Source organism: Terrimesophilobacter mesophilus (genome assembly GCF_014200375.1).
Taxonomy (GTDB): domain Bacteria; phylum Actinomycetota; class Actinomycetes; order Actinomycetales; family Microbacteriaceae; genus Terrimesophilobacter; species Terrimesophilobacter mesophilus.
Map to the genome: position 1 here is coordinate 2214619 of NZ_JACHBP010000001.1, position 115343 is coordinate 2329961.

100 protein-coding genes and 1 pseudogene (2 of these 101 only partly in view) are annotated in these 115343 nt (G+C 66.7%); 71 read left to right on the forward strand and 30 right to left on the reverse strand.

Annotated features, from left to right (window positions below):
- From BKA04_RS10935 to BKA04_RS10945, 3 genes are all read right to left on the reverse strand, one after another.
- Positions 1-628, reverse strand: partial view of an RraA family protein gene (locus BKA04_RS10935; protein WP_232842039.1) — the 5' portion only. It extends 80 nt beyond the left edge of the window; the window shows 628 of its 708 coding nt (coding positions 1-628); the start codon lies at positions 626-628; the stop codon falls past the left edge of the window.
- A gap of 89 nt (positions 629-717) precedes the next feature.
- On the reverse strand, positions 718-1749 hold the full coding sequence (locus BKA04_RS10940) for a zinc-dependent alcohol dehydrogenase family protein (protein WP_104096444.1): 1032 nt from the start codon (positions 1747-1749) through the stop codon (positions 718-720).
- A gap of 24 nt (positions 1750-1773) precedes the next feature.
- A complete protein-coding gene (locus BKA04_RS10945) occupies positions 1774-2010 on the reverse strand; it encodes a ferrous iron transport protein A (protein ID WP_104096445.1) in 237 nt (78 codons plus the stop codon).
- A 203-nt stretch (positions 2011-2213) separates the two neighbouring features.
- Here BKA04_RS10945 and BKA04_RS12355 point away from each other — a divergent pair.
- Positions 2214-2513, forward strand: a pseudogene (locus BKA04_RS12355) (dihydrofolate reductase family protein); the annotation flags it as partial.
- A gap of 174 nt (positions 2514-2687) precedes the next feature.
- Here the strand turns inward: BKA04_RS12355 and BKA04_RS10955 are convergent.
- From BKA04_RS10955 to aroA, 4 genes are all read right to left on the reverse strand, one after another.
- A complete protein-coding gene (locus BKA04_RS10955) occupies positions 2688-4301 on the reverse strand; it encodes an MDR family MFS transporter (protein WP_104096446.1) in 1614 nt (537 codons plus the stop codon).
- 71 nt (positions 4302-4372) lie between these two features.
- On the reverse strand, positions 4373-5161 hold the full coding sequence (locus tag BKA04_RS10960; RefSeq protein ID WP_104096447.1) for an inositol monophosphatase family protein: 789 nt from the start codon (positions 5159-5161) through the stop codon (positions 4373-4375).
- Positions 5161-6192 (reverse strand): ribosome small subunit-dependent GTPase A, encoded by a 1032-nt coding sequence (rsgA, locus tag BKA04_RS10965; RefSeq protein ID WP_104096448.1) that lies wholly within the window; start codon positions 6190-6192, stop codon positions 5161-5163. The genes BKA04_RS10960 and rsgA overlap by 1 nt, the downstream gene beginning before the upstream one ends.
- 6 nt (positions 6193-6198) lie before the next feature.
- Positions 6199-7611 (reverse strand): 3-phosphoshikimate 1-carboxyvinyltransferase, encoded by a 1413-nt coding sequence (aroA, locus tag BKA04_RS10970; RefSeq protein WP_104096449.1) that lies wholly within the window; start codon positions 7609-7611, stop codon positions 6199-6201.
- A gap of 124 nt (positions 7612-7735) precedes the next feature.
- Between aroA and BKA04_RS10975 the strand changes: the two genes are divergently transcribed.
- From BKA04_RS10975 to BKA04_RS10990, 4 genes are all read left to right on the forward strand, one after another.
- Positions 7736-8359, forward strand: a complete 624-nt coding sequence (locus BKA04_RS10975; RefSeq protein WP_194085578.1) for a sigma-70 family RNA polymerase sigma factor — start codon at positions 7736-7738, stop codon at positions 8357-8359.
- Positions 8356-8598: a zf-HC2 domain-containing protein gene (locus BKA04_RS10980; protein ID WP_104096450.1), complete on the forward strand. Its 243-nt coding sequence runs from the start codon at positions 8356-8358 to the stop codon at positions 8596-8598. The genes BKA04_RS10975 and BKA04_RS10980 overlap by 4 nt, the downstream gene beginning before the upstream one ends.
- A 153-nt stretch (positions 8599-8751) precedes the next feature.
- Entirely contained in the window at positions 8752-9486 is a 735-nt protein-coding gene (locus tag BKA04_RS10985) for a response regulator transcription factor (protein ID WP_104096764.1), read from the forward strand.
- The gene (locus BKA04_RS10990) at positions 9483-10949 is read left to right on the forward strand and encodes a sensor histidine kinase (protein ID WP_104096451.1); all 1467 of its coding nucleotides are present in this window, start codon (positions 9483-9485) and stop codon (positions 10947-10949) included. The genes BKA04_RS10985 and BKA04_RS10990 overlap by 4 nt, the downstream gene beginning before the upstream one ends.
- A 4-nt stretch (positions 10950-10953) precedes the next feature.
- Here the strand turns inward: BKA04_RS10990 and BKA04_RS10995 are convergent, their stop codons facing one another.
- Entirely contained in the window at positions 10954-11583 is a 630-nt protein-coding gene (locus BKA04_RS10995; protein WP_104096452.1) for an NADPH-dependent F420 reductase, read from the reverse strand.
- A 105-nt stretch (positions 11584-11688) separates the two neighbouring features.
- Here BKA04_RS10995 and BKA04_RS11000 point away from each other — a divergent pair, with 105 nt between their 5' ends.
- Positions 11689-12150 (forward strand): MarR family winged helix-turn-helix transcriptional regulator, encoded by a 462-nt coding sequence (locus BKA04_RS11000; RefSeq protein WP_104096453.1) that lies wholly within the window; start codon positions 11689-11691, stop codon positions 12148-12150.
- On the opposite strand, the gene BKA04_RS11005 is transcribed toward BKA04_RS11000, so the two are convergent.
- Complete coding sequence (locus BKA04_RS11005) at positions 12147-15875, reverse strand: multifunctional oxoglutarate decarboxylase/oxoglutarate dehydrogenase thiamine pyrophosphate-binding subunit/dihydrolipoyllysine-residue succinyltransferase subunit (RefSeq protein ID WP_104096454.1); 3729 nt, start codon at positions 15873-15875, stop codon at positions 12147-12149. The two genes, BKA04_RS11000 and BKA04_RS11005, sit on opposite strands and share 4 nt — an antisense overlap.
- Before the next feature lie 154 nt (positions 15876-16029).
- Here BKA04_RS11005 and guaB1 point away from each other — a divergent pair, with 154 nt between their 5' ends.
- The 5 genes from guaB1 to BKA04_RS11030 all read left to right on the forward strand — a co-directional run bounded on the left by guaB1 (position 16030) and on the right by BKA04_RS11030 (position 22115).
- On the forward strand, positions 16030-17487 hold the full coding sequence (guaB1, locus tag BKA04_RS11010; protein WP_104096455.1) for a GMP reductase: 1458 nt from the start codon (positions 16030-16032) through the stop codon (positions 17485-17487).
- A gap of 71 nt (positions 17488-17558) precedes the next feature.
- On the forward strand, positions 17559-18869 hold the full coding sequence (locus tag BKA04_RS11015; RefSeq protein ID WP_104096456.1) for a hemolysin family protein: 1311 nt from the start codon (positions 17559-17561) through the stop codon (positions 18867-18869).
- Positions 18862-19923, forward strand: coding sequence for a hemolysin family protein (locus BKA04_RS11020; protein ID WP_104096457.1), 1062 nt, complete (start codon positions 18862-18864; stop codon positions 19921-19923). The genes BKA04_RS11015 and BKA04_RS11020 overlap by 8 nt, the downstream gene beginning before the upstream one ends.
- A gap of 3 nt (positions 19924-19926) precedes the next feature.
- Entirely contained in the window at positions 19927-20742 is an 816-nt protein-coding gene (locus BKA04_RS11025) for an ADP-dependent NAD(P)H-hydrate dehydratase (RefSeq protein WP_104096458.1), read from the forward strand.
- A gap of 26 nt (positions 20743-20768) precedes the next feature.
- On the forward strand, positions 20769-22115 hold the full coding sequence (locus BKA04_RS11030; RefSeq protein ID WP_104096459.1) for a glycosyltransferase 87 family protein: 1347 nt from the start codon (positions 20769-20771) through the stop codon (positions 22113-22115).
- Here the strand turns inward: BKA04_RS11030 and BKA04_RS11035 are convergent.
- From BKA04_RS11035 to BKA04_RS11070, 8 genes are all read right to left on the reverse strand, one after another.
- Positions 22112-22783 (reverse strand): response regulator transcription factor, encoded by a 672-nt coding sequence (locus BKA04_RS11035; RefSeq protein WP_104096460.1) that lies wholly within the window; start codon positions 22781-22783, stop codon positions 22112-22114. The two genes, BKA04_RS11030 and BKA04_RS11035, sit on opposite strands and share 4 nt — an antisense overlap.
- A gap of 11 nt (positions 22784-22794) precedes the next feature.
- Positions 22795-24075 carry a hypothetical protein gene (locus BKA04_RS11040; RefSeq protein WP_104096461.1) on the reverse strand — a complete coding sequence of 427 codons (1281 nt, stop codon included), beginning with the start codon at positions 24073-24075 and terminating at the stop codon, positions 22795-22797.
- Positions 24072-25250 carry a sensor histidine kinase gene (locus BKA04_RS11045; protein WP_104096462.1) on the reverse strand — a complete coding sequence of 393 codons (1179 nt, stop codon included), beginning with the start codon at positions 25248-25250 and terminating at the stop codon, positions 24072-24074. The genes BKA04_RS11040 and BKA04_RS11045 overlap by 4 nt, the downstream gene beginning before the upstream one ends.
- A 100-nt stretch (positions 25251-25350) precedes the next feature.
- Entirely contained in the window at positions 25351-26229 is an 879-nt protein-coding gene (locus BKA04_RS11050) for a hypothetical protein (protein WP_134542299.1), read from the reverse strand.
- Positions 26230-26271: 42 nt separating this feature from the next.
- On the reverse strand, positions 26272-26973 hold the full coding sequence (locus BKA04_RS11055) for a response regulator (protein ID WP_167309734.1): 702 nt from the start codon (positions 26971-26973) through the stop codon (positions 26272-26274).
- 55 nt (positions 26974-27028) lie between these two features.
- Positions 27029-28234 carry a homoserine O-acetyltransferase MetX gene (metX, locus tag BKA04_RS11060; RefSeq protein WP_104096765.1) on the reverse strand — a complete coding sequence of 402 codons (1206 nt, stop codon included), beginning with the start codon at positions 28232-28234 and terminating at the stop codon, positions 27029-27031.
- Between the two features lie 44 nt (positions 28235-28278).
- Positions 28279-29595, reverse strand: coding sequence for a bifunctional o-acetylhomoserine/o-acetylserine sulfhydrylase (locus BKA04_RS11065; RefSeq protein ID WP_104096766.1), 1317 nt, complete (start codon positions 29593-29595; stop codon positions 28279-28281).
- Between the two features lie 56 nt (positions 29596-29651).
- Positions 29652-30800 carry an acyltransferase family protein gene (locus tag BKA04_RS11070; protein WP_232842040.1) on the reverse strand — a complete coding sequence of 383 codons (1149 nt, stop codon included), beginning with the start codon at positions 30798-30800 and terminating at the stop codon, positions 29652-29654.
- 71 nt (positions 30801-30871) lie between these two features.
- Between BKA04_RS11070 and BKA04_RS11075 the strand changes: the two genes are divergently transcribed.
- Complete coding sequence (locus BKA04_RS11075) at positions 30872-31648, forward strand: SDR family oxidoreductase (RefSeq protein ID WP_104096465.1); 777 nt, start codon at positions 30872-30874, stop codon at positions 31646-31648.
- On the opposite strand, the gene BKA04_RS11080 is transcribed toward BKA04_RS11075, so the two are convergent.
- Together BKA04_RS11080 and BKA04_RS11085 are read right to left on the reverse strand one after the other, a co-directional pair.
- Complete coding sequence (locus BKA04_RS11080; protein WP_104096466.1) at positions 31632-32849, reverse strand: M20 metallopeptidase family protein; 1218 nt, start codon at positions 32847-32849, stop codon at positions 31632-31634. The two genes, BKA04_RS11075 and BKA04_RS11080, sit on opposite strands and share 17 nt — an antisense overlap.
- Positions 32846-34321: an MFS transporter gene (locus tag BKA04_RS11085; RefSeq protein ID WP_104096467.1), complete on the reverse strand. Its 1476-nt coding sequence runs from the start codon at positions 34319-34321 to the stop codon at positions 32846-32848. The genes BKA04_RS11080 and BKA04_RS11085 overlap by 4 nt, the downstream gene beginning before the upstream one ends.
- Positions 34322-34361: 40 nt before the next feature.
- Here BKA04_RS11085 and BKA04_RS11090 point away from each other — a divergent pair, with 40 nt between their 5' ends.
- From BKA04_RS11090 to BKA04_RS11100, 3 genes are read left to right on the forward strand one after another with little or no spacing between them, the layout of a single operon-like run.
- Positions 34362-35063 carry a uracil-DNA glycosylase gene (locus BKA04_RS11090; RefSeq protein ID WP_104096468.1) on the forward strand — a complete coding sequence of 234 codons (702 nt, stop codon included), beginning with the start codon at positions 34362-34364 and terminating at the stop codon, positions 35061-35063.
- A 17-nt stretch (positions 35064-35080) separates the two neighbouring features.
- The gene (locus BKA04_RS11095; protein ID WP_104096469.1) at positions 35081-35977 is read left to right on the forward strand and encodes an ABC transporter ATP-binding protein; all 897 of its coding nucleotides are present in this window, start codon (positions 35081-35083) and stop codon (positions 35975-35977) included.
- Positions 35977-36801: an ABC-2 transporter permease gene (locus BKA04_RS11100; RefSeq protein ID WP_104096470.1), complete on the forward strand. Its 825-nt coding sequence runs from the start codon at positions 35977-35979 to the stop codon at positions 36799-36801. Before BKA04_RS11095 ends, BKA04_RS11100 begins: the two co-directional genes overlap by 1 nt.
- Positions 36802-36823: 22 nt before the next feature.
- Here BKA04_RS11100 and glgX read toward each other — a convergent pair whose 3' ends face one another.
- Positions 36824-38878, reverse strand: a complete 2055-nt coding sequence (gene glgX, locus BKA04_RS11105; protein WP_104096768.1) for a glycogen debranching protein GlgX — start codon at positions 38876-38878, stop codon at positions 36824-36826.
- A 70-nt stretch (positions 38879-38948) separates the two neighbouring features.
- Between glgX and BKA04_RS11110 the strand changes: the two genes are divergently transcribed.
- The 10 genes from BKA04_RS11110 to prmC all read left to right on the forward strand — a co-directional run bounded on the left by BKA04_RS11110 (position 38949) and on the right by prmC (position 50799).
- Positions 38949-40106 (forward strand): cysteine desulfurase family protein, encoded by a 1158-nt coding sequence (locus BKA04_RS11110; protein ID WP_104096471.1) that lies wholly within the window; start codon positions 38949-38951, stop codon positions 40104-40106.
- 40 nt (positions 40107-40146) lie between these two features.
- Complete coding sequence (mnmA, locus tag BKA04_RS11115; protein ID WP_174719829.1) at positions 40147-41256, forward strand: tRNA 2-thiouridine(34) synthase MnmA; 1110 nt, start codon at positions 40147-40149, stop codon at positions 41254-41256.
- 139 nt (positions 41257-41395) lie between these two features.
- Positions 41396-42820: a diaminopimelate decarboxylase gene (gene lysA / locus BKA04_RS11120; RefSeq protein WP_104096473.1), complete on the forward strand. Its 1425-nt coding sequence runs from the start codon at positions 41396-41398 to the stop codon at positions 42818-42820.
- The gene (locus BKA04_RS11125) at positions 42817-44133 is read left to right on the forward strand and encodes a homoserine dehydrogenase (RefSeq protein WP_104096474.1); all 1317 of its coding nucleotides are present in this window, start codon (positions 42817-42819) and stop codon (positions 44131-44133) included. The genes lysA and BKA04_RS11125 overlap by 4 nt, the downstream gene beginning before the upstream one ends.
- A 2-nt stretch (positions 44134-44135) precedes the next feature.
- Positions 44136-45290 carry a threonine synthase gene (thrC, locus tag BKA04_RS11130; protein ID WP_104096475.1) on the forward strand — a complete coding sequence of 385 codons (1155 nt, stop codon included), beginning with the start codon at positions 44136-44138 and terminating at the stop codon, positions 45288-45290.
- Complete coding sequence (thrB, locus tag BKA04_RS11135) at positions 45287-46246, forward strand: homoserine kinase (RefSeq protein WP_104096476.1); 960 nt, start codon at positions 45287-45289, stop codon at positions 46244-46246. The genes thrC and thrB overlap by 4 nt, the downstream gene beginning before the upstream one ends.
- A 171-nt stretch (positions 46247-46417) precedes the next feature.
- Positions 46418-48355 carry a transcription termination factor Rho gene (gene rho, locus BKA04_RS11140; protein WP_408646459.1) on the forward strand — a complete coding sequence of 646 codons (1938 nt, stop codon included), beginning with the start codon at positions 46418-46420 and terminating at the stop codon, positions 48353-48355.
- A 4-nt stretch (positions 48356-48359) separates the two neighbouring features.
- On the forward strand, positions 48360-49439 hold the full coding sequence (prfA, locus tag BKA04_RS11145; protein WP_104096478.1) for a peptide chain release factor 1: 1080 nt from the start codon (positions 48360-48362) through the stop codon (positions 49437-49439).
- A gap of 9 nt (positions 49440-49448) precedes the next feature.
- Complete coding sequence (locus BKA04_RS11150) at positions 49449-49892, forward strand: DUF1801 domain-containing protein (protein WP_104096479.1); 444 nt, start codon at positions 49449-49451, stop codon at positions 49890-49892.
- 46 nt (positions 49893-49938) lie between these two features.
- Entirely contained in the window at positions 49939-50799 is an 861-nt protein-coding gene (gene prmC / locus BKA04_RS11155) for a peptide chain release factor N(5)-glutamine methyltransferase (RefSeq protein ID WP_104096480.1), read from the forward strand.
- An 11-nt stretch (positions 50800-50810) separates the two neighbouring features.
- Here prmC and BKA04_RS11160 read toward each other — a convergent pair whose 3' ends face one another.
- Positions 50811-51470: an HAD-IA family hydrolase gene (locus BKA04_RS11160; protein WP_221234073.1), complete on the reverse strand. Its 660-nt coding sequence runs from the start codon at positions 51468-51470 to the stop codon at positions 50811-50813.
- A 38-nt stretch (positions 51471-51508) separates the two neighbouring features.
- Between BKA04_RS11160 and BKA04_RS11165 the strand changes: the two genes are divergently transcribed.
- From BKA04_RS11165 to BKA04_RS11220, 12 genes are all read left to right on the forward strand, one after another.
- On the forward strand, positions 51509-52168 hold the full coding sequence (locus BKA04_RS11165) for an L-threonylcarbamoyladenylate synthase (protein WP_104096482.1): 660 nt from the start codon (positions 51509-51511) through the stop codon (positions 52166-52168).
- A gap of 13 nt (positions 52169-52181) precedes the next feature.
- Positions 52182-53372, forward strand: a complete 1191-nt coding sequence (locus tag BKA04_RS11170; protein ID WP_104096483.1) for an MraY family glycosyltransferase — start codon at positions 52182-52184, stop codon at positions 53370-53372.
- Positions 53369-53875 carry a hypothetical protein gene (locus BKA04_RS11175; protein ID WP_104096484.1) on the forward strand — a complete coding sequence of 169 codons (507 nt, stop codon included), beginning with the start codon at positions 53369-53371 and terminating at the stop codon, positions 53873-53875. Before BKA04_RS11170 ends, BKA04_RS11175 begins: the two co-directional genes overlap by 4 nt.
- 128 nt (positions 53876-54003) lie before the next feature.
- Positions 54004-54768 carry a F0F1 ATP synthase subunit A gene (gene atpB, locus BKA04_RS11180; protein ID WP_232842041.1) on the forward strand — a complete coding sequence of 255 codons (765 nt, stop codon included), beginning with the start codon at positions 54004-54006 and terminating at the stop codon, positions 54766-54768.
- 37 nt (positions 54769-54805) lie between these two features.
- Positions 54806-55027 (forward strand): F0F1 ATP synthase subunit C, encoded by a 222-nt coding sequence (gene atpE, locus BKA04_RS11185; protein ID WP_104096486.1) that lies wholly within the window; start codon positions 54806-54808, stop codon positions 55025-55027.
- A gap of 32 nt (positions 55028-55059) precedes the next feature.
- A complete protein-coding gene (locus BKA04_RS11190; RefSeq protein WP_104096487.1) occupies positions 55060-55626 on the forward strand; it encodes a F0F1 ATP synthase subunit B in 567 nt (188 codons plus the stop codon).
- On the forward strand, positions 55627-56415 hold the full coding sequence (locus BKA04_RS11195) for a F0F1 ATP synthase subunit delta (RefSeq protein ID WP_104096488.1): 789 nt from the start codon (positions 55627-55629) through the stop codon (positions 56413-56415). It abuts the gene before it with no gap.
- 51 nt (positions 56416-56466) lie between these two features.
- Positions 56467-58107, forward strand: a complete 1641-nt coding sequence (gene atpA, locus BKA04_RS11200; RefSeq protein WP_104096489.1) for a F0F1 ATP synthase subunit alpha — start codon at positions 56467-56469, stop codon at positions 58105-58107.
- A gap of 6 nt (positions 58108-58113) precedes the next feature.
- Positions 58114-59013 carry a F0F1 ATP synthase subunit gamma gene (locus tag BKA04_RS11205; protein ID WP_104096490.1) on the forward strand — a complete coding sequence of 300 codons (900 nt, stop codon included), beginning with the start codon at positions 58114-58116 and terminating at the stop codon, positions 59011-59013.
- A 23-nt stretch (positions 59014-59036) separates the two neighbouring features.
- Positions 59037-60578 carry a F0F1 ATP synthase subunit beta gene (atpD, locus tag BKA04_RS11210; RefSeq protein WP_221234078.1) on the forward strand — a complete coding sequence of 514 codons (1542 nt, stop codon included), beginning with the start codon at positions 59037-59039 and terminating at the stop codon, positions 60576-60578.
- A gap of 1 nt (position 60579) precedes the next feature.
- Entirely contained in the window at positions 60580-60861 is a 282-nt protein-coding gene (locus BKA04_RS11215; protein WP_104096491.1) for a F0F1 ATP synthase subunit epsilon, read from the forward strand.
- Positions 60861-61619 (forward strand): YaaA family protein, encoded by a 759-nt coding sequence (locus tag BKA04_RS11220; RefSeq protein ID WP_104096492.1) that lies wholly within the window; start codon positions 60861-60863, stop codon positions 61617-61619. The genes BKA04_RS11215 and BKA04_RS11220 overlap by 1 nt, the downstream gene beginning before the upstream one ends.
- Before the next feature lie 19 nt (positions 61620-61638).
- On the opposite strand, the gene BKA04_RS11225 is transcribed toward BKA04_RS11220, so the two are convergent.
- Positions 61639-62142: a methylated-DNA--[protein]-cysteine S-methyltransferase gene (locus BKA04_RS11225; RefSeq protein WP_104096493.1), complete on the reverse strand. Its 504-nt coding sequence runs from the start codon at positions 62140-62142 to the stop codon at positions 61639-61641.
- 104 nt (positions 62143-62246) lie between these two features.
- Here BKA04_RS11225 and BKA04_RS11230 point away from each other — a divergent pair, with 104 nt between their 5' ends.
- Positions 62247-63239, forward strand: coding sequence for an aldo/keto reductase (locus tag BKA04_RS11230; protein WP_104096494.1), 993 nt, complete (start codon positions 62247-62249; stop codon positions 63237-63239).
- 17 nt (positions 63240-63256) lie between these two features.
- Here BKA04_RS11230 and BKA04_RS11235 read toward each other — a convergent pair whose 3' ends face one another.
- Positions 63257-64183, reverse strand: coding sequence for an NADP-dependent oxidoreductase (locus tag BKA04_RS11235; protein ID WP_104096495.1), 927 nt, complete (start codon positions 64181-64183; stop codon positions 63257-63259).
- Positions 64184-64307: 124 nt separating this feature from the next.
- Here BKA04_RS11235 and BKA04_RS11240 point away from each other — a divergent pair, with 124 nt between their 5' ends.
- The 5 genes from BKA04_RS11240 to BKA04_RS11260 are packed head-to-tail and all read left to right on the forward strand — an operon-like array spanning position 64308 to position 69420.
- Positions 64308-64544: a hypothetical protein gene (locus tag BKA04_RS11240; protein ID WP_104096496.1), complete on the forward strand. Its 237-nt coding sequence runs from the start codon at positions 64308-64310 to the stop codon at positions 64542-64544.
- The gene (locus BKA04_RS11245; RefSeq protein ID WP_104096497.1) at positions 64537-65034 is read left to right on the forward strand and encodes a Clp protease N-terminal domain-containing protein; all 498 of its coding nucleotides are present in this window, start codon (positions 64537-64539) and stop codon (positions 65032-65034) included. Before BKA04_RS11240 ends, BKA04_RS11245 begins: the two co-directional genes overlap by 8 nt.
- 26 nt (positions 65035-65060) lie before the next feature.
- Positions 65061-65684 (forward strand): TetR/AcrR family transcriptional regulator, encoded by a 624-nt coding sequence (locus BKA04_RS11250; RefSeq protein ID WP_232842042.1) that lies wholly within the window; start codon positions 65061-65063, stop codon positions 65682-65684.
- Positions 65685-65689: 5 nt separating this feature from the next.
- Positions 65690-67423: an ABC transporter ATP-binding protein gene (locus tag BKA04_RS11255; protein ID WP_104096499.1), complete on the forward strand. Its 1734-nt coding sequence runs from the start codon at positions 65690-65692 to the stop codon at positions 67421-67423.
- On the forward strand, positions 67420-69420 hold the full coding sequence (locus tag BKA04_RS11260; RefSeq protein ID WP_104096500.1) for an ABC transporter ATP-binding protein: 2001 nt from the start codon (positions 67420-67422) through the stop codon (positions 69418-69420). The genes BKA04_RS11255 and BKA04_RS11260 overlap by 4 nt, the downstream gene beginning before the upstream one ends.
- Positions 69421-69430: 10 nt before the next feature.
- On the opposite strand, the gene BKA04_RS11265 is transcribed toward BKA04_RS11260, so the two are convergent.
- The 3 genes from BKA04_RS11265 to BKA04_RS11275 are packed head-to-tail and all read right to left on the reverse strand — an operon-like array spanning position 69431 to position 72713.
- Positions 69431-70795 (reverse strand): NAD(P)/FAD-dependent oxidoreductase, encoded by a 1365-nt coding sequence (locus BKA04_RS11265; RefSeq protein WP_232842043.1) that lies wholly within the window; start codon positions 70793-70795, stop codon positions 69431-69433.
- 38 nt (positions 70796-70833) lie between these two features.
- Complete coding sequence (locus BKA04_RS11270) at positions 70834-72240, reverse strand: aspartate aminotransferase family protein (protein ID WP_104096502.1); 1407 nt, start codon at positions 72238-72240, stop codon at positions 70834-70836.
- Between the two features lie 5 nt (positions 72241-72245).
- On the reverse strand, positions 72246-72713 hold the full coding sequence (locus BKA04_RS11275; protein WP_104096503.1) for an Lrp/AsnC family transcriptional regulator: 468 nt from the start codon (positions 72711-72713) through the stop codon (positions 72246-72248).
- A gap of 126 nt (positions 72714-72839) precedes the next feature.
- Here BKA04_RS11275 and BKA04_RS11280 point away from each other — a divergent pair, with 126 nt between their 5' ends.
- The 10 genes from BKA04_RS11280 to BKA04_RS11325 all read left to right on the forward strand — a co-directional run bounded on the left by BKA04_RS11280 (position 72840) and on the right by BKA04_RS11325 (position 91059).
- On the forward strand, positions 72840-73493 hold the full coding sequence (locus tag BKA04_RS11280) for a DUF1345 domain-containing protein (protein WP_232842044.1): 654 nt from the start codon (positions 72840-72842) through the stop codon (positions 73491-73493).
- A 5-nt stretch (positions 73494-73498) separates the two neighbouring features.
- The gene (locus BKA04_RS12315) at positions 73499-74059 is read left to right on the forward strand and encodes an FHA domain-containing protein (RefSeq protein WP_232842045.1); all 561 of its coding nucleotides are present in this window, start codon (positions 73499-73501) and stop codon (positions 74057-74059) included.
- Positions 74056-74907, forward strand: a complete 852-nt coding sequence (locus tag BKA04_RS11290) for a PP2C family protein-serine/threonine phosphatase (RefSeq protein ID WP_104096505.1) — start codon at positions 74056-74058, stop codon at positions 74905-74907. The genes BKA04_RS12315 and BKA04_RS11290 overlap by 4 nt, the downstream gene beginning before the upstream one ends.
- 157 nt (positions 74908-75064) lie before the next feature.
- Positions 75065-76492 carry a serine/threonine-protein kinase gene (locus BKA04_RS11295; RefSeq protein ID WP_104096506.1) on the forward strand — a complete coding sequence of 476 codons (1428 nt, stop codon included), beginning with the start codon at positions 75065-75067 and terminating at the stop codon, positions 76490-76492.
- 9 nt (positions 76493-76501) lie between these two features.
- On the forward strand, positions 76502-82417 hold the full coding sequence (locus BKA04_RS11300; protein ID WP_104096507.1) for a fibronectin type III domain-containing protein: 5916 nt from the start codon (positions 76502-76504) through the stop codon (positions 82415-82417).
- Entirely contained in the window at positions 82417-83433 is a 1017-nt protein-coding gene (locus tag BKA04_RS11305; protein WP_232842046.1) for an AAA family ATPase, read from the forward strand. The genes BKA04_RS11300 and BKA04_RS11305 overlap by 1 nt, the downstream gene beginning before the upstream one ends.
- On the forward strand, positions 83430-84848 hold the full coding sequence (locus BKA04_RS11310; RefSeq protein ID WP_232842047.1) for a DUF58 domain-containing protein: 1419 nt from the start codon (positions 83430-83432) through the stop codon (positions 84846-84848). Before BKA04_RS11305 ends, BKA04_RS11310 begins: the two co-directional genes overlap by 4 nt.
- A complete protein-coding gene (locus BKA04_RS11315) occupies positions 84845-87202 on the forward strand; it encodes a transglutaminaseTgpA domain-containing protein (RefSeq protein ID WP_232842048.1) in 2358 nt (785 codons plus the stop codon). The genes BKA04_RS11310 and BKA04_RS11315 overlap by 4 nt, the downstream gene beginning before the upstream one ends.
- Positions 87199-88098: a zinc-ribbon domain-containing protein gene (locus BKA04_RS11320; RefSeq protein WP_104096508.1), complete on the forward strand. Its 900-nt coding sequence runs from the start codon at positions 87199-87201 to the stop codon at positions 88096-88098. The genes BKA04_RS11315 and BKA04_RS11320 overlap by 4 nt, the downstream gene beginning before the upstream one ends.
- A 99-nt stretch (positions 88099-88197) precedes the next feature.
- Positions 88198-91059, forward strand: coding sequence for an FtsK/SpoIIIE domain-containing protein (locus tag BKA04_RS11325; protein WP_104096509.1), 2862 nt, complete (start codon positions 88198-88200; stop codon positions 91057-91059).
- Positions 91060-91078: 19 nt separating this feature from the next.
- Here BKA04_RS11325 and ald read toward each other — a convergent pair whose 3' ends face one another.
- Positions 91079-92194 (reverse strand): alanine dehydrogenase, encoded by a 1116-nt coding sequence (gene ald / locus BKA04_RS11330; protein WP_104096510.1) that lies wholly within the window; start codon positions 92192-92194, stop codon positions 91079-91081.
- Between the two features lie 274 nt (positions 92195-92468).
- Between ald and BKA04_RS11335 the strand changes: the two genes are divergently transcribed.
- The 8 genes from BKA04_RS11335 to BKA04_RS11370 all read left to right on the forward strand — a co-directional run bounded on the left by BKA04_RS11335 (position 92469) and on the right by BKA04_RS11370 (position 102243).
- Positions 92469-93683 (forward strand): ABC transporter substrate-binding protein, encoded by a 1215-nt coding sequence (locus BKA04_RS11335; RefSeq protein WP_104096511.1) that lies wholly within the window; start codon positions 92469-92471, stop codon positions 93681-93683.
- Between the two features lies 1 nt (position 93684).
- Positions 93685-94884: an ABC transporter ATP-binding protein gene (locus BKA04_RS11340; RefSeq protein WP_104096512.1), complete on the forward strand. Its 1200-nt coding sequence runs from the start codon at positions 93685-93687 to the stop codon at positions 94882-94884.
- Between the two features lie 2 nt (positions 94885-94886).
- Positions 94887-95798 carry an ABC transporter permease gene (locus BKA04_RS11345; RefSeq protein WP_104096513.1) on the forward strand — a complete coding sequence of 304 codons (912 nt, stop codon included), beginning with the start codon at positions 94887-94889 and terminating at the stop codon, positions 95796-95798.
- Positions 95799-95830: 32 nt separating this feature from the next.
- Positions 95831-96664, forward strand: a complete 834-nt coding sequence (locus tag BKA04_RS11350) for an ABC transporter permease (RefSeq protein ID WP_104096774.1) — start codon at positions 95831-95833, stop codon at positions 96662-96664.
- Between the two features lie 22 nt (positions 96665-96686).
- Complete coding sequence (locus tag BKA04_RS11355; RefSeq protein WP_104096514.1) at positions 96687-98045, forward strand: transaminase; 1359 nt, start codon at positions 96687-96689, stop codon at positions 98043-98045.
- A 207-nt stretch (positions 98046-98252) separates the two neighbouring features.
- The gene (locus BKA04_RS11360) at positions 98253-99380 is read left to right on the forward strand and encodes an ABC transporter substrate-binding protein (RefSeq protein ID WP_183320701.1); all 1128 of its coding nucleotides are present in this window, start codon (positions 98253-98255) and stop codon (positions 99378-99380) included.
- Positions 99381-99382: 2 nt separating this feature from the next.
- A complete protein-coding gene (locus BKA04_RS11365; RefSeq protein WP_232842187.1) occupies positions 99383-100567 on the forward strand; it encodes an ABC transporter substrate-binding protein in 1185 nt (394 codons plus the stop codon).
- A gap of 35 nt (positions 100568-100602) precedes the next feature.
- On the forward strand, positions 100603-102243 hold the full coding sequence (locus tag BKA04_RS11370) for a glycoside hydrolase family 13 protein (protein WP_104094487.1): 1641 nt from the start codon (positions 100603-100605) through the stop codon (positions 102241-102243).
- 30 nt (positions 102244-102273) lie between these two features.
- On the opposite strand, the gene BKA04_RS11375 is transcribed toward BKA04_RS11370, so the two are convergent.
- Together BKA04_RS11375 and gabT are read right to left on the reverse strand one after the other, a co-directional pair.
- Positions 102274-103269, reverse strand: coding sequence for an asparaginase (locus BKA04_RS11375; protein WP_104094488.1), 996 nt, complete (start codon positions 103267-103269; stop codon positions 102274-102276).
- Positions 103266-104660: a 4-aminobutyrate--2-oxoglutarate transaminase gene (gabT, locus tag BKA04_RS11380; protein ID WP_104094489.1), complete on the reverse strand. Its 1395-nt coding sequence runs from the start codon at positions 104658-104660 to the stop codon at positions 103266-103268. Before gabT ends, BKA04_RS11375 begins: the two co-directional genes overlap by 4 nt.
- Before the next feature lie 56 nt (positions 104661-104716).
- Here gabT and BKA04_RS11385 point away from each other — a divergent pair, with 56 nt between their 5' ends.
- From BKA04_RS11385 to BKA04_RS11395, 3 genes are read left to right on the forward strand one after another with little or no spacing between them, the layout of a single operon-like run.
- Positions 104717-105187, forward strand: a complete 471-nt coding sequence (locus BKA04_RS11385; RefSeq protein WP_104096515.1) for an OsmC family protein — start codon at positions 104717-104719, stop codon at positions 105185-105187.
- A gap of 17 nt (positions 105188-105204) precedes the next feature.
- Positions 105205-106188, forward strand: a complete 984-nt coding sequence (locus tag BKA04_RS12320; RefSeq protein ID WP_134542200.1) for an FKBP-type peptidyl-prolyl cis-trans isomerase — start codon at positions 105205-105207, stop codon at positions 106186-106188.
- Positions 106189-106212: 24 nt separating this feature from the next.
- The gene (locus tag BKA04_RS11395) at positions 106213-107541 is read left to right on the forward strand and encodes a M50 family metallopeptidase (RefSeq protein WP_104094491.1); all 1329 of its coding nucleotides are present in this window, start codon (positions 106213-106215) and stop codon (positions 107539-107541) included.
- A gap of 1 nt (position 107542) precedes the next feature.
- Here the strand turns inward: BKA04_RS11395 and BKA04_RS11400 are convergent, their stop codons facing one another.
- Positions 107543-108721 (reverse strand): acetyl-CoA C-acetyltransferase, encoded by a 1179-nt coding sequence (locus tag BKA04_RS11400; protein ID WP_104094492.1) that lies wholly within the window; start codon positions 108719-108721, stop codon positions 107543-107545.
- 137 nt (positions 108722-108858) lie between these two features.
- Between BKA04_RS11400 and BKA04_RS11405 the strand changes: the two genes are divergently transcribed.
- The 7 genes in view from BKA04_RS11405 to BKA04_RS11435 are tightly spaced (at most 12 nt apart) and all read left to right on the forward strand, a layout consistent with a single transcriptional unit that may run on beyond the window.
- Complete coding sequence (locus BKA04_RS11405) at positions 108859-110049, forward strand: substrate-binding domain-containing protein (protein WP_104094493.1); 1191 nt, start codon at positions 108859-108861, stop codon at positions 110047-110049.
- A gap of 12 nt (positions 110050-110061) precedes the next feature.
- Positions 110062-110823, forward strand: a complete 762-nt coding sequence (locus BKA04_RS11410; protein WP_104094494.1) for an ABC transporter ATP-binding protein — start codon at positions 110062-110064, stop codon at positions 110821-110823.
- Entirely contained in the window at positions 110820-111557 is a 738-nt protein-coding gene (locus BKA04_RS11415) for an ABC transporter ATP-binding protein (protein WP_104094495.1), read from the forward strand. Before BKA04_RS11410 ends, BKA04_RS11415 begins: the two co-directional genes overlap by 4 nt.
- Positions 111554-112429 carry a branched-chain amino acid ABC transporter permease gene (locus tag BKA04_RS11420; protein WP_104094496.1) on the forward strand — a complete coding sequence of 292 codons (876 nt, stop codon included), beginning with the start codon at positions 111554-111556 and terminating at the stop codon, positions 112427-112429. Before BKA04_RS11415 ends, BKA04_RS11420 begins: the two co-directional genes overlap by 4 nt.
- Positions 112426-113514: a branched-chain amino acid ABC transporter permease gene (locus BKA04_RS11425; RefSeq protein ID WP_104094497.1), complete on the forward strand. Its 1089-nt coding sequence runs from the start codon at positions 112426-112428 to the stop codon at positions 113512-113514. Before BKA04_RS11420 ends, BKA04_RS11425 begins: the two co-directional genes overlap by 4 nt.
- Positions 113511-115064, forward strand: a complete 1554-nt coding sequence (locus BKA04_RS11430) for an AMP-binding protein (protein WP_104094498.1) — start codon at positions 113511-113513, stop codon at positions 115062-115064. Before BKA04_RS11425 ends, BKA04_RS11430 begins: the two co-directional genes overlap by 4 nt.
- On the forward strand, positions 115061-115343 hold the 5' portion of the coding sequence (locus BKA04_RS11435; protein ID WP_104094499.1) for a TetR/AcrR family transcriptional regulator. Its footprint extends 419 nt past the window's final position; the window shows 283 of its 702 coding nt (coding positions 1-283); the start codon lies at positions 115061-115063; its stop codon lies beyond the right edge, outside the window. The genes BKA04_RS11430 and BKA04_RS11435 overlap by 4 nt, the downstream gene beginning before the upstream one ends.

The following is a 115343-nucleotide window of genomic DNA, read 5'->3' on the forward strand; positions in this document are numbered from 1 at the left end:
AGCCCGCGAAGTCGAGCTGGGTGCGGAGGTCGGTGCCGGCACGCATCCGGTCGGATTGGGCCGACTCCGTGGACTGGATGCTCGCAGCGAGTTCGAACAGCTCGTTCCGTCGTGCGGGCCCGACCACGAGGATGCCGTCGTCGTCTCCGACGATGTGGTCGCCCTCCGACACGCGGACTCCGTCGAGCATGGCGATGGCCATCCGCCGCCCGGCCGGCGGCACGCGCCGTGGACCGTATGGATACGCCCCCAGGCTGTGCAGCGGAAGGTCGATCTCACGCAACTGGGCCGTGTCGCGATGCAGCCCCCAGATGACGATGCCGGAGAGACCCGCGAGTTTGGCTTCGAGCGCCAGGAGATCACCGACGCAGGCCTCGTCCCTCCGACCGCCGTTGTCGACGACGAGCACGCCGCCGGAGGGGGAGTCGTCGATGGTCTCCAGGATCACGTCGACGCTCCCGAGGTGCGTGACCGGCATCGCCGGCCCTGCGAAGATTCGCCCGGGCAGGAGCGGTCGGAGCAACTGCGGTCCCGTCTGAACGGCGATCCCGAGGCGAGTCGCGGCATCGGCGACGGTCGCAGTCGGGAGGATTGCGGGCGTTTCGGGCGTTGGCATGGACTCGGGCACGGCCGGCCTCCTCTGGTCTGCGCGAGCGTTCTCGCCGCGCGCGGGTCTATTCTCACCCGCGGGCGACGAAAACACCCGCGCGCAACCGACTACGGCAGGGTGATGACCGTCATGCCGGGATGCGCGGCCGCGTCCATGGTGGCGAGCGCCTCGGGCGCGTCATCGAGTGAGATCGTGCGGCCGACGAGCATCCGGGGGTCGATGTCGCCACGGGCGATGCTCGCGAGCATCGCCGGGTACTCGTGCGCGGCCATGCCGTGGCTCCCGAGGATCTCGAGCTCGTTCGCGACGACGAGGTCCATCGGCACCGGAGAGAGGGCGTCGGGGCCGAGCATGAGCCCGACCTGCACGTGGCGCCCTCGCTTGCGCAGGCTGCGTATCGAGTTGCCGCTCGTCGTGAGGCTCCCGAGCGCGTCGAGCGAAAGGTGGGCGCCGCCCTGGGTGCGCTCCCGAATCGCCTCCGTGACATCCGAGGTCCCCGACATCGGGATGGCTCCGAGCTGTTCGGCGATGGCAAGCGCATCCGCCGAGACGTCGACGGCCACGACCTTCGCTCCCGCGGCGACGGCGATCATGATGGCGGAGAGCCCGACACCGCCGCATCCGTGGACAGCGACCCACTCTCCCGCCTGCACGCGCCCCTGCGTCATGACGGCGCGGTACGCGGTGGCGAAGCGGCATCCGAGGGCGGCGGCAGAGACGAAGTCGAGGTCGGCGGGCAGCGCCACGAGGTTCGTGTCGGCCCCGGCGATCGCCACGAACTCGGCAAAGGAGCCCCACTGGGTGAAGCCCGGCTGCTCCTGGTTGTCGCACACCTGCTGGTTGCCGAGCAGGCACTGCTCGCATGTGCCACACGCGCACACGAACGGCACTGTCACCCGGTCACCCACCGCCCACCCGGTCACCCGAGCGCCGACCGACTCGATCACGCCGGCGAACTCGTGCCCTGGGACGTGGGGGAGTCGAATGCCGGGATCGTGCCCCATCCAGCCGTGCCAATCGCTGCGGCACAGCCCCGTCGCACGCACCCGGATGACCGCTCCGGTCGCCGGGCATTCCGGCATGGGAACGTCGGCGAGTTCCGGCAGTTCACCGAATTCGTGGAACGGTACTGCCTTCATATGGTCCCTCCCGCAGCTCTGAGTTCACACCACCGGATTCCGCGGCGCTCGCGGAGGTGGGGGTGGCGGCACCAACCTGGCCGCGGTGACCTCGCTGAGAGGAATCGTCACGAGGCCCCTTCGCGTCTCCACGACGCATTCGGTCTCGCTGAGTTCGCGCAGGTATCCGAGTGCATCCACGAAGCCCCCGTCGATTCGCCGGCGCACCGTCATCCGCGTGCCCAACGACACGGAAGCGATGAGCCTGGCCGGGTCGGTCATACGGCCAGCCTATTCGCGTTACGAGAGTGGCAATCCGAGTGGGGGACAGGGCGTGACGCCAACCTTCGTCCGCTGTTCGGGGCGAGCAGATGTCGGGGTTCGGGCTGAGTCGTTGATGAGGGTTGCCTCGCAGGGGGATCGTGTGGCAGGCGCCCCTCATCGATGAGGTCGTCGGCGAGCAGGTCGACTCCGGTATGGCTGGAATGGACGCGCTGCTGCTCGGGCGCCGCACCTACGACATCTTCGCCGCGTACTGGCCGAACGCGGAGGGGACCATCGCGCGGCTGTTCAACCGCCTCCCGAAATACGTGGCATCGCGCCAGTCGCCGACCCTTGAGTGGGCCGACTCCACGTTGCTCGGTCCGGATGTCGTCGCCGCAGTCCGCGAGCTGCGCGAGAGGCACGCGAACATCCACGTCATCGGCAGCCTCGACTTCGTGCAGACACTGTTCGCCGAGCGGCTCTTCGATCGACTGACGCTCTGGGTGTACCCGATCCTCCTCGGCAGTGGAAAGAAGGTCTTCGCCGATGGAGTGGTTCCGATGAACCTCAGGCTCGTCGAGCCTGTCGTCGCCTCCCCCAGGGGTGCGATGACGCTGCGCTACGTGCTCGTCGACGGGACGCCCGGCGTTGGGGATATGTCGGCCGGCGACCGGGAGGGCCAGGCCCGGTCGCGCCTATTTCTCGTCGGCACCGACCACCAGGTTGCCCTCGGCGACCGAGTTCTCGAGCACGCTGTCACGGTCGATCGTCGTCGCGAGCGGCACCTCCTTGATGAAGCACAGCAGCACGAACGCGGCGAGGGCGAGCGGAACCATCCAGAGGAACAGGGGGGTGAGCGCGTCGTTGTAGGCCTGGTCGATGATCGTGCGCAGGGCGTCCGGCAGGTGCTTCACGGCCTCAGGGGTGAGCGAGTGCGCGCTGCCGCCCGGCAGGGCACCGGCTGCGGGCAGCCGTACCGCAAGCAGGTCGAACAGGCGCGTCGCGAAGAGGCTCCCCACGAATGCGCTGCCGAGGGTCGCTCCGATCTGGCGGAAGTAGTTGTTGGATGCGGTCGCCGTGCCGACCATTCGCACGTGGAACGTGTTCTGCACGATGAGCACAAGGATCTGCATGCTCGTGCCGAGTCCGATGCCCATGACAGCGAGGTAACTGCAGAACACCCACAGCGGCGTCTGGGGGGTCATGGTGCTGAGCAGGCTCAGCCCGGCGGCGACGAAGAGGGCACCGACCATGGGCATCCACTTGTATCGTCCATAGCGGCTCACGAGCCATCCGGTGACGACCGAGGTGACGAGCAGTGCGCCCATCATCGGGATCATGAGAAGCCCGGCGGTGGTCGCATCCTCGCCGAACGTCATCTGCAGGTAGGTCGGGAGGTAGCCGACGACTCCGAACATGGCGACACCGGTGAGGAGGCCGGCGATGGTCGTGAGGGTGAAGTTGCGCTCGCGGAACAGGCTCATCGGGATGATGGGTTCCGGAGTGCGCAACTCGACGATCACGAAGAGGGCGCCGGCGATGACGGTTCCCGCACCGAGCATGATGATCTGCAGCGAGTCCCAGTCATAGGTGCTTCCGCCCCAGCTCGCGATGAGCACGAGGCATGTCGTCGCGACGGCGAGCAGGGCCATACCCGCGACATCGATCTTCGGGCGCGCGCTCAGGTCGTGCTTCGGCAGGTGCAGGAACGCGATGGATGCTGCGAGCGCCAGGAGGCCGAGCGGGATGTTGATCCAGAAGGTCCAGCGCCAGCCGATCCCCTCGGTGAACCACCCGCCGAGGAGCGGGCCGGCGACGGAGGACACAGCGAACACGGCGCCCATGACACCCATGTACTTGCCGCGTTCGCGGGCGGGGACGACATCCGCGATGATCGCCTGCGACAGGATCATGAGCCCGCCGCCGCCGACGCCCTGCACGACGCGGGCGACGATGAGCAGGTTCATGTCCCCGGCGAGCCCACCGAGCACCGAGCCGGCCATGAAGGCGGTGATCGCGAAGATCAGGAGCCCCTTGCGGCCGATGAGGTCCCCGACCTTGCCGTAGATCGGCATCATGATCGTCGAGGCGAGGATGTAGGCGGTCATGACCCAGAGCATGAGGTCGACGCCGTTGAGCTCGCCCACCATCGTCGGCATGGCGGCGCTCAGCACGGTCTGGCTGAGCGAGGCCAGCAGCATGGCGAGCATGAGCCCGACGAAGAGGAGGATGAGGCCCCGGGTGGATTCGTGGGAGCGCGCTCGTTCGGTGCGTGCCCTTTCGGTGCGGGGCGCAGCAGGAGAAGTCATTACGTCATTTTTGCACAGAATGCAAAAATGCACAAAATGGCAATATCCGGATACCGTGCCCGATTCGCAGCCTAGACGCCCAGAACACTCCGCACCGCATCGTGCAACAGCCCATTCGTGGCGAGGGCCGAACCGTGCCAGGGGCCGGGTTCCCCGTCCATGGATGTGAGAAGCCCACCGGCCTCCGAGACGATGGGGAAGAGTGCGGCCATGTCGTAGGGCTGCAGGCCGAACTCTCCCGCGACATCCAAGACCCCCTCGGCCACCATCATGTACGGCCAGGCGTCGCTGTAGTCGCGCGTGCGCCACACCTGCCGCGCGAGCTCGAGGTAGTTCTCCAGCAGACCGGCCTCCTCGAAGCGGTCGAGGCCGCTCAAGGCGACCGAGGCATCCGACAGCGCCGAGACGCCGGAGACCCGGATGCTGCGCCGACTCCCATCGATGTCCCGCGTGTGCGCTCCGAGGCCGTCGGCTCCCCACCAGCGCCGGCCGAGCGCAGGGGCGCTCACGACGCCGAGGACCGGAACACCGTCGACCGCGAGGGCGATAAGAGTCGTCCACACCGGCACGCCGCGGACGAAGTTGGCCGTGCCGTCGATCGGGTCGATGATCCACTGCCGGCTCGAGTCGCCGATGGTCCCGAACTCCTCACCGTAGATCGCATCGCCCGGGCGATTCGCGGCGATCGATTCGCGGATGCTCGCCTCGACGGCCTTATCGGCATCCGTCACCTGGGTCAGGTCGGGCTTCATCGAGACCTCGAGGTCGGCCGCGCGGAAGCGGCCATGCGAGATCGCGTCGGCGAGGTCGGCGAGCCCGAGCGCGAACTCGAGATCCTGGGGAAGTGTGAGGTCGGCCATCATGCAAGGGTAGCGAGCAACCGCTGCAGCGACTCGAGCCGCAGCCTGCCCACCTCACCGAGCGCACCCGCGGCAACCTGCTCGTTGATGGCGCAGTCGGGAGCATCCGGCAGATGGGTGCAGCCGCGCGGGCAGTCCCTGGCTATTTCGGCCAGATCTGTGAAGGACTTCAGGATGTTGTCCGGGTTCACGTGCCCCAGCCCGAAGGAGCGCACGCCGGGGGTGTCGATGATCCAGCCGTCGCCGAGTTCTCCACCGACCCGGTAGGAGACGCTCGAGGAGGATGTGTGCCGCCCGCGACCGGTCACGGTGTTGACCCGCCCGATGGCCCGGTTCGCGTCGGGGACGAGGGCGTTGACCAGGGTCGATTTGCCGACGCCCGAGTGTCCGACCGCGACGGTCGAATGTCCCGTCAGCAGCTCGCGAAGCCTCTCGAGAGGGAAGTCCTCGTGTTCACTCGTGACGACCGTGAGGTCGAGGCCGGCGAAGTTGGCCAGGAACGCGCCCGGGTCGGCGAGGTCCGTCTTCGTGACGCACAGGATGGGTGCGATTCCGGCATCGAATGCCGCGACGAGGTAGCGATCGACGAGCCTGGGCCTCGGCTCAGGATCGGCCGCTGCCACGACGATGAGCATCTGGTCGGCGTTGGCCACGATGATGCGCTCGACCTCGTCGGTGTCGTCCGCACTGCGGCGCAGCACCGTCGTGCGCGGCTGGATCCGCACGATGCGGGCGAGGGTGCCTTCGTCGCCGCTCGTGTCGCCCACGAGGTCGACGCGGTCCCCCGTGACGATCGCCTGCTTGCGCAGTTCGCTCGCGCGGGATGCCGTGGCCTCATGCTCGGAAGGCGTCCCCGCGTCGACGAGCACGGAGTATCGCCCGCGATCCACCGTCAGCACTCGACCGGTCACGGCGTCGAGGTGCTCCGGTCGCACTTTCGTCCGCGCCCGATTTCCTTTGGGATTCGGGCGGGCGCGTGCCTCGTAGTCGGCGTACTTGTCGTCCTCGTCGTCGTCGGACAGCCATCTCATGGGGCGCTACAGGATGCCGATGGAGAACGGGTCGACGCTCGCCGCCCTGGGGTGCACGAGGTTGTGCCAGAGCGCAGGGAACTCCGGCAGTGTCTTTGCCGTCGTTCCGATGTCCTCGATGTCGATGTCATCGACCGCGAGCCCGATGATGGCTCCGGCCGTCGCCATCCGGTGATCCTCGTAGCTGTGCCATACGCCGCCGTGCAGCGGTTTCGGTTCGATGGCGAGACCATCCTCGAGTTCGGTGACACTGCCGCCGAGCGCGTTGAGCTCCGTCGTCAGGGCGGCGAGCCGATCGGTCTCGTGACCGCGAAGGTGACCGATGCCGGTGAACGTGCTCGGCCCGTCAGCGAGCGCGGCGAGCGCGACGAGAGCGGGGGCGAGTTCCCCGCACTCGCCGAGGTCGAGACGTGCCCCCGACAGGGTTCCTCCGCCGAGCGCGCCCAGGCCGCCATCGATGGTGAGGGATGACGCGGAGCGATGCGTGGTGGCGCCGAAAGCGGCGAGGAGATCCGGCAGCCGGTCGCCGACCTGGGTCGTCGCAGCCGGCCAGCCATCGATCGTGACCGTTCCGCCCGCGACCAGGGCGGCTGCCAGGAATGGTGCGGCATTGGAGAGGTCCGGTTCGATGTCGACGTCCCTCGCGGCTATCGCGCCGGCGGCGACCGACCAGATCCCGGGCTCCGGATGCCGGACCTCGACGCCTCGAGCCGAAAGCACCTCCATCGTCATCTCGATGTGGGGGAGGCTCGGAAGCACAGAGCCGGTGTGACGAAGCTCGAGCCCGTGAGTGAACCGCGCGGCGACGAGCAGCAGCGCCGAGATGAACTGGCTCGAGGACGATGCGTCGACCTCGATCGGCCCGCCCTCGACGGAACCCGTGCCGTACAGGCTGAACGGGAGGGTGCCCCTGCCGTCGTCGGTGACATCCACCCCCAGGGCGCGAAGCGCATCGATGGTCGCCCGCATGGGCCGTTTACGGGCGGCCGGATCGCCGTCGAAGGCGACCGGTCCGAGCGCGAGCGCTGCGATCATCGGCACGAAGCGCATGACGGTTCCCGCGAGCCCGCAATCGATCGACGATCCGCCGGTCAGTTCCTGGGGGGTGACCCGCCAGTCCGGTCCGAAGCCGCCGTCTCCCGGGACCTCATCGATGATCGTTCCGAGCTCGCGGAGGGCATCCGCCATGATGGCCGTGTCGCGGGAATGCAGTGGCGAGCGCAGCAGCGACGGCCCCGAGGCCAGAGCGGAGAGCACGAGTTCCCGGTTGGTGAGGGACTTCGAACCCGGCACGGCGAGGCTCGACGCCAGCGGACCTTCAGCTCTCGGAGCACGCCACGGGCCGACGGGATCCTCCAGCACGAGATCATCGTTCTCGTACGGGTTGAACTCCGGCTTGGAATAACGGGAAACTAACATCGGTTACCAGAGTATCGGCAGTTTACTGAGACGAAACGGATTCCCCGGCGTGACCATGGTTCTTGAAGCGATTACTTCGCGGGTGGAGGCGGACCTCCATCGGCTCGAACTAAGCTGGGCGACGATGACGACTACCGATGCGGATTCCGTGCCAGAACGCGACCTGCCCGAAGCGGCCGACGCCGGGTCGAGCGGCCCGGATCTCGCTGCGCTGTTCGAGGAGCAGGCCATCCCGTTCATGGACCAGCTCTACGCAGCCGCGATGCGGATGACGCGCAATCCGGCCGACGCGGCCGATCTCGTCCAGGAGACGTTCGTGAAGGCGTTCGCCGCGTTCGGAAGGTTCGAGCAGGGGACGAACCTCAAGGCGTGGCTGTATCGCATCCTGACCAACACGTTCATCAACAGCTACCGCAAGAACCAGCGAAACCCCTATCAGGGCACGATCGACGAACTCGAGGACTGGCAGCTGGGCAACGCCCAGTCGGCCACCGCGACCACGACGAGATCGGCAGAGGCCGAGGCGATCGACCACCTGCCGGACAGCGCCGTGAAGGATGCGCTCCAGTCGATACCGGAGGACTTCCGTCTCGCGGTCTACTTCGCCGACGTCGAAGGCTTCTCCTACCAGGAGATCGCCGACATCATGAAAACACCGGTGGGCACCGTCATGAGTCGTCTGCATCGAGGCAGACGGATGCTGCGGGAACTGCTGGCGTCCTACGCGACCTCGGGAGCGGCACAATGACGGACTGCGGCTGCGAGAAGGCTCTCGCCGAACTCGAAGAGTTCCTCCACAACGAGTTGAACAAGCAGGACTACGCCGATGTGCGCGAGCACATGGCAGGCTGCGGAGACTGCGAAGGCGAGGCGAGGGTGGGCATCGTGCTCACCCAGGCCGTCAAACGTGCGTGCTCCGAGTCGGCGCCGGAGGACCTGCGGGTCCAGGTCCTCGCCCGGATCCGCGAGATCCAGTCGACTCACTGACCCCATCCGGTCGCGACGGTGTCCCATCCGGTGCCGCCGGTGCTCCGCTGTGCGACGGCCGTCGGGAGTTGATGCGTCTCCCGCATCTGCTTACTCGGCAGATTCATAGGATGGGCACAGGAGAAGCAATGCCCGATGTGCGACAACGGGAAGATGACTGAGACATCCCGACAGCCTGCCCTGGTGCGTCAGGACGGTTCGCCAGTCCGAGTGCTCGTCGTCGACGACGAGTCGTCGCTCGCAGACCTGCTCACCATGGCTCTGCGGTACGAAGGGTGGAGCGTGAAGTCGGCGCTTCTCGGCCGTGCTGCGCTGACGCTCGCCCGCGAGTTCCGCCCCGATGTGATCGTCCTGGACATCATGCTCCCGGATATCGACGGGCTCGAGGTCCTGCGACGGCTGCGCGCGGATGACTTCGACGGGCCGGTCCTCTTCCTCACGGCGAAGGACTCTGTGAGGGATCGCATCGCAGGATTGACGGCGAGCGGCGACGACTACGTAACGAAGCCGTTCAGCCTCGAGGAGCTCGTCGCCCGGCTGCGCGGACTCCTGAGACGGAGTGCCCTTGCGATCTCCGCCACTGACGACCCCGAGGTGCGCGTGGGCGATCTGATCCTGAACGAGGAGCGATTCGAGGTCCACAGGGGGGACACTCCGATCGACCTCACGGCGACGGAATTCGAACTCCTCCGCTTCCTCATGCGCAACCCGAGGAGGGTGCTCAGCAAGGCGCAGATCCTCGACCGGGTCTGGAGCTACGACTTCGGGGGCCGCTCCAGCATCGTCGAGCTCTACATCTCCTATCTGCGCAAGAAGGTCGATTCGCTCGGTGCACCCATGATCCACACCGTCCGCGGCGTCGGGTACACCATCAAGGCCGCTTCGTGAGCGATCCGCGCGTTCCGCGTGCGCCCTGGTCGCTTCGTCGTCGACTGGTTCTCGGCATTGTCGCACTGCTGGCGCTCGTGAGCGTCGTGATCGGAGGAGTGAGCATCCTCACTCTTCGCCAGAGCCTCCTCGAGCGGCTCGACACGCAACTGGATGCCGCCCTGCAGCGCAGCCAGACGTTCCTGCCCCAACTCGGCATCGGACCATCGGAGGACCCGCCCGGCACCGGCAACGCGCAGAGCGCTGGGACCCTCGGGCTGATCGCACGGAACGGACGCATCCTCGCGCCCCGATACTTCGACGAGACGGCGACCCTTCGCACCCTGAGCCCATTCCAGCAGCGGGTCCTCGTCAACGTGAACTCGCGGGACCCGGTCGCGGTACAGCTCGGCGGGACCCTCGGGCAGTACCGGGTCGTGACGGCGACCACGACCAACGGATTCGAGTTGATCGTCGGGCTTCCCATGCGCGACGTCAACGCGACGACCGCGCAACTGTTTCTCATCATCGCGGCGGTGACGGCTCTCGGCATCGCGCTCGCCGCCATCGTCGGCACCTTCGTCGTGAGAGTCGCACTGCGTCCGCTGTCCGGGGTCGTGGCAACGGCGAGCCGGGTGTCCGAACTGGAACTCGATCGCGGAGATGTCGCGCTCGCCGAGCGGGTCGCTCTCGCGGACGCCAGCAGTGGAACCGAGGTCGGCCGGGTGGGCGCAGCCCTGAACCGGATGCTCGAACACGTCGCCGATGCGCTCACGGCCCGCGCCGCGAGCGAGCGGAAGCTGCGCCAATTCGTGGCGGATGCCAGCCACGAGCTCCGCACACCCCTCGCCTCGATCCGGGGCTATGCCGAGCTCACCAGACGCAGCGGCCTGACGCTTCCCGCCGACATCGCGAAGTCGCTGTCCAGGATCGAGTCCGAATCGATCCGGATGACGGCGCTCGTCGAGGAACTGCTCCTGCTCGCCCGCCTGGACGAGGGCGCAGAAGCGGTGACGGAGCGGGTGGACGTGGGCCCGATCGCCGAGGAGGCGGTCGAGGACGCGCAGGCGAGTTCCGGCGACCACCACTGGAGGTTCGTTCCCGCGACAGGGAAGCCGAGCGTCACGGGCGATCCATCCCAGTTGCGGAGGGCCGTGGCGAACCTGCTGGCCAACGCCCGCATCCACACCCCGGAGGGTACGACCGTGACGACGACCGTCGCCGAGCGGGGGAGTGAGGTCTTCCTCACGGTGGCGGACGACGGGCCGGGAATCCCTCCCGAGCTGCTTCCCCACCTGTTCGAACGTTTCGTTCGAGGCGACGGGTCGCGCTCGAGGATCGCCGGCAGCACAGGGCTGGGCCTCGCGATCACCCGTGCGATCGTCGAGGCCCATGGTGGGAGCATCGACGCGAAAAGTGAACCGGGGGATACCCGGTTCACCATCGCGCTTCCGCTCTCAGTTTCTGCTGCTGAGGCGACGTAGCGACTCAGTCGACGATCGTGATCGCCGACGCGAAGTTGGTGCCACGCGTGAACTGGAGCTGCATGTGCAGCCAGGCGAGCGCCTCCATCGTCCTGGACTGCGAGAGTGCGCCGGTGTCGATCACGCGGAAGCCGGCCTTCTCGGCGAACGCGACGACCGCTGCCTTCGCGTCGGCGTCATCCGCTGCGACGAGCAGGTCGAGCGCGTCGCCGTTCTTCTCGCCGGCCACGACGTTGCTGGCGAACACGGTGTTGAACGCCTTCACGACCTTCGCCTGCGGGATGAGCTTGGCGATCTCCTCCGCGCCGGATGTGTCGGGCGAGACGGCGAGGCCGGTGAAGTCCGCGTTGAGCGGGTTGGTCGCGTCGACGACGGTCTTGCCTGCGAATCCGCCGAAGGCCGTGGCGAGGTCGGTGACGGCCGACCACGGCACGGCGAGGGCGACGATGTCGCCGGTGACCTGGTCGCCGATGCCGGCGACGGTGACGTTCCCGCCCAGTTCTCCCGCGAGGGTCTTGCCCTGCTCCTCATTGCGGACGAGGATCTGGACGCCGTAACCGGATGCGAGCGCCCGAGTGGCGATCCCCTTGGCGACGTTTCCCGCTCCGACGATGCTGATGGTGTCTGACGACATGATTTCCTGCTCCTTAGCGTGCTGAATGAATTAGTTGAGAGTTCAAGTAAAAACCACTCTAGCGCGATTCTCTTGAATGTTCAACTAATTTGCTAGACTCTCAGCATGAGCGCGCAGAAGAACGAGTCGTTCCGCTGGTTGAACGACGAAGAACAGGCCGCCTGGCGCGCCTACCTGACCGCATCGGCACGGCTGCAGCAGCAACTCGACCGCGACCTGCAGCAGAACTCCGGCATGCCGCATGCGTATTACATGATCCTCGCCATGCTCTCGGAGGCGCCGGATCGGGGCATGCGGATGACCGACCTCGCCGAACTGCTGTCGTCGTCGCCCAGCAGGCTCTCCCACGCCATCCGCAAACTCGTCGAACTCGACTGGATCCGGAAGGACGCCGACGCCGACGACGGACGCGTCACCTGGGCGTGCCTCACAGACGAGGGCATGCGCGTTCTCGTGGAGGCCGCTCCCGGCCACGTCACGACCGTCGTCGAGTCCCTGTTCGACCGGCTGACACCGACGCAGGTGGCGCAGTTGCGCGAGATCTCCACCGCGATGCTGCAGGACTAGGAGACGGTCAGAGCCCTCTCAAGGATGTCGGCCTGCTCCTGAGCGCTTCGCTTGCTCGAACCGGTCGCAGGCGATGCGGATGCCGGGCGCGAGACGACCGACACCGGACGCTTGTTCACGCGCAGCAGTTCGAGGCAGATGAACGGCCACGCACCCTGGTTCTCCGGCTCGTCCTGCACCCAGACGAGTTCCGCATCCGGGTACTGGCCGAGCACCGATACGAGTTCGCGCAGCGGGAGCGGGTAGTACTGCTCGACGCGCACGAGGGCGATGTCGTTGATCTCCCGCTTCTCGCGCTCGGCCAGGAGATCGTAGTGGAGCTTGCCCGAGTGCAGGAGAACCCTCTTGACCGCGGTGCGATCGGTGATCGTCGCGTCGTCGATGACCGGTTCGAACCTGCCGGACGTGAACTCGGAGATCTCACTCGTCGCTCCGCGTAGCCGAAGCATCGCCTTGGGGGTGAAGACCACCATGGGGCGCCGAGGCCGCGAATAGGCCTGGCGGCGCAGGAGGTGGAAGTAGGACGCGGGTGTCGACGGCCGCGCGACCGTCATGTTGTTCTCTGCGCACAGCTGCAGGTACCGTTCGATCCGGGCAGATGAGTGGTCGGGCCCCTGTCCCTCGTAACCGTGGGGCAGCAGGAGGACGACGCTCGAGCGTTGCCCCCACTTCTGCTCAGCGCTCGAGATGAACTGATCGACGATGGTCTGGGCGCCGTTCGCGAAGTCGCCGAACTGCGCCTCCCAGAGGACGAGCGCATCCGCGCGTTCCACCGAGTATCCGTATTCGAATCCCATGGCCGCGTACTCGCTCAGCAGCGAGTCGTAGATCCAGAAGCGGGCCTGGTTCTCGGAGAGGTTCGCGAGCGGCAGCCACTCCTGGCCGTTCACACGGTCGTGGAGCACGGCGTGACGCTGCACGAAGGTTCCGCGGCGGGTGTCCTGCCCGGCCATGCGGACGGGAGTGCCCTCGAGGAGCACGGATCCGAGCGCCAGGAGCTCGGAGAATGCCCAGTCGATCGAACCGTTCCGGCTCATGTCGAATCGCTTCTGCAGGAGCGTCTGGAGCTTCTGGTGCACGGTGAAACCCGCCGGCGCATTCGCGTGCGCGTCGCCGATCGCGGCGATCACGCTCTCGTCCACACCTGTCGATTCTGGCTCACCGGATGAATCATCCTGCTGGGAGCCCGGCCGCTCGAGGTCGGACACCGGCTTGCCATCCTGAACGATGATCGGCATGGAACCGGTCTGGGCGGCGTGGGTCTCTGCGAACGCGCGCTCGAGCCGGTCCTGGAAGTCGGCGTGCGCCGCCTCGTACTCCTCTTCGGTGATGTCGCCGCGACCGACCAGCGCCTCTGCGTACAGGGTGCGGACGCTGCGCTTGGCCTCGATGAGGTTGTACATGAGCGGCTGGGTCATCGACGGGTCGTCGCCCTCGTTGTGACCTCGGCGGCGGTAGCAGACGAGGTCGATGACGACATCCTTGTGGAACTCCTGACGGAACGCGAAGGCGAGCTCCGCGACGCGGAGCACAGCCTCGGGGTCGTCGCCGTTCACATGGAAGATGGGTGCCTGGATGGTCTTGGCGACGTCCGTCGCGTATACCGAGGTGCGGCCCTCGTTGGGCGGGGTCGTGAAGCCGACCTGGTTGTTGACGACGAGGTGGATGGTGCCGCCGATGCGGTATCCGCGCAGCTGCGACATCTGCAGCAACTCGACGACGACACCCTGTCCGGCCATCGCGGCATCGCCATGGATGAGGATCGGCAGCACGCGGAAACTGCCGATCGGCTTCCGGTCCTGTTTGGCCCGCACGATCCCGCCCAGGACGCTGTCGACGGCCTCGAGGTGGGAGGGGTTCGCCGCGAGGTACACCGGGATCTTCTCGCCGTTGGCGGCAGTGAAGGTTCCCTCGGTGCCCAGGTGGTACTTCACGTCGCCGGAGCCCTGGACGGTGCGCGGGTCCTGGGTTCCCTCGAACTCGCGGAAGATCTGGCCGTAGGTCTTGCCGGCGATGTTCGTGAGCACGTTGAGGCGGCCGCGGTGGGCCATGCCGATCGCGACCTCTTCGAGCTCGACCTCCGCTGCGGACTGCAGCACAGCATCCAACAGGGAGATCATCGACTCGGAGCCCTCGAGACTGAATCGCTTCTGCCCCACATACTTCGTCTGCAGGAACGTCTCGAATGCCTCGGCCTCGTTGAGCTTCGCGAGGACCCGCATCTGCTCGTCGTGCGTCGGCTTCGCGTACGGCTTCTCCACGTGGTCCTGGATCCAGCGGCGCTCAGCCGGGTCCTGGATGTGCATGTACTCGATGCCGATCGTGCGGCAGTACGAGTCGCGGAGGATTCCGAGGATCTCGCGGAGGAGCGCCGAGCGCCGCCCTCCGAATCCGCCCGTCACGAACTCGCGGTCGAGGTCCCAGAACGTGAGCCCGTGGCTCGAGATCTCCAGGTCGGGGTGGGTGCGCTGGCGGTACTCCAGCGGGTCGACGTCGGCCATGAGGTGACCGCGAACGCGATAGGCGTTGATGAGTTCCTGGACCCTGGAGGTCTTGTCCACGGCATCCGCGGTATCGACGTGGATGTCGGACGCCCAGTGGATCGGATCGTAAGGGATGCGCAGCGCCGAGAAGATGTCCTCGTAGAAGCGGTGCTCTCCGATGAGCAGCTGGTGCACGATCTTCAGGAACTCGCCAGAGCCCGCCCCCTGGATGACGCGGTGGTCGTAGGTGGAGGTCAGGGTGATGGTCTTGCCGACGCCGAGGTTCGCAAGGGTCGTCGACGACATCCCCTGGAATTCTGCCGGGTAGTCGAGGGCTCCCGCACCGATGATGCAGCCCTGACCTCGCATGAGGCGCGGAACGGAGTGCTCCGTTCCGATTCCGCCCGGGTTCGTCAGGGAGATCGTGGTGCCGGCGAAGTCATCCGCCGTGAGCTTGTTGGCCCGAGCCTTCGCGACGAGGGCCTCGTATTCGGCGACGAACTCGGCGAACCCCATGGTGTCGGCCCGCTTGATGCTCGGGACGAGGAGCGCACGGGACCCGTCGGGCTTGGGGATGTCGATCGCGATGCCGAGGTTCACGTGCGACGGCGCGACGACCGACGGCTTGCCGTCCACCTCTTGGTAGTAGACGTTCTGGCTCGGGAACTCCTTGATCGCCTGGACGAGCGCCCACCCGATGAGGTGCGTGAACGATACCTTTCCGCCCCGCGCCCGTTTGAGGTGGTTGTTGATGACGATGCGGTTGTCGATGAGCAGCTTCGCGGGCATGGTGCGGATGCTCGTGGCGGTCGGAACCGTCAGGCTCGCATCCATGTTGGCGGCGAGCGACTTCGACATCCCCTTGAGCGCCTGCACGGACTGCTGCGGCTCGTCGTCGGCGGCTGCCGCTTCGATGTGGTCGATGGGCTGGGTCTTGGGCGCCTCAGCGGGAATCGGCTGGGACTTGGGAGCGATGGAGGTCGTGCGGGCGACCGGGGCGGATGCCGGGAGCTCTGCGGTTTCGGTCGACGGAACTGCGGCCGGCTCCGGCGTCGCAGGCACGGTGGGTACGGCGTCGCTCGTCTTGACGCGATGATAGTTCTCGAGAATGGGCCACCACGACTGGTCGACGGAGTTGCGATCCGCGACGAATCGTTCGTACATCTCGTCGACAAGCCACTCATTCGCCCCGAACTCGCTCGAGGATCCATCCTCCGTCAGTCCGGTAGTTTGGCTGGACACGCCTGACCGCCCACTCTCTGTTGTCAGTGCCTGGCTCGTGCCGGCATCGCATTGTCAGTGCTGGGTGCGGGAGGCACTCGGCCGACCCTCCAACCAGCTTAATCGCATTGACGCGTCGATGCCCTCCACCGCCGCAGCGGCTAACCTTAAAATCATGAGGTTTTACGACACGACGCCCGAGAACGACCTGACCTATTCCGACGTCTTCCTGGTACCCAGCAGGTCGTCGGTCAGCAGCCGGCTGGATGTGTCGCTCGCTCCTGACGACGGAACGGGTGCCAGCATCCCGCTCGTGTCCGCGAACATGAACTCCGTGACGGGCGCCCGGATGTCCGCGACCATGGCGCGCAGGGGCGGGCTGGGCGTACTCCCGCAGGACCTCCATCCGCAGGAACTCGATTCGGCCATCCGGTGGGTGAAGGACCAGTCCACGATCTACGACTCCGGCATCGAGCTGGGTCCTCATGCGACGGTCGCCGAGGCATTGCGCCTCGTCCCCGCCTCCTCCGGCCAGGGGATCATCGTGCGGGAGGCCGACGCGGCCCGCTCCCGCTCGCACGGATATCTCGGTTGCATCGACGCGGCGGCACTGGCGACAGCGCTGCCCGGCGCCCCTCTCACGGACTTCCTGAAGGGCGCCGTCGCCTCGATCGACGCGGATGACGTGACCGACCCTCGCAGCGCGTTCGACCTCATGGTCGCGGCGGATCTCGAGTTCGCGCCCGTCATGCACCACGGCGACGTCATCGGGACGCTGAGTCGGAAGAGCGCATTGCGCTCGACGCTCTACACCCCCAACGTCGACGCACACGGCCGTCTCGCGGTCGCGGCGGCGATCGGAATCAACGGCGATGTGCGGGCCAAGGCGAAGGCACTCGCGGCGGCCGGTGTGGACACGCTCGTGCTCGACACGGCGCACGGCGACCAGGCGACCATGCTCGCGGCCGTTTCCGCCGTCGCGGAACTCGGTCTCGGGCTTCCGCTCGTCGCGGGAAACGTCGTGACGGCCTCGGCGGTGCGCGACCTCGTCGCGGCCGGTGCAACGATCATCAAGGTCGGCGTCGGCCCCGGAGCGATGTGCACGACACGCATGATGACGGCGGTCGGCCGGCCGCAGTTCTCGGCCGTCCTCGAGACGGCGGCGGCCGCCCGCGAACTCGGCGCGACGGTCTGGGCCGACGGTGGCGTCCGATACCCGCGGGATGTCGCGCTCGCGCTCGCTGCGGGAGCGGCATCCGTCATGATCGGCTCGTGGTTCGCCGGCACGGTGGAGGCACCGGGCAAGCTCGAGACCGACGCGACAGGGCGCCTGTACAAGGAGAGCTGGGGAATGGCGTCCACGAAGGCCGTGCACGACCGCTTCGAGCGACTCGACCCCTACGAACTGGCGCGCAAGACGCTGTTCGCAGAGGGGATCTCGTCCTCCCGCATCTATCTCGACGAGTTGCGCCCGTCAGTCGAGGACCTCATCGACATGATCACCTCCGGCGTGCGCTCCTCGCTGACCTACGCCGGAGCCCGCGACCTGGCCGAGTTTCGCGAACGTGCCCTCGTGGGCATTCAGTCGGCTGCCGGATACGAGGAAGGCAAACCTCTTCCGGTCGGCTGGTGAGATCGTGGCGCAGATATACTCGATCAGATAATGGATGACCCTCCGCCTGGTAGTGACGACGGGCCAGCACGATGAACGAGTACCTGATGCTCGGCATCGGAATCGCCCTGACCATCGGGACGGGGCTCTTCGTGGCGTCCGAGTTCACGCTTGTGAATCTGGACCGCTCGGAACTCGAGGTTCGGCGCGATCGCGGCGAACGCAGGCTCGGCATCACGATCGGCGCCCTCAAGGTGACCTCGACGCACCTATCGAGCGCTCAACTCGGGATCACCCTCACAACGCTCCTCACCGGCTTCATGCTCGAACCGGCATTGAGCAGCCTCCTTCGCCCCGTGCTGTCCGGATGGGGCTGGGCTCCGTCGGTCGTCACTGCCGTTGCGAGCGTGGTGGCGGTCGTCGCCGCGACACTCCTCTCGATGATCGTGGGAGAGCTCGTCCCGAAGAACTTCGCCCTCGCACTTCCCCTGCGGGTTGCGAAACTCGTCCTTCCGTTCCAGGTCGGGTTCACCTGGGTGTTCCGGCCGGCTGTGGCGCTTCTCAACAACTCCGCCAACGCGATCCTGAGGGGGTTCGGGATCGAGCCGAAGGAGGAATTGTCCTCCGCGCGGACGGCTGAGGAGCTGCGATCGCTCGTTCGACGCTCTGCGAGCGCGGGGAGCCTCGACCTCGACACGGCGACGCTGCTGTCGCGCACTCTCGTGTTCTCCGGCCACGTCGCCTCGGACGTCATGACCCCCAGGCCCCGCGTGGCGAGCGTCGACAAGGCGGACAGCGCGAGCGTCGTCATCGACCTCGCCAGGAACACCGGATTCTCCCGATTCCCGGTGATCGACGACAGCATCGACGAGGTCGTGGGGCTCGTGCACATCAAGAATGCGGTGGCGGTGCCCCGGGAACGCCGCGCCGAGGTCCCGGTGTCCGCACTCACCTCTGATGCGCTCCGGGTGCCGGAGACCATGAAACTCGACGGCCTGCTCGGAGAGCTGAGAGGCCGCGGATACCAGATGGCGGTCGTCGTCGACGAGTACGGCGGAACGGCAGGCGTCGTCACGCTGGAGGACCTCGTCGAGGAGCTCGTCGGGGAGGTCGCCGACGAGCACGATCGCTCGCGGGCGGGTATCGTGCGTTCCCGAGACGGCGTGACGTTCCCCGGCATGCTGAGGCCGGACGAACTGCTCGAGCGGGCCGGCGTCGCCGTCCCGGAGAACGGCCCGTTCGAAACCGTCGCGGGATTCATCATGAGCGAGCTCGGCAGGCTCCCCGCGGTCGGTGACACCGTCCCCGTCCCCGGCGGGGAGCTGCGGGTCGAGCGACTGGACGGCCGCAGGATCGACCGGGTGCGCTTCACACCTGCGCCGGAGGTGAGCACGGATGAGTGACTGGTGGGGAATCGCCTGGCTCGGCATCCTGCTGCTGGCCAACGCGTTCTTCGTCGCCGCGGAGTTCGCCGTCATCTCCGCGCGCCGATCCCAGATCGAGCCGAGGGCGGATGCCGGAAGCCGTGCGGCGAAGACCACCCTGTTCGCGATGGAGCACGCGACCCTCATGCTCGCGACGAGCCAGCTCGGCATCACGGTGTGCTCGCTGCTCATCCTGAACGTCTCCGAGCCGGCGATCCACCACCTCCTCGAGGCACCGCTCGCCCTCACGGGGTGGTCGGATGCCGTGATCGCCGGCGTCGCGTTCGGCATCGCTCTCGTGCTCGTGTCGTTCCTGCACGTCGTCATCGGCGAGATGGTTCCGAAGAACCTGTCGTTCTCGGTCCCGGACCGGGCCGCGCTCCTGCTCGCGCCGGCCCTCGTCGGCATTTCGATGGTGTTCCACCCGGTGATCGTCGCGCTCAATGCGACCGCGAACGGTGTGCTCAGGCTGTTCCGGGTGGAGCCGCGCAACGAGGCGAACAGCATATTCACGATCGATGAGGTCGCCAACATCGTGGCGCATTCGCGCAAGGAGGGCATCCTGCGGGATGACATCGGAGCACTCTCGGCAGCGTTCGAGTTCAGCGCGAAGAAGGTCAGGGACATCGCTGTCGCGATGCCTCAGCTCGTGAGCTTCCCGGACACCGCGACCCCGGAGCAGGTGGAGCGCGCCGTCGCCCAGCACGGGTTCTCACGCTATGTGGTCCTCGACGACGTCGGAGAGCCGACCGGGTACCTCCACCTGAAGGATGTGCTCGACCTCGAGGAGCCGGACGATTACACGAAGTCCGTGCCGACCAAACGCATCCGGCGCCTCATCTCGATCTTCCAGGACACGGACCTCGAGGATGCCCTCGCGGCGATGCGCCGCTCGGGGGTGCACCTTGCGAGGGTCTTCGATGAGCACGGAAGCGCGAAGGGCGTGCTGTTTCTCGAGGACATCATCGAGGAACTGGTCGGCGAGGTGCAGGACGCCACCCGCCGCAATCGCGGAACCACGAACTATCGTTGACGCATGACCGGGTTCATCGAATGGACATCCGCCGACGCTCGAGACCTGGTCGCCGTACCGAGGGAGTGGGACGACAAGTACTCCCATGGCGTACTCGGCGTGATCACAGGTTCCGATGAGTACCCGGGAGCGGCGGTGCTCGGCGTGGATGCCGCTGTGCACACCGGCGTCGGGATGGTGCGCTACCTCGGTCCCGATCGGCCGACCTCGCTCGTCCTGGCGCGCAGGCCCGAAGTCGTGACCGTCGACGGGCGGGTCCAGGCCTGGTTGATCGGATCGGGGATGGACGCCTCGACGGATGACACCCTCACCGCGGCCCGCATGGCGACCGCGCTCGCCTCAGGACATCCGCTCGTCCTCGACGCGGGTGCCATCGGTGCCTCCGGCGATGCGGTCGGTCCCGCCGTGATCACGCCGCACCACTCCGAGCTCGCGAGGGCACTGCACGTCGACGTCGCCGAGGTCGCCGCGGAACCGGAGGTCTGGGCCCAGCGCGCGGCAGACAGTCTCGGCATGACGGTCATGCTGAAGGGTCACACGACGCTCGTCTGCGGGGAGGGAGGAAGCTTCAGCGTGACAGCTCCGACCTCCTGGCTGGCCACCGCCGGCACCGGGGATGCGCTCGCGGGGATACTCGGGGCACTCGTGGCGACGCACGCCAGGCAGCTCGCAGACGACGCCGGCATCCTCGCCCGCCTTGCGGCGACGGCAGCACTCCTGCACGGGCAGTCCGCTGGTCGCGCAGGAGCCGGTGGACCGTTCACCGTGCTGGGGCTCAATGAGTGCATTCCCGCCACGATCGCCGCGCTGCAGGAATGAGGGGACGCGGTCGGATACTCTGAACCGTGATGAGGAGAGTCGCCACCAACCCGGTTGCACTGTGGTCGGCGTTCATTCTGGCCCACTTGTGGCTCGGCCTCGTGAACCTCTACGGGCCCGGCCTACCTCTCGGTGACGTCACGATCGTCTACAAGTTCTGGTCGGACCAGGTGTTCATCGCCGACTTCTGGGTGGGGATCCACAGCGCCTGGGTGTACCCCATCCTCGCCATCTTCCCGATGCTCGCCGCCGGCATCTTCGGACCCGCGCTCTACGCGAGCACGTGGTTGAGCCTCATCCTGTTCCTGGATGCGATCGCCTTCTTCGTCCTCATCGGGCACAGAAGGACGAGCAGGCATCCGATGGCGGCCTGGTGGTGGATCGCGTTCCTCCTCCTGCTCGGCCCCATCGCGCTCGGGCGGATCGACTCAGTGACGATTCCGCTCGCCATGGTCGGAGCACTCCTCATCGCCACCCGTCCCATCGCCGCCACCGCCGTCCTGACGATCGCAGCATGGGTGAAGGTCTGGCCGGCGGCGATCGTGCTCGCGATGGTCGTCGCCGTGCGTTCCCGATGGCGTGTCTTGGCGACAGCGGCCTCCATGAGCTTTGCGATCGTGGCAGTCGCCACCGTCCTCGGAAGCGGGACGAACGTGCTGAGCTTCATCACCCAGCAGACCGGTCGGGGGCTCCAGGTCGAGTCGCCGGTGAGCACCATCTGGCTGTGGCAGGCCTTCGCCGGCGTGCCGGGCACGATGGTCTACTACGACCAGCAGCTCCTCACCTGGCAGGTGACAGGGAACGGAACCGGCATTGCGAGTGCCGTCATGACGCCCATCATGTTCCTCGTCGTGATCGCCGTCGTCCTGGTTGCGGTCCTGCCCCTCCGCCGCGGCGTGCAGGCGACGGAACTTCTGGCGCCACTGTCGCTCGCCATCGTCTCGGCGCTCATCGCCTTCAACAAGGTGGGCTCGCCGCAATTCATCGGATGGCTCGCGGTGCCGATCGTGCTGGGGCTCACGACATCGCGCGCAGGGCATCGGGCCTGGTTCGCCGTACCGGCGATCCTCGGTGCGACGACGGCCGCCATCACGCAGGTGATCTATCCGTATCTCTACGGCTGGCTGCTGGGGCTGCATCCGCTCATGCTCGGCGCGCTCACCGCGCGAAATCTTCTCGTGCTCGTGCTCCTCGGGTGGGCCATCCACGCCATGGTCGAACTCGGGCGCGATGCGTCGATCAGCCGCGAAGAAGACGGCGATGACGAGAACAGTGAGGCCCCGTTCGGAGACGAACCGCTCGGCGGCGACCCGGTCGACCCGCGTGATGAGGCCGAGGGCTGGCCGCTGGTCGTCGACCGGCGAGGCGGTTAGAGGGCTCCCGATTCGTTGGACTGGAGCAGGATTCCGTCCTGGATCGCGCGCTTCCGGAGTGCGACCTTCGTGCCGACATCGATTCCGGCGACACGATACTTCTCCCGTATGCGCTTGAGGTAGGACTTCGCGGTCTCCTCGGAGATGCCGAGCTGGAATGCGACGGCCTTGACCGGCTCCCCGCCCCCATACAGGGCCATGACCCGGCGCTCCTGCGCGCTCAGCTTCGGGGCCCCGCCGACATCGCTCGCGTTGAGGGCGAGGTCGAGCTCTGCGGAGATGAAGGATTCGCCCTGGTGCGCGGCGCGGATCGCCTCGACGATCATGGCGGCATCCTCGCTCTTCACGAGATAGCCGAGCGCTCCGGCCGCAAGCGCCTCTCGCACGACGTTGGGCTCGGAGTATGTGCTCATGAGCACCGTCTTGACCCCGGTCGTCTTGAGCGTGGAGATCTTCAGGGAGATCGGCAGGTTGTCCTTGAGGTCGAGGTCGAGGAGCACGACGTCCACGGGGAACTCCGGGTGCGTCAGCAGCTCCGGCCAGGTCGTGACGGCCGCGACCATCGAGATGTCGCTCGCGGCGCCCCTGATCCACTCGGTGAGCGCGCCGAGGAGCATCCTGTGGTCATCGACCAACGCGAGTCGGATGGGTGTTTCGTCTGTCGTCACGGCGGTGGCCCCTATCTGTGTACTGCTTGCTCTGCATGGTATTGGTCAGCAGGGTTGGTGACCAGGCATTCGATCTGCACGCGCAGGCTCGAGTTCTCCATGGCGTTCGTGAAGGTGCCGACCCGCGCGAGCGAACCCCAGGTCGCTGGGTCCACCCTATTCCGGGCGACGCCGGTCGTGGTGATCACGATGGGAACCAGGACGGCGTTCTGCGCCCCTTCCGCATCCACCGATCCGGCCGGACCGAGCGTGAGGTGGACAGTCGTACGGTCATTCGATTTGTCGCTCACGAGGAGCCACACCCCGGACAGCAGGCCGTCGCGTTGTTGGGGGTCGAGGAGTCCTGCGAGGCTTCCCGTGTCGGAGAGCGTCACGGACTTTCCCAGCTGTTCGGATTCTGTGATCGCGTGGTACAGCCAGGTCTCGCGCCTGCCCTCGATGAGGTGCAGTCGCAGCTCGGTCGCCAGCGATGCGGCGATCGAGGCGGTCTTGGGGTCGAGTGGCAGTTTCGTCCTGCCGCTCGCGACCGAATCGAACAGCTCCTCGGCTGCGAGGTCGAGGCGGGCAAGTTCCTCGGATGCCATCATGCCGACGGCGAAGCGGGGAGCGGATACGGTGCTCTGCACGAGCACACGGTCGAGTTCGAGCTGCACGATCCGGCGGAAGTTCACGACGAGCCAGGTGGCGAATGTCGGCGGAAGGATGACGGCTGCGAGAACGACGAGCTGGGCCGGCAGGGTCTGCGTCGTGAGTGGCGTCGTGACTGCGATCGCGACGATGAAGGCGACCCCGATCAGTCCGACCGCGATGAGGATCTCACTCGCACGGCGCAGGGTCACCGCGACGAGGAGCCCGCTGCTGGCGACGACCGAGGCGGTCGCGGTGCCCCCGATGTCGTGGAGCGGCCAGATCGCGATGAAGTCGAGGGCGATGACACAGGCGAGCGCAGCGAGATAGAGAGCAAAGAGCCAATTGGGCATCCGTTCGCCGGCCAGGGCGATCGTCACTCCGACGACGATGAGCAGCAGGCAGTAGAGCAACCAGGCGAATGCGACCGGCAGCGGGCTCGGGTAGCTGTCCAGGCGAGTGAGGAAGACGGCGAGCCCCGCGATCCCGACGATCACCGCGATGATGCCGGCGCCGATTCCGAGATAGCCCGTTCCGAGGCTCGCGCCTCCCGCACTGGCCTGGCGGAGTGCCCGTGCCGCAGGGGAGGATGTCGGTTTCGGTCGACCGCGCTTTCCGATGACGACACCGAGGGTGTTCTCCTCCGGCCTGCCGTAGCCGCTCACTTCGGCACCTCCAGTACGACGGTGGTTCCGGACCCGGGGGAGGAGAACAGCCGCGCAGTGCCGCCGACTTCGCCCAGGCGCGCGATGACGGAGTCCTTGAGCCCGAGACGGGCGGAGTCGATGTCCTTCACGTCGAAGCCGATCCCGGAGTCGGTGACCATCGCGCGCACCGTCGTCTCATCGTCGGTGATCGTGACGTGCGCCTCGGTGACGCCGGCGTGCCTGCGGACGTTCTCGAGGCATTCCGCGAGCGCGAGGAGGAACGCGTCGAGCACGTCGCTCGGCAGCAGGACCTGTCCGGTTCCGTGCCAACTGACTTCGAGCCCGATCCGCCCGAAGCGTTGCTTGACGGATTCGAGCGTGGTCCCCAGGATGGCGTCGTCCGTCGCCGGCAACGGTATCGATCCCGTGGAGGTCGGTGTGGCATCTTGCGGCGACGGGTTCACCCCGAGTCTCAACTGTCTCAACAGGTGGGCGTCGTCTGCCGCCTGCGCGCGCAGGGCGCCGGCCGTCACACCGACACCGGAGTGGGCCAGGAGAGTGAGGGTCGCGAGGACGGTGTCGTGGAGCAGCCGTGCCGATTGGCGCCGCTGTGCCTCTATTTCGCTCGCCTGCCGCTCCGCGCGATGCGCTCGGCCGATGCTGTGGATGCGCCGGGCGGCGCGCGGGACGCTCGAGGAGATCCAGAAGCCCGCCGCGGTGCAGATCACCCAGCCCAGGATGACGCCGAGGACCGGGTAGGTCAGGAGGGTCCACGAGCCGCTCACGAGCACCACGAGTGTCACCGAGCAGGCGAACGTCGCTGCGAGGACGATCATGCGGGGGACGGATCTCGTGAGAACAAGGGCGAACGACGCCATGGTCCCGCCGGCGAATGGCACGAGCACGATCGCGAGACCGCCTCGGTCGGGGGTCTCGAACGGCAACTGGACGATGGTCAGAATCGCAAGCCCCGAGGCAATGGCCAGCAGCACCCAGAGGAGTGAATGGTCGTTCCCGAGTCGGAACAGGCAGAACCCGAGCAGGGTGCCGAGAAGGAGCGCGGCGAGAAGGCTCGTCAGATCGACGAGTCCGGGAATGGTGATGCCGAGGAACGTCACGATCGCGGTCGCGAAGCCGGCGAGCCGCGCCGCGCGGTGCAGAAGGCGATCGCGTTCCTTGGATATCAGTTCCACGTAGGCAATCGTCACACGCGTGTCCCCACAAATGGGGTCAAAACACCGCGGAATGACACACCGTGTCCCATGGGATTCCCAGCGGTCTGGCCGGGACCTGTCAGGTCCATCCGCACTGGGATCCCACGAATTCGTACAACTGGAGTCGAACATCGTCGGTGACCCCGATGAAGATGCGGCCCGTGTCGAGTCGTGTCGTCACGGTGAACGTGAAGAACGTGCCGCGTTTGTCTTCGAGGACGACGTGGGGATCGCAGCGCGCGGGCAGCAGCACGAGGGAGAACGTCACCGGCGTTGTGGCGTGCGACAGGTCGATCCCGAGCGGCACGGTATCGCCGACCCGTCCGGTCGCCGGGTCGCGCGCCCCGAGCAGGACCGTTCCCCGCACGTCGTCGATCGTCAGGATGCCGCCCGCCCCGGTCGGAACAGCGGTGAAGTCGAGAACTGCAGCCGTGGTGCCGTCGACCGATGCGATCCGGATGGCCGGCGCCGCGCTGATCGTGGCGACGGCGGCGACGGCATCGTCGCGGCAATCCTCCGCCGCGATCGCGGGGAGCTGGCCCATTCTGTCGTCCGGCGACATCCTCGCCTGTCCTTCGCCCCCATCGAACGAGAAGCGGATGTCGACCGTCGGTTTGCCGGGTTCCGCATCGCATCGGGCGGGCGGCAGCAGCAGGCGGAAGTCGGTCGTCGTCCCGGGGCGCACAGTGGTCGGTGCCCGTGTGTACTCGACGGAGGAGAACACGGGCGTGGAGAACGAGAGTGCGAGGACGTCGAACGGCGCATCCGTCGCATTCGCGATCGCGACCTCGAGTTTGTGCTCCGAGTAGTCGATTCGGCTCTGGTACACGTCGATGGTCACACCGTGCGGGAGGCCGGGGCTCGGTGTCGGAGCGCAGGCACCGAGTGTCACGGGAATCGCCAGCGCGAGAGCACCGGCGAGAACCAGGGTGGCGACTCGATTCGCATGCACGGGCACGTGCGACATTGTAGGTCGCTGCACCGCCCCGCCGCACCGCTGTCAGTCGGCGTCGACCCAGCCCTCGCGGACCCCGTGTTCGCGCAGACTCGCGCGCGACCCGAGGTCGATTCCGACGTCGCGATACTTCCGGCGCGCGCGCTTCACATACGACTTGACGGTTTCCTCGGTCGTCGTCATGCGACCGGCGACCTCGCGAATGCTGAGACCGCTCGAATACAGCGCGAGCGCCCGTTGCTCCTGCCGTCCGAGGTTCGGCGTCGGCGGGGTGTCACCGATGAGGGTGACGGCATCCGCGAGGGAACCGGGGAGGTGACTCTCTCCACGGGCGGCAGCAGTGATGGCGAGGACGAGCTCCTCCGTGTCCTCCGATTTGGGAACGTAGCTGAGCGCTCCGGCGGACAGCACTCGCGCGACCGTCGCCGGGTCGGCGTGTCTGCTGATGACGACGACCTCGCTGCCGGCCGCGCGCAGGGCCTGCACCTTCGTTCCGATGGAGATCGAATCATTGAGATTGAGGTCGAGCACCGTCACTTCGGTGGGGAACTCCGGGTGGGAGACGAGGTCCGACCAGCTGTTCGCCGTCAGGACGACGTCGAGGGAGTACGCATCGTCGGAGAGGTGGGTCGCAAGCCCGTCGGTGAGAAGCGGGAAATCGTCCACGACGGCGACCCGGATGGTTCGACCGCGGTACTGGCGATGTATCCCCGGCTCTTTCGGTGCCATGGCGACCTGACTCTCCATTTCCGGCCATCCTAGCGAACGCACGGGCCCGCGGCTTCTTCGCGGTGGATGCCGGCTACGACTCGAGCAGTCTTCGCAGCTGGACGCCGACGCGTTCATGCTCGATGAGAAAGCCGTCGTGGCCGAAATCGGAGGAGATCACCACGGCATCCTTCCCGTCGATTCCGTTCGGCAAGAGCGTCGCGATGTCGAGCTGCGTCGACATCGGGAAAAGGCGATCGGAGTCGATACCGACCACGAGGCTGCGTGCGGTGACAGCGGAGAGCGCCTGCGCGACGCCTCCTCGACCACGACCGACATCGTGCGAGCTCATGGCATTCGCGAGCGTCAGGTAGCTGTTGGCGTCGAAACGGCGCGTGAACTTGTTTCCATGGAAGTCGAGGTAGCTCTCGACGGCGAAGCGGCCGCCGGCTCCGAGCGGGTCGATGTCGCTCTGCCAGCTTCGGCTGAAACGGTGGTTGAGTTCGCTCGGCGAACGATAGCTGAGGAGGGCGAGCCTCCGCGCGAGCGCGAGGCCACGGTGCGGCCCGTCCCCATCCTTCGCGTCGTAGTAGTCGCCGCCTTGGAAACCCTCATCCATGCGGATGGCCTCCACCTGGACGGAATTGAGCGCGATCTCGTCGGCGTCGCTCACGGCGGGGGCTGCCAGGATCGCGACACGATCGGTGCGGTCCGGGTGCATCGCTGCCCACTCGAGCGCCTGCATGCCGCCCATCGAACCGCCGACGATCGCGGCGAACCGACGGATCCCCAGGCTGTCGGCGAGAGCAGCCTGGGTGGAGACCTGGTCGCGGATGCTCAGGTAGGGGAACCTCGACCCCCACTCCTGCCCATCCGGTGCCGAGCTCGCAGGTCCCGTCGTGCCCTGGCATCCGCCCAGCATGTTCGGGGCGAGGACGAACCAGGTGTCGGTGTCGACGGCGAGGCCGGGCCCGACGATCTCGGACCACCATCCGCTCGTCGGATGTCCGGGGCCGGCCTCGCCCGTGACGTGGCTGTCGCCGGTGAGGGCGTGCAGGATGAGCACGGCGTTGCTCGCATCGTCGTTCAGCCGACCCCAGGTCTCGTACGCGACGCGCACGGCCGGCAGCGAACCGCCGAACTCGAGGGACTGTGCGCCGAGCGAGGCGAATCGCCTTCCGCCGGAGGGGTCGCCGTCTCGCCACGCTCCCGTCGCAGGGGGTTTCCCGAGGAGCGTCCGGATGTTGGCTTCCGTGATGAACCCCGAGGGGACGGAGTCGGCAGCCGTCTGCCAGTCCATCATTCCCTCGCTTCCCGCCGCGATACGCCGCGGCGCCCACCGTACTACGCCGCGAGCGCTGCCCTGGACGCCGCCAGACCCTGCTCGAGGTCGGCGATGATGTCGTCGATGTTCTCGAGCCCGACCGAGAGGCGCACGAGCCCCGGCGTAACGCCCGCCGTGAGCTGCTGCTCGGGTGTGAGCTGGGAGTGGGTCGTCGACGCGGGGTGGATGATCAGGCTTCTCACATCGCCGATGTTCGCGACATGGCTGAACAGTCCGACGCTGTCGACGAGAGAGCGCCCGGCGGCCACACCGCCCTTGAGCTCGAACGAGAGCACGGCACCCGTGCCGAGTGGCGCATAGTCCTTGCCGCGTTCGAACCACGGGCTCGACGGGAGACCGGCGTACGACACGGAGGCGACATCCGGGTGGGCCTCGAGCCACTCCGCGACGGCCTGGGCGTTCTGTACGTGGCGCTCGACCCGCAGGCTCAGCGTCTCGATGCCCTGGATGAGCTGCCACGCGCTCGCCGGCGCGATCGCAGAGCCGAGGTCGCGCAGGAGCTGGACCCGGGCCTTGATGATGTAGGCGATCGCGTCGCCGAGCACCGTCGTGTAGCTCGCGCCATGGTACGAGGGGTCCGGTTCGGTGAGGCCGGGGAACTTCTCGACGTTCTTGCTCCACGCGAACCTGCCGCCGTCCACGATGACACCGGCCATGACGGTACCGTGCCCGCCGAGGAACTTCGTCGCGGAGTGGACGACGATGTCGGCGCCGTGCTCGAACGGGCGCACCAGGTACGGTGTCGCGATCGTGTTGTCGACGATGAGGGGAACTCCGGCGGCGTGCGCGGCATCCGCGACGGTGCGGATGTCCAGGATGTTGATCCTCGGATTTCCAATCGTCTCGGCGAAGAAGGCCTTCGTGTTGGGCCTGACCGCCCGGTTCCACTCGTCCGCGTCGTCCTGGTCCTCGACGAACGTCGTCTCGATTCCGAGCTTGTCGAGGGTGTACTTGAAGAGGTTGTACGTGCCTCCGTAGATCGATGAACTCGCGACGATATGGTCTCCGGCCTTCGCGATGTTGAGGATGGAGAAGGTCGTCGCCGACTGCCCGGACGCGAGCAGGAGCGCGGCGGTTCCGCCCTCCAGCGCGGCGATCCGCTGCTCGACGACATCCTGGGTAGGGTTCTGGATCCGCGTGTAGATGTTCCCGAACTCGGCGAGTGCGAACAGGTTCTTCGCGTGGTCCGCGCTGTTGAACACATACGCGGTGGTCTGGTAGATCGGGGTGGCTCTCGCGTTCGTCACCGGGTCCGGCTGCGCGCCGGAGTGGATCTGCTTGGTCTCGAACTTCCAGTCGGCCGATGCCTCAGACATGATGGTGCTCCCTCGAATCGTGCGGAACGAGCATTCGTCGTCCGATTCCATCGAGATTAGGAATCCCGATGGACGAGGTCAACGCGCGATGACACACGGGGTAACGAAGGGTCGTCCTCGATCGCATCGGAGGCGAACAGCCAGCGCGGATTCGGCTGGATGATGGGCCGGAAGAGACGGCGGACCGGGTCGCTCGCGAGAACGAGCGAGATGGCGACGGCCGCGATCATCATGAGGGCGAGCCAGGTCGCCGACGAGTGGGCCCCACCGAGAAGGCCGCTCTCGCGCAGCGGGTAGAGCAGGAAGCTGTGCAGGAGGTACACATACATGGTGGCGCGCCCGAGTGGGGTGATCACGGTCGCGTGGCGAGGAACGAGCGCGAGGAACGACGCGCTGAGAACGACCGCGAGCGCGATGAGAAGGATGCGCATGCCTCCGGCGAGGAGGGTGTCGGCTCCGAGCCTCGAATACGAGTCGTCGTAGAAGAGCCAGTGGTGAAGGTCCATGTCCCGCCAGATCGGTGTCGTACTCCAGATCAGTCCGGCGAGGGTCACGAATACCCCCACCGCCGCTGCCCGGATCCACCACACCGCTCTCCTGGACGAGAGCCACCATCCGGCGACGTCGGTGGTGGACAGCTTCCAGCCGAGGACGAAGAACGGCAATATCCCCAGGGTCCGCGCGAGGGAGAACGTGCTGTCGACGCCGTTCAGGTAGCCGACACCGATGGACACGACGACCGAGATCGTGAGCGGCCAGCGCAGGAGCGCCAGGTAGGGGAGGACGAGGCGGAATATCGCGAGCGAGAGAAGGAACCACAGGGTCCAGGATGGGGTGGTCGGGTCGAAGCTCGTGGTCCCGTCGATCATGAACTTCACGAGCGACCACGCGGCCTCCATGATGAGATACGGCACGATGAGCTCAGTGAAGAGCCGGAGCATCGAGCGTTTCGTCGGCGGGACGGATTTGGAGAAGTATCCGCTGATGATCGCGAACGCCGGCATGTGGAACGCGTAGATCACGAGATAGAGCGTGAGCGCATTGTCGGACTCCGCGGTCAACCGCTGGATCGCATGCCCCATGACGACGAGAGTCACGGCCAGGAAGCGCGCGTTGTCCCAGAGCGCGATGCGCCCTGAAGAATCCGGTCCGACCAGTCCCTGCCCGGAACCGGCCCGCTCGGTCGACCTTGCTCGCTCGCTCACTTGATCCTTGCTATCAGTCCAATCGGGGCCGCTCCTGACAGACTGGTGGGAGGACGGTGAGAGGAGACGGAATGTCGACGAGACGGGCAGTGGTCACGGGGGCGAGTTCGGGAATCGGTGCGGCGACGGTGCGATTGTTCCGTTCTCACGGCTGGGACGTCGTCGGGGTCGCGCGCCGCACCGAGCGTCTCGAGGCGCTCGCGGCCGAGACCGGAGCATCCGTGTTCACCGCCGATCTCACGGTGCAGGACCAGGTGGATGCCCTTCGGGACCACCTTGCGGCGACCGGGCCCATCCACACCCTGGTCAACAACGCCGGCGGCGCGTTCGGCATGGCTTCGGTGGAGGACAGCGACCCGGAGGACTGGGCGCGCATGTTCGACGTCAACGTCGTTGCCGTTCAGCGAGTGACGAGCGCACTCCTGCCTCTCCTGAGGGACGGAGCTCGGGAGGGAGGGCACGCCGACATCGTCATGCTCTCCTCGATCGCGGGCCTCGTGCCCTACGAGGGCGGCGGCGGATACAACGCCTCTAAGTTCGCGCTGCACGCCGTCACAGGGGTGCTGCGTCTGGAGCTCGTCGGTGAGCCGATTCGGATCATCGAGGTCGCGCCGGGAATGGTCAAGACGGACGAGTTCTCCCTCACGCGGTTCGGGGGAGACCGGGCGCGGGCGGATGCGGTCTACGCCGGCGTCGACAACCCGCTCCTGGCGGAGGACATCGCGGAGGTCATCGTACTCGCGAGCGAATTGCCGGGGCACGTCAACCTCGACCTCGTGACCGTCAAACCGGTGGCCCAGGCCGCCCCGCACAAGGTCGCGAGGGTTCCGCTCACGCCGAAGGGCTGACGTCGTCCAGACGTGCGAAGGCCAACGCCGCGAGGTAGGCGGCCGCATCCGGAAGCACCGAGTCGTCGAACCGGGCGAGGTTCGAGTGGTTGTACGGCGCGGTCTCAGGATCGAGCTCCGGCGGGCACGCGCCGACGAAGACGAACGCGCCCGGCACGGCGAGCAGCACGGAGGCGAAGTCCTCCCCTCCGGCGACGGGTGTCTCCGCGATGCTGAATCGCTCCGGTCCGAACATGGAGCCCGCCACCCTCTCGGCGAGGTCGACGTGCCCTGCGTCATTGAGGAGGGGAACGGTGACGACGGAGAACTCGATGTCTGCGCTCAGGCCGTGGGCCTCGGCGATCCCGGCCACGAGCTGGGAGGAGAACTTCTCGACGGCAGCCAGGTTGGCCTCGGAGAATGTTCGAACCGTCGCACCGAAGGAGGCCTCGCTCGGGATGACGTTGCTCGTTCCCCGCTCGCCTCCGCTCAGCCATCCGACCGTGATGATCACGGGATCGAACGCGCTGAAGCGCCTCGTCACCATCGTCTGGAGTCCGGTGACGATCTCGGCGAGCGCCTGGTTGGGATCGAGCGCGGTCTGCGGCGCCGATCCGTGGCCTCCACGGCCGCGCACCGTGACATCGAGTGTCGCCGCTGATGCCATGAGCGCCCCCGGCCGGGTGACGAAGTGTCCGAGGGGCGCGCTCGTCATGACGTGGAGTCCGTATGCGCCGACGAGTTCGCCTCGAGCATGCGCGAGCAGTCCCTCATCGAGCATGTGATCGGCGCCCCGATAGCCCTCCTCGCCCGGTTGCAGCATGAACAGCACCTCGCCGGCGAGCTCATCCCGATGCGTCGTGATCAGATGGATCGCACCGACCGCTATCGCCGCGTGCAGGTCATGACCGCAGGCATGCATCCTGCCGGGGATCTCCGAAGCGAAGTCCAGACCAGTGTCCTCCTGGAGCGCCAGGGCATCGAGATCGGCGCGCAGCAGGACCGTCGGCCCCGGTTTCCCGCCGCTGATGCGCACGATCGCGCCCGTCATCGAGTCCGTCCGCGTGATCTCGATCGGCAGCTCGGAGATCGAGGCGATCACGCGATCGAGCGTCTTCGGCGTCTGGAGTCCGAGCTCCGGATGCCGGTGGATGTCTCTGCGCACCGACTGGAGTTCGCTGAGGTAACCAGCCGCTTCCGTCGCGAGGTCGGCGAAATTCACGCGCGCACCTCCTCTGCGTCCTCGACCGTCGCATCGTCGGCGAAGGCGAGCCTGGGCACGAAGAACAGGAGGACCGCGGCGATGAGCGCACCGACCCCGCAGATCGCCCACACCAGGTAGTAGCCGAAGAGGCTTCCCGCCGTCGAACCGGCGACCTGTACGGCCCCGATCGTGAGGACTATCGCGAAGACGGAGGACGCGAAGGATCCGCCGATGGTCTTCGTCGTGTTCGTGAGCGCAGACGCGATCCCCGTCTGCCCCCGCGGAGCCGCTGCTGCCGCTGCCGCGGGCATGGCGCCCACGAGGGCACCGCTGCCGAGCCCGGCTATCGCCATGTTCATGAAGACCTGCCAGGTCTCCAGGTGGAATGGGATGAACGACAGGTATCCGATGGACACGAGGAACGCCGCGGCGATGAGGGCGAATCGCGGTGTTCTCCACCGGGAGACGAGGGGGAAGAGAAGTGCGCCGACGATCATGGAGATGAGATACAGGCCGATGAGTATCGAGATCGTGCCGGAGGTGAGGCCGAGCCCGTATCCGAGTGCCCGATCGGTCCCGGCGTAGGTCGACAGCGGCGCCTGGGCGCCGAGCAGGCTGATGCCGACGAGGAACGCGGTCAGCTGCACCGGCCACATGTTCGGCTGAGCGAAGACCCGGATGTCGATGGCCGGGTCCTTCTGCCGCAGCTCGAACCGAACGAAGGGCCAGAACGTTGCCATGCCGGCGATCATGATGGCCCATGGCCACCACTGGTCGTCGTTGAACTTGAGGAAGGTCAGGCCGGACGTGATCAGCAGAAGGCCGATCGTGAGGATGGAGAACCCGATCCAGTCGAGAGTGCGACCGGGGAGCGACTCGGACTCCGGCACGCCGAACAGGATGACGAAGAACACGAGCGACACCGCGATGGCGGGAACCATGAGGGTCGGAACAACCGAGGCGGCAAGGTGCTCAGGGCCGCCGAAAGCTTCGAAGACGGCCGATCCGCCGAGGGCTCCTGCGATCGCGCCCGCCTCGAGCCCCACGATGAGGAGTCCCGCTGCCTTGCGCGTGTCGGACGCTGCGCGGCCGCTGCGCCTGCCCTTGTCGAAGATGAGGGCGATCTCGAGCGGCAGCCACACGACGTAGAAGGCCTGGAGAGTCCAGGCGATGAGGAAGCTCGTGAAGTCGCCGGCGAACGCGAGCCACCAGGTGGCGCCGGCGGTGAGCACTGTCGCGACGAGGAGGATCTTCTTGTGCCCGTACATGTCGCCGAGCTTCGCGAGGATCGGCACGACGAGTGCCGAGAGCAGGAGCTGAGCCCCCTCGAAGATGTTGAAGTCGGCATCCCTGATCCCGAGGTATTTCACGAGGTCCGGGATGAGCGGCACGTAGAACCCCTGAAGGATCCCGCTCACGAATTCGACGAAGAACAGGAATCCGATGAGCCCCACCGTGACCGCGCCGGCTTTGCCGCGAAGAAGAGTCATGAACGCACACTAGCGCCTCGTGCGGTCGTAGTCTGCTGTCATGGCGGCTCCGAAACCCCTGTCTGAACTGGTGGATCCCGGGTGGGCCGCTGCCCTCGCTCCCGTCTCGGGCGACATCGCGAAGATGGGGGACTTCCTGCGCGCGGAGGTCGCATCCGGCCGCGGCTACCTCCCGTCGGGCGAGAACGTCCTGCGGGCGTTCCGGTATCCGCTGGATCGCGTGCGGGTTCTCATCGTCGGGCAGGACCCGTATCCGACGCCGGGGCATTCGATCGGCCTGTGCTTCGCCGTCGATCGCCGGGTTCGACCCCTGCCGCGAAGCCTGCAGAACATCTATCGTGAGCTGCACGACGACCTCGGAGTGGTGCCGCCGCCGCACGGGGACCTGACGAGTTGGGCGGAACAGGGCGTCATGCTCCTCAACAGGGTGCTGACGGTGCGACCGGGTGCATCCGGGTCGCATCGGGGCAAGGGGTGGGAGCCGGTCACCGAGGTCGCCATTCGCGCCCTCGTCGCGCGGAAGACCCCGCTCGTCGCCATTCTCTGGGGCAGGGATGCCCGAAACCTCGAACCGCTCCTCGGCTCGACTCCGATCGTCGCATCCGCTCACCCGAGCCCGCTCTCGGCCAGCGGCGGTTTCTTCGGATCGAAGCCGTTCAGCCGCGCGAACGATCTTCTCCAGGCCCAGGGCGCGGAACCCGTGGACTGGGCGTTCGGAGACGATTCGCCACCGTCCGGGTAATCTGCTTTACTTATTCTATGTCAACTAGCACAACTATCGATGTCAGGGGATTGTCGAAATCCTTCGGGCAGGTGCAGGCCGTGACGGATCTCAGCTTCACGGTCAGGCCGGGGGTCGTCACCGGTTTCCTCGGGCCGAACGGGGCGGGGAAGACGACGACGCTGCGGATGCTGCTCGGGCTCGTGCGTCCGAGCGGGGGAAGCGCGACGTTCGGCGGCCGGGCATATCGTGAGCTCGCGAGGCCCCTCGCAACGGTGGGAATGGCACTCGAGGCCTCGAGCTTCCATCCGGGCCGCTCGGCCCGGCACCACCTGTCCGTCTACGGAACCGCAGCGGGCATTGCGAAGAACCGGGTCGACGAGGTTCTCGGCCAGGTCGGGCTGGGGGACTTCGCGGACCGTCGGGTCGGCGGCTACTCGCTCGGCATGCGCCAGCGCCTCGGGCTCGCGTTCGCCCTCCTCGGCGACCCGGGCGTTCTCGTGCTCGATGAGCCGGTCAACGGGCTCGACCCTGAGGGCATCAAGTGGATCAGGTCGTTCCTGAGGCAGCTCGCGGGGGAGGGTCGCACGGTTCTCGTGTCCTCCCACCTGCTCAGCGAGGTCCAGCAGAGCGTCGACCAGGTCGTCATCATCTCGCGCGGAGAACTCGTCTACGACGGCGGGCTCGCCGCCCTCGACGGCGGGACGCGCATCCTCGTCGACTCACCGGATCGAGCGGGCCTCGAATCCGCGCTCCGCTCAGCGGGCGCAGACGTGCTCGCCCTCGAGGACGGCCTGGCGGTCACGGGATCGAGCGCGGCAGACGTCGGCGCCATGGCGCTGACGGCGGGTATTCCCCTCAGCCGGCTCACACCGGAGCATACGGGCCTGGAGAAGGCCTTCCTCGACCTCGTGGGAGAAGGTGGTCGGCCGTGATGTTCCTCCGGGCGGTTCGCTCCGAATTCCAGAAGATCCTCACCGTGCGGATGTGGTGGGTCCTGCTGATCGTGCTCGTCGGCTACGTCGCGTTCACGTCCGGCCTCCTCGCGGGCGTGTTCGGCGGACTCGGCGACCAGCTCGCGTCATCCGGAGGCAACGCCCCCGACATCACGGATGCTGCGCTGCCGCCCATCATCTACAGCATCGCGTCGAGCATCGGCTACGTGTTCCCCGTGCTCTTCGGCACGCTCGCGACGACCTCGGAGTTCCGGCACCAGACGCTCACCCCGACGTTCCTGGCGCAGCCTCACCGCGGAACGGTCCTCGGAGCGAAGCTCGTGACGCTCGCCGTCTTCGGTGCGCTCTACGGCATCGCGGCCCTCGTGGCGAGCGTGGGGCTCGGCGCATCGATCCTGAGCGCAACCGGCCACTCCACAGCACTCGGGGACTCCGACACCTGGGCGCTGCTCGCGCGCGTCGTGCTCGCGATGGCGATCTGGGCGATCATCGGGGTCGGGCTCGGCGCACTCATCCCGAGCCAGGTCGCCGCGATCGTGATCGTGCTCGCCTTCACCCAGTTCCTCGAACCGATCCTGCGGTTGATGACCTCGCTCGCGGACTGGGCGGCCGGTATAGGCCAGTACCTCCCCGGTGCGGCGAGCGACGCGCTCGTCGGATCGAGCATCTTCACCTCGATGACCGCCGCGGCATCCGGCGCCCAGTCGCTCGAGTGGTGGCAGGGTGGGCTCGTCCTGTTCGGGATGGCGATCGTCGCGGCGGGGCTCGGCTATCTCACGAGCTGGCGAAAGGACGTCACCTAGACCTGCTGACGCCGGACGGGATTCAGTGCGCTCGGAACAGCTTGAGGGATGTCGGGGTCATCGCGAGCGTTGTGCCCGGCGCGTGCTCCTCGGACTCGATCGTGTCGTTCGCGCTGTCGAACAGCAGCGTGTACGACTGGACCCCCGAGTGCGTGGGGAGGGTGACGGTCTCGTCGGCCTCCACACCGTGCACGATGAGGAGGATGCGGTTGAATCCGTCGACCTCGTGATTCGCCGCGGCGAGGTATTGCAGCGTCCGTTCCGACGGCGAGTTCCAGTCGTCGATCGACATCGTCTGGCCCGAGGCGTTGAACCAGTCCATCTGGGTCGCCGTGTCGAGCGTCTCGCCCCAGACGCCGAAGCTCCTCGGTCGGACGGCCGGGTTGTCTTTCCTGAACCGGATGCCGGCCCTCGTGATGTGCAGCATGTCTCGTTGCCATCCGTCGAGCTTCCAGGGCAGCCAGCTGAGTTCGTCATCGTGGCAATAGGCGTTGTTGTTCCCCCGCTGGGATCGGCCGATCTCGTCGCCTGCCGTCAACATGGGCGTGCCGGCTGAGAGCAGGAGCGTCGCCAGGAGGTTCCGCATCGCCTTGCGGCGCACCGTCGTGATGACGGGGTCGTCAGTCGGTCCTTCGACCCCGTGGTTGAACGAGTGGTTGTCGTTCGTCCCGTCCCGGTTGTCCTCACCGTTGCCGAGGTTGTGCTTGCTGTCGTAGGCGGTGAGGTCGGCCAGGGTGAATCCGTCGTGAGCCGTGACGAAGTTCACCGACGCTATGGGTCCGCGTTCCGCGGAGAACTCGTTGGACGAGCCGGACAGCTTGGTGGCGAGAGGCCCGATGCCGATCGGCGCTGTGCCGTGCGCCCTCGCGGACGCGATGTCGGTGAGCCAGAAGTCCCGTACGCGGTCCCGGTATCCGTCGTTCCACTCGAGCCAGCCCTGCGGGAATCGACCGGTCTGCCACCCGTTCGGGCCGACATCCCACGGCTCTGCGATCATCTTCACTCCGGAGAGGTCTGGATCGCTCACAATGGATTTCAGGAGCGGATGCTGCGGGTCGAAATTCCCCTCGGCATCTCGACCCAGTGTTGCGGCCAGGTCGAAACGGAAGCCGTCGACCTGCATCTCGTTCGCCCAATAGCGCAGCGAATCCATGATGAGGCGCTGGGCCACCGGGTTGGACGCGTCGATCGAGTTGCCGCACCCGGTCACGTCGATGTAGTCCCCGGAGGCGCTCTGCCGGTAATACGTGCGGTCGTCGAGTCCGCGCAGGCTCGTTGTCGGCCCATCGGGCCCCTCCTCGGAGGTGTGGTTGTAGACGACGTCGAGGATGACTTCGATCCCCGCCTCGTGCAGCAGCTTCACCATTCCCTTGAATTCGCGCACGACGGCCGCGGACCCGGCCTCCTGGGCTGCCGCCGACGCCCACGCCATGTGCGGGGTAAAGAAGTTCAGGCTGTTGTAACCCCAGTAGTTGCTGAGTCCCATCTTCACCAGGCGTTGCTCTGTGACGAACTGGTGCACCGGCAGGAGCTCGACGGCGGTCACCCCGAGTTCGTTCAGGTACGCGATGGTCGATTCGTGAGCGAGGCCGGCGTAGCTCCCGCGCAGCCCGGAGGGGACATCCGGATTCAGCTTCGTGAGTCCTTTGGCGTGCGCCTCGTAGATGACGGTGTGATCGATCGGGGTCACCGGCTTTGCCGTTCCACCCCAGTCGAACTCGTCGTCGACGATGCACGAGCGCCACTCGCCGTTTCCGGCTCGGGACAGCCCCCTCGAGTACGGGTCGATGAGGTTGCGGTTGGGGTCGAACCGGTTGGGCGCCGCCGCCCCCCTCGAACCCGTATCGGCAGCGGCGCGCAGCGTGTAGTTCCTGCCTGCGACGAGCTTCGGGGAAGTGACGGTCCAGACGTCGCCGACGGTCTTCTCGAGCGGGATCGTGTCGGTGATCCAGTAGGGGTCCTTCCGCGAGAACAGGCACAGTTCGATGGATGCTGCGCTCGCCGAATACACTCGCACTCTGCCACCGTGCTCCGTGAGCCTGGCCCCGAGGTCGTGCAGGGGGTCAGTGGTGGACATCGTTCTAGAGTAATTGAGTACCGGCCGTCGCAGGTCAACGCCGACGGCCACCCAGGGACGGGAGCGCAGGATGGCGGTGTACCTCGACCACGCCGCGACGACGCCGATGCTGCCCGTCGCCCGCGATGCCATGATCGACGCCTTGGATGTCGTCGGCAATTCCTCGTCCATCCACAGTGCGGGACAGAACGCGCGGCGCATGCTCGAGGAGGCGCGCGAGGCGATCGCGGGGAGCCTCGGTTGCGATCCGATCGAGGTCGTCTTCACCTCGGGAGGTACCGAGTCGGTCAACCTCGCGATCAAGGGGATGTTCTGGGCCAGGTCCGCCGCGGGCGCCGGTAGGCGCATCCTCGTCCCGCGGGGGGAGCACCACGCGACGATCGACACGGTCGAATGGCTCGAACGCACCGAGGGCGCCATCGTCGAATGGCTGCCGACGGACGAGCTGGGCAGGGTGTCGCTCGAGGCCACCGAGTCCGCGCTCTCCGCTCACCACGATGTCGCGCTCGTGACCACCCTGATGGCGAGCAACGAGGTCGGCACCATCCAGCCGGTCGAGGGGGTCGTCCGACTCGCGACGCGCGCCGGCGTCCCTGTGCACGCGGATGCCATCGGCGCCTACCGCCACCTTCCGATCGATTTCTCCTCCAGCGGGCTCACGGCGCTGTCGGTCTCGGCCCACAAGATCGGCGGGCCACTCGGCATCGGGGCGCTTGTCGTCTCCCGTACGGCAGCGATCGAGCCGCTCATCCACGGCGGAGGTCAGCAGAGGAAGGTGCGCTCCGGTACGCAGGATGTGCCGGCGGCGGTCGCCTTCTCAGCTGCGGCGCGGCATCCGACGATGCCGTTGACCGGCCTTCGTGACCGTCTCATCGCGGGCGTGCAGAGTGCCGTCCCGTCTGCGGTCCTCCGCGGCGATCCGATCGATCGCCTCGACAACAATGCGCACTTCACCTTCCCGGGTTGTGAGGGCGACTCCCTCCTGTATCTCCTCGATGCCGCGGGGGTGTGCGTGAGCACCGGCTCGGCATGCCAGGCCGGGATCCCCGAGGCGAGCCACGTCCTCCTCGCGATGGGGTTGACGGAGGCTGAAGCACGTGGTGCGCTTCGGATGACGCTCGGGGTGGCCTCCACCGACGCCGACGTCGACACGCTCCTGTCCGCGCTTCCGGCCGCGTACGACCGTGCAGTGCGGGCGGGTCTCTCGACCAGGGTGAGTGCCCTCTGACCGTCCCGTTTGCACTGGCCGTCCCGTTTACACTGGACGGGTGAAGGTTCTGGCGGCGATGAGCGGGGGAGTCGACTCCGCGGTGGCTGCCGCGCGCGCCGTCGACGCCGGCCACGAGGTCGTCGGAGTGCACCTGGCGCTCAGCCGCATGCCGGGGACCCTGCGCACCGGCAGCCGCGGCTGCTGCACGATCGAGGACTCGATGGATGCGCAACGGGCGGCCGATCTCATCGGCATCCCGTACTACGTGTGGGACTTCTCCGAGCGATTCAAGCTCGATGTCGTCGACGACTTCATCGCCGAGTATGCAGCGGGGCGCACGCCCAACCCGTGCCTGCGCTGCAACGAGCGCATCAAGTTCGCCGCCCTGCTCGAGAAGGCGCTCGATCTCGGGTTCGATGCCGTGGCGACCGGCCACTACGCGAACATCGTGACGGATGACGACGGCAACCGCGAGCTCCACCGCGCAGCGGACTGGGCGAAGGACCAGTCTTACGTTCTCGGCGTCCTCACGGCCGAACAGCTCGCACACAGTCTCTTTCCGCTCGGGTCGACCCCGAGCAAGGCCGAGGTGCGCGCCGAGGCGGCGGCCCGCGGGTTCTCCGTCGCGAGCAAGCCGGACAGCCACGACATCTGCTTCATCCCGGATGGCGACACCCGCGGCTGGCTCGCGGAGCGCGTCGGGGCGGAGCAGGGCGACATCCTGGACCGCGACGGTGCGAAACTCGGAACTCACGAGGGGGCGGCAGCGTTCACGGTGGGCCAGCGCAAGGGGCTCAATATCGGGTTCCCCGCCGACGACGGCAAGCCGAGGTTCGTGCTCGAGGTGCGCCCAAAGACCAACGAGGTCATCGTGGGCCCGCGTGAGGCGCTCGACCTCTCCGAGATCGCCGGCTCGCGGTTCTCCTGGGCGGGGCGACCGCCGCAGGACCTGGGGTCGCCGCTCGAGTGTATGGTGCAGATCCGTGCCCACGCCGACCCCGTTCCGGCGACCCTCAGCCATCGCGATTGTGAACTCGTCGTGAATCCGGAACAGCCGCTCAGCGGCGTCTCACCCGGCCAGAGCGCCGTGATCTATCTCGGAACGCGCGTGCTCGGGCAGTTCACGATCGACCGGACGGTCTCCGCGGCGCCGATTCACGTCGGCTGAGCACCGCTTCACCCCATGCCTGTCGGCTGAATGCCGCGGCGCCGATTCCGGTCGACTGGGCGCCTCCTTGTAGAATTCAGGAGGCTTCAGGAACCAAGCCGGGTTCGCTCGCCTCCCGCCGACAATCGTGAGGTTTTCCGTGACCGCCAATCCGCTTGCACCACCGTGGCTCGCCGTGCCGGCCGATGCGAATGCCCTCGCAGAGGGCGTGTGGCCCGCCGGCGCCGCGCGTGCCACCGGCGGGGGGCTCGACCTCGCCGGGGTGTCCGCGGTCGAGCTCGCCTCCCGATTCGGGACTCCGCTGTACGTCCTCGACGAGTCGGATGCCCGATCGCGGGCGGCCGGCATCCGCACTGCATTCGCCGACGCGTTCGCACCGCACGGAGCAGCAGTCACCGTCTACTACGCGGGCAAGGCATTCCTCTCCTCCGAGGTCGCCCGATGGATGGCGGACGAGGGGCTCGGCCTGGATGTGGCGAGCGGCGGGGAGCTCGCGGTCGCCCTCGCATCCGGGTTCGACCCTGCCCGCATCGGATTCCACGGGAACAACAAGAGCCAGGATGAGCTCGACCGGGCGATCGGGGCGGGGATCGGTTCGATCGTTCTCGACAGCGAGCTGGAGCTGGAGCGGGTCGCGGCCGCCGCGGCGAGACTCGGTGTCGTCCAGGCGGTGCGGGTGCGCGCGAACTCCGGGGTGAACGCCCACACGCACGACTACCTCGCCACCTCGCGCGAGGACCAGAAATTCGGCATCGCGCTCGTCGACGTGCCCGCCATCGTCGCGCGGATTCGCTCGGTCGAATCGCTGCGGTTCCTCGGACTGCACTCGCACATCGGATCGCAGATCTTCGACGCCGCCGGCTTCGTGGAGGCGATCGGCAGGCTCATGGCGGTCCATGCCATGCTTCTGGAGTCCGGGCCGGTGCCCGAGCTGAACATCGGCGGCGGATTCGGCATCGCATACACCTCGGCCGACCGACCCATGCCGATGGGGGAGCTCGCCTCGGCGCTCGCGGAGGCGGTCGCTCGGGAGGCGGAGCGATTCGGCGTCCACGTGCCCGGCATCTCGATCGAGCCGGGCAGGGCGATCATCGGGCCCGCAGGCGTGACCCTCTACACCGTGGGGACGATCAAGGATGTCGACGTCTCGGTCGCGGACTCCAGCGCCATCCGACGCTACGTGAGCGTCGACGGCGGAATGAGCGACAACGTGAGGCCGGCGCTGTACGGTGCCGAATACTCTGCACGCCTGGCCAATCGCCGCTCGGATGCCTCGCCGGTTCTCGCCCGCGTCGCGGGGAAGCACTGCGAGAGCGGTGACATCGTCGTGCACGACGAGTACCTGCCCGGCGACGTCGCCCCGGGCGATATCCTCGCGGTTCCGGCCACCGGCGCCTACTGCTGGTCGCTGGCGAGCAATTACAACTATCTGGGTCGCCCGGCCGTGGTCGCCGTGGCGAACGGTTCGGCGCGACTCATCGTCCGGCGCGAAAGCGAGGCCGATCTCCTGTCCAGGGATGTCGGACTCAGTGAACACAGTGCAACCGAAGGAGCGACCCGATGATCGAATACCGCAACCTCCGGGTCGCGCTGCTCGGCGCAGGCAACGTCGGGGCCGAGGTCGCATCCCTGCTGATCGCGCATCGCGATGAACTCGCGGAGCGCATCGGGGCGGGGCTCGAACTCGTCGGTATCGCCGTTCGCGACGTGGATGCCCCGCGCACGACGGAACTTCCGCGCGAGCTGTTCACGACCGACGCCGAGTCGCTCATCCTGGGCTCCGACATCGTCATCGAGCTCATGGGCGGGCTCGAACCGGCACGCGAATACATCCTGCAGGCGCTGAACTCCGGAGCGGATGTCATCACGGGGAACAAGGCGCTCCTCGCCACCCACGGACCGGAGCTGTTCGAGGCGGCGGAACAGGTGGGTGCGCAGCTCTACTACGAGGCGGCCGTCGCGGGTGCGATCCCCATCATCCGGCCGCTGCATGACAGTCTCGCGGGCGACCAGGTGCGCAGAATCCTCGGAATCGTGAACGGGACGACCAATTTCATCCTCGACCGCATGCACACGACGGGTGTGACCCTCGAGGAGGCGCTTGCGACCGCCACGGAACTCGGCTTCGCCGAAGCGGATCCGACCGCGGACGTCGACGGTTTCGACGCGGCCCAGAAGGCGGCGATCCTCGCGAGCCTCGCCTTCCACACCGTCGTACCGCTCGAATCCGTCCATCGGGAGGGCATCACCGGGATCTCGCTCGGCCAGGTGCAGGCGGCAACCCGTGCGGGGTACGTCATCAAGCTCCTCGCGATCTGCGAACGGCTCGTCGACGCGGAGGGCACGGATGGCGTGAGCGCGCGGGTCTATCCGGCGCTCGTGCCCGAGGACCACCCGCTCGCCGCAGTGCACGGCGCGAAGAACGCCGTGTTCATCGAGGCGGACGCAGCCGGCGACGTCATGTTCTACGGCGCCGGCGCGGGAGGCCGGGAGACGGCATCCGCCGTGCTGGGAGACCTCGTCTCGGCCGCAAGGCGCCACGTCATCGGCGGCCCCGGCATCGCGGAGTCGAGGCATGCGAACCTGCCGGTCCTGCCCATGTCGAGCATCACGACGCGGTATCAGATCACGCTCGCCGTCGTGGACCAGCCCGGCGTGCTCGCCGAGATCGCGAATCTCTTCCGGGATCACGGGGTTTCCGTCGAGACTCTCGTGCAGTCCGTCGCGAGCGACACCGAGCACCCGGATCCAACCGCTACCCTTGTGATCGGCACTCACGAGGCGTCCGAATCTTCCCTTGCAGCGACCGTCACAGCCCTGGCCGCAACTTCCGTCGTCGAATCCGTCGTTTCCGTCTTGAGAGTAGAAGGCCTGTGAGCATGTCCGAGTTGAGCACGTCGAGACAGTGGCGCGGTGTCATCCGCGAGTACGCCGATCGGCTCGACGTCACGGAGTCGACACCCGTCGTGACGCTCGGAGAAGGAGGGACCCCGCTCATCGAGGCGCATCCGCTGTCCGAGCGGACCGGTGCGAGGGTGTGGATCAAGGTCGAAGGAATGAACCCGACCGGCTCGTTCAAGGACCGCGGAATGACGATGGCGGTCACGAAAGCGGTGGAGCGCGGCGCGAAGGTCGTCGTCTGCGCATCGACGGGGAACACCTCGGCCTCCGCGGCCGCGTACGCGACGAGGGCGGGAATCACCGCTGCGGTCCTGGTCCCGGAGGGCAAGATCGCCATCGGCAAGCTGAGCCAGGCGATCGCACACAATGCGCGATTGCTCCAGGTGCAGGGAAACTTCGACGACTGCCTCGACATCGCGCGCGAGCTTGCGGCGAACTATCCGGTCCACCTCGTCAACTCGGTGAACAACGATCGGATCGAGGGGCAGAAGACCGCGGCATTCGAGGTCGTCGAAGTCCTCGGAGACGCGCCGGACTACCACCTGCTCCCCCTCGGCAACGCGGGGAACTACACCGCGTATCACCGCGGGTACCGGGAGGAGATCACGCGAAACGCCGCGACGAGGCTTCCGCGGATGTTCGGCTTCCAGGCCGAGGGAAGCGCCCCCATCGTCCGCGGCCACGTCGTCACGGATCCGGAGACGATCGCGAGCGCGATCCGCATCGGGAACCCGGCGTCCTGGGAGCTTGCGCTCGTCGCGCGCGATGACAGCGACGGCTATTTCGGAATGTTCTCCGACGCGAAGATCCTCGAGGCCCATCGGATTCTCTCCGCCGACGTCGGCATCTTCGTCGAGCCGGCATCCGCCATCGGTGTCGCCGGCCTCCTCGAGCGCGCGGAGGCCGGCATGATCCCGAAGGGTTCGACCGTTGTGATCACCGTCACCGGCCACGGCCTCAAGGATCCGCAGTGGGCCGTCCGCCGCCCGGACGGCTCCGACGTGACTCCGACGGTCGTGCCGGTCGACGCCGCTGAGGTGGCGGAGGCACTCGGGCTCGGTGCAGCGGCCGCCGGCGGTTCTGCATCTGCTGGCCCGTCATCCGGTGGCACTGACCCTGCGAGCCCCGCATGACGCATACGGCGGATTCGACCTCGATTCCGGTCGGCACCACCCTGTCGGTCAAGGTTCCTGCGACGACCGCGAACCTCGGTCCGGGATTCGACACGCTCGGTCTCGCGCTCTCTCTGTACGACGAACTCGAGGTCGAGGTCCGTGAGGAGCCGGGCATCCACGTCAACGTCCTCGGAGTCGGCGAAGGGGTCGTCCCGACGGATGAGACCAACCTTGTGGCGCGCGCGCTCGCGCACGTGTTCGAGCGATTCGGCCAGCCGGTTCCCGGGCTCGAGATCGTGGCACACAACGCGATCCCGCACAGCAGGGGACTCGGCTCGAGCGGTGCGGCCATCGTGGCGGGCATCATGGCCGCGAAGGGACTCCTCGAGGGGATCGTCGACATCGGCTCGATCGAGCTGCTTGAACTCGCGACCGAGCTCGAGGGGCATCCGGACAACGTCGCCCCGGCGCTGTTCGGCGGGCTCACGATCGCGTGGGTCGGTGAGGACGGTCCCAAGCACAAGAAGCTCATCGCGCACCGTGGCGTGTCCGCGGTCGTCTTCGTGCCGGAGGCCGCGATGTCGACGGCGCTCGCGCGGAGCCTGCAGCCCGCGTCGGTGCCGCACGAGGACGCGATCTTCAATGTCTCGCGGAGCGCTCTGCTGGTCGCTGCGCTCATCCAGAGCCCAGAACTGCTCCTCGCGGCGACGGAGGACAGGCTTCACCAGAGCTATCGCGCGAGCGCGATGCTCGAGACCGATGAACTCATCCGGATGCTGAGGGAGCACGGTCTCGCGGCCGTCGTCTCCGGCGCGGGCCCGTCCGTTCTCGTGCTCGGGAACGACCCCAGCCAGCGCCTTCTCGCGGCGGATCTCGTGGCCGCGAACTCGGTGTCGACGTGGCAGCCGTTGATGCTGGCCGTCGACTTCAAAGGTGCTACAGTGATGGTGCATCCGGTAGAAGGCTCCGCCTGAGCAGGTTTCACCTGAAGAGGCAGAGGTCCCGGATACCATCACCAGCACTCGCCACATCCTCCATCCTGCGCACCCGCGCAGACCAGGTGAGGGGTACCAGGCGACAAGCTCCGCTGTGGGTTGCAGTGCACCTGAGGTGCAGGCTGCCGGCAGGGGAAAGGAATCCTTCCAGTGACTGATCACAACGTTCGCGCCATGGGGCCGAACGCCGGCGCTCCACTTGCCTCTCTGCGTCTGCCTGAATTACAGGCGATGGCGGCAGAGCTCGGCATCCCCGGCGCCGCCAAACTTCGAAAAGGAGAACTCGTGGACACCATCTCCGAGACCCAGTCGACCGCAGCAGCACCGGTCGAGCCCAGCAATGACGACACCGAGGCCGCGCCCAGGAAGCGCGCACCGCGCAGGGCGACGGCCGCCGCGGGTGTTCTGACGACCACCGCGCCAACCGGCGACGATGCAGCGCCGACAACGACAGCGCCGACCCAGTCGGCCGCGACGGAGCAGGCAGCGGCCGAGCAGGCGCCGATGGAGCAGGCAGCGACCGCGCCGACGGCGAAGTCGGGCCAGTCCTCCCGGTCGCGTGCAGCGGACAAGAAGAGCACGGATGCCGCATCCGGCGCGGGCGCCTCGAATGACTCTGCCTCGAGTGGCATGGCCGTGAACGACACCGCGGAGAACTCCGCGTCCGCCGACGCTCACGAGTCCTCGGAGAAGTCGAACGACGGTGAGGGTGAAGGCTCCGGCCAGCGCAATCGCAGTCGCAATCGGAACCGCAACGGCAACGGCGGTGACCGGCAGCAGGAGCAGAAGCAGCAGGGCGATCGCCAGCAGAACGACCGCCAGCAGAACGACCGCCAGGGCGATGGCGATGACCGCAGTGGTCGTGGCCGCTACCGCGACCGCAAGCGTCGCGGCCAGGGCGGCGGCGACGACCTCGAGCCGGAGCTCACCGAGGACGACGTCCTGATCCCGGTCGCCGGCATCCTGGACGTGCTCGACAACTACGCCTTCGTGCGCACGAGCGGCTACCTGCCGGGAAACAACGACGTGTACGTGTCGCTCGGCCAGGTCAAGAAGTACAACCTGCGCAAAGGCGACGCCGTCGTCGGCGCCATTCGCCAGCCGCGCGACGGGGAGAACCCCGGCCGCCAGAAGTACAACGCGATCGTCAAGATCGACTCCGTCAACGGGCTCGCGCTCGACCCCGCCGTCGAGCGCGTCGAGTTCGGCAAGCTCACACCGCTGTATCCGACCGAGCGCCTGCGCCTGGAGACGGAGCCGGGCAAGCTGACTACCCGCATCATCGACCTCGTGTCGCCCATCGGAAAGGGCCAGCGGGGCCTCATCGTCTCGCCCCCGAAGGCGGGCAAGACGCTCGTCCTGCAGGCCATCGCGAACGCGATCGCCAAGAACAACCCCGAGGTCCACCTCATGGTCGTGCTCGTCGACGAGCGGCCGGAGGAGGTCACCGACATGCAGCGCACGGTCAAGGGCGAGGTCATCGCCTCCACCTTCGACCGTCCCGCCGAGGACCACACGACGGTCGCCGAGCTCGCCATCGAGCGCGCCAAGCGTCTCGTCGAGCTCGGCCACGACGTCGTCGTGCTGCTCGACTCGATCACCCGCCTCGGCCGCGCATACAACCTGGCGGCCCCGGCATCCGGTCGCATCCTGTCCGGCGGTGTCGACTCCTCGGCGCTCTACCCGCCGAAGCGCTTCTTCGGGGCGGCGCGCAACATCGAGGACGGCGGCTCGCTCACGATCCTCGCCACGGCGCTCGTGGAGACCGGGTCCAAGATGGACGAGGTCATCTTCGAGGAGTTCAAGGGAACCGGCAACATGGAGCTGCGACTCTCCCGCCAGCTCGCCGACAAGCGCATCTTCCCCGCCGTCGACGTGAACGCATCCGGAACGCGCCGTGAGGAGATGCTCATGGGTGTCGACGAGACGAAGATCACCTGGAAGCTGCGCCGTGCCCTCGCGGGCCTCGACACTCAGCAGGCCCTCGAGATCGTCCTCGGACGGTTGAAGGACACGTCGAGCAACGTCGAGTTCCTCATGCAGGTGCAGAAGTCGATGCCGGCTCCCAGCGGGTCAGTGGAAGACTGAGTCCATGTTCGAGTCGGTGGCGACGCTGCTGGCCGAGCACGAGGATCTGCAGACGCAACTGTCGGATCCCGCCGTTCACGCGGATGCCGCCAGGGCACGGAAGATCAATCGGCGTTATGCCGAGCTGAGCCAGATCAAGGCGGCCCACGAGCACTGGACGCAGGCACAGGACGATCTCGACGCCGCACGCGAACTCGCGAAGGACGACGACTCCTTCGCCGCCGAGGTCCCCGTACTCGAGGAGCGACTCGCGAGCCTCCAGGAGAAGCTTCGTCGGCTCCTGATCCCACGCGATCCGGATGACGGGCGCGACGTGATCATGGAGATCAAGGGCGGCGAGGGCGGCGCCGAGAGCGCGCTCTTCGCGGCCGACCTCCTGCGCATGTACCTGCACTACGCGGAGTCGAAGGGCTGGAAGACCGAGCTCCTCGACAGCAATGAGAGCGACCTGGGCGGCTACAAGGATGTCCAGCTCGCGATCAAGTCGAACGCCACAGACCCCTCGCAGGGCGTGTGGGCACACCTCAAGTACGAGGGCGGGGTGCACCGCGTGCAGCGTGTTCCCGTCACGGAGTCGCAGGGCCGCATCCACACCTCGACGACGGGCGTGCTCGTCTTCCCGGAGGTCGACGAGCCCGAGGAGGTCGAGATCAACCAGAACGACCTCAAGATCGACGTCTACCGCTCGAGCGGCCCCGGCGGGCAGTCCGTCAACACGACCGACTCCGCCGTGCGCATCACGCACCTTCCGACCGGCATCGTCGTCTCGATGCAGAACGAGAAGAGCCAGCTGCAGAACCGCGAGGCCGGCATGCGCGTGCTGCGCGCCCGCATCCTCGCCCGCCAGCAGGAGGAGCAGGCCGAGCTCGACTCCGCCGCCCGCAAGAGCCAGATCCGCACGATGGACCGCTCCGAGCGCATCCGCACCTACAACTTCCCGGAGAACCGGATCGCCGACCACCGCACCGGCTACAAGGCCTACAACCTCGACGCCGTCATGAACGGAGCGCTGGATGCCGTGATCGACTCCTGCATCCAGTTCGACGAGGAGGCCAGGCTCGCCGACCTCGGTGCGGATGCGTGATCTGGCCGCATGGCCGACTCATCCAGCAGCAGGAACAAGACCCTCGTAACGTCCGTGCCGGTCGAAGAGTTCCTCGCGACCGTGACCAACGCGCGCCGGCTCGCGGACGCCAGGGAGATCATCGCGATCATGCGGCGGGTCTCGGGCGAGGAGCCGATCATGTGGGGCCCCTCGATGATCGGATTCGGCAGCTACCACTACCGCTACGACTCGGGTCACGAGGGCGACGCGTTCATCATGGGCCTCTCACCGAGGGCGGCGTCGATGTCGGTCTATGGGCTCTATAACGCTTACGACCCCGACCCGCGCCTGGAAGAACTCGGCCCGCTCACCGCGGGCAAGAGTTGTGTGTACATCACGAAGTTCGAGGCGATCGATCACGGGCTGTTCGAGGCGATGGCGAGGGATGCCTGGGTACGGCAGGGTGGATCGGCGCCGACGCACTCCGAGTGATGGCGCCTCGGCGGGCACACACGTCCGGACGGGCCACAATGGACGCATGCTGACCACCATCCGCGACCTCCGTGCGAGCGCCGTTTCCGAGCTCGCCGATGCCGGCGTGCCGGACCCGGAGGTCGACGCCGAGCTGCTCATCGGTCACGTGCTCGGCCTCGGCAGGGGAGCGGTGCAGGCGAAGATCGCGATGGATGCCGAAGTCGGCGAGGAAGAGGCCGCGGCCTTCCAGGCACTCGTCGTCCGCCGCGCCACGCGGGAGCCGCTCCAGCACATCACCGGACGCGCACCGTTCCGCAGTCTGGAACTCGCGGTCGGCCCCGGCGTCTTCGTCCCGAGGCCGGAGACCGAGCAGGTCGCCCAGTTCGCGATCGACGCGCTTCTCGCATCCGCGGAGCCCGAACCGGTGGCCGTCGACCTCGGAACTGGCAGCGGCGCGATCGCGATCGCCCTCGCTACCGAGGTGGCCCATGCCCGCGTGTTCGCGATCGAGCTCTCGCCGGACGCGCACGCCTGGGCGGCGCGCAACGCCGCCGCATCCGGGGCGACCAACCTCGAACTCGTGCTCGGCGACCTCGCCGACGCATTCCCCGAGCTCGACGGGCGCGCTGCCGTCGTGATCTCCAACCCGCCCTATGTTCCGACGGATGCCATCCCGCGCGATCCGGAGGTGCGTCTCTTCGACCCCGCCGCGGCGCTCTACGGCGGCGACGACGGACTCGATGTCGTTCGCACCGTCTCGCGCACGGCACTGAGGCTCCTGCATCCAGGCGGAACGGTCGTGATCGAGCACGGCGAACTGCAGGGCGAGGCCATCAGGGGGCTCCTCACCGAGGACCGCTGGCGCGCAGTGGCGACCCACCCCGACCTGCTCGGCCGGCCGAGGGCGACGACGGCGCTGCGCTGATCACAGTACGGTCAAGCGCGCTCGGCGAACGCTCTGACAGCCGCCAGGAGACTGTCCGTCACGGGCTCGTTCTTGACCCACTCGATCTGGTAGCCGTGGATCCCGACCGCGTCCGCGCCCGCGACGTTGCTCGCGGAGTCGTCGGTGAAGAAGGTGTTCTCCGGGCTCGCCCCGAATCGATCCATCGCGAGCCGGTAGATCTCGGCATCCGGTTTGCGCACGCCGAGCCCGCTGCTCACGAGCACGTTCTCGCCGACGAGCTCGGCGACATCCGGCGCCATGATCGCGAACGACTCTGCGAACGGTGCCGGGTTGTTCGTGAGGACTCCCACCGTCCCGAGCGTTGCCGCCGTGCGGAGGGCATCCACAGAGCCCGGTATGCGTGTGCTTGCGAGCATGCGCGTCTCGCGCCAGCCTTCGAGCGTGAGACGGGCTCCGGTCTGTCGGTTGAATTCGGCCAGATATTCCTCGGAGGTGGACCATTCCCCGGCCTCCGCCCGCTTCTCGAACCCAGCCGCCCACCAGTCCTTCGCGAGGCGGTACTGGCTCACTCCGGTCAGCACGCTGAGGGAGGGGAGCCGGATGCGGAAGTCGTAGTCGTAGAGCGTCTCGTCGAAGTCGAACAGGTACAGGTCCACCCAGGGCTCCTCGCTGCACCGTCGTGGTGCCATCAGAACTCCAGTCTGCCCGAAGTAGGATGGCAATCGACATGGCGACCATCTACGACTGCTCGGACAGCACCGAGCTCCTCACCGGCATGCGCCTGGCGCGTCAGGCGCTCGGCATGGGCGAGCTCATCGTGCTGCCCACCGACACGGTGTACGGCATCGGCTGCGACGCGTTCAACGAGGCCGCCGTGCGTCGGCTGCTCGAGGCGAAAGGACGGGGCCGCGACGCCCCGCCACCCGTTCTCATCCCGGGGATCCCCACCCTCAACGCCCTCGGCGAGAACGTTCCCGACGAGGTGCACTCACTCGTCAAGGAGTTCTGGCCCGGCGCCCTCACCGTGATCGTCGCCGCACGCGAATCCCTCAAGTGGGACCTGGGGGACACCCACGGTACCGTCGCGTTGCGCATGCCCGACAACGACATTGCGCTCGAGTTGCTCTCCGAGTCCGGACCGCTGGCCGTGTCATCCGCGAACCTGACCGGCCAGCCCGCCGCGACGACCGCCCAGGAGGCGTTCGACGCCCTCGGCGATCTCGTCTCGGTCTACCTGGACGGTGGACGCGTCGGCCAGCAGGTCGATTCCGGCAACGACCCCGGTTCGACGATCGTGGATGCGACGGGCATCGCGCTCGGCAGAGAGCTCACGATCGTCCGGCACGGCGCCATCCCGGACGAGGCGATCTTCAGGGCGCTGGGTTGAACGAGACAGCGCCGTGATCTTCTACATCCTGGTGTGCGTGATCTCAGCGGTCGTCACGTGGGGTCTCGCATGGGCGACCTGGAAGCTGAGCACGAGATTCCGGCTCTACCCCTCCATCCGCGAACGCGATGTCCACTCGACCCCCACCCCGCGGCTCGGCGGAGTCGCCATGTTCTTCGGAATTCTCGTCGCGTTCGGCGTCGCGAGCCAGGTGAGCTGGTTCCGACTCGTTTTCGCCAACCCCGGGCAGATCACGGCCATCCTCGCCGCCGCTCTCATCATCGTCGTGATCGGCGTAGCCGACGACATCTGGGACCTGGACTGGCTCACCAAACTCGCGGGGCAGATCATCGCGGCGGGACTGCTCGTGTGGCAGGGCGTGCAGCTGGTGACCGTTCCGATCGGCGGGATCACCATCGTCCCGCCGGTTCTCGGCCTCATGCTGACGGTCGGCGCCGTCGTGCTGGTCATGAACGCGGTGAACTTCATCGACGGACTCGATGGCCTCGTGGCGGGGGTCACGGTCATCGCGAGCGGCGCCTTCTTCATCTACAGCTACCTGCTCGCGCGCAACGTGGGGGAGACGCCCTATTTCAACCTCGCCTCCCTCATCACCGCCGTCCTCATCGGGGCGTGCATCGGGTTCCTGCCGCTGAATTGGCATCCGGCGAAACTCTTCATGGGGGACTCCGGCGCACTCCTCGTCGGACTCCTCATGGCGACATCGGCCATCTCTGTCACGGGGCAGATCGACCCGGACTCGCTGCAATCCGGCAAGCTGCTCGCACCGGCGTTCATTCCGATTCTCCTGCCGCTGGCGATCCTCCTGATTCCGCTGCTCGACTTCATGCTCGCCGTCACGAGGCGCATCCGTGCCGGAAAGTCCCCGTTCAGCGCGGATCGCAAGCACCTCCACCACCGGTTGCTGGACATGGGACACACTCACCTGCAGGCCGTGCTCATCTTCTATTCGTGGACGGCGGTCGTCGCCATCGGCGTCCTGAGCTTCCTGTTCGTGCCGTGGGGCTGGTCGCTCGCCTTCATCGCGGTCGGCCTTGTCATCACGACCGTCCTGACTCTCGCGCCCCTCGGGAAGAAGCTGCTCAACCGTCGAAACCCGGGTGGGGCGCCTCTCGATCTGGCATCCACCGTTCCGCCGATTCAGGGCGCCCCGGTCTCGGAGCGAAAGGGGAGTGCGTCGTGAAGGACTCCGTCGTGGGGCAGGATCCCGCACCTCACCGGGCCGTGTCGCCCGTGTACTCGAAAGCACTTCGGTACGGGGCGGTCGTCACCCTCGGCATCGCGGTCGTCGGTTCGGTGGTCGGCTACCTCGTCGTCGGGCTTCCCGGAGTGTTCAGCGCGCTCATGGGGGCACTGCTCGCCATGGTCTTCATGGGGCTCACGGCTGCGAGCATCCTCGTCGCGTCGAGGGTCACGGAGGGTGCTCCGCCGCCGGATGTCCGGTTCTTCGCCATAATCATGGGTACTTGGTTCGTCAAGCTGCTCGTTTTCATCGGTGTCGCCATCTGGCTGAGGAGCCAGTCCTGGCTCGACCCCGCCGTCTTCTCCATCGCGGCGATCGTGGCGGTCATCGGTCTCCTGATCGCCGATATCGCGGCTTTCCAGACCAGCCGGGTGCCCTATGTCGACGTGGCCCTGCCGGGCGATGGGTCGAATTCGACGGAAAAAACAACCCCGAATTCTTGATAGGGTTATGAAGGTTTTTCCTTCCGAACGCTGCGCGTCGCGCCCCACGTCTGGAGTACATCCTGCTCGCCTCTGTCCTTACCACGTCGTTGCTCGTCGCCGCTGACGAGTCAGGCGGCGGTGACTTCGTGGGCCCGTCGATCAACGAATTCTTCCCGGCGCCGATCCTCTTCATCGGCACCCCGTTCGAGCTCAACCGCATCATGCTCATCCGTCTTCTCGCGGTCGCAGCACTTCTGCTCATCCTGTGGCTGGGCACGCGCAGGCTCAAGCTCGTCCCCGGCCGCGGCCAGGTCGCCATGGAGTTCGCCATCGACTTCGCGCGCAAGGGCATCGCCATCGACACGCTCGGTGAGAAGGAGGGCAAGCGCTTCGCCCCCCTCATCATGACGATCTTCTTCCTGACCCTCGCGCTCAATGTCACCGGCACGATACCCGGGCTGCAGATCGCGAGCACGGGTCTCATCGGCCAGGCGATCATCCTCTCGATCATCGCCTATGTGACCTTCGTCTACGCCGGCATCCGCAAGTTCGGCGTCGGCCGCTTCTTCAAGAACGCGCTGTGGCTTCCCGGTGTGCCGGTCGCGATCAAACCGATCATCGCGGTGCTCGAAGTCCTGTCGACCTTCATCGTGCGGCCGATCACCCTCACCCTTCGACTCACCATGAACATGGTCGCCGGGCACATGCTGCTCGTGCTCTGCTTCCTCGCGACCGGATTCTTCTTCAACATGCTCATCAGTGGAAGCGCGTGGGGCCTCATCGGCGCCGGAACACTGCTCATGGGCATCGCCTTCGTCGTCCTCGAGATCTTCGTGGCCGCCCTGCAGGCCTATATCTTCGCCATCCTCACGGCCATCTACATCCAGCTGGCCCTGGCCGACGAGCACTGAGTTCTCGGCACCCACGTAACACCTCGAAAGGAACACCATGAATCTCGTCGGACACATCGCACCGCTCGCCTTCGGCCTTGCGGCCATCGGCTCCGGTATCGGCGTCGGCGTCATCGTCGGAAAGACGGTCGAGTCGGTTGCCCGCCAGCCTGAGCTCGCCGGCCGCCTCCAGACCCTCATGTGGATCGGTATCGCCATCACCGAGGCGCTGTGCTTCATCGCCATCGGTGTCGCCTTCATCCCGTTCCCAGCCCCGTAAGCCCTCAACCCAACGATTCGAAGGAGTACTGAGTGCACACCGCATTCTTCCTCACTGCGTCCGGGCCGGAGGCCGAAGGGTCCCACAGCATCCTGTTGCCGGAGCTGCCCGACCTGATCTGGGGCTCGATCGCCTTCGTCGTCGTGCTCATCGTGATCCTGCGGGTGGTCATGCCCAACATCACGCGTGCGCTCGACGCACGTCACGACGCCATCGAGGGCGGGATCAAGCGCGCGGAGAAGGCTCAGGCCGAGGCCGCGTCGACCAAGGACCAGTTCGAGGAAGCCCTCAAGGAAGCACGCACGGAGGCCGCGAAGATTCGCGAGCAGGCGCGAGCGGACGGGGTGCGCATCCTCGCAGAGCTCAAGGAGCAGGCACAGGCCGAGGCGGCTCGCATCAATGCGGCAGCCCTCGCGACGATCGAGGTGGAGCGCCAGAACGCCCTGAACTCACTGCGAGGCGAAGTGGGTACGCTCGCACTCAGCCTCGCGTCGAGCGTCATCGGTTCCAGCCTCAAGGATGACAAGGTCTCCGCGTCGATCGTGGATCGATTCCTCGCCGACCTCGAGGCCGACTCGTCCACGAAGGCGGGAAAGTAAATGGGCTCAGCGACCAGGGAAGCGGTTGCCGCGGCGAAGGCGGCCATCGCCGCACGCCCGTCGGCCGCGACACTGGCCGTGGGCGAGGAGATCTTCTCCGCAGCCCGCGCCGTCGCCGGGTCGGGGCAGTTGCTCGTGGCGCTCACGGAGCCTGCCGCGGATCCCGCCGCGAAAGCTGCGCTCGTCTCCTCCGTGTTCGGCGCCCTGAGCGTCGACGCACGCGAACTGATCTCCGGCCTCGCGCGCAGCAGATGGTCGGAGTCCTCCGATTTCCTCGCCGGGCTGGAGGAGGTCGGATTGCGCATCATGGCGGCATCCGCCTCTGGAATCGACATCCCGTCCGAGCTCTTCGAGTTCGGGCAGCTGGTCTCCTCGAACGCGGAGCTCGAGCTTGCCGTCGGCAGCAAGCTCGGTGACCCATCGGCGAAGGCGGCTCTCGTCGAGAAGCTGCTCGCGGGTCGCGTGAGTGAGCAGACCATTGCGATTCTCAGCCACCTCGTCCGGCAGCCGCTCGGCCGCCGGATCGGCGCGCTCGTGAAGCACGCTGCGGATGTCGTGGCCGACGAGTCGTCACTGGCGATCGCCACGGTCACCGTTGCGGCCCCCCTGAGCAGCGACCAGCTTGATCGGCTGCGATCCGGACTCGCGAAGAAATACGGGGACCTGCGCATCGACCAGGTGATCGATCCGACCATGATCGGCGGTGTACGGGTGGCCGTCGGCAGCGATGTCATCGACGACTCCGTTGCCACCCGATTGAAAGAACTCAAACTTCAGCTCGCCGGATAGCGGCTGAGAAGACCCAAGGGGCATTCGCGCCCCGCAAGCAGAGGAAAGACAATGGCAGAACTGACCATCAGCCCGGACGAGATCCGCGACGCCCTCCAGGACTTCGCGAAATCGTACGAGCCCGGGAAGGCCGGAGCGACCGAGGTCGGTTCCGTCATCGACACGGCGGACGGCATCGCGCACGTCGAGGGCCTCCCCGGCGCCATGGCGAACGAGCTCCTGCGCTTCGCGGACGGCACGCTCGGCCTCGCGCTCAACCTCGACGAGAGCGAGATCGGCGTCGTCATCCTCGGAGACTTCACCGGGATCGAGGAAGGCATGGAGGTGACCCGTACGGGCGAGGTCCTCTCCGTCCCCGTCGGCGACGGTTACCTCGGTCGCGTCGTCGACCCGCTCGGCAACCCGATCGACGGCCTCGGCGACATCGCGTCGGACGGTCGACGGGCTCTCGAACTCCAGGCGCCGGGCGTCATGCAGCGCAAGAGCGTCCACGAGCCCATGCAGACCGGTATCAAGGCGATCGACGCCATGATCCCGATCGGCCGCGGACAGCGCCAGCTCATCATCGGCGACCGCCAGACCGGCAAGACGGCCATCGCGATCGACACCATCATCAACCAGAAGGCGAACTGGGACTCCGGGGACGTCAACAAGCAGGTTCGCTGCATCTACGTCGCGATCGGCCAGAAGGGTTCGACCATCGCGAGCGTGAAGGGCGCCCTCGAGGATGCCGGAGCGCTCGAGTACACCACGATCGTCGCGAGCCCCGCATCGGACGCCGCCGGCTTCAAGTACCTTGCGCCGTACACCGGCAGCGCGATCGGACAGCACTGGATGTACGGCGGCAAGCACGTGCTGATCGTGTTCGACGACCTGTCCAAGCAGGCGGAGGCGTACCGCGCCGTGTCGCTCCTGCTGCGCCGCCCGCCGGGACGCGAGGCATACCCCGGCGACGTGTTCTACCTGCACTCCCGTCTGCTGGAGCGTTGCGCGAAGCTCTCCGATGAGCTCGGCGCGGGCTCGATGACCGGGCTCCCGATCATCGAGACGAAGGCCAATGACGTCGCGGCGTACATTCCGACGAACGTCATCTCGATCACCGACGGGCAGATCTTCCTCCAGTCGGACCTGTTCAACGCGAACCAGCGTCCTGCGGTGGACGTCGGCATCTCGGTGTCGCGTGTCGGTGGCGACGCCCAGGTCAAGAGCATCAAGAAGGTCTCCGGAACGCTCAAAATCGAGCTCGCACAGTACCGATCGCTCGAGGCGTTCGCGATGTTCGCATCCGACCTGGACGCGGCGAGCCGCCGCCAGCTGGCTCGGGGCGCGAGGCTCACCGAGCTGCTCAAGCAGCCGCAGTACTCTCCATACCCGGTCGAGGACCAGGTCGTCTCGATCTGGGCCGGAACGAACGGAAAGCTGGATGAGGTCCCCGTCGAGGACATCCTGCGTTTCGAGCGGGAACTGCTCGACTACCTGGGTCGCAAGACGAAGATCCTCGCGACGCTGCGGGACACTAACGTTCTCGACGATGCGACGGTCGACGAGCTCGACAAGGCCGTCGATGCGTTCAAGCTCGAATTCCAGACCGGTGAGGGCAAGCCGCTCATCTCCGCGGGAACCGAGGAGTTCGAGGAAATCGCACCTGAGGACATCGCCCAGGAGCAGATCGTCGTCAAGAAGCGCCGGTAGAAAACAATGGGAGCACAACTTCGGGTCTACCGGCAGAAGATCAAATCTGCCCAGACGACCAAGAAGATCACGAAGGCGATGGAGCTCATCGCCGCATCGCGCATCCAGAAAGCACAGCAGCGTGTTGCGGCCTCCGGACCGTATTCGCGCGCGGTGACCCGGGCGGTGTCGGCGCTCGCCAGTTACTCCAATGTCGATCACGTGCTCACGACGGAGCCGGAAAAGGTCGAACGGGCGGCGATCCTGATCTTCTCGTCCGACCGGGGTCTGGCCGGCGCGTTCAACACGAACGTCGTCAGGGAGGCGGGAGAGCTCGCCGCGCGACTGCGTTCGGAGGGCAAGGACGTCGTCCACTACCTGGTGGGCAGGAAGGCGATCGCGTACTTCAATTTCCGCAAGCGCCCGATCGAGCAGTACTGGGTCGGCGGAACGGACAACCCCGAGTCGTCCACAGCCCACGAGATCGGCGAGGCGCTCGTCGCGCGCTTCCTTCAGCCGGCATCCGAGGGCGGGGTCGACGAGATCCACATCGTCTACAACCGTTTCGTGAGCATGCTCACGCAGGTTCCCGAGGTCGTTCGCCTGCTTCCCCTGGAGGTCGTCGAGGGCGTCGAGGAGCCGGGGGACCGCACGGTCCTACCGCTCTACGAGTTCGAGCCGGATGTCGACGACGTGCTGGATGCGCTGCTTCCGGTCTACATCGAGAGCCGCCTCTTCAACGCGATGCTCCAGTCGGCGGCCAGTAAGCACGCGGCGACCCAGAAGGCGATGAAGTCGGCGAGCGACAACGCGGACAAGCTCATCAAGGACTACACGAGACTGGCCAACAACGCGCGCCAGTCCGAGATCACCCAGCAGATTTCCGAGATCGTGGGCGGCGCAGACGCCCTCGCCTCGGCGAAGTAGCCAACAGGAGAAACAGGATAGCCATGACGACGACAGCTCCGGCCCCAAAGAAGCCAGCAGCAGGGAAGCCAGCAGCGAAGAAGCCCGCCGCACGCAAGAGCGCTGCCGCGAAGGACCAGGCGGCACAGGGTCAGCCGACGAAGCCAGGCGGCGTGGGGCGCATCTCCCGTGTCACCGGGCCGGTGGTGGACATCGAGTTCCCGCACGACGCGATACCGGACATGTACAACGCGCTCAAGACGACCATCACCATCCGTGACGAGGCGAACGAGATCACACTGGAGGTGGCGCAGCACCTCGGTGACGATGTCGTCCGCGCCATCTCGCTCAAGCCTACGGATGGCCTGGTTCGTGGCCAGGAGGTCCGCGACACGGGCGCGCCCATCTCCGTCCCCGTCGGTGACGTCACCAAGGGCAAGGTGTTCAACGTGATCGGCGAGATCCTGAACGCCGCGCCCGGCGAGAAGATCGAGATCACCGAGCGCTGGCCGATCCACCGCAAGCCGCCGGCGTTCGACCAGCTCGAGTCCAAGACCCAGCTGTTCGAGACCGGCATCAAGGTCATCGACCTGCTCACCCCGTACGTACTCGGTGGCAAAATCGGACTGTTCGGCGGTGCCGGTGTCGGCAAGACCGTCCTCATCCAGGAGATGATCCAGCGCGTTGCGCAGGACCACGGTGGTGTCTCGGTATTCGCCGGTGTCGGTGAGCGTACCCGTGAGGGCAACGACCTCATCCACGAGATGGAGGAGGCGGGCGTCTTCGATAAGACCGCGCTCGTCTTCGGCCAGATGGACGAGCCGCCGGGCACGCGACTTCGCGTCGCGCTCTCCGCCCTCACGATGGCGGAGTACTTCCGCGACGTGCAGAAGCAGGATGTGCTGCTCTTCATCGACAACATCTTCCGGTTCACGCAGGCGGGCTCCGAGGTGTCGACCCTCCTCGGGCGCATGCCTTCCGCGGTCGGTTACCAGCCGAACCTCGCGGACGAGATGGGCATCCTGCAGGAGCGCATCACCTCGACGCGTGGTCACTCGATCACCTCGCTTCAGGCGATCTACGTCCCGGCCGACGACTACACCGACCCCGCCCCGGCGACCACCTTCGCCCACCTCGACGCGACCACGGAGCTCAGCCGCGAGATCGCCTCGAAGGGTCTCTACCCTGCGGTCGATCCGCTCACCTCGACGAGCCGCATCCTCGACCCCCGCTACCTCGGCGAGGACCACTACCGGGTCGCGACGACGGTCAAGCAGATCCTCCAGAAGAACAAGGAACTGCAGGAGATCATCGCGATCCTCGGTGTCGACGAGCTCTCCGAAGAGGACAAGATCACCGTCTCGCGGGCTCGCCGCATCCAGCAGTTCCTCTCCCAGAACACCTACATGGCGAAGAAGTTCACCGGCGTCGAGGGGTCGACGGTTCCGCTCAAGGACACGATCGAGTCATTCGACGCGATCTGCCGCGGTGATTTCGACAGCGTCGCCGAGCAGGCGTTCTTCAACGTCGGTTCGATCTCGGATGTCGAGGAGCGCTGGGCGCAGATCCAGAAGGAGAACGGCTGACATGGCCCTTCTCAACGTGAGCGTCGTCTCGGCCGACCACGAGGTGTGGTCGGGCGAGGCTCGTCAGATCGTGGCCAAGACCCTGATCGGCGAGATCGGGATCCTGGCCGGGCATGAGCCCGTGCTGGCGATTCTCGACGTTGGCGAAGTGCGCATCACCCTCGAAGACGGCAAAGTCGTGAGGGCGCGCGCCGAAGACGGTTTTCTGTCCGTCGAGCACGACATGGTCACCGTGGTCGCGCGTGCCGCTGAATTAGTGCACGCCGACTCTTCCACGCATTAGTGCACCTCCTTCTTCCTCCCTCGGAGACCAAACGCGACGGGGGAGTCGAGGGCAGCGCACTCGACCTGGGCGCTCTGGGATTTCCCGCACTGAACCCGGTGCGCCGGCGTATGCTCGCCGCAGTTCGCTCGCTGTCGAGCAATCGAGTGAAGGCTGCTGCGGCGTTGAAACTCGGGGCGACCCAACTGTTCGAGATCGACCGGAACCGGGCGCTGCGCCGCTCACCCGTCATGGCCGCGATGGATCGCTACACGGGAGTTCTCTACGAGGCGCTGGATGCCGCGACGCTTCCTGCGGCTTCGCGCGGCTTCGCGGAGGCGCACGTCGTCATCCACTCCGCGCTCTTCGGACTGGTGCGGGCGACCGATCCGATCCCCGCATACCGGCTTTCGCACGACTCATCGCTTCCCGCGCATCCGCTCGGCCGGAACTGGCGAGGGCCGCTTGTCGCCGAGCTGGAGAAGCTGGCTGGGAGCCAGACAGGGCCGGGGCTCATCCTCGATCTGCGTTCGGAGTCGTACGTCGCACTCGGACGAGCGCCGGAGCACGCGCTGTTCCTGCGGGTCGTCACCGAGGAAGTCGGTGGTGCGCGACGAGCACTCAATCACTTCAACAAGAAGGGCAAAGGCGAGTTCGTGCGCGCGCTGCTGCTCGCCGAGACCGACCACGTGGATGTTGATTCGCTTCTTCGTTGGGCCACGGCAGCGGGCATCCGCCTCGAGAGAGGCGAACCGGGGGAGCTGCAGCTCGTGGTGTGAGCCGCCGACAGCCGAAGGGTCATGCGGCGAGCAGGATTCCTTCGTGTTCGAGAAGCCAGAGCTTGGTCGGAATGCCGTTGCCACCGCTGTATCCGGTCACACGGCCATCCGAACCGAGAACGCGGTGGCAGGGGACGATGATCGGGATCGGATTCGCGCCGATGGCCCCACCGACGGCGCGCCCCGCAGTCGCCCGACCGGTCCCGAGGCCCAGTTCGCCATAGGTCGTGACCTCGCCCCACTCGAGCGCGGAGAGCTGGTCCCAGATGGAGTGCTGGAACGCGGTTCCGCGGGCGGCGAGGGCGAGGGAGAAGGAGCGGCGCCGGCCGGCGAAGTACTCATCGAGCTGGCGGGCAGCGCGGTCGAGCACGCGATTTGATTTCTCGGGTGTGGACTCGAAGGGGAGGTGGCCGTCCTTCGCAATCGAGAGGGAGGTGATGGCCTTGCCGTCGCTCGTGAGTTCGAGGCGACCGAGGGGGCTGTCGATCCGGCGGAGCCAGGCGGGGGAAGTGGGGTTCGGCATTCTTCGACGTTACGCCCTCGCGGTGACACGTCGACCGCCGGAGTGGCCGGATGGTGGAGGACGAAGCGAATGCCGCGCTGTGCAGGAGTGGATAGCGTAGGAGCATGACAGAGCCGAATTCCGAGACCGCGACCAACCCCATCCACTACCGCAACCTGGGGCCGTCCGGCCTGCGGGTTTCCACGATCGGGCTCGGCTGCAACAATCTCGGCCGGGCCGGAACGGTGACCGAAACCCAGGAGGGAACGGATGCCGTTATCGGCGCCGCGATCGACGCGGGGCTCACCCTCTTCGACACGGCCGACATCTACGGCAAGGAGCGCGGGCTGAGCGAAACCCTGCTCGGTAACTCCCTCAAGGGTCGGCGAGGCGACATCGTGCTCGCGACCAAGTTCGGGATGGGCATGGCCGGCGCCAATGGCCCTGACTGGGGCGCCCGTGGATCGCGCCGCTACATCCGGCTCGCCGTCGAAGCGTCACTGAGGCGCCTGCAGACGGAGTGGATCGACCTCTACCAGTTGCATGCTCCCGATCCGCTCACGCCGATCGAAGAGACGCTCGCGACGCTCGACGACCTCGTCGCCGAGGGCAAGATCCGGTACTTCGGCCATTCGAACCTCGCCGGCTGGCAGATCGCCGAGGCGGAGTTCACGGCGCGGCTCGGCGCGCATCCGCGATTCGTGTCGGCGCAGAACGAGTACAGCCTGCTCGCGCGTGGCGTCGAGGCGGAGGTGCTGCCCGCGGTGCGCCAGTACGGCCTCGGCTTCCTGCCGTTCTTCCCGCTGCACAACGGCATCCTGACCGGCAAGTACACGCGGGAAGGAGGACCTGCGGGTTCGCGGGTCATGGGGGAGAAGCGCTATCTCATGGAGCGGGTGGATTGGGACGCCGTCGAGCGTTTCCAGGCGTTCTGCGACGAGCGTGAAGTGACGATGCTCGAAGCGGCGTTCGGCTGGCTTCTCGCCCAGCCGAACCTCACGAGCGTCATCGCCGGGGCGACGACTCCGGAGCAGGTGCGTCAGAACGTTGCGGCGGCGTCGGCGTGGGTTCCGGACGCCACGGCGCTCGCCGAGATCGACACGATCTTCGCTCCCTGACTGCCAGGGCCAGACTGCTAAGGAACGAGAAGCACGACCTTGCCGAGTCCGTGGCCGGTTTCGGCGTCCTCGAACGCTGCGACGACATCCGACAGCTGGTAGGTGCCCCTGATCGGAATGACGAGCTCGCCGTCTGCGGCCTGTCGTGCGAACTCGGCGAGCTCCGCCGAGGTCTTCTTGCCGCCGCCGACCCCGTTAACGCCGAGCTCATCAATCGCGCCGCGGTCGGCGACCGTGTTGATGCGCTCCGGCGGGATACCGAGCGCGAGCGCAATCCGGATGGCGTTCCCGCCGATCGTGTCGAGGGCCGCCGTGTAGTCGCCCGGCACCGCAGCGCGCAGGCGCTCGAGCTCGCTCGTACCGCCGGGGATGTCGCCGTAAGCGACCGGGATGACCCCGAGCCCGCGCAGGAACTCGTGGTTGGCCTCGCTCGCCGTGCCGACGACGGTGGCCCCCGTCGCCTTCGCGAACTGCACCGTCACGATCCCGACGCCTCCGGCAGCCGCGGTCACGAGCACAGTATCGTCTGGTCCGAGCTCCAGCGAATCCACTGAACGCCGTGCGGTGTTGGCGACGAGTCCGATTCCAGCGGCGACGGCCCAGTCGAGCCCAGCCGGCTTCGCCGCGATCTGGCTTGCGGGTACGACGACGTATTCCGCCTGCGCGCCGCGGCCGATCCAGCCGAGCACTTCGTCGCCGACCGACCAGCCCGTCACGCCGGCGCCGACCTCGTCGATGACGCCGGCGAACTCGGCGCCCTGCAGCGAGGGGAGCTGATGGTTCGGGATGTAGCCGCCACGGCGAACTTTGAAGTCGAAGGGGTTGAGTCCGGCTGCGCGTACCGCGACGCGCACCTCGCCATCGCCGGCGTGCGGCTCCGGTACCTCGATGACCTCGAGCACCTCCGGACCGCCGTACTCGCTGTACCCGACCGCCTTCGACATGAAACCCCTTTACTCGTCGCCTTCGCGACGACCCTCCTTCGAGTCTAAGTCGGAAAGGTCGACCAGGCGTCGAGCATAAGCAACTCAAGTTGACAAACCAGAGTAAGCAACTAAAGTTGCCTGGATGGACGACGAACGCATTCTTCCCTTGGGGGAGCGAGCCGACGGGCTGGCTTCAGTCATTGCACTGCGCACGATGGCCGATCGCCTGGAAGACCTCGAGGTCGAACGCGCGATGCGTGAGGGCTGGTCCTGGTCTCAGGTCGCCGAGGCGCTCGGTGTGACCAGGCAGGCCGTTCACAAGAAGCACGGTCGCCGCCTCATCGACGCGGGTGTCGACCTGAGGAGGAGAAATGACTGAGCCGAGAAGTGCTTTCGGAACCGCGGTGAGCAGGGCCTTCCATGCGGCTCACGAGGAGGCTCGGCATCGTGGTGGCACCGTCGTCGAGGCGGAGCATCTCCTGCTCGCTCTCGCCGACGAGTCCAACGACACCTGCGGCTCTCTCCTGCGAGAGCACGGGCTCAGCCGGGAGGTGCTGACGGATGCGATCCGCAGGGAGCAGGTCCGATCGCTCGCCTATGCCGGAGTGGAGCCGTTGCCGGATGGGGACGTCGTCCTCGATCGCCGCCGCGGCCCTGTCCGGCTGGGGGCGTCGGCTCGCGCGGCGGTCCGGGCCGGAATGAAGGCGGCATCCGAAAAGCACCGTCCTCGGCGGGCAGCTGACCTGCTCGTAGGCATCTTCAGCGCCGAACTCGGTACCGTGCCGAGGGTGCTCGGCATCGCCGGTGTCGATCGGCTGCAACTCTTGTCCGCCCTCAACGAACACACCGCAAGCGGAGTTGCGGAGTGAGCACTCACTCAGTTACGCTTCCCCTCGTGCACATCACAGCCAATCCTTCATCGACGGGTGGTCGCGCGCGTCCGCTCTCCGTCGAAGACCGGCAGGCGATGATCATCGACGCGGTGATCCCGCTCCTCGCCGTGCACGGTCGCGACCTCACCTCGAAGCAGATCGCGGAGGCCGCAGGGGTCGCAGAAGGCACGATCTTCCGGGCATTCGGTGACAAGGATTCGCTCATCACAGCTGCCGTCGAACGCTTTCTCGATCCGGAGCCGATGCGTCGTGAGTTGCGGGCGATCGACCCATCGCTCGACCTGCATGCAAAGGTTCTCATGATCATCACGGTCATGCAGACGCGATTCAGCGAGATCTTTCGGATCATGGCGCTCGTCGGGCATGAGCGTCCGCCGCACCGGCACGAACGGAACACGTTCATCGATATCCTCACCGAGGTGCTCGGATCGGACCTCGAACACCTCAACTGGCCGGCCAGCCGCATCGCCCACATCATCCGGCTCATGAGCTTCGCCTCCGCCTTTCCCCAGCTCAATGACGGCATGGAGTTCACACCGGATGAGCTCACCACGATCGTGCTCCACGGCATCGCCGGCAGCCCACAGCATTCCCAGAACACGCACCCAACAGAAAGCCAGGACTAATCCGCATGTTGCTCAAGATTCTCGGCCGGTACCTGAAGCCGTACTGGCCCCTGCTGGTGGCGGTGGGCGTGTTCCAGCTCGCGCAGTCGCTCGCCTCGCTCTACCTGCCGAGCCTCAACGCCGACATCGTCGACAACGGGATTGCCAAGGGCGACGTGCCGCACATCTTCACCGTCGGCGTCATCATGCTCGGGATCACCGTGCTGCAGGTGGCCTGCGCGATCACCGCCGTCTATTTCGGCGCGAAGGTCGCGATGTCGCTCGGCCGCGACCTGCGGGGCGGCATCTTTCACACCGTGAGCGAGTTCTCCGAACGCGAGGTGTCCCAGTTCGGCGCTCCGTCACTCATCACGCGCACGACGAATGATGTCCAGCAGGTGCAGATGGTGGTCCTGATGACCTGCACGCTCTTCGTCTCCGCGCCCATGCTCGCGATCGGCGGCGTCATCATGGCTCTGCAGCAGGATGTCGGCCTCTCCTGGCTCATGGCCGTGAGCATCCCCGTCCTCCTGGTTGCCGTCGGCGGGATCATGAGCCGGATGGTTCCGCTCTTCCGCCTCATGCAGAAGCGGATCGACAAGGTCAACCTCGTGCTGCGCGAACAGCTCACCGGCATCCGGGTCATCCGCGCCTTCGTTCGGGAACGCCACGAGACGGATCGCTTCGCGAGTGCCAACGCGGACCTCACCGAGACGGCGGTGAGCGCCGGTCGTCTGTTCGCCCTCATGTTCCCCGTCGTCATGCTCGTCATGAACGTCTCGAGCGTCGCCGTCATCTGGTTCGGCGGCATCCGGGTGGGGGAGGGCGACATCCAGGTCGGTACGCTCATGGCGTTCCTCCAGTACCTCATCCAGATCCTCATGGGTGTCATGATGGCCACGTTCATGGGCATCCTGCTCCCGCGTGCGGCGGTGAGCGCCGACCGCATCGGCGAGGTTCTCGAGACGAAGACCTCGGTCGTCATGCCGAAGAACCCGGTGACCGAGGTCACCGAGGTCGGCACGGTCGAGTTCCTCGACGCGACGTTCCAGTATCCGGGAGCGGAGGAGCCGGTCCTCAAGAACCTCACCTTCGCCGCCAGGCCGGGCAGGACGACGGCGATCATCGGCAGCACCGGCTCCGGCAAGACGACGCTTGTGAACCTGCTGCCGCGACTCTTCGACGTCACAGGGGGATCGGTGCTCGTCGACGGCGTGGACGTCCGGGAGCTCGACCCCGACCTGCTGTGGAGTCTCATCGGCCTCGTTCCGCAGAAGCCGTACCTGTTCTCCGGAACCGTCGCGAGCAACCTGCGCTACGGCAAACCGGATGCGACCGACGAGGAGCTGTGGGAAGCCCTCGACATCGCCCAGGCCAAGGACTTCGTCCTCGAGATGGAGAACGGCCTCGACGCCGAAATCTCGCAGGGGGGCACGAACGTGTCCGGTGGGCAGCGCCAGCGCCTCGCGATCGCGAGGGCGCTCGTGAAGAAGCCGGAGATCTACGTGTTCGACGACTCCTTCTCCGCGCTCGACACCGGCACCGACGCGAGACTCCGGCATGCACTGGCCCGAAAGGTTCACGGCGCGACGATGATCATCGTGGCCCAGCGGGTGTCGACGATCATCGACGCCGACCAGATCATCGTGCTCGAGAACGGCGAGATCGTCGGAATCGGCACCCACGAAGAATTGAATGAGAGCAATACGACGTACGCGGAGATCGTGTCATCGCAGCTCACGGCGGAGGAAGCACTATGAGCGACGACAAGAACGGCCAGCAGGCGGCGACGGCTCGCCCGCCGGTACGCCGTGGGCCCGGCGGGCACGGACCGTTCGGAGGTATGGGCATGCCCGCCGAGAAGTCGATGAACTTCGGTCCGTCGGCCAAGCGCCTGATCGGACGCCTGCGTCCGGAATGGTTCGGGATCATCTGGGTGCTCCTGCTCGCCGTTGCGAGCGTGGCGATGACGGTGATCGGGCCGAAACTGCTCGGCAACGGCACGACGCTGATCTTCGAGGGAGCATTCTCTCAGTCGCTGCCGGCCGGTGTCACCAAGGCGCAGCTCATCGCCGGTCTTCGGGCGCAGGGCGAGGATGGCAAGGCGGATCTACTGAGCGGAATGCACCTCACGCCGGGAGTCGGTATCGACTTCCACGCGCTGTCGATGATTCTCATCTGGGTGCTTGCCCTCTACATCCTGTCGTCGGTGTTCGGATGGCTGCAGGCCTACGTGCTCAACGACGTCGTGCAGCGCACGGTGTACCGGCTTCGCGAGGACATCGAGGCGAAGGTCAATCGCCTTCCGCTCAGCTACTTCGACAAGACTCCGCGCGGTGAGCTGCTCAGTCGTACGACGAACGACGTGGACAACATCTCGCAGAGCCTTCAGCAGACGCTGAGTCAGATCGTCACCTCCCTCCTGATGGTGGTCGGCGTTCTGCTCATGATGCTTCTCACATCGCCTCTGCTGACGGTCATCGCGCTCGTGACGATCCCGCTCACGATCGGCATCACGATGGTGATCGCGAAGCGCTCCCAGAAGATGTTCGTGGCCCAGTGGAAGAACACTGGCGAGCTGAACGCGCAGATCGAGGAGAACTTCACCGGTCACGCACTCGTCAAGGTCTTCGGCCGCCAGAAGGAGGTCGCCACCGTCTTCGGCGACAAGAACGAGGAGCTCTACCAGGCAAGCTTCGGCGCACAGTTCGTCTCGGGCATCATCATGCCGTCGATGATGTTCGTCGGTAACCTCGTCTACGTCGCGATCGCCGTCGTCGGCGGACTCCAGGTGGCGAGCGGCGCCATGCGGATCGGCGACATCCAGGCCTTCATCCAGTACTCACGCCAGTTCACCCAGCCGCTCACCCAGCTCGGCAGCATGGCGAACCTCCTGCAGTCGGGCGTGGCCTCGGCCGAGCGCGTGTTCGAGCTGCTGGACGCCGACGAGCAGAGTGCGGATGCCGAACCGGCCTCGTCGCCGGCCGCCACGAGCGGCCGTCTCGAATTCGATGACGTCTCCTTCCGCTACACCGAGGACAAGCCGCTCATCGAGCAGGTGAACCTCGTCGCACAACCCGGGCACACGATCGCGATCGTCGGGCCGACCGGCGCGGGCAAGACGACGCTCGTGAACCTCATCATGCGGTTCTACGAGCTGAATTCAGGCCGCATCACGCTCGACGGCGTCGACATCGCCACCATGACGCGCGACGACCTGCGAACGCGCATCGGCATGGTGCTCCAGGACACCTGGCTGTTCGGAGGCACCATTCGCGAGAACATCGCCTACGGCCGCCCGGATGCCACCGAGGAGGAGATCGTCGACGCCGCGACCGCGACGTACGTCGACCGCTTCGTGCGCACGCTGCCGGACGGGTACGACACCATGCTCGACGACGAGGCATCGAACGTGAGCGCGGGCGAGAAGCAACTGCTCACGATTGCGCGGGCTTTCCTTGCACGCCCCAGCGTCCTCATCCTGGACGAGGCGACGAGCTCGGTCGACACGCGCACGGAGGTGCTCGTGCAGCACGCCATGGCGGCGCTGCGCAGCGATCGCACGAGCTTCGTGATCGCGCACCGCCTCTCGACGATCCGCGACGCCGACCTCATCCTCGTGATGGAGAACGGTCAGATCGTCGAGCAGGGGAGCCACACGGAGCTGCTCGAGGCGGATGGCGCCTACGCGCGACTTTACGACGCGCAGTTCGCGGGGCCGATCCTGACGGATGAGGAGTTGGTCGAGGAGGCGTAGAAGGGTCTCGTCAACCGCCGACGAGCGGCGACATGATCCTCGCGGCGAGCGATGGGCGGCGCGTGACGCGTTCCTCGAGGTCGGCGATGTCCATGGCGAGAAGGCCGAGGTTCGCTCCGATGAAGCGCAGCGGCTCCGGTTCCCAGTTGCGCGAGCGGTGGTTCACCCAGGGCAACTCCACGAGCTCGGAGTCGGCGCTCGTCACCAGGTCGGCGATGGTCCTGCCGGCGAGGTTCGTCGTGCTCAGGCCGTCTCCGACGTAGCCACCCGCCCAGATGACTCCGGATGCCGCATCATGGTCGACCGCTGCGTGCCAGTCGCGAGGAACGCCGATCGGGCCGCCCCAGCGGTGGGTGACCGCGGCATCCGCGACCTGGGGGAACAACTCGCCGAGCGTGCGCCGCAGGTGCTCGAAGACGCGCGGAACGCGGTCGTATTCCGCGCGGAGCGCACTGCCCCAGTGGTATCGCGCCCCGCGCCCTCCGAACGCGAACCGGTTATCCGCGGTGCGCTGTCCGTAGATGAGCAGGTGGCGGAAGTCGCTGAACGTGTGGCCGTGATCGATCCCGAGCTCGTCCCACACGGCATCCGGAAGCGGTTCGGTGGCGATCATGAGCGAGTACAGCGGCAGGACGCGGCGGTGCGTCTGCCGGAAGCTCGCGCCGAAGCCCTCGGTGGCGATGACGATCGAGCCCGCCGTCACGGTGCCGCGGTTGGTCGTGACCCGACCCTGCTCCCAGGCGAGGACCTCGGTCTCCTCGAAGACGGTGCCTCCGAGCGACTCGACGACGCGCGCGAGCCCGCGCACGAGCTTGCCGGGATGAAGGCGGGCGCAGGCGGGTTCGAGAATCGTTGCCATGGTGCCCGCAGGGCCCGGTTTCGATACGTCCTGCGGGCTGCTCAACCAGCGAACCTGGTCGACGCCGTAGTGCTCGGCCTCAGCAACTTCGGCCGTCGCGCGAGCGAGTTGGGGTTTCGATCGAGCGAACAGCAGCGTGCCGCTCTTCGCGAAATCGCAGTCGATACCTTCCGCCTGCGCGACCCGTCCGACTTCGTCGACGGTGTCGATCATGGCGCGGCGCATGGCCAGGGCCGCATCGAGTCCGTGGCGGCGTTCGAGCGCCGCCGTCGACGCGGGGAAGAGCGCAGAGCACCAGCCGCCGTTGCGACCGGATGCGCCGAACCCCGCGATCTCCTTCTCGAGCACCGCCACTCGCAGGCCGGGGGAGCGCTTGAGCAGGTAGTACGCACTCCACAGCCCCGTGAGCCCGCCGCCGACGATCGCGACGTCGAACTCGCGGTCGCCGGGTAGAGCGGGTCGCGGAAGCAGTTCGTCCGCACCCGATTCCACCATCGAGTCGAGCCAGAAGCTCACGCCTCGATAGTCGTCCGCCCGGCCCATTGCCGCGCGGTCTAGAGCCGCGACCACGCCTCGGTCAGCACGCTGCGAAGGATGCCCTCGATCTCGTCGAACTCCGCCGGGCCGATCGTGAGCGGCGGGGCGAGCTGGACGACGGGGTCTCCCCGGTCATCAGCGCGGCAGTACAGCCCAGCGTCGAAGAGCGCCTTGGAGAGGAACCCGCGCAGGAGTCGCTCGGACTCGTCGTCCGTGAAGGTCTCCTTGGTGGCCTTGTCCTTCACGAGCTCGATGCCGAAGAAGTAACCGTCGCCGCGCACGTCGCCGACGATCGGCAGGTCCATGAGCTTCTCGAGTGTCGCGCGGAAGATCGGCGAGTTCTCGCGAACCCGTTCGTTGAGCTTCTCCTCCGCCATGATGTCGAGGTTCTCCAGGGCCACGGCGGAGGACACCGGGTGTCCGCCCCACGTGTAGCCGTGGTAGAACGTCGTGTCGCCGTGCTTGAACGGCTCGTAGATGCGCTCGTTCACGATCGTCGCTCCGGCGGGCGAGTAGCCGCTCGTCATGCCCTTCGCACAGGTGATCATGTCCGGCACGAAGTCGTAGGTCGTCGAGGCGAAGGTGTTGCCGATGCGTCCGAACCCGGTGATGACCTCGTCGGCCACGAGCAGCACGTCGTACTTGTCGCAGATCTCGCGGACGCGCTGGAAGTATCCGGGGGGTGGCGGGAAGCATCCGCCCGAGTTCTGCACGGGTTCGAGGAAGACAGCAGCGACCGTCTCCGGCCCCTCGAACTCGATCATCTCCTCGATGCGGTTCGCCGCCCACAGGCCGAAGGCCTCTGGTGAGCTCCCCGTGAAGCCGGCCTCGTCCGCACGGTAGTAGTTCGTGTTGGGCACGCGGAACCCGCCCGGCGTCACGGGCTCGAACATCTCCTTCATGCCGGGGATGCCGGTGATGGCCAGCGCTCCCTGCGGCGTCCCGTGGTACGCGATGAAGCGGGAGATCACCTTGTGTTTGGTGCCGCGTCCCTGCAGCTTCCAGAAGTACTTGGCGAGCTTGAACGCGGTCTCGTTGGCCTCGCCACCACCGGAGGAGAAGAACACGCGATTGAGGTCGCCGGGGGCCTCAGCCGCGAGGCGGTCGGCGAGTTCGATGGCGGTGGGGTGCGCATACGACCAGGTGGGGAAGAACGCGAGTTCCTCCGCCTGCTTCGCCGCTGCCTCCGCCAGGCGACGCCGGCCGTGGCCGACGTTGACGACGAACAGGCCGCTCAGCCCGTCGAAGTACTTCTTGCCCTTGCTGTCCCAGATGTGGTGGCCTTCTCCGCGCACGATGATGGGTACCCCTGCGCCGCTCTCCATGACGGATTGCCGTGCCATGGCCATCCAGAGGTGATCCTTGGCCTTCTGCTGCAGCTCGGCCTCGTTGAACGTGGTCGCCGGTGTCTCGAGCATTGTCATTTCTCTTACCTTGTTCCCCAGTTATAGAACTGTTTCTGAAGTTTGAGATACACGAACGTCTCGGTGGATTGCACACCGGGAATGCTCCTGATCTCCTTGTTGAGCAGATTGATGAGGTCTTCGTCGTTCTCGCACACGATCTCCGCGAGGATGTCGAAGGTGCCCGCCGTGAGCACGACGTAGTCGATGGCGGCCACGCGCGCGAGCCGATCTGCGATGGCCGTCGTATCGCCGGTCACCCGAATTCCGATCATCGCCTGCCGGTAGAAGCCGAGCTGCATGGGGTCGGTGACCGCGACGACCTGCATGACGCCGGAGTCCGTCAACTTCTGCACCCGCTGGCGGACGGCGGCCTCGCTCAGGCCCACGGCTTTGCCGATCTCCGCATAGGAGCGTCGGCCATCCGACTGCAACTGTTCGATAATCGCCTTCGACACGGCATCGAGCTGCATTGGCTTCCCATTGGCGCTCATGTAACGATTCTGTCAGTCGAATCGTGTTCTGACAAGCGAATCCGCATCCACGCGCGCCCTGAACAACGAAATCGGTGGAACGCCCGTGTCCTCGTCGCGGTGATGCCAGTGTGCGACGATGGACGAGTGCAGAGTACGCCTCCCCGCAGCAGTACCTACACTGCGAGCGTTCGCGTCGTGGCCATGCTCATCGTCGGACTGGTCGCGGCCGTTGTCACCGGGCTCTTCGGCTCGTGGAGTTACTCGGTCATCGCCGGCTGGATCGCGGCAGCCGTGACGTACACGTCCTGGGTGTGGATCAGGGTCGGGAGGATGGGCGCCGAAGAGACCAGGGTTCACGCCACGAGAGAGGACCCGTCGAAGGGATTCGCGGATGTCCTGCTCGTCATCGCGAGTCTCTGCTCACTCGTGATAGTGGTGTTCGTCCTCATCGCGTCCGCGTCTCTCGGCGGAGCGGGACGCGCGGCGCTCGCCGGCCTCGCCATCGCCAGCGTTGCGCTCTCCTGGGTGCTCATCCACACCCTGTTCATGCTTCGGTACGCCTTCCTGTACTACGACGGGACCAGGGGAGGCGTTGACTTCAACCAGAAGGAACCGCCGGACTACGGCGATTTCGCGTATCTCGCGTTCACGATCGGGATGACTTACCAGGTGTCGGATACGTCGCTCGGCGGCAGGGACTTCCGCGTGACTGCGCTGCGCCACGCCCTCCTGTCCTATCTCTTCGGGGCAGTCATCCTCGCCACCGTCATCAACTTCGTCGCCGGTCTCGGGGGCTGAGCGACGTGGCGAGCGCTGGGCCAGAGGACTACGACGGCGAGAAGACGATCCTGGGAGCACCGCAGCCACCGCCCCTCATCGAACCGGGGACGGCGGAGGCCGACACCATTATCGTGACGAGGGCGGCACGGGACCCACGTGCCGATGCGGCTCCGCGGTCGCCGGCAGAGGCTGTGCCCCCGGTCGAGGTCGGCCCGGAGCGATTCGCACTGAGCATCGGAAGCCACGCGCCGATCCCGCTCGACGTGCCGGCGTATATCGGGCGTAGACCGAGCACACCGCGCATCACGGGCACGAGGATGCCCAGGCTCGTCATGGTCCCCTCGCCGTCCCGCGAAGTCTCCAGCACGCACGTCGAACTCCATCAGGAAGGAAGCGCTGTCGTCGTCACGGACCTCGGATCCACGAATGGGACGACGGTGACGAATCCGGGATTCGCGCCGCTCGGACTGCGGCAGGGCGAGTCGGTCGTTGTGGCTGCCGGCTCGGTGGTGGATATTGGGGATGGAATCCGGATCGTCATCGTGACCGATCCGACGTCGCTCCCAGGGGAAGGCGAAGCGTGACAGTTCTCGGTCACAGCACCGACCGCAGTGAGATACCGGTACCGGGAGCGAAGGGCTCCGCGGTGTCGCTGTCCTGGGGGGTCGCCACCGACACCGGTCACAAACGAGCGCACAACGAAGACAGTCTCGTGGCGGCGGGGACGATATTCGCCGTCGCCGACGGGATGGGCGGGCATGCGGCAGGGGATGTCGCGAGCGACGCCGTCGTCACTCGGCTCGCCGAGCTCGCCAACTCCGGCGTCGTCGACCCCGAGGCCATCGTCTCCGCGCTGCGTTCGGCGACGGTCGACATCTCCCACGCGATCGACGAGAGGGAACTCGGAGTCGGGACGACGGTGACCGGCGCGGCCATGACGAATCACGGCGGACATCCTTATTGGGTCGTCTTCAATGTGGGGGATTCGCGCCTCTACCTGTTCGAGCACAAGGTCCTCACCCAGATCACCGTCGACCATTCCGTCGTGCAGGAGCTCGTCACGGCGGGACTCATCACCTCCGCGGATGCCGAGAACCATCCGGACAGCAACGTCGTGACGAGGGCGGTCGGATTCAACGCCGAGCCGGTCCCAGACTTCTGGCTCGTTCCGGTCACGGCGGGCTCGCGCCTTCTCGTGTGTTCGGACGGGCTCACGCGGGAAGTGAGCGAGCTCCGGCTGCGCCTTCACCTGGCCGCGAGACTCAGTGCACGTGAGACAGCTCTCGCCCTCGTGGACGCCGCCCTCGCCGAGGGCGGGAGGGACAATGTCACGGCGATCGTCATCGATGTCGTCTCCGCCGAGAGCGGAAACGGCGGTGACATCCTCGACGACGGAGACACGGCCCCGGTACGCCGGGTCTCCGACACCTGAGCCGGCGGTGAAGGCCCTAGAAATGGGGCGGGAGAACTTGCTGGGAAGACTGTCATACTTGGCGCGAGTCCAGGACCCGTCTGCCTACAATGGACGCGGGCGGAGCGAGCGCTACCCGATGCGTCGTGCCCGCGAGTGAGTGAGCGAGGGGGCACCCATGGCGAGACGCTTGCCGTCGCAGCCTCCTGTGCTGCCGGGATTCTCCCACGTGCACATTCTCGGTTCCGGCGGCTTCGCCGATGTCTTCCTGTATGAACAGAACATGCCGCGGCGTCAGGTCGCGGTCAAGGTCATGTTGAGCGAGATCGTCAACGACCAGGTGCGTCAGATGTTCCAGGCCGAGGCCAACCTCATGGCGCAGTTGAGTGCGCATCCGTCGATCCTGACGGTGTACCAGGCGGGCGTCTCCGCCGACGGGCGACCGTACCTCGTCATGGAGTTGTGCTCGCCGTCGCTCAGCGAGCGGTACCGGCGCGAGCGGATCCCGGTCCCCGACATCCTCCAGATCGCGGTGCGGATCGGCAGTGCCGTGGAGACGGCGCACCGTGCCGGCGTCCTGCACAGGGACATCAAGCCGTCGAACATCCTGCTCACCGCGTACGGGCATCCTGTCCTCTCGGATTTCGGGATCGCATCGACGCTCAGCGAGTCCGACCACCGGGAGGCCGTCGGGATGTCGATCCCGTGGTCCGCTCCCGAGGTGCTCATGGATGAGACCTCCGGAAGTGTCGCATCGGAGGTCTGGTCGCTTGCTGCGACCGTCTATTCCCTGCTCGCGGGCAGATCGCCTTTCGAGGTCCCCGGCGAGTCCAACAAGTCCACCGACCTCATCGGTCGGATCAACCGCGCGAAGGTCCAGCCCATCGGGCGATCGGATGTCCCGGAGAGTCTTGAACACCTCCTGCGCAAGGCGATGTCCCGCAAACCGGACGGGCGGCCCTCGAGTGCCATGGAGTTCGTGCGGGGACTGCAGGCGATCGAATCGGAGCTCGGTGTCCCGCAGACGCCCGTCGAGGTGGCCGTCGACGACTGGGCGCTCGCGACGGTGGGAGACCTGGGCGACCGGACGAGGATCCGCGGAGTCGCCGGGGCGAACCAGCATGCGGCATCCCGACTGCGCAAACGGCGCAGGCTTGCTCAAAACGATTACGCGCCGGTCGGAACGGTCCTGCGGGAGACCGAACAATCGCAGCCCAGCGCGAACACGAAATCCACCTCGCGCGGGAAGGGCATGCAAGTGCTGGCCTGGTCGCTCGTCGTGAGTGCCGTGCTCGTCATCGCGCTCGGCGCGGTGGCCACGATCGTGCTCATTCGCAGCAACTCCGATCGCATTCCGAAGGTCACCGACATCCAGTCTCGCCAATCGATCGACTCGATCGAGTTCAGTTGGGCCGATCCGGGATTGCTGCCCGGCGACTCGTACCAGATCTCCACCAATCAGGGCACGTCGAGCAGTATCCAGCAGTCGACGACGTTCTCGGTGGATGCGAACCCCGGCGATCACGTGTGCATCACCGTGACGGTCAACCGCGAGGGGAAGACGGGCGATCCGAGCGGCGAGAAGTGCGTGGAGTTCGGCGGCTGATGGGTCATCATGTTTAGACAGTGGCTCGCCGGCCACCGGTCCCTCGCCGTCACACTGACCAGTGCGACGGCAATCGTCGCGCTCGTGGTGACGACGGCTGTCATCTCCGGCGGGTATCCGGCGCAGAAGGTCGAACTCAATGACGCGTCGGTGTGGGTGTCGAATGGTGCGAAGCAGTTCGTCGGCAGGGCCAACACCGAGATCCTGCAGCTGAACACCGTCGTCGCGAGTGAGAGCAGCGAGCTCGAGGTCGTCCAGAACGGGCTCACTGTCCTGATGTTCGACGAGGGCAGCAGCAAGGTCAACATCATCGACCCGGCCACGTCGACGATTCTGGACACGGTGCCCATGCCCACGAATTCGCCAGGGCTGTTCACCGCGCAGGACAACGTCGTCGTGACGGACGGTGACGGCCAGGTCTGGATCATGCCGTCGAGCGAATTCGAGCACTTCGACCCGGAGACACCACCGAACCTGAGCCTCGGCGCCGAGTCGGTATTCGCGATGAGCGGTGACGGCGACCTCATCGCCTATTCGCGGGAGGCGCAGGTCGTCTATCGAGTCGATGCAGCGGGGACCGGGACCGTCGTCGAGTCCCATGCCCTCACCTACGGCGACGCTGCGAGCGACCTCTCCGTCACCTGGGTGGGCTCATCCTGGGCAGTTCTGGATGCGACGGCGAGAACGATCGTCATCAACGACACGGTCGTCGACCTCTCCGGCATCGTCGGGGTCGGCGAGCGCCCGAAGCTGCAGGTCCCCTCGAGTTCCGGCACCGGCATCCTTCTCGCCACCGCGAGCGGTCTCCTGCTGTTTCCGGACGGCGGAGGTGAGCCGGTCGATCTCGTCTCCGGAACATCCGGGAGCCCGGCTGCACCCCTGCAGGCCGCCGGATGCACCTTCGCGGCGTGGTCGGGCGGGACGGCGTGGCGGGCATGCGGCTCGGCCGATCCGGTGACGATGACGCTCGCGGCGATGCCCGTCGGCGCGGTGAGGCTCATGTTCGCCCGCAACGGCGACAGGGTCGTCCTGAACGACCCGCGAGGAGGGGGGTCGTGGGCGGTTCAGGCACGCGGTGAACTCATCGACAACTGGGAGGGCCTCGCGCACGTCCAGAAGGAGCAGCAGCAGGTCAAGGAGGACAACCTCGACACACCGCCAGAGTATGAGAAGGTCCAGCAGCCGCCGGTCGCCGTGGACGACAAGTTCGGCGCGCGCCCCGGCCGAAGCGCGATCCTTCCCGTCCTCTTGAACGATTACGACCCCAATGGTGACGTTCTGGTCATCTCCCAGGTGAGCACGATCGATGCGTCGGTGGGGCACCTGGATCTCGTCAACAACCGACAGCAGGTCCAGATCACACTCGCCGATGCCGCGCGTGACTCCGTCTCATTCCGCTACACCGTGACGGATGGCCGTGGCGGTGAGGCGACGGCGACCGTCACCGTCGCGGTTCGCCAGCCGAGTGAGAATTCGCCGCCCGTACAGATGCGCAAGAGCAAGACGCTTGTCGCGCAGGGCGGCCGCGTCACGACATCGGTCCTCGGGGACTGGGTCGACCCGGATGGCGACGCCTTCTACCTCGCCTCGGCATCGACCGCGTCCCCCGATGTCGCGAGCTTCAAGCCCGACGGCACGATCGTCTTCGTCGAGGGCGGGGCTGCGAGCACCTCGAGGTCGGTCGCCCTCGTCGTGACCGATGGCACCGCTCAGTCCTCCGGCACGCTGTCCATCACGGTCAGTCCACCGGGCAAGGTGCCGATCATCGCCGACCCGTTCGTCGTCCTCGCCTACGCGGGGCAAGATGTCACCGTACATCCGCTCGCGCACGTCCGCGGCGGAACAGGGCAGATCCGGCTGAGCAGCGTCCCTTCCCGCACCGGAGCCACCATCACCGCGAGCCTGGACGCCGGGACCTTCCGGTTCTCCAGCAGCCAGGTGCGGACCTTCAGCCTCGAATACGTCGTCACGGACGGCGACCAGACCACGACGGGTGTCCTCCGAGTGGATGTCGCAGCCCCGCCGGATGCGAATACCAAGCCGATCACCGTGCCGAAGACCGTCTTCGTCAAGTCGTTGAGCAGCGAGACGGTCGACATCGCGAACTCGGACATCGACCCGGCCGGGGGAGTGCTGCTCGTGACGGGCGTCACCGACATCCCCGCAGGAGCCGGCGTCCAGGCGGAGGTGCTCGACCAGCGCTCGATCCGGGTGACCCTCACGGCGCCCCAGGAAAGCGGACCGGTGACCTTCGGCTATCGCGTGACGAACGGCCTCGCGGATTCGGACGGGACCGTCACGGTCATCGAGATCCCGCGACCTGCGAAGCTTCAGCCGCCGATCGCCACCGACGATGCGATCTCGGTCCGCGTCGGCGCTGCCATCAACATCCCTGTGCTCGACAACGACGTCCAGCCCGATGGCGAGGTGCTCACGCTCGACCCGCAACTGACGACGGCGCTGAGCGGGGACTCCGGTCTCCTGTTCGCCTCGGGCAACATCCTGCGCTACCTCGCCCCGGACAAGCCGGGGAACTTCACGGCGAGCTACTCCGTGAGCGGGCCGGACGGCCAGAACGCGCAGGCCGAAGTCCACATCGCTGTTCGAGAGGTCGTCACCGCGACCAACAGTGCGCCGGTGCCCGCCACGGTCGTAGCGCGGGTGCTGGCCGGCGAGAGGGTGAACGTCCAGATCCCCTTGACCGGCATCGATCCCGACGGAGACTCCGTCCAGCTGCTCGGCCAGGAGACGAGCCCGGAGAAGGGAGCCGTCACGGCGACGGGCGCAGACAGCTTCACCTACGAGGCCGGCGACTATTCCGCCGGTACCGACACCTTCACCTACACCGTCATCGACGCACTGGGCGCGCGGGCGACGGGAACCGTGCGGATCGGGATCAGCCCGAAGGTCGGCGGAGCACGCAATCCGGTTGCGGTCGCGGACGAGGTGTCCATCCGGCCGGGGGGCACCGTGACGATCCAGGTCCTCGCGAACGACTCCGACCCCGACGGCAGTCCGCTCACCGTGACGGAGGTCCATCCGGTCAGCGACCTCGACGTCGTGGCCTCCACCGACGGGAACGTCGTCACCGTGACCCCGCCGGTCGAGCCGGGGCAGTACGGACTCATCTACTCGATCCAGAACGCATTCGGCGGTACGAGCCAGAACTTCGTCACGGTGACGGTCTCCCCGGACGCACCGCGTGCGCTCCCGGTCGCCAATGACACGGTCTTGACGCTCACCGACATCCTCGGTCGTGATTCGATCGATGTGAACGTCCTCGCGAACGTCTTCTTCGCGGATGGGCCGGTGAGCAGGCTCGGCGTCTCGCTGCTGCCCGGTTACGACCGGAACGCTACCGTGACGAGCTCGAAGCGCGTCACGGTCACCGTCGGTCAGAAGCGCCAGATCATCCCGTTCTCGGTGTCCAATCCGGATGACCCCTCGATCGTCGCCTACGCATTCGTGTGGGTGCCCGGCTATGACGATGCACTCCCGCAGATCAACCGCAAGGCCAGGCCGCTCACGGTCGTGAGCGAGTCGACGCTCACCATCCCGCTCAACGACTACGTGATCGCGATCGGCGGAAAGCCGGTACGGATCACCGATTCGACGACGGTGCGGGCCACCCATGCGGACGGCGCGAGCCTCGTCGTGGACGACCAGACGCTGCGGTTCAGGTCCGCTGAGAAGTACTTCGGGCCCGCATCCATCTCCTTCGAGGTGACGGACGGCACATCGGCGAGCGATCCGAATGGCCGAACCGCGACTCTCGTGCTTCCGATCAACGTCACGCCGCGGGAGAACCAGCCACCGGTGTTCAATGGCGCCGTGATCGACTTCGAGCCCGGCCAGGAGAAGACGATCGACCTGCTTCGTCTGACCAACTACCCGTACCCGGACGACCTGAATGAACTCGCATACACGGCGCTGGCTCCGCTCCCCGTCGGTTTCAATTACACGCTCACCGGTCAGACGCTCACGATCAGTGCCAAGGCGAACGCGAAGAAGGGCACGACGACCGCCCTCGTCCTCGGGGTGCGCGACGACCTCGTCGACGGGAAGGCGGGAAGCATCCAGTTGAATGTCGTCGCGTCGAGCCGACCTCTGGCGAGGCCTGCGTCGGACAGTGCCGTCACCCCGCGAGGGCAGACGACGACGATCGACGTGCTCGCGAACGACGAGGCCACGAACCCGTTCCCGGGGGAACCGCTCTCGGTCGTCGGAATCCGCGGAATCGACGGGGACTCCCTGCCGCCCGGTGTGACCATCACGCCGAGCGCGAACCTTCGGACGCTGACCGTCACGGTCACGAAGGAGGCGCCCGCCCAGGATGTGAACGTGCAGTACCAGGTCGCCGACGCCACGAATGACGTCGACCGGTACGTGTGGGGAAACGTGCGGCTGCAGATTCAGGATGTACCGGACCCGGTCACCGGCGCGCGCGTCACGGCATTCGGCAATGAGAACGTCACGGTGGCCTGGAGTCCCGGCTCGTTCAACAACTCGCCGATCACCGGATACGAGGTCACCGCGACACGCGTCGACTCGGGAGCGCTGGTCGGCGTGACCCCGTGTCCGGCGACGAACGGATGCGTCATCAGGACGCCGGGGAACGGCCCGAACAACGCATTGAGGATCTCCGTCGTCGCGATCAATTCGATCGGCCCATCGGATCCGGCAGTCATTTCCGGCCCGGTGTGGTCGGACGTCCTCCCTGCTGCACCGTCCGGCGTGAGTGCCGCCCCGACGAATACCGCAGCGGCTGGGGGCTCTCTGGAGATCGAGTGGTCGGGGGTGCCCGACCCGCCGTCCGGCTCGCCTGTCGTCGGCTACACGGTGCGCATCACGGGCCCGAACGTCGACATCTCCCGACTCGTACCGGCCGGAACGACGACCCTCGCGTTCGGCAACAGCGCCGGGACGCTGACCCCTGGCGTCGGGTACTCGGTCAACGTCTACGCCCGCAACAGCGCCCAGGTCGCGGGCGAGTCGGCATGGCTGCGCAACTCCGCCGTCCCCGTGACAGCGGTCGGCCCTCCTGGCCAGGCGGCGGGAGGCGTCACCGGCGTCGTCATCAATGCCCAGGGTTATGTCAGGGTCAGCTGGGGGGCGAGCAATCCACAGGGAGCACCCGGCGTCACGTACACGGTCGGACGGTTCGACTCGACCGACACGCTGCCCACCACGTGCCAGGCACCGAATCCTGGCTCCGGCAAGCCCGGTTTCACCGACACGACCTGGATCGACGAACACACCCAGGACCAGCACACCTACCGCTATGTCGTCTATTCGGACAACGGCTATTACTGCACCACGACCGCATCGGGGGATGTCCTGACCATGCGTGCGCCCGGGAAGGCGGCCGGCCAGATCTGGCTCCAGCCCAACGACGGCCAGTACGACATCCAGGTGCGCAACGACCTGTCCGTCGCCTCTCTCACTGCGGCGAAGTTCGAATACGACGTCAATGGGGACGAGAACTGGCGGGATGTCGTCGAGGGCCAGTTCCTCACCTCCGCAGCGGATGCGTCGGTGTACGGCAACGCCATCACCATCCGGTTCCGTGGATGCCGTGACATGACGGATGCGTTCTGCGGTCCGCCATCCGATGGAATGACACGGACGCCGTTGAACACGAGGGCGACGGTCATCAGTTGCGTGGTGGGCGCCCAGGTGGTGGCGGGACCGCCCGTCAATGCCGGCGACCTTCCCGTCAGTTACACCTATTCTTTCAACACGGGAGCCGGATTCGGCGGCTACGGGCCGGACAGCACCGTTCCGTCCCCGACCGTCCCGCTCATCGGACAGACGAGTGTGCGGGTCAAGGCCGTCGTCGACTTCGGCGTCGGGATACCCGAACATTCCAGCCGATACTTCACCGATCCAGGATTCGTCGAATCGAACTGCATGGAGGCACCATAATGTCCGAACAACCAACCGGTACCGCACCCAAGTCGGGCGGTGCCGCGACCATGACGCCGGAACAAGCGACCTGGTTCGCGGACATCTTCAACCGACTCGTCGCCGGTGTGGACCAGGTGCTGCTCGGCAAGACGTTCGTCATCAAGCTCGCATACACCGCGTTCCTGAGTGAGGGACACCTGCTTCTCGAAGACTTCCCCGGGACCGGGAAGACCTCCCTGGCGCGGGCCATGTCGCAGAGCGTCGACGGGTCGACGAGCCGCATCCAGTTCACACCCGACCTGCTCCCGGGCGACATCACGGGTGTCAGCATCTACGACCAGAGCTCCCGGAGCTTCGAGTTCCACCAGGGCCCCGTGTTCGCGAACATCGTGCTCGCCGACGAGATCAACCGTGCGAGCCCGAAGACCCAGGCAGCGCTCCTCGAAGTCATGGAGGAGGGCCAGGTCACCGTCGACGGGGTGACCCACATCGTGGACGCTCCGTTCATGGTCATCGCGACGCAGAACCCGATCGAGCAGGCCGGCACCTACCGCCTTCCCGAGGCCCAGCTGGACCGCTTCATCATGAAGGCCTCCATCGGATACCCGGACCATGCGTCGACCCTGCGCATCCTGCAGGGCGCCGGGGTGAAGGCGCACGACGTCGTCATTCCGCCCGTCGTGTCCTCCAGGATCATCACCGAGATGGGCACGCTCGCGCGCACCGTCCACGTCGACCCGTCGATCAACGACTACGTTTCCAGGCTCGTCGACGCATCCCGCAACTCCGACGAGGTGCGGCTGGGGGCCAGCGTGAGGGCTGCACTCGCGCTCGTGCGCACGGCCAAGACCCTCGCCGCCGCGAGCGGGCGACACTACGTCATCCCAGACGACGTGAAGGTCCTCGCAGAGCCCGTGCTCGCCCACCGCCTGGTGCTGGACCCGGAAGCAGAGTTCGAGGGGGTAACGGCGTCGAGCATCATCGGCCAGCTCCTGCTGGAGACTCCTCCGCCATCAGACCGGCAGGCCGTGTGAGCTCACCCGACCCGACGCAGAAACTCCCTCGATCGACGACTCGAGGGAGTTCCGCTCTGCCCTCGACACGGTTCGATGCGTCATCGTCGTCGTCGACCCAGGGCCTCACGAACGTCCGGACGAAGATCGTCGGAGACCGCACGGGGGTCATGGCCGACGCGATCGTCTCCGTGGTCAGGGTCAGTCGGGACATGGGCGGAGTCCTGAGGGCCTGGCTGTCGAAGGTGTCGTCCGTCGTCACACCGCTCGGATGGGCGATGCTCGCCATCGTGCCGCTCGCGTTCGCGCTCGGGTACTCACTCGGCTGGATGGAGCTCGTCGTCGTCGCCTGGGCCGGGCTCGTACTCCTCATCGTCGCCTCGGTCTACCTCGTTGGGCGAAGTTCCTTCACTGTGAGCCTCGGTACCGCGCACTCCCGCGTCCTCGTCGGGGAACCGGCGAGCGGATCGGTCACGATCGCGAATCCGACTCGCCACCGCATCCTCGGCGCCACCGTCGAGGTCCCGGTCGGCAGCGCGCTCGCCGCCGTCGCCATGCCATCGCTTGCGCGCGGAGCCGAGTTCTCGCACGAATTCGCGGTGCCGACCGGGCGTCGCGGAGTCATCCAGATCGGGCCGGTCCGAACCATCAGGGCCGACCCCATCGGTCTCGTGAGACGCGAGATCATCTGGACGGAGTCCCAGGACCTGTACATCCACCCGCGGACTATCGGCGTCCCCAGCACGACGACGGGATTCATCCGTGACCTCGAAGGCAACCCGACGCGGCAGATCTCGAACAGCGACGTGTCCTTCCATGCCCTGCGCGAGTACGTCCCCGGGGATGAGCGCCGCTACATCCACTGGAAGAGCACGGCGAGAACCGGCCGATATATGGTTCGCCAGTTCGAGGAGACCCGCAGGAGTCACCTCGTCATCGCACTCAGCCTCGCGAGCTCCGACTATGCGCACGAGGATGAGTTCGAACTGGCCGTGAGCGTCGCCGGATCGCTCGGAGTGAGGGCGATCAAGGACGCTCGGGCCGTGTCCGTCGTCGTGAGCGAGAAGACCCCGGATTTCGCCAAGCGGAAGGTCTTCGCCGTCTCGCAGCTGAGCACGCTCACGCGCAGCAGGCTGCTCGACGACCTGTCGCTCATCGACCTCGACGAATCGGCGCTCAACGTCAGGGATGTCGCAAGGGTCGTCTCCGAGCAGGTGGCCGGCATCTCGGTGGCGTTCCTCGTGTGCGGATCGAAGACCACTCCGAACGAATTGCGTGCGGCATCCGCCTCCTTCCCCGTGGACGTGGAGGTCGTGGCCATCGTGTGCGATCCGGAGGTCGTGCCGGGACTCCGCAGGGTCGCCGGGCTGAGCGTGCTCTCGATCGGATACCTCCAGGACCTGCAGAAATCCCTCGCGAGATCGGCCGCAGCGTGAGCCGGGCGCGCGATGTTCCTCTTCACGACCATGGGAGAAACCCCGGGTTCATCGTCGTCTCGACGATCATGCTCGCGCTCTCGACAGCCATCGCATCTCTCGCCCTGTGGCCGAGCTACGGAAGCGCGTCGCTTCTCGTGCTCATCGCCGTGACCTTCGCGGCCGCGGCGGCCATCGCGATCCTCGGAGCCGTGTTCCGCTGGTCGAGTCCGGTTGTTCTCGTCATCACCGTCGTCGCATACCTCGCCCTCGGCGTGCCGCTCGCCGTTCCAGACCTCGCCGTGTCGCGAGTGTTTCCCTCGTTTGCCGGACTGCAGGAACTGCTCGTCGGGGCGGCGACGAGCTGGAAGCAGCTCCTGACGATCAGCCTCCCGGTCGGTTCATACCAGGCGCTCCTCATCCCGGCGTTCATCCTGATCCTCGTGACCGTCGTGGTCTCGCTCTCGGTCGCCCTGAGGTCCCGCTTCGGCGATCTCGCCGTGCTCGGGCCGATCGTCGTGTTCGTGGTCGGCATCCTGTTCGGTCCGGAGTCCGCACAGTGGCCGTTTCCGGTCGCCATGGGGCTCACGGCGAGCATTCTCGTCTGGCTCATCTGGAGCCGGTGGTATCGGCGCAGGGAGTCGATCCGGCTGATCTCGGACCGGGAGGTCACGGCGGACGGGCAACCCGTGCAGAAGGTCGCGGATGGCGGGTTCGTCGGCGTGCGCACCCTCGTGAGTGCGGGGCTCATCCTCGCGATCGCCGGCACCGCATCCTTCGCCGCGAGCCGCATCCTCCCCCCGACGAACGACCGGGTCGTCCTGAGGACGACGATCACACAGCCCTTCGACCCTCGGGACTATGCGAGTCCGCTCAGTGGATTCCGCAAGTATGAGCTGCCGGAGCTGAAGAGTCGGACGATGTTCACGGTCACCGGGCTGCCGGTCGGCGCTCGCATCCGCCTCGCGACCCTCGACAGCTACGACGGAGTCGTGTACTCGGTGGGGCAGGGGAGCGTCAACAGCGCGTCCGGCGCATTCACGCGTGTTCCGCTCAGTGTGGATCAGTCCGGTGTCGCCGGGACAGCGAAGACGATCGCCGTCACGATCGGCAACTACTCCGGTGTGTGGCTTCCCACCCTGGGCAAGCTCGAGCGGGTCGCCTTCACAGGGGGGGATGCGACGACGCTTCTCGGGAACTTCTACTTCAATACGAACACCGACACGGCGGCGGTCGTCGGCGGGTTGTCCTCCGGCGACAGCTATTCCCTCAGCGCGGTGATTCCCACGCAACCCGCAGAGGACCAACTCTCGCAACTCGAACCCGCCCCGGTGGACCTTCCTGCGTCCACGTCGGTGCCGGATGAGCTTGCGACGACCCTGGAGGGCTACGTCGCCGGTGTCAGCGGTCCGGGGGCGCGCCTCGTGGCCATGCTGGATGGCCTTCGTCGTGACGGCTATGTGAGTCACGGAGTGTCCGCGACAGAGCCGCCGAGTCGTTCAGGGCATGCTGCGGACCGCATCACCGAGCTCCTCAGCGCCCAGCAGATGATCGGAGACCAGGAGCAATACGCCGTCACGGCCGCTCTCATGGCGCGCCAGTTGGGCTTCCCCGCCCGGGTCGTCTTCGGGTTCGAACCGAGCGATGCGAACCCGGACGGCCAGACGGTCGTCGTCGGAGGTGACGTCTCCGCCTGGATCGAGGTCAGCACGACGCGATACGGCTGGGTCGCGATCGACCCGACGCCACAGGTTCGGCCGATCCCCGAAGCGCAGCCGGAGGACCCGACCCAGGTCGCCCGCCCGCAGTCGCCCGTTCAACCGCAGTTGCCGGAGATCGACAGCAAGGACACCCAGCTGCCGCCGAATTCGAGCCAGGACCAGGAGCCACTCGAGAACCCCCTGCTCGCGACCGTCCTTCGCGTCCTGACGGGGCTCGGGTGGGCGAGTCTTGTGATGCTGGTCCTGCTGTCCCCGTTCCTGACGATCGTCTTCGCGAAGTGGCGTCGACGTCGGCTCCGGCGGCAGGCGCCTACTCCGCTCCAGCGAATCGAGGGAGGCTGGGATGAGTTCGAGGATGCTGTTCTGGATCATGGTTTCACCCCTGGACCCGCGCCGACGAGGCTCGAGATCGCGCAGGCCGTCGGGGGAACCCAGCCCTTCGTGCTCGCCGCCGTCGCCGACCGCGCGGTCTTCGCACCGGGAGACCCCGACCTCGAACAGGCCGATCAGCTCTGGAAATCGGTGGACGATCTCCGCTACTCGCTGGACTACAACCTCACGCGATGGGAGCGCATCAAGTCCCTCGTATCCCTGCGGAGCCTTGGTGGCTATAGTGTCTCAAGCCTGTTCAAGCGGGAGGGGGGCGACCGATGACATGCAGGTATTGCGGCACCACGTTGCCGCCGGGGGCGATGTTCTGCGGCGAGTGCGGTCGCGCGGTCACGACTCCTGCTGCGCCGGCTGCGCAATCCATGATTCCCTCTCCACTCACGAGGTCCGTCGCCGAGCCGGAGCCGTGGATGAACGCCTCCGCAGGCGGGTCGGCGAGCATCGTGTGCGAGCAGTGCGGTGCGCCGGTCCTGCCGGATGACATCTTCTGCGGAGAGTGCGGTTTCGTGGTGCGCGCAGCTGCCCCCGGAGCCGGCCCGCTCGGCAACGACAGGCCCGGCGACGACAGGCCACGGGACACGAACTCGGTGGAGCGGCTCGAAGAGGTGGCCGGCGACGATCCCGCGGGCCCGGAACATCAGGAGAGTCCGGCAGAAGAGGCAAGCCCAGACGAGGACATCCCAGTCGAGGCAAGCCCGGTCGAGAACAGCCCAGATGACGACAGCCCAGTCGAGGCAAGCCCAGTCGAGGCAAGCCCGGTCGACGACAGCCCAGACGAGGACAGCCCAGACGAGGACATCGAGCCGACGCGAATCGTGTCCCGCCCGATCGAGGGCGAGCGGTTCGTCCTGCAGTTCAGTACGGGGGAATCGTTCACCGTCTACGGATCCGGGCTCGTCGGTCGAAGCCCTCGGCCGGAGCCGGGTGAGTTCTTCGACCAACTGGTCCGAGTGGTGGATTCGAGTCGATCGGTGTCGAAGACGCACCTCGAGTTCGGCCAGGACGGCGGCAGTTTCTGGGTCAAGGATCGATTCTCCGGGAACGGCACGATCGTGCGGGAACCCGATTCTGCGCCCATCCGCTGCCATCCGGACCGTCGGTATCGCCTGGTACGCGGGTCGCGGGTCGACCTGGGGGAACAGTTCTTCATCGTGAGCTGACGGCGGAGTCTTCTCCCTGACTGTGCGGCGTCCCGCTGATTATCCACCCTCGCATCCGAGCGGCGCGCGCTGTCTGCCTGGGGATGGTGTGCTCGAGGTGTGACGAGCCAGGACCTGACGATCACCCTTCCGCGCCCGCCGAAGGAATCGCCGCGCGCACCGTTTCCTGTGCTGGCCTCGCTCGCGCCCGTTGCCGCATCCCTAGCCCTGTGGGCGATCACCCGGTCTGCGTTCGCGATGGTGTTCGCCCTGCTCGGGCCGGTCATCGCGCTCGCAGGTCTCGGCGACGCGCGGCGTCGGTCCCGTCGGGAGGCGAGGAGGGAGCGTGCACGATTCGAGCGAGAAGTCGTCGCGACGGTTCGCGCCATCGACGACGCGCACGCGCGTGAGCGGGAGGCGCTGGATGCCGCGGCACCGGGTGCGATCACCGTGGCGACGTCGCGGGGCCGATCGGAGTGGTGGCGGGGGACGGTCGGCGGTGGAGTGCCGGTCCGCGTCGGACTCGGATCCGTGCCGAGCCGTATCGACCTTCAGCCACGTGGTGAGGAGTGGATCGATGACGCTCCAGGCGGCTCCGCCCACCATGAGACCGACCGGCACGTGCTCGCCCTTCGCCGGCTTCGAGAGCGTGCCGGCTTCCTGCCGGGGGCGCCCATCGTGATCGATGCGCGCCCCGGAATCGGGATCTGCGGCTCGGGGGCCGAGGCGATCGCCTGCGCGTCGGCGATCGTCCTCCAGATCTCCTGTCTCCTGTCGCCGGACGACGTCGAGCTCTGGATCCCGTCGAACCCTCCTCCCGGGCTCGACTGGATCCGTGGCCTGCCGCATGCCCGTCATGCTCCGTCGACGACAGTCGACGATCCCGGCGGCCTGCACATCGAGTTCCACTCCTCCGAGCCGGCCGCACGCATCCACCTCGCGATTGCCGCCGACGAGAGGGCTCTGCCTCGCGAGTGCAGAGTGATCCTGCGAATCCGGGGGAGGGCGGGGCGCATCATCCGGCATCCCGATCGACTGGACGTCGGGACCTTCGCCCCCGACTTCGTGTCGGATCGCCAGGCGCGCCAGGCCGCGGCATCCCTCTCCACCGCACACCTCGGGGCCGTCACGTCGCGACCCGCGATTCCGGGGCTCGTGAGACTGGGGGACTTCGAGCAGCAGGTTCGCACCGACGGAAGGTCGCTCCAGGCGATCGTCGGGCGCGACTCGAACGGCCCCGTGGTCATCGACCTCGTCCGCGACGGGCCGCATGCGGTCGTCGGGGGCACGACGGGGAGCGGCAAGAGCGAACTGCTCGTGACCTGGATCCTCGCTCTCGCGGCCGGATACGACCCGACGCAGGTTAACTTCCTGCTGGTGGACTTCAAGGGCGGCGCGGCCTTCGCCCCGATCGCGAGCCTCCCTCACACGGTCGGGGTCATGACCGACCTGGATGCGAGCGCGGCGGGACGGGCGATCGCGAGCCTCGGCGCCGAACTGCGACGGCGAGAGCGCGTACTCGCGTCGAACGCCGTGCGTTCCGTCGGGGAACTCGCTGAGGATGCGGCCATTCCCTCCCTCGTGATCGTCGTCGATGAGTTCGCGGCCATGATGTCGGAGCTTCGCGACCTGCACGATCTCTTCAGCGACCTGGCCGCGCGCGGCCGTTCACTCGGGATCCACCTCATCCTGTGCACCCAGCGGCCGGCGGGCGCGATCTCGGAATCCATCCTGGCGAACTGCGGGCTCCGGGTGGCCCTTCGAGTCAACAACGCGTCGGACAGCATCGCCATCATCGGTTCGGCGGATGCCGCGACGTTGCCGCAGAGCCCATCGGGTCGCGGGCTCATCGCGCATGCCGGCGGTCCTCCCGGACTCGTGCAGTGGGCGATCTCGGACGCGGCGGACGTGTCCAGCATCCTGAGCAGGAACGAGCATCGCGCCTGGGCTCCGCATCGACCATGGCTGGACCCGCTCCCGCTCGTCCTCTCCGAGTCCGACGTGCCCGTCACCGCGCATCCGTCGATCTCCTTCGGTCTCGTGGATATCCCTCACGAACAGCGTCGAGATGTCGCGACCTTCACACCGTCGACGGATGGGAACCTCGTCGTGTTCGGCGGCCACGAGAGCGGCAAGTCGACGGCGCTCGCCGCGCTCGCCCGTTCCGCGTCCAGCGTCGTCGTCATCCCTCCGTGCATCGAGGGCGCATGGGATGCGGTCTCCGCCGCACTCGAATCCACGCGGAGAGGGCACGGCCCCGCCCTCGTTCTCCTCGACGATGTCGAGTCGGTGATCGGTCGATTCGGCCCGGACCACGAGACCGCATTCATCGACATGCTCACGGCGATCGCGAGGGAGGGTCCGCGCTCCGGAACCGCCCTGGTCATCACGGCGGGTTCGCCTCGAGGGCGCTGCCAGTCCCTCGTGTCGTTGTGCGAGTCCACGCTTCTGTTGAGGATGCCGAGCCGCCAGGATCACGTGCTCGCCGGCGGAGCGGCTTCGGACTTCGTCGCCGACCTGGCAGCGGGAGGCGGCCGGTGGAAGGGGCTCACGGTCCAGGTCGTCGCGACCGGGACACTCGCCCAGGAGTCCCCACCGGCCGCCCCCGTGCTCGAACTGCCGGCCGGAGGCACCTGCATCGTGGTGTCGCAGCGTCCGGGCGCTCTCCGGAACCGGCTCGAGCGGATCGGGCAGGTCCGTGTCCTCGAACACTCGACGCGCCCGTCGTTCGACGACGCGGGCAGCGCCACCGCCGGCTCGCCGCCCGCCATCTTCGTGGCGGACGCCGACACGTGGCAGTCCTCGTGGAGTGTGCTGGCCTCCCTCAAGACCCGCTCGCAGCTCGTGTTTCACGAGTGCTGCGCATCGGACTTCCGACTGCTCACCCGGTCACGACAGGTCCTCCTGCCCACCGACCCGTCCGCGGACACGGTCGTCGTCCTCCAGCCTGACGGCCGGATGTCCCGGGCGATGCTGCCCTGAAGCTCTGGCCCCGCGCCGACTAGCCCAGTACGTCCGCGATCGCCGTGTGGTCGAAGCCGAGCGCGGTCGCCACGGCCTCGTTGACCACGTTGCCGCCGTGGGTGTTGAGCCCTTTCGCGAGGGCGCCGTCCGCACCGAGCGCCGTGCGCCATCCGTTGTTCGCGATGGCCCGCACATAAGGCATCGTCGCATTGGTCAGCGCATAGGTCGACGTGTTCGGCACGGCGCCCGGCATGTTCGCGACGCAGTAGAAGAGCGAATCGTGAACGGTGAACGTCGGGTTGTCGTGGGTGGTCGGATGCGAGTCCGCGAAGCAGCCGCCCTGGTCCACGGCGATGTCGACGAGCACGCTTCCCGGCTTCATCCGCGACACCAGGTCGTTGCTGACGAGCTTGGGTGCTTTCGCACCCGGCACGAGCACCGAGCCGATGACGAGGTCTGCACCCAGCAGCGCGCGTTCGATCTCGAAGCCGTTGGATGCGATCGTGCGCACGCGCCCCGCGTAGACCTCGTCGAGCTCCTTGAGCCGCTGCAGGTTCGTGTCGAGGACGGTCACGTCGGCTCCGAGGCCGACGGAGACGGAGACCGCATTGGTTCCGGCCACGCCGCCACCGAGCACGACGACCTTCGCCGGGTAGGTCCCCGGCACGCCGGGAACCAGGAGCCCCGGGCCGCCATTGGGCTTCAACATGGCGTTCGCCCCGACGATGGGCGCAAGTCTCCCGGCGACCTCACTCATCGGCGCGAGGAGCGGGAGCGCCCTGGTCGGCAGCTGCACGGTCTCGTAGGCGATGGCCGTCACGTTCGAGTCGACGAGTGCGGAGGTGAGTTCCGGCTCTGCCGCCAGGTGCAGGTAGGCGAACAGCACGAGGCCGTCCCGGAAGTACCCGTACTCCTCGGCGATCGGCTCCTTGACCTTCAGCAGCAGGTCGGCGGTCGACCAGACATCCGCTGCGCCACCCGCGATCTCGGCACCCGCTGCACGGTACTCGTCGTCCGTGATGGAGGACCCGAGCCCGGCACCCGTTTCGACGAGCACGCTGTGGCCGTTGGCGACGAGGTCATGAACCCCTGCCGGAGTGATGGCGACCCTGAACTCGTTGTTCTTGATCTCCCTGGGGATGGCGACCTTCATTGCTCTCCTGCCCTCTGGAACATTCCCGTCGCTGTCCGTGGCGACACCCACGGTGCGACTCTGCACCGGGTCATCCTCAACATTACTCGGCTGTGACGATGGATTCCGAACCGATTGTGATCGAAAGGTACTGATTTCGTAAAATATCGGGTCAAAAGTCGTTGTTTCGGTCATCTTTTGGTGCGAAGTTGCGTCACTGTGTGGCAGTATCAAGCAACACGGAACAATGTTGTCCCTGCCCTGAATTGCACTTGTCCTAAGGAGTCGTGTTCTCATGACCAAGCCACTGCCCGAAGATCCGTTCATTCGCAGCCTCGTCCTGCAGGCCCAGCGTGCGCAGTTCTCACGCCGAAACATCCTCAAGGGCGCGGGGATCGGGGCCGGCGCCCTGGCGCTCGCTGCGTGTTCCCCCGGTGGCGGTGGTGAAGACAAGCCCAAGGCCGCCAAAGACATCTCGGACACCGACAAGACGGTGCGCTGGGACAACTGGGCGCTGTATCTCGACGTGGACGACAACGGCCACTACCCGACTCTCGAGGCGTTCGAGAAGCAGTCCGGCATCAAGGCCACCTACACCGAGGCCGTCGACGACAACAACACCTACTACGGCAAGGTCAAGGACCAGTTGAAGCTGGGCCAGGACATCGGTTGCGACACCGTGTGCCTCACCGACTGGATGGTGGACCGCTGGATCCGCTTCGGATATACACAGGAGTTCGACTACTCGCAGATCCCCAACGCCAAGAACCTCGTTCCTGCGCTCAAGGACGTGGACTTCGACCCCGGACGCAAGATGTCTCTGCCCTGGCAGGGCGGGTTCGCCGGAATCGCGTGGAACAAGGACCAGCTTCCCGGAGGCCTCACCTCGGTCTCCGACCTGTGGGACTCCTCGCTCAAGGGCCGCGTCGGCGTGCTGTCGGAGATGCGGGACACCATGGGCTGCATCATGCAGGATCTCGGGACCACGATCGACGGCAAGTGGGGCGACGACGATTTCAGCGCCGCGATCGACGTGCTGAAGAAGCAGGTCGACGACGGCCAGATCCGCAACATCAAGGGCAACTCCTATAAGGAGGACCTGCAGAACGGCGACACGCTCGCCGCCATCGTCTGGTCCGGCGACATCACCCAGCTGAACTTCGAGGCCGGTGACCACTGGGCGTTCGCGCTTCCGAGCAAGGGCGGCACGCTGTGGAACGACAACTTCCTCATCCCGATCGGATCCCAGCACAAGAAGAACGCTGAGGCTCTCATCAACTACTACTACGACCCCGAGGTCGCAGCACAGGTCGCCGCATACGTGAACTACATTCCGCCGGTGGCCGGGACCAAGGAAGCGATGATGGCGCTCGACCCGTCGCTCGCCGACGACCAGCTGATCTTCCCGAATGAGGCGACCCTGGCGAATGCCCACGTGTTCCGCAGCTTGAGCTCTGACGAGGACCAGCGCTACAACGCGCAGTTCCAGGCGATCCTCCTCGGAGTCTGAGGTGGCATCCGGGGCCTTTGCCGAAAGCGGTGCAGATCTCGAACTGGTGGGGATCCAAAAGCGATTCCCCGGCTTCACCGCGATCGAACACCTGGATCTCACGATTCCCGCCGGGTCGTTCTTCGCGCTCCTCGGCCCGTCGGGGTGCGGAAAGACGACCACCCTGCGGCTCGTCGCCGGGCTCGAGGACCCGACGGAGGGGAAGATCCTGATCGGTGGGAAGGACGTCACGAACCTGAAGCCGTACCAGCGGCAGGTGAACACCGTGTTCCAGAGCTACGCGCTCTTCCCGCACATGACGGTGCTCGAAAACGTCGCGTTCGGGTTGCGTCGGCGCAGGATCGACGACGCCGTGGGCAAGGCGCACGAGGCGCTCCGGCTCGTCGAGCTGGATCATCTCTCCGCCCGCAAGCCGCAGCAGCTGTCCGGAGGGCAGCAGCAGCGGGTCGCCCTCGCGAGAGCGATCGTGAACCGCCCGGCGCTCCTGCTCCTCGATGAGCCGTTGGGCGCGCTCGACCTGAAGCTGCGCCGGCAGATGCAGCTCGAGCTGAAGTCGATCCAGGAAGAGGTCGGACTCACCTTCGTCCACGTCACGCACGATCAGGAAGAGGCCATGACCATGGCCGACACGGTCGCCGTCATGAACAAGGGCGAGATCGAGCAGCTCGGCGCGCCGGAGGAACTCTACGAGCTGCCGCGGACGGCGTTCGTGGCGAACTTCCTCGGTCAGTCGAACCTGTTCACCGGTCATGTCTCGGGGTCGACGAGTTCGAGCATCAGCGTGGATGTCGAAGGAACGAAGATCACGGTGCCGACCAAGCGTGCGCAGCGCCACAAGGGCGAGGTCACGGTCGGGGTCCGCCCGGAGAAACTTCACCTCCACAAGGACGCCCCGAAGAAGAGTCCGGACATCAACACGCTCGGCCCCGGACGCATCATCGACGTCTCGTTCAGCGGGGTGAGCACGCAGTATATGATCGCGATCCCCGGTATCGGCACTGTGTCGGTGTTCCAGCAGAACATGACATTCGGCCCGCTCGCCGGTGAAGGCGCCGAAGTGTGGGTGAGCTGGAATGTCGATCACGGATTCGGACTCGAGGACGAACCATCCCCGACGCCCCGGTTCCCGGCTGACACCGACACGGCGACGATCGCAGTGCAGAAGAAGCGTGCCCTGATGTCGGAGCTCGAGGAGGCCTGACCATGGCCTTCAGCGCATTCGCGACGGGCACCGCGCAAGAGCAGGCTCCGCGGCGGAAGAGCAAGATCGCCCTGCTCCTCCTGCTGCCGGGCATCCTCTACCTGATGCTGTTCTTCCTCGTTCCGCTCGTGTCGCTCGTCATCACCTCGTTCCAGGCGCCGGTGCCCTACGGCGACATCGGGGAGTTCCAGACGGCGTTCAAGTGGCAGAACTACGTCGACGTCGTGAACACGTATGGCGAACACATCCTCCGCTCCTTCGGATACGCGATTCTCGCCACGATCTTCGCGCTGCTGTTCAGCTACCCGCTCGCGTATTTCATCGGAGTGAAGGCGCGACGCTGGCCGCTCCTGCAGAACCTCATGCTCGTCCTCGTGATAGCGCCGTTCTTCATCAGCTTCCTGCTGCGCACACTCGCCTGGAAGTCGATCCTCTCCGATGAGTCATTCGTGATCAGCGGGCTCAAGGCGCTCTCCCTCATGGCGCCGGATGCCCATTTCACCGGCACGGCCGCCGCGGTCGTGTTCGGACTCACCTACAACTTCATCCCGTTCATGACCCTGCCGCTGTACTCCAACCTCCAGCAACTGGACACGCGGCTTCTCGAGGCCGGAAGCGACCTCTACTCGACGCCGTCGAAGACCTTCTTCAAGGTCACCGTGCCGCTGTCGATGACCGGAATCGTCTCGGGAGTGCTGCTGACGTTCATCCCGGCCGCAGGCGACTACATCAACGCGAGCCGCGACTTCCTGGGAGGCACGGGCACCGCCATGATCGGGAACGTGATCGAGAGCAACTTCCTCGTGACTCTGAACTATCCGGTCGCCGCCGCCCTCTCGATCATCCTCATGGCAGTGATCCTCGTCATGGTCACCGTGTACGTCAAACGGAGTGGAACGGAGGACCTGCTGTGACACTCCAGGAAGGCCGCGTCGTCAGCAGGGCGGTGACCCGGCCGGCTCCTCCCAGCCGCAGGGGCGCGCGACTGGGCGTCGGGAAATGGGTTCTGCCGATCTATGCGGCGATCGCGTTCGTGTTCCTGCTCATCCCGATCGCGTACACCTTCGTGTTCTCCTTCAACGACTCGGTCAAGTCGAACATCGTCTGGCGCGGGTTCACCTTCGACAAGTGGCTCAACGTCTGCGACCAGATCGATGTGTGTGTCGCGTTCGGGAACAGTCTCATCATCGGCATCACGGCGACGATCGCTGCGACGATCCTCGGCACCATGATCGCGATCGCCCTCGTGAGGTATCGGTTCCGCTTCCGTTCCGCGATCAGCCTGCTCCTGTTCCTCCCGATGGCGACGCCGGAGGTCGTGCTCGGCGCAGGACTTGCAGCAGAATTCCTCGGCGCAGGAGTGCAGAAGGGCCTCGGGACGATCATCATCGCCCACACCATGTTCTGCGTGAGCTTCGTCGTCGTCACGGTCAAGGCACGAGTCTCGACTCTCGACCCCGCGCTCGAAGAGGCGGGAAGGGACCTGTACGGCTCGCCGAACCAGGTGTTCTGGCGGGTGACGTTCCCGCTCCTGCTTCCCGGCATCATCGCGGCGGCCCTGCTCTCGTTCGCTCTGAGCTTCGATGACTTCATCATCACGAACTTCAATGCGGGAACGACGAGCACCTTCCCGAAGTACATCTACATCTCCGCTGCGCGTGGAATCCCCGCAGAAGCGAACGTCATCGCCTCCGCGGTGTTCTTCCTCGCCATCATTCTCGTACTGGCCGCCCAGATCTCCTCGGCGGTGAAGCGCAAGCGGCTCGCGAAGGTCGGATGATGCACAGGAACCACGGTCGGGCATGACCGGGTACCGGGATCGCGAGAGGCTCGCAGAACTGTGGTCCGCCGAGGTGGACCTGTTCCGCGCTGCCCGGCCGGAATCCGAGAAGCTGTGGCGGGCCGCGACACGGCATCTTCCGGATGGCGTTCCCATGCTGTGGATGGCGAAATGGCCCGGCCCCTGGCCGGTGTACGTCCGCAGCGCACTCGGAGCGCACTTCACCGATGTGGACGGGATCGACCACGTCGATCTCTGCCTCGGCGACACGGGCGCGATGTGCGGTCACGCGCCGGCAGCATCCGTTCGAGCCATCTCCGAACAGCTCGCGAAGGGCTCGACCTTCATGCTGCCGACCGAGGATGCGGCGGTCGCCGCGGAGCTGCTGACCGAGCGGTTCGGCGTGCCGAGCTGGCAGTTCACCCTCTCGGCGACGGACGCCAACCGGAGCCTCATCCGGTACGCGCGACAGGTGACCGGCCGCCGGAAGATCCTCGTCCACGACTACTGCTACCACGGCTCCGTCGACGAGGCCTTCGCGACCCTCGACGACACCGGGGCGGTCGTCGAGCGCCGTGGGAACATCGGCGCGCCGGTGCCTCCGTCCGAGACGACGATGGTGGTTCCGTTCAATGACGTCGCCGCTCTCGAGGCCGCACTGTCGACGGGCGAGGTCGCGGCGATGCTCATCGAGCCCGCCCTCACGAACATCGGAATCGTTCTGCCCGATGACGGCTATCACGACGCGGTTCGCGAACTGTGCACGAGGTTCGGCGTCATCCTCATCATCGATGAGACCCACACGATCAGCGCCGGCCCCGGCGGCATGACGACGACCTGGGGGTTGTCCCCGGATGCGGTCGTCGTCGGCAAGAGCATCGGCGGCGGGATACCGGCGGGTGCGTTCGGCATGTCGGCCGAGCTCGCCGAACGAGCACGGCGCAGCCTCGAGCTCGAGGACATCGATGTCGGGGGAGTCGGTGGGACCCTCGCAGGAAACGCACTGTCGCTCGCCGGAGTGAGGGCGACGCTCTCCGAGGTGCTCACGGCCGACGCGTTCGTGGGTATGACGGCACGGGCGACCGAGTGGACGGCCGGCGTCCAGGCGGTGCTCGACGAGTTCGCCGTGCCATGGCAGGTCACTCAGCTGGGTGCCCGCGCGGAGTACAGCTTCCGCGCGACACCGCCGCGCGATGGCGCGGAGGCGGCCGCCGCCGACGACTTCGAGCTGCAGCAGTACCTTCACCTGCACGCGCTCAATCGCGGCATCCTCATCACACCGTTCCACAACATGGCGCTCATGTGCCCCGTGACGACGACGGCGGACGTCGAGCGGCACTCGCTGGCCTTCCGGGAAGCCGTGTCGAGCCTGTACGCCTGACCGGCGGCATCCGGCCGGCCCGACGGTGTAACCCTTTTGGGTACTTGGGGCCGGATGGGCCTTGTGACACCATCGAATCGGTGCCAGTCGACAATTCTGGACCGTCACGTTGCTTCGGGGGAGTCAAGCACAGTGAAATCACACGCAACACCGTTGCCCGCACGTTCGTCGTCGGCCCGGTCTCTGGCCGGCCTCAGCCGGCGGGGTATGCTCCAGGGCGCGGGCGTCGGTGCCTCCGCGCTTCTGCTTGCCGCGTGCTCCAGCGCGCCGTCGGCCGCGCCGACCGCGGCGGTGGACAGGTCGGAGAAGCAGAAGTCGTTGCGGTTCGACAGTCGGGATACGTATCGGAACACGACGGGTGAGGATTATCCGTTGTTGGAGAAGTTCACTGAGGCGTCGGGGATCTCGGTGACGTATTCGAGTGCTGTCAGTGATGACAATGTGTATTACAGCAAGGTGAAGAACCAATTGAAGATGGGGCAGGACATCGGGGCGGATGCTTCGGTGTTGAGCGACTGGATGGCTGCGCGGTGGATCCGACTCGGCTACGTGCAGGACCTGAATCTCGACCGGATACCGAACCTGTCCGACATCCGATCACGGTTCGCGCTCCCGGACAACGACCCGCGCCGCAGCCTGTCGTTGCCGTGGCGCAGTGGTTTCACGGGGATCGCGTGGAACAAGGAGGAGTTGCCGGAGGGGCTGACGTCGGTGTCCGATCTGTGGGATCCGTCGCTGTCGGGCAAGGTGGGTGTGATGTCGGCGATGCGCGACACGCTGGGTCTCATCATGCTGGATGCGGGTGTCGACATCGAGGGCGCCGACTGGGGAGACTCCGAATTCACGTCGGCCGTGAACACCCTGCGCGCGCAGGTGACGGGCGGGCAGGTACGCGGAATCAAGGGCAACCAGTACAAGGAAGACCTCAAGAGCGGCAAGACGATCGCCGCAATCGCCAGGGCGGGAGACATCATGCAGATCAACGCAGAGGCCGGCGACAAGTGGGGATTCGCGATTCCCGCGAAGGGCGGCGTGCTCTGGAGCGATGTCGTCGTCATCCCGATCGGGTCGACCCACCGCAGCAACGCGGAGGACTTCATCAATTTCTACTACGACCCGATGAACGCGGTGCAGGTGGCCGCGGCGACGAACTTCATCTCCCCGGTCGACATCCGTCAGCTGGAGATCGATGTCCTCGATGAGGCGGTGTCGAGCAACCGGATGGTGTTCCCGACCCCCGTCACATTCGAGACCTCGCGCACGTTCCGGACGCTCTCGCAGGGCGAGGAACAACGGTACGGCGCCCAATACCAGACAGTGCTGCTGGCGGCATGATCATGAACGAGCTGCCGATGTCTTCGATGTCCACGCATCCGCTGTCGAGGAGGACCATGCTCCAGGGCGCAGGCGTCGGTGCCTCCGCGCTTCTGCTTGCCGCGTGCTCCAGCGCGCCGTCGGCCGCGCCGACCGCGGCGGTGGACAGGTCGGAGAAGCAGAAGTCGTTGCGGTTCGACAGTCGGGATACGTATCGGAACACGACGGGTGAGGATTATCCGTTGTTGGAGAAGTTCACTGAGGCGTCGGGGATCTCGGTGACGTATTCGAGTGCTGTCAGTGATGACAATGTGTATTACAGCAAGGTGAAGAACCAATTGAAGATGGGGCAGGACATCGGGGCGGATGCTTCGGTGTTGAGCGACTGGATGGCTGCGCGGTGGATCCGACTCGGCTACGTGCAGGAGATCGAGCGCAAGCGGATCACGAACTTCGAGAACATCCGTCTCCAGTTCCAGGACGCGTCGTATGACCCGGGGCGCAGGGCATCGTTGCCGTGGCGCAGTGGTTTCACGGGGGTCGCGTGGAACAAGGAGGAGTTGCCGGAGGGGTTGACGTCGGTGTCCGATCTGTGGGATCCGTCGCTGTCGGGCAAGGTGGGTGTGATGTCGGCGATGCGCGACACGCTGGGTCTCATCATGCTGGATGCGGGTGTCGACATCGAGGGCAAGGACTGGGGAGACGCCGAGTTCTCCAATGCCGTCAACACGCTCAGGACGCAGGTCAGCTCAGGGCAGGTCCGCAGCATCAAGGGCAACCAGTACAAGGAAGACCTCAAGAGCGGCAAGACGATCGCCGCAATCGCGCGTGTCGGCGATGTCATGCAGATCAACGCAGAGGCCGGCGACAAGTGGGGATTCGCCATCCCGGAGAAGGGCGGAGTGCTCTGGAGCGACGTCGTCGTCATCCCGATCGGGTCGACCCACCGCAGCAACGCGGAGGACTTCATCAACTTCTACTACGACCGTTCGAACGCGGTCAAAGTCGCGGCCGCGACGAGCTTCATCTCCCCGGTCGACGTGCGGCAGCCCGAGATCGGGACCATCCCGCAGGAGCTCTCCCGCAACCTCATGATCTTCCCGAGTGAGGCGACCTTCGCCACGACGAAGACGTTCCGGACGCTCTCGCAGGGCGAGGAGCAGCGCTACGGAGCGCAGTACCAGACGGTCCTTCTCGCCGGCGCGTAGACATCCGCTGCCCCGCTGTTGGGTAGGGTTGTCCGGTGACCCAGAATGAATGGTGGCGCTCCGCCGTCATCTACCAGGTGTACCCGCGATCCTTCTCCGACTCCGACGGCGACGGCCTCGGCGACCTCAAGGGCATCGCGAGTCGATTGCCCGCACTGCGCGACCTGGGCATCGACGCCGTGTGGCTGTCGCCGTTCTACACGTCGCCGCAGAACGACGCAGGATACGACGTCGCAGACTATCGCGATGTCGATCCACGATTCGGCACTCTCGCAGACTTCGACGATCTGATCGCGGAGGCGCACCGGCTGAAGCTCCGGGTGATCGTGGATCTCGTTCCCAACCACACCTCAGACCAGCACTCCTGGTTCCAGGCGGCTCTTGCGGCGCCTGAGGGCAGCCCTGAGCGCGCACGATACCTGTTTCGCGACGGCAAGGGCGCCGACGGCCATATTCCCCCGAACAACTGGGAGTCGGTCTTCGGCGGCAGGGCCTGGACGCGGGTCAACCGGCCGGATGGGACCCCCGGCCAGTGGTATCTCCACCTCTTCGACACCTCGCAGCCGGACCTCGACTGGCGCAATCCCTGGGTGCGCGAGCAGTTCCGCGGCATCCTGCGGTTCTGGCTCGACCGCGGCGTCGACGGGTTCAGGGTGGATGTCGCCCACGGGCTCATCAAGAAGGCGGGGCTTCCCGACTACACTCCGCCCAAGGGCGGCGCGAGCATGGGCGGCCACTCCAACACGCCGCCGTACTGGGCGCAGCCCGGCGTTCACGAGATCTACCGGGACTGGCGCGAACTCATCGACGAGTACCCCGGCGACCGCGTGCTGGTCGCCGAGGCGTGGGTCAACCCGCTGTCCGAACTCGCCCACTGGGTGAGGCCGGACGAGATGCACCAGGCGTTCAACTTCCAGTACCTCGAAGCGCCGTGGGATGCCGCGGAGATCCGCACGGTGATCAAGAACTCGCTCGCAGCGTTCGGTCACGTCGGGGCGCCGAGCACGTGGGTGCTGTCCAATCACGACGTCGTCCGCCACGCGTCACGACTCGCACTCGATGGGGACAACCCCCAGGGCTCCGGGATCGGCCCGAACTCACCCGAGAAGCCGAACCGGGTCATCGGACTCCGCAGGGCGCGCGCGGCGACACTGCTCATGCTTGCGCTGCCGGGGAGCGCGTACGTGTACCAGGGCGAGGAGCTCGGCCTCCCGGAGGACGTCGAACTCCCGGATTCCGCGCGTCAGGACCCCACCTGGTTCCGGACCGATCACGAGCGGTACGGTCGCGACGGCTGCCGGGTTCCGATCCCATGGGAGGCCGTGGCTCCGGCGTACGGGTTCAGCAACACGGGCAAGAGCTGGCTTCCGCAGCCGTCGGACTGGGCCGGATACGCGCGGGACTCGCAGGGCGGCGTGGCAGGATCCACGCTCGAACTGTACCGCTCTGCGCTGGCACTGCGGGCGAAGCAGAACCTCGGGGAAGGTGAACTGGAGTGGCTGCGGGGCTATCCGCACGAGGTCGTCGCGTTCCGGAACGGCGGAGTCGTGGTCATCTCCAATTTCGGGTCGGAGATCATCGCACTGCCCCGCGGAACCGTCGCACTGTCGTCCGAACCGATCACGAGGGAACTGCCGGGCGAGACCACGGTGTGGTTGATGGACGACGGCCGGTAGCCGGCAGGGGAGCCTGGGAGCTCTGCGTCGTCAGAATGCGACCCGAATCGCTCCCACCGGCACGCCGCCTCCGAGGACCTTCTCGGTCACGAGGCCGGAGACACGGTCCGATTCCGCGTGGGGGACGGCACCGGCACGCGCAAGGAGTTCAAGGGCCACGAGGCTCGTGATCCGGTGGCTGCCGTCCACGGACTTGAGCGCAACGGCGGTGCCGTCCGCGGCCCCCATCGCCATGACGCCTTCAGCGCCGCCCTTGCCGATGAATCCGGTTTCGTCGATCACCACGGTGTTCGGGCGTCCTGGACCCTCGATCGCCCACGCGTTCGCCCGGATCGCCGACGAGAGCCGTTCGGCGTCAGCATCCGGCCCCTTCGGAGCGACCCCGCGTGCACACCGGGAGAATGCCGTTGCGAGCCCACGCAGGCTGACAGCGAAGAGGGGAGCGCCGCATCCGTCGACGCCGACGTGGCCGACCGGTTCGCCGGTGAACTCCTCGATGGTGGCGCGCACGCGCACCTGCAGTGGATGCTCCGGGTCGAGGTAGGTCTCGATCGGCCAGCCGTTCTGGACGCACGCCAGCAGGAACGCAGCGTGCTTTCCGGAGCAGTTCATGGTGATACGGCGCTTCTCGCCGCTCGTGCGCGCGATCGCCGCGGCGTCGACGTCTCCCGGCCAGTCGAGCGGGCACTGCAGGGCGTCCTCGGTCAGGCCGGCGCTCGAGAGCATCCCGGACACGACGGCGACGTGGGCCGGGGTGCCGGAGTGGCTCGCGGAGGCGAGCACGAGGGCTGCGCCCTCGAGAGGCACTCCCGACCGCAGTACGGTGATCGCCTGGAACGGCTTGAGCGACGACCGCGGATACACGAGGGCGTCGATGTCACCGAGCGAGTTCACGACCTCCCCGTCGGCGTTCACGACGACAGCGGCGCCGAGGTGACGGGACTCGACGAGCCCGTTCCGCTCGACGCGGGCGAGCTCGACGACGCCGTCCGCGCCGAGCGAGTGCCTGTCAGCGAGGCCGGTCACAGCGTGGCGAGCGCGTCCTCGATCACGCTGATCGCGTCCAGGAGCTGCGCATCGGTGACGGCGAGGCTCGGCAGGAAGCGGATGACGTTGCCCATCGTTCCCGCCGTGAGGAGGATGACGCCGTGCTGGAACGCGTACGTCGAGATCGCCGCGACGGCGGCAGCGTTCGGTTCTTTCGTCGTCGTGCCCGTGCCCGGTTGCACGAACTCGATCGCGATCATCGCGCCGATGCCGCGCACGTCCCCGATGATGTCGTGCGAGGACTGGAGGCGGCGCAATTCGGGAACGAGCGTGTTCTCGATCCGCGTCGCCTCGGCGAGGAGGCCGCGAGACTCGATCGAATCGAAGACGGCGACCGCAGCGGCGGTGGCGACGGGGTTTCCGCCGAACGTTCCACCGAGGCCGCCGGGGTGTGAGGCGTCCATGATCTCGGCACGGCCGGTGACGGCGGCGAGCGGGAGCCCGCCGGCGATTCCCTTGGCGGACAGCACGAGATCCGGAATCAGCCCGAAGTGCTCGCTCGAGAAGTACCTGCCCGTGCGGGCCATCCCGGCCTGGATCTCGTCGGCGATGAAGACGATGCCGTTGTCCGTGCACCACTTCTGCAGCGCGGGAAGGTAGCCGTCGGCGGGCACCATGAACCCGCCCTCGCCCTGGATCGGCTCGACGACGAGGCACGCGAGGTCGGATGCCCCTGCCGTCTTCTCGAGGAACGCGATCGTGCGTGCAGCGGCCTGCGCGCCCGTCAAACCGTCTCGGTACGGGTACGAGTTCGGCGCGTGATGGATGTCGCCGGCGAAGGGCCCGAATCCGAGCTTGTACGGCATCGACTTGTAGTTCATGGCCATGGTCAGGTTCGTGCGGCCGTGGAACGCGTGATCGAGTACCGCGACCGCTTTGCGGCCGGTGTACTTGCGCGCGATCTTGACGCCGTTCTCGACCGCCTCCGCCCCGGAGTTCACGAGTACGGACTTCTTGGCGAAGTCGCCGGGCGTGTGCTCCGCGAGCAGCTCTGCGACGCGAACGTAGCCTTCGTACGGCGTGATCGTGAAGAGGCCGTGGGTGAGCTGCCCCACCTGCTCGCGAGCGGCGGCGACGACGGAGTCGTCCGTGTGGCCGATCGTCGTGACGCCGATGCCGGATCCGAGGTCGATGAACTGGTTCCCGTCGACGTCGACGACGATGGCGCCGTGGGCGCGCTCGATGTAGATGGGGAATCCGGATGCGGCGCCGCTGGCGACCACCGCGTTGCGACGCTCGTGGATGGCGTTCGAACGTGGGCCGGGGATGGAGGTCACGACGCGGCGCTCGGTCGGGAAACCAGCCGAACCGGAGGCCGAGGACGCCGTCGAGGACGGCGCGGAAACGGTGGGAGCAAGCGTGTCAGTCATAGTGATCTCAGTCTAGCTCCGGCGGTGCCGGGATCGCCGGTGGTAGCGTGCTGACCGTGGGACCTGAACATCGCTATGAGACGACGATCGAGTGGCTGGGCAATCGGGGCACCGGTACGAGCGGTTACCGGGATTACGGCCGCGAGCTGCTCCTGAGCGCCGAGGGCAAGCACACGATCGAGGCATCCGCCGACCGCACCTTTCACGGCGATGCTGACCGCTGGAACCCGGAGGAACTCCTTGTCGCCGCACTGAGCCAGTGCCACATGCTCAGTTACCTCCACGTCGCGGTCATGCGGGGAGTCGTCGTCACGGCGTATCGGGACACGGCCATCGGCACCATGGAGGAGACCGGGGATGGCGGCGGCCGCTTCACCGATGTCCTCCTCCGGCCGATCGTGACGATAGCCTCCGCGGACATGATGGATGCGGCGATCGACGCGCACGTCGATGCGAACCGCAAGTGCTTCATCGCCAACTCGGTGAACTTCCCCGTACGGCATGAGTCCAGCTTCGTCCTCGGCTGACCGGCTATGCTCTGCGAGTGCTCAAAGTAATCCCCTCCATCACGGTCGGCGCCATGGTCGCGCTCTCGCTCGTGGCCTGCAGTTCTCCCGGCGACACGTCTTGTGACGCGACGCCGCCCGGTTCCCACTCGACGTCGGTCACGGTGTCGGGCAAGTTCGGGAGTGAGCCGAAGGTCACGATGCCGCCCGCATTCGACGTCTCGAAGACGGAGCGCAGTGTCCTGATCAACGGATCCGGCGCGCCGGCGCAGAGCGGCGATGCGGTCGACGTGCACTACACGATGTACAACGCATCCACGGGAAAGCAGATCGAGCTGGCGCCGGGGACGACCTGGCAGGAGGCGAAATTCGTCACGAATAACGCTCAGAAGGAATCACTTCCTGGCCTGTACAGCTCCCTGTTGTGCTCACACGAGGGCGACCGGGTGGTTTCCGCCATCCCGTCGAGCGAGCTCTTCGGCCACACGCAGACGGACATGTCCGGCGCGGGGATCGGCCCGACCGACACCCTCGTCTTCATCTTCGATGTGAGCGGCGTGGGACCCGCTCCAAGCCCGTCGCCTGCCCCGTCGACGACGCCGCAGCCGCTCCCGACGCCCGCAGCGTGGGAGACAGATGTGCCGAAGGTCGACCTCGGCGGCGATGTCCCCGTCGTGACCCTGCCGAAGGCGGATGCCCCGACGAAACTGCTTCTCAAAGTCATCAAGGAGGGCACCGGCGACGTCGTGACGGAGAACTCGACCGTGACCTTCGACTACCAGGGCACATCCTGGAACACCGGGAAGATCTTCGACCAGAGCTACACCCGCGGAGAGCCGGCGACCTTCCCGGTCGGACAACTCGTCCAGGGGTTCACAGCGGCCATGGTCGGCCAGAAGGTGGGCGCCACCGTGCTCGTCTCCGTCCCCCCGGTGTACGGATACGGTGACGGCGCGATCAACGACCAGAATCTCGTCGGCCAGACCCTCGTGTTCCTCATCCAGATTCGCAAGTCGGCGTAACAGCACGGCGGGTACCCTCACACCATGGAAACCGTCGGGCTCTACATCCTCGGCATCGTGATCGTCGCGCTCGGGCTCGCGATCTCGATCGCATTGCATGAGCTCGGGCACCTCATCCCGGCGAAACTGTTCGGGGTGCGCGTCGGCCAGTACATGATCGGATTCGGGCCGACGCTGTGGTCGCGCAAGCGCGGCGAGACGGAATACGGGGTCAAGGCGATCCCCCTCGGCGGGTACATCTCCATGGCGGGCATGTTCCCGCCGGTCAAGCCGGGCGGAAGAGGACGCACCGCGAGCACCGGCTTCTTCCAGACCATGGTGCAGGATGCCCGGACTTCCAGCGCAGACTCTGTGCTGGACGGCGAAGAGCACCGCACGTTCTACGGGCTCGCCGTCTGGAAGCGGATCATCATCATGCTCGGCGGGCCGTTCATGAACCTCGTCATCGCGTTCGTCCTGTTCGCGGTCGTGCTCAGCGGATTCGGTGTCCAGCAGGTCAGCACGACGATCGGAAGCGTGAGCAAGTGCCTCATCGCGGCCACGAGTTCGCAGACCGAATGCGCGGCAGGCGACCCCGCTGCTCCGGCCGCGCAGGCGGGAATCAAGCCGGGCGACAGGCTCGTGAGCATCAACGGGACCCCCGTCACCGAGTGGACGGATGCGACGGCGGTCATCCAGCGGTCCCCTTCCCGGCCCCTCGACCTCGTGGTGGAGCGGGATGGCGCGCCTCTGAGCATCACCGTGACCCCTGCGCTCACCCAGCGCTACGTCTACGACAGCGCGGGCAAGGTCGAGAACGGGCCGGATGGCACGCCGCTCACGCAGGACGTCGGCATGCTCGGGATCACCGCGGCCTATGAGTACGTCCCCCAGCCGATCACCGCTGTGGCCCCCGCCGTGGGTGCCAACATCGTGGCCGTGGGAAACATCATCCTGCATCTGCCCCAGCGGCTCGTGGACGTGTGGAATGCGGCCTTCGGGTCCCAGGCGCGCGATCCGAACGGGCCGATCAGCGTCGTCGGTGTCGGTCGTATCGCGGGGGAGGTCACGAGTATCAACACCATCCCCGTCGCCGACAGGGCCGCGTATCTCATCGGGCTCGTCGGCTCCGTGAACGTCGCGCTGCTCGTGTTCAACCTCATCCCGCTCATGCCGCTCGACGGGGGCCACGTCGCTGGTGCCCTGTGGGAGGGTGTCCGGAGGTTGTTCGCCAAGGTGTTCAAGCGGCGCGACCCCGGGCCGGTCGACACCGCGAAGGTGATTCCGCTGACGCTCGCCGTCGTCATCCTGCTCGGAGGAATGAGCCTGTTGCTCATCTACGCGGACATCGTGAAGCCGATCACCATACTGTGACTCAGGGCCGACTGAGCAGCAGCGCCTCGCCCTGACCGCCACCGCCGCACAAGGACACGGCCGCGCGGCCGGTTCCCCTCCGCTTGAGCTCGTACGCCGCGTGCAGTGCCAGGCGAGCACCGGATGCGCCGATCGGGTGGCCGAGCGCTATCGCGCCGCCGTGGACGTTCACAATGTCATTGCTGAGACCGAGCGCCCGACTCGAATGCACCGACACGGCGGCGAAGGCCTCGTTGATCTCGACGAAGTCGAGGTCGCCCGTCTCCCACCCTCCGCGCTCCAGGGCGGCGGAGATGGCACGCGCCGGCTGGGCGTGCAGCGAGTTGTCCGGGCCGGCGACCTGGCCTGCCGCACCGACGAGCGCGAGCCACTCGAGACCGTGGGCTTCTGCGTAGTCGCGACTGGCCACGATGAGAGCGGCGGCACCGTCACTGATCTGCGAGGAGTTCCCGGCCGTGATGGTCCCCTCGGGGTTGAACGCCGGCTTGAGCGTCGACAGCGATTCCAGGGTGCTGTCCGCCCGAATCCCCTCGTCGGCCGCGACGACGGTGTCGCCCTTCCGACCGTGGATCGTGACCGGGACGATCTCCTCGGCCAGGAGCTCCGCGGCCGCCGCTGCGCGTTGATGCGATGCCGCCGCGACCTTGTCCTGGTCGCTGCGGGAGATGCCGAGCGGCAGATTGTGGCGCTCGGTCGAGAGGCCCATGGAGTCGTGATCGAAGGCATCCGTCAACCCGTCGTACGCCATGTGGTCGAGGGCTTCGATGCTCCCGTACTGCCACCCCTTGCGCGAGCCCATGAGCAGGTGCGGCGCATTGCTCATGGATTCCTGCCCTCCGACGGCGACGACCTCCGCCTCGCCGGTGCGGATGATGCGCGCGGCGTCGATGACGGCGGTGAGTCCCGACAGGCACAGCTTGTTGATCGTGACGGCGGGAACGTCCCAGCCGATGCCCGCGGCGATGGATGTCTGCCTGGCCGGGCCCTGGCCGAGACCGGCCTGCAGCACCTGGCCGAAGATGACGGCGTCGATGTCGGCGACATCCACTCCTGAGCGCTCGATGGCCGCGCGCAGCGCCGCTGCGCCGAGTTCGACGGCGGTGAGGGAGGAGAGGGCGCCATTGAGCCTCCCGAGGGGCGTTCGCGCTCCGGCAAGGATGACGACGTCGCGCTGGTTCATGTGTTCTCCATTGAAATGTGCGAGAAAGACTGTGTCCTGTTGACACTCTATCGCGTCCCGGGGTAGTTTACTGAGACCTGAATCGTCTGTCATGTATGGACGGTTTCCCACGACACCACAGCATGAAAGGCAGTCAAATGCGAGTAAGTAAGAAGTACCTTGCTCCGGCCATCCTGGCCGTTGCGGGTCTGGCGCTCGCCGGATGCGCGCCAACGGAGCAGGCAAATCCCGGCGCCGATCTCGCTCCGGTCAAGGTGGCGATCATCACCTCGACGACGGGCCCGCTCGCCGGGTACGGCGCCGAGTACACGCAAGGCTTCAAGGCCGGCCTCGACTACGCCACCGACGGCACAGGCAAGGTCGACGGGCGCGCCCTCGACATCAGCTACGTCGATGACGCAGGCGATGCGGACAAGGCCGTGTCCGCCGCGAAGGATGCGATCGGCGGCGGAACGCAGATCATCGCCGGCACCGCGTCATCCGGCATCGCGCTCGCGGTTGCCGAGCAGGCCGCGCAGAACAAGATCCTCTACATCTCGGGGCCCGCCGCAGCCGATGCGATCACCGGCGTCAACGAGTACACCTTCCGCTCCGGACGCCAGACGATGCAGGACGTCGCCACCGCAGGAACGTTCGTCGGCGACCTCGCCGGCAAGAAGGTGCTGGTCTTCGCACAGGACACCGCGTTTGGCCAGGGCAACGTCGCCGGCGTGACCGCGGTCCTCGGTGCGAAGGGTGCGACCGTCACGGGCGAGCTCGTCCCCGAGGATGCCACCGAGTTCACGCCGTTCGCCCAGAAGGTCAGCGACGCGAACCCCGACATGGTGTTCGTCGCATGGGCCGGTGCGACGACCGGTGCCATGTGGCAGGCGCTCTCGCAGCAGGGCATCTTCGAGAAGTTCCCGGTCGTGACCGGTCTCGGCGACATCGCGAGCTTCGGAGCGTACGGTGAGGCGAGTGAGAAGATCAGCTTCCTGAACCACTACTTCGGTGGAGCGGCAGGTACGGACATCGAGAAGACGATGATCACGTACCTCGACAAGAACGGCGAGAAGGCCGACCTGTTCACCCCGGACGGGTTCGTCGCAGCGCAGATGATCGTGCACGCGATCAAGGAGGGCGGCGGTGACGATGTCGCGAAGATGATCAAGTCCCTCGAGGGCTGGAGCTTCGACTCCGTCAAGGGCAAGCTCACGATCCGCGCCGAGGACCACGCGCTCCTGCAGCCGATGTTCCAGGCGAAGTTGAAGGCATCCGGCGACACGTATGTGCCGGAGCTCATCAAGATCGTCGACGCAGACACTGTCGCACCCCCGGTGACGAAGTAACATCTGCACACCATGACCGATAACCAGCCCGTGCTCGCCGCTGAGCACCTCAGCCTCCAGATCGGCGGCGCGCGCATCCTCGACGATGTGTCGCTGTCGGTCTCGGCGGGGGAGATGCTCGGCGTCATCGGACCGAACGGAGCGGGGAAGACCACCCTGTTCAACCTGATCTCAGGAGTGATCGCCCCCACCTCGGGGACGATCCGCCTGGATGGGCGTGACGTCACGAACGAGCAGATCCACGCGCGAGCGCGGGCCGGCCTCGGCCGAACCTTCCAGACGTCGAGCCTGTTCAACGGCTTGTCCGCGCTGGAGAACGTGAGGCTCGCCGCCCAGGTCGAACTGGGCGGCAGTCTCTCCATCCTTCGGTTTCCGCACCGCGGCGACCGGGCGACATCCGTCGCACTCGAACGGCTCGACGAGGTCGGACTCGCGCACCACGCCGACACCGACGCCGGAGTGCTCTCCCACGGGGACAAGCGCAAGCTCGAGATCGCGATGCTCCTCGCAACGGATCCCAAGGTCATCCTTCTCGATGAACCGATGGCCGGGGTCGCCTCCGGCGATGTCCCAGGGCTCGTCGAGGTCATCCGCGGGCTCCACAAGGGTGCCGGGCGCACCGTGCTCATGGTCGAGCACCACATCGAGGTCATCCTCGGGCTCGTCGACACGGTCGCGGTCATGCACCACGGCCAGGTGCTCGCGCACGACACACCGGATGCCGTCATGGCGAACCCCGCCGTCCAGAACGCCTACCTCGGAGACGTCGCATGAGTGATCCGATCCTCTCCGTGCGCGGGCTCAGCGCACGCATCGCCGGCCAGCAGGTCGTCGAAGACGTCACGTTCGACGTTCCGGCCACCGGGGTGACGGCGCTTCTCGGCAGAAACGGCGTCGGGAAGACGAGCACGATCAAGGGTGTACTCGGGCTCATCGAGCGCCGCGGAGAGGTCACGTTCAGGGCGGGAGGCAGCGCGGTTCGCCTCGATCGGCTGCGCACCCACCGCATCGTGCAGCTCGGTATCGGCTACGTCCCCGAGGACCGCGAGGTGTTCTCCAAGCTCACCGTCGCCGAGAACCTGCGCCTCGCGGAACGGAGCTCCGACCCCCGCCGCGAGTTCGTCGCGGAACTGTTCCCGGATCTCGTGGCGAGGTCGAACCAGCTCGCCGGCACCCTCTCCGGCGGCCAGCAGCAGATGCTCTCGCTCGGACGAGCACTCATCAACACCAACACGCTCCTCCTCGTGGACGAGCCGACGAAGGGGCTCGCACCGATCATCGTGTCCGAGGTCGCCGCGGCGCTCGCGGAGGCGGCCAAGACCGTTCCTGTCCTGCTCGTCGAGCAGAACCTCCAGGTGGTTCGCCAGTTGGCGACCGACTCCATCGTGATCGAGGGCGGCCGGGTCGTCCACACCGGGCCGGCAGCACAGCTCCTCGACGACGAGGACATGATCCGGAGGTTCCTCGGGGTGCACGGCGAGACGACCGGAGCGGGGGCAACGGCATGAGCACCGTCATCCTGCTCCTCATCACCGGGCTCGGACTCGGCGCACTGTACTTCCTCGTGGCATCCGGCCTCTCGCTCATCTACGGCCTCATGGGCGTCCTGAACTTCGCCCACGGTTCCTTCCTCACCCTCGGCGCCTTCGCCGGCTGGGAACTCGCCCGCAGGACGGGTGCAGACAACTGGCTGAGCTTCGTCGCCTCGGTGCTGCTCGGCGCGGTCGTCGGTGCGGTGTTCGCTGCGCTCACGGAACTCCTCCTCATTCGCAGGCTCTACGAACGCCACATCGAACAGGTGCTCGTGACCGTCGGGCTCGCCCTCTCCTCCGTGGCCCTGTTCGACGGGATCTGGGGCACTGACCCCGTCTACGTGAGCGGGCCGAGCTGGATGGGAGGGACGACGGATGTCTTCGGCGCGTCGATCCCGAACAATCGATTCGTCCTGATCCTGGCCGCGGTACTCGTGCTCCTCGGGATCGTCCTCTTCCTCAAGTACACGCGCTTCGGTCTCATCATCCGCGCCGGCGTCGAGAACCGGTCCATGGTGACCGCACTCGGCATCGATGTCAGGCGCGCCTTCACCGTGGTCTTCGCCATCGGCGGGGCGGCCGCGGGGATCGGCGGCGTGCTCGCCGCGAGCTACTACGGCTACGTGTCGTCCAGCATCGGTGGTTCGCTCCTCATCTTCGCGTTCATCGTGACGGTCATCGGCGGACTCGGTTCGCTGAGCGGCGCCGCGATCGCCGCCGCACTCGTGGCAGTGCTGCAGCAGTTCGCGAACTTCTACCTCGGCGGGACGGGCGACTTCGTGGTCGTACTCCTGCTCGCCGTCGTGCTGCTGGTGCGGCCGTCGGGACTCCTGGGGAGCAAGGCATGACGCGCGTGAGATCGTTCCTGTCGCAGCCACTCGTGAAGTGGGGGCTCGCCGGCATCCTCGTGGCATTCCTTGCCATCGTGCCGATGCTCGCGATCGACATCCCCGGCGTCTTCCCCGGTCCGACCTACACGCCGGGGACGCTCCAGCTGCTGGCCTTCAGCATGCTCATCGCATCCCTTGCCCTGAGCTATCACCTCATCTTCGGAGTGGCGGGGCTCCTGTCGTTCGGGCACGCGCTGTACTTCGCGATCGGCGCGTACGGCCTCGGGATCACGCTTCGCCATTTCGGGCTGGAGCTCCTGCCGGCGATCGTCGTCACGTTCGTCGCCGGCCTCTTCGTCGCTGCGGCGGTGGGGGCCCTGAGCCTTCGCGTCACAGGCATCTCGTTCGCGATGGTCACTCTCGCGTTCGCGCAGGCCGGTTCCGTCCTCGTGCGCAAGAACCCGGGAAAGCTCACGGGAGGCGATGAGGGACTCGCGCTCGACACGACACACGTCCCCGACTTCTTCATCGGGGTGCTGCAGACCAAGAACCTGTACTGGCTGTGCCTCGGCGTCCTCGTCCTGGTGTTCCTCGTGACGTCCTGGTTCGAACGCTCCCGCGCAGGGCACGTCGTCGCGGCGACGCGGGAGAACGAACTGCGGGTCCGCGTCATCGGTATTCGCCCGTACTTCGTGAAACTGCTGACGTTCGTCATCGGCGGCGTTCTCGCGACCCTCGTCGGGATGGCGTACCTCCTGCTCCAGAGCAGTGCGACCCAGAAGCTCGTGTCGGCCGACTTCACCCTCACGCTCCTGGTGATCGTGGTGCTCGGTGGGGTGGGATACCGGTGGGGTGCGGTCATCGGAGGCATCGTCTACACGTTCCTCGACCAGCGGCTGACCGCGTTCGCGTCCTCCGATGCCGTGAGCGGGCTGCCGGACATCCTGCGGGTGCCGCTCTCGCAGCCGCTGTTCATTCTCGGTACGTTGTTCATTCTGGTGGTTCTGTTCCTGCCCGGCGGCATCGCCGGGGTCGGGGCGAGGCTGTCCAGGAGTCGGATGCGCGCCGACGAGCCTCGCACAGTGCTGGAGGAGCTCACGTGACAGACGGATTGCACACCCTCGGCCGCTGGACGCGCGACCGTGCGGTCGCCACGCCGGATCGGGTCGCGGTCGACGACCGCGGCGTCGTCCTGACCTACCGCGAGTTGGATGCTCGGGCGAGCGCACTCGCCGCGGCCCTGCTCGATCGCGGTTACGGAGTCGGAGACCGGATCGCCACGATCACCGGCAACAGCGCGGACCACGTCGTGGTGTTCTTCGCGTGCGCGAAGGCCGGGCTCGTGCTCGTACCGCTCTCCTGGCGCCTCTCGCCCCGCGAGCTCGCGCTGCAGCTCGAGCAGGCGGATCCCGCTCTCCTGCTCGTCGAGGACGAGTTCACGACGCTCGCGAATGCGACGAGGAAACGTCTGGTTGCACCCCTGGCCGTGCAGGGACTGGGAGCGGGGAGCATCGAGGCGAACGTTCCGCATCCGACGCGGAACTCGCTCGGCGAACCACCCGTGCGGCGCGAGGTGCGCGACGACGATGCGCTACTCATCATCTTCACCTCCGGAACGCAGGGGGCGGCGCGCGGCGCGATCCTGACGCACGCGAACTGCTTCTGGACCAACCTCGCGCTCTCGCGGACCGCGGAGATCACGAGCTCGGACACCGTGCTGGCCGTCATGCCGCAGTACCACGTCGGCGGCTGGAACGTGCAGCCGCTTCTGGCCTGGTGGGTAGGTGCGACCGTCGTGCTCGAGCGCACGTTCGACCCGGGGCGGGTGCTCCAGCTCATCCAGGAGCGGCGCATCACGACGACCATGGGCGTTCCCGCCAATTACCTGTTCCTGTCCGAGCATCCTTCGTTCGCCGCCGCAGACCTGTCGAGCCTGCGGCACGCCATCGTCGGCGGCGCTCCGATGCCGGAACCGCTCCTGCGCACCTGGCACTCCCGGGGCGTTGCTCTCACGCAGGGCTACGGGCTCACCGAGGCGAGCCCGAACGTGCTGTGCCTCCCGGATGAGGACGCTCGGACGAAGGTGGGCCTCGCCGGCAAACCGTACCCCCACGTCGAGGTCGCCGTGGCCGACCCCGTGACGGGCGAGGAGCTCGACGGGGATGCGGTGGGCGAACTCCTGGTTCGAGGGCCGAGCGTGTTCCCTGGCTACTTCCGGGCCCCCGAGTCGACGGCCGCGGCCCTGCGCGACGGATGGCTTCACACCGGAGATCTGGTCCACCGCGACTCTGACGGGTACTTCCGGGTCGTCGACCGGATCTCCGACATCTACATCTCCGGAGGCGAGAGCATCGCCCCCACCGAGGTCGAGGCGGCCATCGCCTCGCATCCGGCTGTCGCGGAGGTGGCCGTCGTCGGCGTCCCGGACGGGCGATGGGGAGAGGTCGGCATCGCCCATGTCGTCCTCCGCCAGGGCCGAGTGACGGACGAGCACGAACTTCTCGAGCACTGCGCGACGCAGTTGGCGTCCTACAAGCTGCCGAAGCGTATCCTCTTCGTCCGGAGCATCCCCCGGTCGACGGGCAACAAGGTGCTGCGGCGCCTGCTCGTCGATGAGTACGTCGCAACGCGCGAGCAGGAGGTCGCGCGATGACCGATGCACCCCGCACAGAGCGCGGCAACCGCACGCGCGCGAAACTCCTCGTCGCGGCCGAGGCGGTGTTCGCCGAATGCGGATATTCCGACGCGTCGATCGTGCGGATCACCGAGGCGGCCGGAGTCGCGCAGGGAACCTTCTACCTCTACTTCACCAGCAAACTGGAGATCTTCGAGGAGCTCGTCGAAGACCTCAACCGCCGGGTCCGCCACGCCATGACGGAGGCTGCGGCCGGATCGGCATCCAGGATCGAATCGGAGCGTGCCGGGTTCCGCG

Excerpts from the sequence above, each read along its gene's own strand:
- BKA04_RS10940 (WP_104096444.1), bottom strand. The coding sequence starts at position 1,749 with ATGAAGGCAGTACCGTTCCACGAATTCGGTGAACTGCCGGAACTCGCC.
- BKA04_RS10945 (WP_104096445.1), bottom strand. The coding sequence starts at position 2,010 with ATGACCGACCCGGCCAGGCTCATCGCTTCCGTGTCGTTGGGCACGCGG.
- BKA04_RS10955 (WP_104096446.1), bottom strand. The coding sequence starts at position 4,301 with ATGACTTCTCCTGCTGCGCCCCGCACCGAAAGGGCACGCACCGAACGA.
- BKA04_RS10960 (WP_104096447.1), bottom strand. The coding sequence starts at position 5,161 with ATGGCCGACCTCACACTTCCCCAGGATCTCGAGTTCGCGCTCGGGCTC.
- rsgA (WP_104096448.1), bottom strand. The coding sequence starts at position 6,192 with ATGAGATGGCTGTCCGACGACGACGAGGACGACAAGTACGCCGACTAC.
- aroA (WP_104096449.1), bottom strand. The coding sequence starts at position 7,611 with ATGTTAGTTTCCCGTTATTCCAAGCCGGAGTTCAACCCGTACGAGAAC.
- BKA04_RS10975 (WP_194085578.1), top strand. The coding sequence starts at position 7,736 with ATGACGACTACCGATGCGGATTCCGTGCCAGAACGCGACCTGCCCGAA.
- BKA04_RS10980 (WP_104096450.1), top strand. The coding sequence starts at position 8,356 with ATGACGGACTGCGGCTGCGAGAAGGCTCTCGCCGAACTCGAAGAGTTC.
- BKA04_RS10985 (WP_104096764.1), top strand. The coding sequence starts at position 8,752 with ATGACTGAGACATCCCGACAGCCTGCCCTGGTGCGTCAGGACGGTTCG.
- BKA04_RS10995 (WP_104096452.1), bottom strand. The coding sequence starts at position 11,583 with ATGTCGTCAGACACCATCAGCATCGTCGGAGCGGGAAACGTCGCCAAG.
- BKA04_RS11000 (WP_104096453.1), top strand. The coding sequence starts at position 11,689 with ATGAGCGCGCAGAAGAACGAGTCGTTCCGCTGGTTGAACGACGAAGAA.
- guaB1 (WP_104096455.1), top strand. The coding sequence starts at position 16,030 with ATGAGGTTTTACGACACGACGCCCGAGAACGACCTGACCTATTCCGAC.
- BKA04_RS11015 (WP_104096456.1), top strand. The coding sequence starts at position 17,559 with ATGAACGAGTACCTGATGCTCGGCATCGGAATCGCCCTGACCATCGGG.
- BKA04_RS11020 (WP_104096457.1), top strand. The coding sequence starts at position 18,862 with ATGAGTGACTGGTGGGGAATCGCCTGGCTCGGCATCCTGCTGCTGGCC.
- BKA04_RS11025 (WP_104096458.1), top strand. The coding sequence starts at position 19,927 with ATGACCGGGTTCATCGAATGGACATCCGCCGACGCTCGAGACCTGGTC.
- BKA04_RS11055 (WP_167309734.1), bottom strand. The coding sequence starts at position 26,973 with ATGGAGAGTCAGGTCGCCATGGCACCGAAAGAGCCGGGGATACATCGC.
- metX (WP_104096765.1), bottom strand. The coding sequence starts at position 28,234 with ATGGACTGGCAGACGGCTGCCGACTCCGTCCCCTCGGGGTTCATCACG.
- BKA04_RS11065 (WP_104096766.1), bottom strand. The coding sequence starts at position 29,595 with ATGTCTGAGGCATCGGCCGACTGGAAGTTCGAGACCAAGCAGATCCAC.
- BKA04_RS11075 (WP_104096465.1), top strand. The coding sequence starts at position 30,872 with ATGTCGACGAGACGGGCAGTGGTCACGGGGGCGAGTTCGGGAATCGGT.
- BKA04_RS11085 (WP_104096467.1), bottom strand. The coding sequence starts at position 34,321 with ATGACTCTTCTTCGCGGCAAAGCCGGCGCGGTCACGGTGGGGCTCATC.
- BKA04_RS11090 (WP_104096468.1), top strand. The coding sequence starts at position 34,362 with ATGGCGGCTCCGAAACCCCTGTCTGAACTGGTGGATCCCGGGTGGGCC.
- BKA04_RS11095 (WP_104096469.1), top strand. The coding sequence starts at position 35,081 with ATGTCAACTAGCACAACTATCGATGTCAGGGGATTGTCGAAATCCTTC.
- BKA04_RS11100 (WP_104096470.1), top strand. The coding sequence starts at position 35,977 with ATGTTCCTCCGGGCGGTTCGCTCCGAATTCCAGAAGATCCTCACCGTG.
- glgX (WP_104096768.1), bottom strand. The coding sequence starts at position 38,878 with ATGTCCACCACTGACCCCCTGCACGACCTCGGGGCCAGGCTCACGGAG.
- BKA04_RS11110 (WP_104096471.1), top strand. The coding sequence starts at position 38,949 with ATGGCGGTGTACCTCGACCACGCCGCGACGACGCCGATGCTGCCCGTC.
- BKA04_RS11125 (WP_104096474.1), top strand. The coding sequence starts at position 42,817 with ATGATCGAATACCGCAACCTCCGGGTCGCGCTGCTCGGCGCAGGCAAC.
- thrC (WP_104096475.1), top strand. The coding sequence starts at position 44,136 with ATGTCCGAGTTGAGCACGTCGAGACAGTGGCGCGGTGTCATCCGCGAG.
- thrB (WP_104096476.1), top strand. The coding sequence starts at position 45,287 with ATGACGCATACGGCGGATTCGACCTCGATTCCGGTCGGCACCACCCTG.
- prfA (WP_104096478.1), top strand. The coding sequence starts at position 48,360 with ATGTTCGAGTCGGTGGCGACGCTGCTGGCCGAGCACGAGGATCTGCAG.
- BKA04_RS11150 (WP_104096479.1), top strand. The coding sequence starts at position 49,449 with ATGGCCGACTCATCCAGCAGCAGGAACAAGACCCTCGTAACGTCCGTG.
- prmC (WP_104096480.1), top strand. The coding sequence starts at position 49,939 with ATGCTGACCACCATCCGCGACCTCCGTGCGAGCGCCGTTTCCGAGCTC.
- BKA04_RS11160 (WP_221234073.1), bottom strand. The coding sequence starts at position 51,470 with ATGGCACCACGACGGTGCAGCGAGGAGCCCTGGGTGGACCTGTACCTG.
- BKA04_RS11165 (WP_104096482.1), top strand. The coding sequence starts at position 51,509 with ATGGCGACCATCTACGACTGCTCGGACAGCACCGAGCTCCTCACCGGC.
- atpE (WP_104096486.1), top strand. The coding sequence starts at position 54,806 with ATGAATCTCGTCGGACACATCGCACCGCTCGCCTTCGGCCTTGCGGCC.
- BKA04_RS11195 (WP_104096488.1), top strand. The coding sequence starts at position 55,627 with ATGGGCTCAGCGACCAGGGAAGCGGTTGCCGCGGCGAAGGCGGCCATC.
- atpA (WP_104096489.1), top strand. The coding sequence starts at position 56,467 with ATGGCAGAACTGACCATCAGCCCGGACGAGATCCGCGACGCCCTCCAG.
- BKA04_RS11205 (WP_104096490.1), top strand. The coding sequence starts at position 58,114 with ATGGGAGCACAACTTCGGGTCTACCGGCAGAAGATCAAATCTGCCCAG.
- atpD (WP_221234078.1), top strand. The coding sequence starts at position 59,037 with ATGACGACGACAGCTCCGGCCCCAAAGAAGCCAGCAGCAGGGAAGCCA.
- BKA04_RS11215 (WP_104096491.1), top strand. The coding sequence starts at position 60,580 with ATGGCCCTTCTCAACGTGAGCGTCGTCTCGGCCGACCACGAGGTGTGG.
- BKA04_RS11225 (WP_104096493.1), bottom strand. The coding sequence starts at position 62,142 with ATGCCGAACCCCACTTCCCCCGCCTGGCTCCGCCGGATCGACAGCCCC.
- BKA04_RS11230 (WP_104096494.1), top strand. The coding sequence starts at position 62,247 with ATGACAGAGCCGAATTCCGAGACCGCGACCAACCCCATCCACTACCGC.
- BKA04_RS11235 (WP_104096495.1), bottom strand. The coding sequence starts at position 64,183 with ATGTCGAAGGCGGTCGGGTACAGCGAGTACGGCGGTCCGGAGGTGCTC.
- BKA04_RS11240 (WP_104096496.1), top strand. The coding sequence starts at position 64,308 with ATGGACGACGAACGCATTCTTCCCTTGGGGGAGCGAGCCGACGGGCTG.
- BKA04_RS11245 (WP_104096497.1), top strand. The coding sequence starts at position 64,537 with ATGACTGAGCCGAGAAGTGCTTTCGGAACCGCGGTGAGCAGGGCCTTC.
- BKA04_RS11255 (WP_104096499.1), top strand. The coding sequence starts at position 65,690 with ATGTTGCTCAAGATTCTCGGCCGGTACCTGAAGCCGTACTGGCCCCTG.
- BKA04_RS11260 (WP_104096500.1), top strand. The coding sequence starts at position 67,420 with ATGAGCGACGACAAGAACGGCCAGCAGGCGGCGACGGCTCGCCCGCCG.
- BKA04_RS11270 (WP_104096502.1), bottom strand. The coding sequence starts at position 72,240 with ATGACAATGCTCGAGACACCGGCGACCACGTTCAACGAGGCCGAGCTG.
- BKA04_RS11275 (WP_104096503.1), bottom strand. The coding sequence starts at position 72,713 with ATGAGCGCCAATGGGAAGCCAATGCAGCTCGATGCCGTGTCGAAGGCG.
- BKA04_RS11295 (WP_104096506.1), top strand. The coding sequence starts at position 75,065 with ATGGCGAGACGCTTGCCGTCGCAGCCTCCTGTGCTGCCGGGATTCTCC.
- BKA04_RS11300 (WP_104096507.1), top strand. The coding sequence starts at position 76,502 with ATGTTTAGACAGTGGCTCGCCGGCCACCGGTCCCTCGCCGTCACACTG.
- BKA04_RS11305 (WP_232842046.1), top strand. The coding sequence starts at position 82,417 with ATGTCCGAACAACCAACCGGTACCGCACCCAAGTCGGGCGGTGCCGCG.
- BKA04_RS11320 (WP_104096508.1), top strand. The coding sequence starts at position 87,199 with ATGACATGCAGGTATTGCGGCACCACGTTGCCGCCGGGGGCGATGTTC.
- ald (WP_104096510.1), bottom strand. The coding sequence starts at position 92,194 with ATGAAGGTCGCCATCCCCAGGGAGATCAAGAACAACGAGTTCAGGGTC.
- BKA04_RS11335 (WP_104096511.1), top strand. The coding sequence starts at position 92,469 with ATGACCAAGCCACTGCCCGAAGATCCGTTCATTCGCAGCCTCGTCCTG.
- BKA04_RS11345 (WP_104096513.1), top strand. The coding sequence starts at position 94,887 with ATGGCCTTCAGCGCATTCGCGACGGGCACCGCGCAAGAGCAGGCTCCG.
- BKA04_RS11355 (WP_104096514.1), top strand. The coding sequence starts at position 96,687 with ATGACCGGGTACCGGGATCGCGAGAGGCTCGCAGAACTGTGGTCCGCC.
- BKA04_RS11360 (WP_183320701.1), top strand. The coding sequence starts at position 98,253 with ATGCTCCAGGGCGCGGGCGTCGGTGCCTCCGCGCTTCTGCTTGCCGCG.
- BKA04_RS11365 (WP_232842187.1), top strand. The coding sequence starts at position 99,383 with ATGAACGAGCTGCCGATGTCTTCGATGTCCACGCATCCGCTGTCGAGG.
- gabT (WP_104094489.1), bottom strand. The coding sequence starts at position 104,660 with ATGACTGACACGCTTGCTCCCACCGTTTCCGCGCCGTCCTCGACGGCG.
- BKA04_RS11395 (WP_104094491.1), top strand. The coding sequence starts at position 106,213 with ATGGAAACCGTCGGGCTCTACATCCTCGGCATCGTGATCGTCGCGCTC.
- BKA04_RS11400 (WP_104094492.1), bottom strand. The coding sequence starts at position 108,721 with ATGAACCAGCGCGACGTCGTCATCCTTGCCGGAGCGCGAACGCCCCTC.
- BKA04_RS11405 (WP_104094493.1), top strand. The coding sequence starts at position 108,859 with ATGCGAGTAAGTAAGAAGTACCTTGCTCCGGCCATCCTGGCCGTTGCG.
- BKA04_RS11410 (WP_104094494.1), top strand. The coding sequence starts at position 110,062 with ATGACCGATAACCAGCCCGTGCTCGCCGCTGAGCACCTCAGCCTCCAG.
- BKA04_RS11415 (WP_104094495.1), top strand. The coding sequence starts at position 110,820 with ATGAGTGATCCGATCCTCTCCGTGCGCGGGCTCAGCGCACGCATCGCC.
- BKA04_RS11420 (WP_104094496.1), top strand. The coding sequence starts at position 111,554 with ATGAGCACCGTCATCCTGCTCCTCATCACCGGGCTCGGACTCGGCGCA.
- BKA04_RS11425 (WP_104094497.1), top strand. The coding sequence starts at position 112,426 with ATGACGCGCGTGAGATCGTTCCTGTCGCAGCCACTCGTGAAGTGGGGG.